The following is a 115,343-nucleotide window of genomic DNA, read 5'->3' on the forward strand; positions in this document are numbered from 1 at the left end:
TACATTGTTTACGAAATACAATCAGTTAAAATACAAAGAATCAACGCAGTCAATCCTTCAAAATGCAGATGCCAGATATGAATCTTCAAAAAAAATGGAGCGCATCAAACAGCTTGAACTCGAAAATGAACTCGAACAGCAAAATAAATTATTAGGTTACGGCATTGCCGGAGTTTTGTTAATCGGGCTCGTTTTTATGTTTCGTTCGTATCATTATCGCCAGCGCTATTATCAAAATCGCGAAGATTTTTTGCAGCAGGAACAAGCCAACAGCGAATTGAAAATGCAGTTAATGGAAAAAGAAACAATCGAAAACCTGTCGGCAAGATTATCTCTGGAGCGGCGATTGCTGCGCTCGCAAATGGATCCGCATTTTATTTTTAATGCGTTGGGAAATATCCAAAGTATGATTCTTCAAAAAGATACTGTTCCTGCCGTTTCATATCTCAATAAATTTGCAAAACTAACCAGACAGGTTTTGGAGCAATCCAGAAAAGAAACCATATCGCTGGAAGAAGAAATAAATACCTTAAAAAATTATATCGAATTACAGCAGCTCCGTTTAAATAATGGGTTTGATTACGTAATTGAATGTGCCGATGAAGTAGAAAAAGATATTTTAATTCCGCCATTATTGATTCAGCCTTTTGTAGAAAATGCAGTCGAACACGGTTTAAAACCACAGGAAAATCATATAAGGGGGCTGATCGAAATTTATTTTGAACTGGATGAAAATGGAAGTAATTTAATTTGCACCATTAAAGATAACGGAATAGGGTTGGCGGCTTCCAGAAAACTAAAAATTAATGATACGCACGAATCTCTTTCGACCACAATTACAGACGAAAGACTGGCGAAAATGAAAAAAGAGAATCCAAATGCCGGTTTTAAAGTCCTGGAACGTGATACTATTACAGACGGGCACGGATGTATCGTAATTTTAAATATTCCAATATTATGATTTATAAAGCGATAATTATTGAAGACGAAAACAGGCTGAGAGAAGCTTTGTCGATTATGCTCGAAATGGTAGCCGGAGATTTGGTGCAGATAATTGGTTATGCAGAAAGTGTTGACAAAGCCAAAAAAATAATCGACAGACTTAAACCTGATCTCGTTTTTATGGATATTATGCTTAAGGACGGAACTGGTTTTGAGGTGCTTCAGCAACTTACTTTTCATTCTTTTCATCTCATTTTCACAACCGCTTATGAGCAGCATGCGGTAAATGCCTTTAAATACAGCGCTATTGATTATTTGCTAAAACCCATTGATCCGCAGGAATTAAAAACGGCAATCGACCGAATTGCAGTTTTAAAAGAAAGAGTTCTTGAAAACCAGCAAATTATCGAGTTGCAAACCAATCTTTCTAAAACACCGGACAGGATTGTATTGCCTACGCAGGAAGCGATGTACGTGGTAAAATTGGAGCAAATTATCAGATGCGAAACTTCAGGTTCTTACACTACTTTTTTTCTTACAGATGGCAGAAAAATAATGGTTTCCAAGCCGTTAAAAAATTATGAAAATATTTTGGTTCCGCCCTTGTTTTTTCGTGTTCATCAATCACACCTTATCAATGTAAACGCCATTTTAAGTTATTCCAGAGAAGGAATGATACACATGAACGACAAATCTGCCGTGCCTGTTTCGAGAGGAAAAAAAGAGCAGTTTTTTAAATTAATGAAAGATGAATTGTAATGCTATAGCTCTTGACGGATTAAACATTCAACTGCCGCAAATACCAATTAAAAGCTACCAGTAACAAAGTGTTTGCTTGAAGTTTTTGGTGTTCTATTTATTTTTGACCCAAACAAATAAATAGAACAATGGATAAAAAAACCTTATCAATCCTGAGCTACATCACCATTATTGGTTGGATTATAGCCTACGTAAAAAGCAAAGATTTAACGCCAAAAAGCGATTTGGTAACGTACCATCTTAAACAAGGCTTCGGCATTTTTCTGGTATCATTTGCTGTGAATACTGTGCTTTCTGTAATCGTATTTTCAGTTTCTTCACTTTATTTTCTGAATTACATTGGATACGCTATTTTCATTTTATGGATTTTCGGAATCATAAATGCTGCCAATGAGCAAAAGAAACCTATTCCGGTTATTGGGAAAATTTTTGAGGATAAATTTGGTTTTATCAGCTAAATCAAATCTCCTTTTTTAGTTTGTTTTTTGAATATTAAAAATCAAATTTTGCTTCTTTTTTAACTTGTAGTTTTTATAATGAAGTAATTTTTTTGAAGGCAAAAAGTGCTGGAAATAATTTTGAAATTAATTTGAGAATCAAAGAGAGATAATTTTATAATTGTCTCTTTTTTTTTATAAATAAGTAAATTATGCAGATGGTCAGGTTCACTCCAGAAATTTAGAAAATCCCCTTGCTGCTGTACAAATGGGGCTTATATATGTAAACCCTGAAGGTTCTGATGGAAATCCTGACCCGATTGCTGCAGCCAAAGATATCAGAGACACTTTTGGAAGTATGGCGATGGATGATGTAGAAACTGTAGCATTAATTGCTGGAGGACATACATTTGGAAAAACACATGGTGCCGCTTCTTCAGATCACGTAGGCAAAGAACCAGAAGCATCAGATCTTGAATTACAGGGATTTGGATGGCAAAATAGTTTTGGTTCCGCAAAAGGTGCTGATGCAATCACAAGCGGATTAGAAGTTACGTGGACAAAAACGCCAACGCAATGGAGTAATAATTTCTTCGAAAATTTATTCGGTTTTGAGTGGGAACTTTCTAAGAGTCCTGCAGGAGCGCATCAATGGGTAGCAAAAAATGCAGAAGCGATTATTCCGGATGCTTTTGACAGTAGTAAAAAACATTTGCCAACAATGCTTACTACAGATTTATCATTAAGATTAGATCCGGCTTATGAAAAAATATCACGCCGTTTTCTTGAAAATCCTAATGAGTTTGCAGATGCTTTCGCGCGTGCATGGTTTAAGCTAACACACAGAGATATGGGGCCTCGCGAGTGTTATTTAGGACCAGAAGTTCCGCAGGAAGAATTGTTATGGCAAGATCCTATTCCGGAAGTAAACCATACCTTGATAGATGAAAATGATGTAGCTCAATTAAAAGAAAAAATAGTAAGTACAGGATTGACTACCTCTCAATTAGTAGCGACGGCATGGGCTTCGGCTTCTACATTTAGAGGTTCAGATAAACGTGGAGGGGCAAACGGTGGGCGTATAAGACTGGCTGCGCAAAAAGACTGGCAAGTAAATAATCCTGCGCAACTTAGACAAGTTTTGGACAAACTTGAAGTTATTAAAGCAGAATTTGATGCAGCGCAAGTAAACAAAAAAGTTTCACTTGCCGATTTAATCGTTTTGGCAGGTTGCGGCGGTGTTGAAAAAGCAACAGGAAATACAGTTAAAGTGCCTTTTACAACAGGTCGTATGGATGCATCTCAGGAACAAACAGATGTTGAATCATTTGGATATCTGGAACCTAAAGCAGACGGTTTTAGAAATTACAGAAAAACAAGATCAACAGTATCTACAGAAGAACTTCTTATTGATAAAGCAAATTTATTAACACTTACACCACCAGAATTGACCGTTCTTTTAGGAGGTTTACGTGTGTTGGACATTAATACAGATGGAAGCAAAAATGGAGTTTTTACACATCGTCCGGGGCAGTTAACGAATGATTTTTTCATAAACTTGCTTGATATGAATACCCAATGGAAAGCAGTATCAAATGATAAAGAACTTTATGCAGGAAACGATCGTAATACAGGTCAGCCAAAATGGATTGGAACTCGTGCAGATCTTATTTTTGGATCTAATTCAGAATTAAGAGCAATAGCAGAAGTATACGCAAGTGCTGATGCTCAAACAAAATTTGTAAATGACTTTGTTGCAACATGGAATAAAGTAATGAATTTGGATAGATTTGATTTGGCAAAATAAAACGTTGTTAAATATCAAAAAAGAGGAGATTTAGGTCTCCTCTTTTTGTTTTTAAAGTCAATTAAAAAACAAAAAGCCTGTAAACAATAAGTTTACAGGCTTTTTTGTGGAGTGTCAGGGACGGCAATCGGACACCTTGTAGGTATCTTAAATATATTTAATACGCTTTAGAATGTAATATATATTTATTAATAGAGCTATAGTATTGTTTTTTTGAGCATTTACAATATTATACCGGTCCCACGGATAAGGTTGATGACTTAATTTCACTATTCATCACATTTATAAACACTTCTGTCACATTTTTTATATGACTATATTAAACTGTTTTATATTTGCTCAAAACAACTACAAAATGAAGATAAGGTGGCGAGAGCATGAAATAATATTTGTTGCACTATGGGGTGCATTCGGAATTACGAGTCTGTTGTTGAAAGTATGCAATACTGATATGCCAGTATATCCCGAACTTCATAAGCTTTTTATGGATTCAGGGCGTTCCTTTGTTTTTTGGAGAAACGAATTGCTTCCAAAAATTGCAGCCATTGTTTTATTTTTGATTTGTTATGTGCTAGTCAATTTGGTTTTGATTCCTTCGCTAAGAAAGATTTCGTTTCCAGATCTTGATAAGATGTCGATGCCAACAATAGCCAAACCAATCTTATTATTTTCATTAATCAGTGCTGTCCTGGCAATTTTTACAAACGTAATTTCATATGTTGCCTTGCCACATTTAAGCAACTATAGCGGTTACAGAGGCCTGGCTATGATGGGTTATAATGACCACCCATTAGCTGATCCGTTTTTTGGCTTGTCACGGGCTCTCGTTTTGATCGGTGTGCTTACACTTTTAGCTATTATCCGGGAAGTTACGATAGCTTTTATAGGAAGGACTGGCGACAATCGTGAATTTCGTGTGCTTGTCAGCAATTCTGCTACACCGCTGGCTTTTTTATATTTGCTCACGCTCTTACTTATAAATCCTGACAGTCGATATTTCACCAGCTATGTGGCAATCGTAACTCCAATACTATTTTTTTGGTTTTATCTAACCTTTTGGTTTTTTCCTTCCGTTTGCGATAATTCATTTTTCCGCAGGAAAGCATTGATGCAGCTGCTTCCGTCTATTTTAGTTTTATCGTTACCCTGCCAGTTTTTATCCGCTGGAGCGATGGAAAAAGCGATTTACCTTTTATTGTTTTCTATGTTTCTTCTTTTGGTTGTGACACCTATTAGCTTGCTGCTGTATCGGCAACGGGGAGACAAAATCAGGCAGTTGAAACGTTTGGAAAGCCAGGTAGCAAAATCGGGAGCAGATCTCAAATTTTTGCGATCGCAAATTAATCCGCATTTTTTATTTAATGCCTTGAATACACTATATGGAACGGCATTGTTTGAAAAGGCCGAAAATACAGCTGAAGGCATACAGCGTCTTGGCGACATGATGCGGTTCGTGTTGCACGAAAATAATCATGAATTTACAGTAATGGAAAAAGAAGTAGCATATCTCAACAACTATATTGAATTCCAAAAATTGCGAATCCAGGCATCGCCTAATCTAGAAATTGAACACAATCTAGATTGTATACAGTGTAATGGAATTATAGCCCCAATGTTGTTAGTGCCTTTTGTTGAGAATGCCTTTAAACATGGCATAAGCCTTATAAATAGATCGTGGATCAATATTGAACTCCAATGTAGTGAGAATGAAATTGTTTTCGAGGTGAGAAACAGCATTCACATTGAAGGTTTATCAGATACCGAAAAATACAATTCAGGGATTGGCCTCCAAAACGTACGGCAACGTCTGGAATTGATTTATCCCGGAAGTCATTCGCTTATTATAACCTCAGGCACAGAAGAATTTACTACTAGGCTTACCATTAATTTAAAACTCCAAAATCATGCTTAAAGCAATTGTGATAGATGACGAACCGATGGCGCTGGAAGTCATACGCAGCCTGAGTGAAAAAGTAACGTTTGTAGAAATCGTAGGCTACTATTCTGATGCGTTTGAAGCCAACCGTTTTATGCAAACCGAAAGCGTAGACCTTCTTTTCCTTGATATTAAAATGCCAGATATCTCGGGTATCGATTTTATCAGATCGTTGCCAAATCCGCCGATGGTTATTTTTACTACTGGCTATGCCGAGCACGCTGTGGAAAGCTTTGAACTGAATACAATTGATTATCTACTCAAACCGTTTTCGCTGATTCGCTTTCTCAAGGCCTGTAACAAAGCGTATGATCAAATGGAATTGCGGAAGGCAAAATTGGGGTTGCCATCTAAACTATCTTCAATTTTCATTAAAAGCGGGTACGAAAAAATCCAGGTAGACATCGAAGAGATATTGTATGCAGAAGGCGGAGGCAATTACGTGGTTTTTGTAACCAGAAATAAAAAAATAGCTTCCAGACTTACTATGGCAGAAGCCGAAGCGCTGCTTCCACAAAGAAGTTTTATACGAATCCACCGGTCGTATATCGCGGCGAGAAAGCATATTAAAAAAATCGACAGGAAAAGCGTTTGGATCGATACATTCGAACTTCCTATAGGCTCCGCTTACAGGGCTTTCCTTGAAAAATTAACATAACCAAAAGTAAAAAGCATGAAAAAAGCATTGCTATTTTCGCTGGCTCTTGGGCTGGCGGTGGCTTCTTATGGCCAAAAATCAACGCGCAAAAAATTAGATGAACTGGTTTCCGGCTATGCCAGTGTCGGCCAGTTTAACGGAGCAGTCCTGATAGCCAAAGAGGGTAAGATCTTACTTCAAAAAGGGTATGGAATAAAAAACTACAAAAAAGGGGAACGGCTTTCGAACAATGATATTTTCGAGCTGTATTCTATCACCAAAACCTTTACATCAACGCTGATTTTGAAACTTGCCGAGGAAGGGAAGATTAATGTTTCGGATAAACTTGAAAAATATTACCCTGGATTTCCTGAAGGAAATGCGATTACTATCGAAAATCTTCTTACACATACCTCGGGAATTTATGATTACACACGTGGAAATAATATGCCCAATATGCGTGAAAAAACTTTTGTAGATTTCCTTAAGACCAAACCCCTCGATTTTCCCCCTGGAACGCAATGGAATTATAGCAATTCCGGCTATTGGTTATTGGGATTCATTATTGAAAAAGTTACTGGGAAATCCTATGAAAAGGCTTTAAAGCAATATATTTTTGAGCCTCTGAAAATGAAAACTGCAGGTTTGGATTATATAAAACTTGTAAGCAAACACCGAACCACAGGTTATGAGATTTTAGCGGACAGCGTAAAAAAAGAAGCGGAAGTATACAGTTCTCCAGGTCCTTTTGCCTCCGGTGCTATCTATGCTACGGTTGGCGACATGTACAACTATTACAAAGGCATCAAAAATAATACATTGCTTAACTCCGATTCGTATACAAAAGCGTTTACGCCTTATAAAAACGGGTACGGTTATGGTTGGGTGATTTCCGAGTTTAATGGAAAGAAAACTGTTGGGCATAGCGGTGGTGGCGCAGGTTTCCGTACCAATTTTGTGATGATTCAGCAAAATGACATATGTATTGTTGTACTAAGTAATACAGAGTCTGATGATGCAAGGTTAATTACAGACAAATTACTTGAGGTTCTATATGATAAACCATATATAATCCCTACAGAAATTACTGTAGATGCTGAAGTATTATCGCGTTATAGAGGATACTATAAATTTAAAGATAGCAGTATTCGCGTAAGTGTTCCAGGCAGAAGGCTTGCTGTGCAAAAAACTGGCGGGCCAAAGTTCGAACTGCTGGCTTTGACCAATGATTATTTTTATTCTCCTAAAGGCAACATTTACCTTGGTTTTGAAAAAGACGAAAATAAACAGTACAAAATGATAATCCATCAAGGAAATGATATTACAAAAGCAGAGCGATTTATTCCATCGTGGGGCATAATTGGCACGGCAACAAATAACGGATGGGATGGGAATGATATTAAAATGACGCAAGATACTGTGAACAAGATGATCTGGAAACTATCGGGAGTCAGGCTCAAAACCGGAGAAATGAAATTTCGATTTAATAATGACTGGAACGAGAGTTATGGAGATAATGGTCCGGATAATCTATTAGAAAATGACGGAGAAAATATACAAGTGACCGCTGGGACTTATGATTTAGTACTGGATATTACTGATCCGAAAAAACCAAAATACATTATTTCAAATCATTAAGTGATTTAACTATCAAGTCCTTGCTTAGTCACCAGGTTCTGTTCTTGATTCGTCAAAGTGTGATAATCCGTCAAACTATAAAATAAAACCTCAGTAAATACTGAGGTTTTAGTAATATGTGGAGTGTCAGGGATATCAATTGCTTTCCCTAATAATCATTTCGTTTAACCAGCGAAAACTATGTTTAAATCATTCTGTAAATTGGCAGGCTGACTTTTAAATTACTTAAATTCTTATATTTGATTCTGACAGATGCGACAAAACCATTTCTGATATGGTATGTTCTAATTTTTAAGTATTAATTTCTTTTCTCAGTTTTCTTTTTTGTTAGTTTTTTCTTTTGAAAAAAATCGCTTAAAGCTTTTTCTTCAGCTAATGTTAGAGAACTTAGTCCACCAATACTGTCTATATCTAAATCTAATTTTTTAGTTTTCATAATTATTTATTTTGAAAATATTTATTGATTAATTTCAAAGCTGATTTTGTTTCAATTATCATATTTCTGCCACCGAAATGGAATGCTCCATGTGTTTTTTCATAATGATCAACTAATTGTGATTTTGAAAGAAAAGAAACATTTCCATCGTGACCGCGCTGAAAAGATAATTTACAAGCATAAGCAACTTGATTACCAGCTACACCAGCATAAACCTTTGATTGTCCTTTATTGAATGGAGCACTTTCAACAAGATGCATATAGACATGATCTGACTTAACTTCTAAGTTATAAGACCTTGAATTATTTTTGAATTTCCAAAAATTGTAAGTTTATAAACATCTCTAATTGGATTTTTAAATTCTTCATTCCAATTAAAAAGCCAGCCATTTTTCTTTGTTAAAGACTTTAAATCAGAATTTTGGAGAATTGAAATTTCAGTCTGAAAACTATCTCCGGTAATCACGTTTTCTATTGAGTTTGTTAATTTGCCAATTATAAAATCGAGCAATTATAGCATTTAAACAATTAAATTATCCACTATGAAAACTATCTCAATTTCTTTTGCCTTGTTTATTAATAACTAATAGGTTCTTGATTTTATTGCTTTCTATGAATTCCTGATGGATTTATAATATTGTTTCTAAGTGATTCAGCCATTTTTCCTTGTACCTGGATCCAATAGGTATTTCTATGGAGTTTATTTCAATTTCATTTTTAGTGTAAGCAGTCATTTTTTTGGTCTGAATAATGAAGGAGCGATGAATTCGAATAAAGCCGTGATTCAATAATTTTTCAAAAACCGAAATATTCTGTTTTATATGATGTGATTTTCCATTTTCCAAATGAATAGTTATATAATCTTTAAGGCTTTCGATATACATAATTTCATCAAAGATAATTTTAATGTTTTTATTGCCGCTTGCTACAAAAATATGAGTTTCAGATACCGCATTAACTTCTTTATTGGGAATTTTAAACTGCTTAAATTTTTCTATTGAGGCAAAAAAACGGTCAAAAGTAATTGGCTTCAAAAGATAATCGATCACATTGAGCTCATAACCTTCAATTGCATATTCTCTATAAGCTGTCGTGAAAATTACTTTAGGCGGATTTTGTAGTTTTTTCAGAAAATCATTTCCTTTCATCAAAGGCATTTCAATATCTAAAAATACCAGATCGACTGAATTATGCTCTAAAAAGGTATATGCTTCTAATGCATTTTCAAAGGAATCTATTAACTCAAAATTTTCAAAATTTGCTAAATGTGAAGCAATTAATTCTCTTGCCAAAGGTTCGTCGTCAATAATAATGCATTTGTGTTTCATTTGAGTTAGTTTGAAATTCAAAAATCTAATTTAATGGTTTTGAATTGTCTTTCGGCAATCTTCTTAACTTCTTACCCGTTTTGATTTTTCAGACAAAGTTTGACTCTATAAAACCCCTCTGTTTCTTCAATTTCCAATTGATGTTTTTTTGGATATAACAAATCCAATTGTTTTGTGACATTTTCCAATCCAATCTTGGATTTGTCTGAAATTCCGTTAAACCCATTTTGAGGTTTTGTGTTTTCAATACTAAAAATAATTTGTTTTTGTCTGCTTTCTAAATTCAACCTGATTGTGGCTTTTTTAGTTTCATTGATTACACCATGTTTGAAAGCGTTTTCAATAAAGGTCAATATAATCAAGGGTGAAATTTTGTTGCTTTGCTGAATATCTTTCGTAAATAAGATATCCAATCTGTTTTCGCTATACCGTAATTTTTCCAGAGCAATATAGTTCTCAATCAGTGTAATTTCTTTTTCAATAGAAACATAATCTTCATTGCAGCGATATAAAACAAAGTCTAAAATCTCGGATAATTTAGCGATTACCTCAGGCGCCTTGTCATCTTTTTTTAATGTTAAGGCATATAGATTATTTAGAGTGTTAAACAAGAAATGAGGATTCAGCTGGTTTTTCAGCACCTTTAATTCTATTGACCTTTTTTCTTCCTCCAATTTTAAAAAACGCTGTTGTTTGCGGCTAAAACTGATGAACCCTAAAATAATTACGGGATATGTGATAAAAGAAAACTCTGTTACTATCAGTGTTAGCGAGGTGAGGCGTCCAGGAACCGACATATTATGTCCTGGCCAGTCACTGAAGAAAGTTGGGAACTTGGGTTCGAGATAAAAACATTTTAAAATCTCTAAAAAAGCAAAAACAATATAAAGCCAGCCTAAGGCCAAAATTAAGAAAAGGAAATGTCTTTTTTTATTTAGTGTTTCCGGAATAATCCAATAAATCAAACCATAGGCAGCCGCCGCCTGTACCGTAATTTTAAAGGAATATACAAAAATGAATGTGGAAGAATCTTCATCATGAGTTTTATCTGAAAAATACAACAGCAAAAAGAAGATCCAGTATAAACAATGAAGCGTTGTTCTTTTTAAGTCAATTCTTTTGATAAAATTCATAACGTATTTAATTAACCGCAAGGTAACAAAATTTAGAAATAAGGTTCTGCAAGAAATATAAATAGTATTTTTCAGCATCCACAAACAACATTTCAGCATACGAATGAAATAATATTTAAAAATAGACTATTTGTATGCTTAAACAGGTTCTTCATCTGCATAAAAAACGATATAGTAAAGACGTGATTATATTTGCTTAAAATAGCAAAAATGATCAAACTCATTATTCTGCTGACCGGACTGTTAAGTTCTATACTAAAATAAAAACGTATTTTTTTAATGGATAAACATACTCTCTGCATTCATGAAAAAGCTTACCCAATTAGCATTGTAGTAGCCGCTATTAAAAAGTGGAAAAACTATCATTTAAATAAACTGACTATGAAAACATTCCTTTTTTCAGCATTCGCTTTGCTAAGCTTCCAATTAGCGTTCACTCAAATCAATACAAAAGATTCAATTAACGGAATTTGGGAAATGAGCGGATACGGAAGAATTATTGAGATTTCAGACAGTGAAGTCAATACTTACGATATTACTAAAATATCCTGTCTTTTGCATTCACAATACAAACGAAATGAGATCCTGCATTTGGGAAACGTTAGCCTGATCAATAAAGATTCGCTGCATATAAAACTGGGCATCACCAATTACTATCTGCATCGGATTAAGGAGTTTCCGAAAGAAAAACTAACAACAGACTCTGTGCAATCAAAAGACCTCAGACTCAACTTTGATGTTTTTTGGCATACCCTAAATGAGAATTATGCTTTTTTCCAAGAGAGAAAATTAGATTGGCAGGGTATTTATAACCAATATAAAGACAAAGTCTCACTAATAAAAAGCGAACTGCAGCTTTATGAAATTTTCAGGGAGATTACCGACAGATTAAATGATGAGCACACATCGGTAAGGCCGGCAGAAGAAATAACCGCGGCATATGAAAAAAGGATGGGCACTATTGAAGAAGATACTGCCGACAGCGCTATTTCAATAGCTGAACTGGAAGATAATATATTGAAAAGGTACGTTGCAAACCCCTTTAAATATGGCAGAAGCCTTCACGGAAATGGACTTTTAAATTATGGAATGACTAAAAACAATATAGGCTACATCCAGGTTAACAATATGCTGTTCTACGCAGATTATAAAGTTTCTGACAATGTATCAGGTTACGATTATTTATTTGCGTATTTAAAGGAATCAAGAAAAAATCCAAGTTATCAGGAAGATGAAGTAAAAGGAATTAAATGTCTCATGGATTCCATAGTGGATAAATTTAAAAATACGGACGCTATAATTTTAGATCTGCGGTTTAATTATGGAGGTTATGACGTAGTATCATTGGAGATTTTAAAACACTTTATCAATTCCAAGAGCATGGTATTCAGTAAAAAAGCCAGGACATATACCGGATTTACCAAACCCCAGGCTTTTTTTATCGAACCATCGGACAAAACTTCTTCCAAGCCGTTGTATATACTAACTAGCCGCCAAACATCAAGCGCTCCCGAGTCACTTGTAATGGCTTCGATGCCGTTTGATAACATAAAGAGAATAGGTTCAAGGACAATGGGAATAACATCCGATGTCTTGGAAAAGAAGCTTCCTAATGGCTGGGATCTGTATCTCTCTAACGAAATTCAGGTTAATTATAAGGGCGAATGCTATGAGCGTATCGGCGTTCCGCCAGATATAGAAATTAAATATCCAAAAGATGAAAATAAATTTATTAGAAAATTATCAATTAAGTTGAAAGATGGCGACCAGGCTATTGAAAAAGTGTTTAAGTTGGTGAAAAACAAGTAAATTGCAGAAAAAAATGCTGCCACAACTTTATATAAATATTGCGGGCCTGATCGCCCTAACATTAAAATTCAACCCAAAAAAACTAAGAAATGACTAATCTACAGAATCTAATAGTTATAAGTGTTTTATTGCTTTTTAATTTAAAATTATCAGCACAAACTTTAACTTCACCATTACGAATTGGAGTGAAATTTGGTTTTAACTCTTCAAATGCAACAGTTAATGATGCGGCCAATACAGATTCAAGAAACGGTTATCATATAGGAGCAATTTTTGAATATTCACTTTCAGAAAGGTTCCTTGTTCAATCCGGTTTGTATTTTTCAACCAAAGGGTCTAAAGTAAATCAACTTAATAAAAGCCAGTATATACCTTCTGCAATTGACGATACACATACATTTAATCAATCGTATGTCACATTACCTGTTTATGGTGCATACAAACTAAATGTTACAAATCAGTTCAAAATCATATTCGGTGTAGGGCCTTATTTCGGATATGGCATCGGGGGGAAAACAACACAGAAACTAAATAGCGGGTCTTGGAGTGAGGGAATTACTCAAAGAGAATGGAACACATTTGGTAATGGTGTTTATGACCAAAGCAGAGATTGGCTGCACGGGACTACATTAAAGCGATTTGATATTGGAGCAGGTGCCAATATAGACTTTGAGTATCATAAATTTATTCTAGGCGTAGGATACGAAAAGGGTTTGAGAAACATTGCGGTAAACGAAAACGCTTCGGGCCTAAAATACAAAAATAACAATCTCCAGGTTTCTTTCGGATATAGATTGTAATTAGGGAAAGTACTGCGTCAATCGGTTTGGGCTGGCAAAAATCCTTTATAAATCAGAAAGAGCTATTTTTTAATATGTATGTTTGACAACGGGTCTGTATAAAATAAATTATTCATTTTTAAGCAATCCCAATTCATTTACTCTGACATATCAAAGCATTGCAGCTATCAACTCAAAATTATAATCTGATATCAGATTATTTCACAACTTAAATAAAATACTATGAAAAATTTCTTTCTTAAATTACTATTGCTGTCGTTGTTTTTTGTGGGCTGCACAAACAATAAAACCAATGATTCATCTCAATCTTTCTTACCAATGCAAATTGGAAATTACTGGAAGAAGAACGCACAAAACTATACAGAAATACAAGATACTCTTACAATTAATGGCAAGCTATATTTTAAATTTTATTCACTAATTGGCGGCGACGCGGCATCAACATCCTATCTTAGGATTGATGAGCACAACCAATTGATAGAATCCTGGCCGTCAGAGCCAGCCAGGGAATACATCCACGCCAAGTTCGATGGCAAGGTTAAAGAGAGCTTTTTTACCCTTAATGACAAGACTATCAATGATTATAAAGTTACCATAATTAATAAGACTGATGAAAAAATAACTTTTTCTTTCGATATGATCCACCATCCAAACATTAAAGGCCATCCTCATCAAATAAGTTATATCAAAGGACAAGGTCTGGCTGAGAAATGGTCACATATCAAAATAAACGGCAAAATTGTCAAATAGACCATATTAATCCTACAACAGCTTCCCGGGAATTATTACAAATTAAAGGCGTGAATGACTAAAAAAGATAAAATATCAATGACAAATCCATTTAGGTTTTTAAAGCTTATTTTTTATATACTATTAATTTGTTGTACTAGTTATGGTCAGCAAAAGGACGATTATACTGCTAAAATTGACAGCTTGATACAAACAACAAGTCCAAGAAGTTTTAATGGCGTTATTCTGATCACTCAAAATGCTAAAACAAAATATTCAAGGGCCTTTGGTTATTCAGATTTTGAAAACAAAATACCATTGGAAATTAAAGACAAGTTCCGGATTCAGTCAAACAGTAAACAAATTACGGCCGTCTTAATTTTAAGGGAAGCAGAAAAAGGGAAAATAGATCTTCAAAGTCCAATAAAAAAATATCTGCCAGAAATACAGCAAGCCTGGGCAGACTCGGTAACGGTGGATCAACTGCTCAATTTTTCGTCCGGAGTGACAGCTATTGATAGGCCTTTGAGTTTTAAACCCGGAACAGACTTTTTATACAATGTGGTCGCTTACACCTTGCTTGGAAATATTCTTGAGAAAGTAACCGGCAGAAAATATGTTGATGCGGCAAACAGGCTGTTTAAAGAACTGGGTATGAACAATAGTTTTTGCTATGAAGAAAATAAAATGCAAAATAGACTGGTTAACGGCTATACAAGCTCAAACAATATATTTAGATTGAGAGAACATCCTATTCAGGGAAAAGATTGGGTCGGGTTCATTCCCGCTGGGGGAATTGTTTCAAATTTAGAAGACTTAAATAGATGGGATACAAAACTTCATAATGGAGAAATCTTAAAACCAAAGACCTACAAACTGATGACCAATTATACTATTACTGCACAGCACGAAGCTTTTGGCAAGGAAAAAATTGGATACGGCTACGGCCTTTACATCAGTGACAAAACACCAATCAAATATATAGGTCATCCGGGAAAAGGGCTGGGCTTTGCATCACTTAAAATTTATTTTCCTGAAAGAGCTGTAGATCTGATTGTATTGGAAAACCAGTATAGTGATGATGAAAGCCTTCATTACTATTTTGAAAAGGAAATAAGAAAAATAGTGATGAGCAGCAATTTAATGGAGAAATAAATCTATCAAATTCGATTTTTTCCTTAGGTTCGGGACGTGCCAAATCACAGGCACAGTGAGTATGAAAATAGAAAAAAATGGCGGATTTTTTATCATTTATTGTAAAGACTTAAACTGTATCAGCAAGGTTCCATTTTACTAAAATAATATGACTAGACGCATTATCTTAATCTGCATATCCTTTTTGCTGCTGTATGGCACAGCTAGCAGCTGCAAGAAAATAAGTGCTGAAGAAACAAGTAAAATGGATCCGACAGTACAGAAGGAAGCAAAAGTTGCAACCCGCCAGATGCTCAGTTTATGGCTCTCTGAAGGCATTGAAGGTGTCCAGTTCCTTAGAACCAGTAAATGGAAAATCGATGAACAGGTTTTTCTGAACAGCAGCAAAGATAAAGGATATCTGTTGTTGCTCAATCAGGCTAAGGATCCACTGGCAACAGTTGATTGTACAGGTCCTGTATGCAAGCAAGGACGAAGGAAAAGGAAACATCTACCTGGAATCATTGCCCAATCTGGTAATTCCAGGAAAAACGGAAAACGGAAGTTTTGTTGCTACTACGCTGGAGCAGCTTGCTACGGCCGGAGAAAAGGAAATTGGCCGGCAATATAAAAATGGCGATGGAGATATCAATGATGAGTTCATCAACAGGGAATTCGATGAAAACCTAAAGAAAAACCACCAACGTTTTTTAGCCAGAAAAAATTAAGAATTAACCAGCCCTGCATATAAGATCAAGGAATAAGGGGGCATTTTTAGCTATTGCTTTTGAAAAAAACATGAAACATGAGAAAACAAATTTTATCAACCTTATTATTGCTGTTTAGTCTGGCTTCATGTCAGCAGAAACAATCGTCAGCAACAACTATTAAAACTAACCAAAAGATGGGCCAGAAGATGCTGGATATTTATAAACAGGTAAAGACATACGATTACAACCCATTATATGAGGTAGAATTCAGTCAGGATGCCTGTGGTTATGAGATTTTAATCAATGGCCTGCCCGTGCATCGCTACTTGATGTTCGGTAGTGCCAATGAACAACGTATTCCGATCAATGATCATATATTGAACAGCGGAAAACAGGAGATCGTCATACGTTTGTTTCCCCCCCAGCTTTCAGACCAGAGCTGGTCGCCGACACTGGTGGATGGTACCAGGTTTAAGATCAAAGTGATTCATCACGCCACCGATGGAACTACAGATAATCCAAAACAGGTTTTTGAATTCACTACCTCCTATAAGTCCGGAACAGAAAAATTCGTGGGCAGCGGGCAAAAGTTTTTTGAATTTACGGGTTCCTTTGATACAGAAGTCCCTTATCACGTAGAAGGATGGGAAAATTCCAAAGACTTGGGTAAGGAGAATCAGGACAAATTACTCAAAGAAGCGATTGCAGCTTATAACGATTTCAGAAATGTGCTGATAAGAAAAGATTTGAATGCTTACGCGTCACTCATGTATGATAAGGAATTGGAGCTTGCCAAGGTCTTTTACTGGCATACTCCCGCAGATTCCAAAGAACGCTGGGATGAAATGGGTGGCACAGTGCTGGAGAAAAGGGAGATTCTACCGCTGAACGATTTTAAGATGGTCTTATATGCTGATGGAAAAGTGCTTGCATTGCAGCCAACAAGTGAAATGTATAAAGATTACCTGTCTGCTATTCAAGCTCAGACCGAGGATGATGATATCCAGGTTTCTTTCCTGCTTCATAAAAAAGCGGGCAGTAATAAACTGACCCCTATACGATAATATGATCGGATTAAATGTGAAGCTGTCATGTAATTTAGCTGCTCTGTTGCTGATAGTATTATTTGTGGATTCCCTGTTAGTGGTAATAAACTGTCAATGGCGGGTTCATGTTGAATGCTAAAGCAAAAAAGACTTTCGAGGCTGAATGAATTGATTACTTTTTGATTTATAAATCCCAATTGGCATTTCAAATTTACTGTTTTGGTCATACAATTTCAAAGTATTTAAATTAACATCGAGTACCGATTTATTGCTAACAGATTTATTTAATATCGGGCAACTTATCAAAAGTCCTATTAGGCATCAAAATCATCTAACACCTGCACAATGAAAAAAATACTCCTGTTTAATTTCCTTTTAATTTCAATATTCAACCCGGCATTGGCACAGGAAACATACTGGAACATACAAAGCAAGGTTAAAACTGCTGAAAAAGCGTACTCGTTTAATGATCCAAATTATAAGTTCCTATATGCGATATCTACAGGCTTTGGAAAATCTGAAAAGTTAAGTCTTGCCAATCTATCAAAAGACAATGTTGGTGTTGCTATTGTGCTTTCAGAACCAAGTTCCGGACTTGTTGTTTATCCCGCAAAATATACTTTCGACAACAATAAGATTAATATTTCGGCAGTTCGATCAAAAACAACCGGAGGTGTAACCGATGATATGAAAGAATATGTTCAAAAGTATCTCTATAAGATGGAAGAAGTAGGCAGTACAAAGTTATTTAGGCAACTGTTGTCTGACACACCGAAAACAGAGGGGATTTTTACACAAAATTCTTCTGAATTCATTATAAGTGAACCAAATACGCTATCCTTTGTTCGCGGAGATGAGGATTGGATGTTTGTGGTCAGTATAGATGACAAATATAAAACCTTCGCGAGTCCCCGGATTATTATGTATGCCTTTAAGATCAATATTTCTGGCAGGGATATTTTCAATATAAAAAATTCCGTTGATGATATGGAGAAAAGGCGGATAACAAGAGTTGAAAACGAAAAAGAAGAAAAGGAAAAGTCTCCCTTGTTTCATGACTTGAGAACTGATGATATTGGTGAATTATTGAAAGAACTAGTCTTGAAAGAGCCATTTAAATCTAATCAGGAATTACAAAGAAATATAGAAAAGTTAGACACCAAGATCACCCGGTTTAACTTGAAAGAGTATGCTCCACAGTTCAATTACTTTTTAACCTTAGACTTTTCGACATTCAAAAAGAAAGACGAGTTTGAAAAAAACGAACTCTTAAACATACAGCATTTGTCAGCTCATGCCCTGGCAGATTATTATTTCTCGCAAGGTGATTATGACCAGGCAATTGGTTTTTATAAAAAAGCGGCATTTGATTTTCCTTACGAAGTATCAAGCGGTACAACGTTTATAAAAGATATGGAACGCATAATCTATGATCTTTCAAAATCATGTTATAAAGCAGGAAGAAAGGATGAAGCTTATGGGTATTTATTGGGTTTGATCATTGATAGCCAAAACAATGAGGCATTGGCCACAAAAGACCTGAAGTCGTATCTCTTGGACCAAAAAGAAGAGAAAAGGCAATTTGCAGTTGATTTAGACAGTGCAACGAAAACAATAAAGCCTGGTAAGAATGGCTACAGCCTTACTTTTATATTTAAAAATAAAGAAGTTTTTTTTTATCCACTTAGTGCTAAACCTATAAAAGAATATCAACAGCAAATAAAAAATAGTGAAATCTATAATTATTTAACGCAATAAGCCAAAGCGTTTATCTCGTTATGGGGAGAACAGGCCAATAAATCACGATCAGATAATAGAAGCGGAAAAATTATCTAATCTAATTGCGAAATGGCTAAAAAGCTGAAGGGAAAAGATATAGCAAATGGCTTCATTAGTATATTTCTATTAAAATAGAAATAATAACAAAAACATTTTATGATGAGATTATTAATAACATTGATGCTTGTCTTTTACCGGATGTACTTCAAAAAATGAGCAGTCCAAGGAGTTTTTGGATACTCAGGATGAACTTGGCAAAAATTGACGCAACTAAGTAAAACGACTTGTTTTAATGGATTTGGTGTAGCACTGGTGAACGATAAGGGCGTTTTGTACCAAAATGGTTTCGGCATCACAGATTTTAGAACCAAACTGAAATATGATGAAAATATTGTTCAGAACATAGCATCGGTTTCTAAAACCTTTTAGGAATCACGATTCTTAAAGCACAAGAACTCGGTAAATTGATATTAGATGATTTCTTAATATAAGCTGATGATAGAACAATGCACGGTTTCTATGTTCTAAATATTAGATATTGCAGTAAAAAACGTTAAGTATCGGGAATAAAAAACCTGCCTATATTTTAGAATAATTAAAAAATGAGTCAATATACTACAGAAGAAAGCAACAACGAAAATATTGTTGAACAGAAGAAGATGAATAAGCACACCTTTTCGATTTTAATCGGTAAAGGTAATATAGAATTTGAGGAAGTTCAGCTTAATTTCTATTTATATTCTGACGATTCCCTGAAATTGGAGAAATTGGCGAAGTATCTGATTTCGAAAGGATATGAAATGGATGTTGTAGAAGAATCTTCAAAAAATGAGTTTGTATTGGATGGAACATCTATAGGGATAAAATTTAGCAATGAGAATCTAAATGAATGGACTACTCATATGTGTAATTTAGGATTAGGTTGTGATTGTAAATTTATTAGCTGGGGACTAAAAAAAAAACAAAAGCAGTTGGTTACTAATGACTTATGATTTTGTGTTGTAATTGGCTGTCATGGGGAATAAATCCCAAGACACTTAAAGGGCATTAGAGCTTGATTGTCTTACTATAATAGGGGCTGTCTTTACGGTACTGGAAACTTGGTTTGGATGTGCTGCAGCGATCAGTAAGCGCTGGTTTTTACTTCAAAGGAAATTCCATTTCATATTGTTTAATGAAAATATTCATTCCTATGGTTTTCATGAAATGTAGTGTTTCTTTCGACGTATTTTCAATATTTGTAGCAGAAACATCCTTTCCATAATTTTTTGCGATGTGTTCTAAAAGTTGCCGGCCAGCTCCTTTTGCTCTGTGATTTTTGTCAACTGAAAGTTGGTGAACTCTTTTTAGTTTGGGATTAAAAATCGTGTATCCTAACAATTTTTCATTATCATATATTCCCAGAGAGATATTGAAGTTTTTCAGTTTTTCAAGGGGTGTAATCGAATTTTGCCACGATGGTTTTAAGTCCCAAAAGGATTGAAGCTCTGGCCAATTATACGCTTCCAATCTGCGAATTTCAAAATCATTTTTTCTATTGGTTATATTGATTGCTCCCTTATAACAATTCAATTCCCGGATAGTTTTGAACCCTATGTTCTTATAGGTTTTTATTGCACGCTCATTTGTGGTTATCACTTCAAGCAACAACTTGTCAATATCATTTCCCTGCAAAATGGGTAAAGCATGTTGGTACATTTTTTGGGTTAATTTAGCTCCCCTTTTTGTTGGAATTACACCTGTTGCTGCATTATAAGCAATTTTCAATTGGTCAACAAGGTCATATCCGTGAAGTATGAAAGCAATTAATTGATTATCCTGGAAAGCGCCTACGGAAAATTCAAGCTTGATACTGTCGCTTTTTATTTTATCTTCGAGTTGTTCTTTTGTCAGGTAAAACGGCACTATGTAGTCTGAGAATGATAAATTGAAAACTTCTAAAAGTTCTTCGATCGCAATGTTCTCTAATGTTTGAAAGGTAGTCATGAAATTACTGCTAAGATATGTTGGCGTAAAAATCAACATTGGCTAATTTTTTTGAACCTGTTTTTTGTAAATATACTCCATTTATGGGGATTGAAAAAGTGGTTGGATTAAAACTTAGTGTTAATGCTATCTCATTTTGATTTTTGTTGAATTATTCAAAGTATGTCCGATTTTGCAAAAAAATGTTGTTGTACAACAGTTCCTTACTAGCGAGAGTTTATTAGTCTTTTCTCATTTTCCTTGTATATTTTATCGAATTTTCAGCTTTTGTCTAAAGAGATCAATACCTTACTCAGGGAAGTTTGATTCTTTATGTAATGAGTTTTTCCAATACCATAATCGCCATTTATTATTATAGCATAATTTGTATCCAGTTCAAGATACTGTTCAGTTCTATATGTTATTTCGTCGTTCATTCCTTTAGTAGTAATGCTAACTAATTTATACCAGCCATAAAACGGCACCGATACGACTTTTTTAGCTTGCTTTGTGCAGTTAGTAAGCTTTTTAGCGAATAAATAATATAGTAAATCTCTTAGTTGCGCAGCAATAGCTCTGAATAAGTTAGTTTACTTGTATTGCTGCTGTTTTTACTATAGCTTAAAATCAGTTGATTTAGTTTTAGACCAGGATTGATCCAGTATCAGGAATTGCCGGGGAATCTGGACCAGGGTAGGTCCATCACTGTTGTAAGCATAAAGAGGCGCCTAAACGTGCTCCATCTTAAGATTCTTCCGTTGGCTTTTCGCTTTTGGCTTCCTGTGCCATGCGTCTGACCAGCACGTAAAACTCTTTTAAATGCCACCACGCAGGGCACATCTCAAGGTCTCCCTTATAATGGTATATAGTAAGGAAACAGCTTTTGAGGAAAAGCTGGGAATCTGTGATTTTAGCCCATGGCTTTAACTCCACTTCCTCAGGCGGGGGAGTAGCTTCAAAATAGCGTTTTATTTCATCTGGGGTCATGGGGCAAAAATAGGTAAAAATTGCAGAGAGAGCAAGGGGTGAGGGGGTTTACTGATGAAGAATTTGTCTGGTTTGTGGTTGTTTTTTTAAAGGAGTCTGATCTTCATGGAATTGGCGGTGCAGGGGATGTTTTATTTTTTAGGCACATATAGTGGAGATGAGGATAAAACTGTGGTTATTTTTACAGGATTCTTGCCAGTTCAGGTATGCTTTAGTTTGTTAATATTCTTTTTTATGAGCTATTCCCGCTATGCGCTTCAAACGAAGTTCACTGAACTCCAATAAAATAAAAGTATAGTGAAGTAATCTTTTGTGCCGAACCCCGGCAAAAAAGGATTTTCACTTCTATCGGGGCTAAAAAAATTGAATCCATTTTATGTTTGGCTTTTGGTTTTTCAATAATAATTTCATAAGTCGTTGACAAAACTTTTATATTTAAGTCTTTTCTTTTTTTATAATTTCAAAGATGTCGATGTAATAGTAAACTTGTCTTTTTTTGTAGGGGTTATAAGGGTAGAGGTGTTCAAAAGGTGTAGAGATATTAATAGAACAATAACCCAAACTATTTTTTTTAAGAAACATTTTTGGATAAAAATTAGTTTGGATTAAGTATAATTAATGGTATTTCTATTTCAAAACTATGAATTGTTCTTTAATTCATTTTTGATGAATGTTTCTAATACTTCTTTACTAGGCAATTGTACTTGGTATTTTGATACAAAAATTTCGTTTGTTAATCCTGTTGTGGCATATTCAACGAGAGCTTCGTTTTTATTGGCACATAAAATTATTCCTACTGGGGGATTGTCTCCGTCGGTCATTTCATTTTTTCGGAAATAGTTAAGATACACATTCATCTGTCCGGCATCGGCATGGTCAAAGGCTCCAATTTTTAAGTCAATTAGTACGTGGCATTTTAGTATTCGATGATAAAAAACCAAGTCAATTTTAAGGTGTTTATTGTCAAATGTGATTCTTTTTTGTCTTGCTTCAAAACAAAACCCTCTACCGAGTTCGGTTAAGAAATCCTGTAAATGATTTATAATAGCAGTTTCTAACTGGGTTTCGCTATAGGTATTCTTCTCTTCAAGTCCAATAAATTCAAGGAAATAAGGATTTTTGACCACCTGATCAACTGAAAAAACAGTATCGGTTTTAAAGTTTTTCAGTACCTGTTCTTTGTCTTTCGACAAGCCTATCCTTTCAAATAGCATGGTATTCATAGCTCTGCCTAATTCTCTGGCACTCCAATTGTTTTTAACGGCTTGCACCTCATAAAAAGAACGTTTTAATTGACTCTCAGCATTTAATAATTCTACAAAATGAGAAAAACTCAAACGGGTTAATAGCAGTTCGGGCTCAAATGAAAGTTCGTTTTCTTTTGCCAAATCTAATTTTCTCGACACCGTCGAGAAAATGTTATTACTGATCACCGCTGTACCTTCCAATTTTATCAGCACTGCCGAGAAAATCTGTGGATAGGTATTGTACAAATCTCTAAATCGATACAATTGCGCAACGGAAAGACCTTTAATATGTTTCAGCCTTTGAGCAATTAACTTAATGGTATTAGACCCATAATCAGCCCGGTCTAATCCATTTTGCTCAAATTCTATAATGTAAAATCCAATTAAGATATTTCTGATCGTGAGGAAACTGTTTACCTGTTGGACAGCAATTTTTTGTGTTTCAATATGTACAGTTTCTATTTGCTGAATTAATTGTTCAAAGTTCATATTATTACCTCTTTAACTAGTTTTGTTCTTTTTCTCCTTTAGGCTTCATATTGTTTTCTATAACTGATTTATAGAAAACGATTATTTCATTATTCAAGACCAATGTCTAATTTCATGAAGTTGCGCTTTATGTTGCCAATAACTAATAGAGATCAGTCAAAAATAAAACCAATGTGACTTTTTTTAGCTGATTTTGTTCTATTAGTAATTTTTTTAAAGCGAATATAACAATAATATACTAAATCTTTTAGCTGTGCAGCAATAGCTGTGAATCAGTTATTTTGCTTGTCCTGCTGCTGTTTACTATAGTTAAAAATCAGCAGATTGCCTGTAGGTTTTTAAAGTTTTTTCTACAGAGCTAATATGCCAGTGGCCTTAATCTAGTGGACCATCTTTTGGAATTTACACGCGAGATCACTGCTTTTCTTACCTATTGCTGTTATCCATAAGTATCTCAATTGCTTCCCTTTTCTTTTTATCAAAGACCCTGTACGCTCTTGTCTTATTTCAGGAGCAAAGTTAGTCCGTGTCCATAAGCCAAAGCAAGGCCGGGCCTTTCAGTTTTTTTTATAGGTATCAAATCGGGGTAGATTAAAATTTTCGCTGGGAATGCTTATTATTATGCACACCACGACGTGTTTCATCCCTTGTGAGTTCATCTTCCTGAAGCTCGTCATTTTCTATTTCCTCAATTTCGAATTCCCTCTGTACCCGATTATCCTTTTCGGGTTCAATCGTTTCAAAGGAATCATTTTCAGCCTCATTGCTCTTTTGGGTATTCCTATCCGTTTGAGGTCCCTTTAAAGGGGTCATTCTCTATAAGGTCCTTCTCTATGTCCTTCCCGGTTATGTCTTTGGGGCCGCTTTGGGGTTCCTTATAAGGGTTCTGCGGGTCATAGGGGCTGGGTGTTTTTGGCTGCGCGTTTGGGGCTTTGATTTGGTTTTGGGAATTACGGTCTTCATGATCGTAATTTTTGGTTGTATGGTAATTTTTTGTTTTATTTTTTGGATTTGATTATTGCTGTGGTTTTTTTAAAGAAGGGTACGGGGCAGGTTGGGCGGTATGGCAGAGCTTGTCCGGGTTTGTGCTTTGTTATCAGACTTGTATGTAATATTATTTTTAGGATTTATATTATTTTTTGGAGCTTTTTCCCGCTATACGTTCCAATCTTTTGTGCCGAACACCGGCACAAAAGGATTTCCACTGCTATCGGGGCTAGCGCCTCCCAGAGAGCCCTATTTTGTATTGGATAACTGCGCATTCAAACTTGATAACTTTTAATTTATTTAAATCAATTAATATTTTTTTAAGGATTAGCAGTGGCTATTTTATTGATGAGTGCTGTTAATAGCTCATAAGATCTCTTAAACATGTTTCATATTATAATTTGGAACATGTTTTTTATTTTAAAATGCTATATCAGGCTGTTAATCTTTAATTTAGAATGCCAATTGGTTTATTTGTATCACTCAATTTATATACTGATGTCTAAACCCTTAAATTAGTATTCCATGGAACTTAAAAAAACATTTAAAATCTCCAGTCAAATTTTTGCCATAGTAATTATATTCTTTACTAGCGCAATTCTCCCCCAGCGGGCAGAAGCCCAAACGGCTAAGAAACCAAATATTTTGATAATTTTTGGCGATGATATCGGGCAGTCCAACATTAGTGCCTATACCCACGGGCTCGTAGGATACCAGACCCCAAACATTGATCGTCTGGGAAAAGAAGGAACTATGTTTACCGACTACTATGCCGAGAACAGCTGTACGGCCGGGCGCTCGACGCTCATTACCGGACAAAGCTGTTATCGTACCGGATTATCTAAAGTCGGTATGCCAGGCGCCCCAATTGGCCTGCAGGCCCGTGACATCACGATCGCGCAGGCGCTCAAACCTTTGGGATATGCGACAGGACAATTCGGCAAAAACCATTTGGGGGATCTCAACAAGTACCTGCCGACAGTACACGGTTTTGATGAATTCTTCGGAAACCTGTACCATCTCAATGCAGAAGAAGAGCCCGAAGATCCTAGTTACCCTTATAAGGATTCAGCATTTGTAAAATCCTATATGGTAAGGGGAGTGCTCAAATGCAAAGCCACAGACCGCGATGACCCGACTGTTGATCCCCGTTTTGGAAAGGTAGGCAAACAAACCATTGAAGATTCAGGACCCCTGACCAAAAAACGCATGGAAACCATAGATGATGAGACTTTTGCAGCCGCTATTGATTTCATTAAAAGGCAAAATGCCGATAAAAAGCCCTTTTTCTGCTGGATGAATGCCACCCGTATGCATGCCTTTACCCATGTTCGCGAATCACTGCGCGGGAAAAGCGGTATGCCCGACAATGAATATGCCGACGGTATGCTGGAGCATGACGGGGATGTAGGGCTAATACTCAAGGCGCTCGATGATCTGGGAATTGCAGAGAATACCATTGTGATCTATACAACCGATAACGGGCCCAACATGTTCAGCTGGCCCGATGCGGCCATGTCCCCCTTCAGGAGCGAGAAAGACTCCAACTGGGAAGGCGCTTTTCGTGTGCCTGCATTTGTACGCTGGCCCGGGCATATTGCGGCGGGAAGGATATCCAATGAAATCCTCTCAGGACTCGACTGGTTCCCTACAGTGCTGGCAGCGGCCGGAGAGCCTGCCATAAAGGAAAAACTTTTGACAAGCTATAAAGCACAGGGCAGCACTTTCAAAGTGCACCTGGACGGCTTCAATCAGCTGCCGTACCTGACCGGGCAGCAGCCGAAATCTGCACGAAGCGAATTTTATTATTTTAACGATGATGCCGAGCTTGTATCGATGAGGATGAACGACTGGAAGATCGTTTTTCAGGAGCAGAGAACCCAGGGCGGTTTTGGTATATGGGCAAATCCGTTCACCCCGCTTCGGGTGCCTAAATTATTTAACCTGCGCCAGGACCCTTACGAAAGGGCCGATATAACTTCTTTTGTATATGAGAAATGGTGGGGAACAAAGATGTATATCGTAGCGGAAGGCATTCAGAAAGGGGCCGTGTTTTTGGAATCCTTTGTTACCTATCCGCCAAGCCAGGATCCGGCGAGTTTCTCCATTAATGCAATAAGCGAGAACGTTAAGGACCAGATCAAGATGATCCGTTCCCAGCAGCAAAATGCAGTAAGGAAATAATATGTATAATGGTGCCTGATTAAATAAAAGGGACGGTTGATTTAAAACCTTAAATTGGTAAGATATTGTTTTTCTTAAACTAACATTTTTAAGCCTTGCAATACCGCTTTAATTTTGTAATTTAGTAACTGTTTCATGGAAGGGCCAATTGACTTATTTTTAAGTCATTGGCTCTTTTTTAAAATACCCCTTTAAAGGGGTATTCTCTATAAGGCCCTTTTCTATGTCCTTTCCGGTTATGTCTTTGGGGCCGCTTTGGGGTTCCTTATAAGGGTTCTGCGGGTCATAGGGGTTGGGTGTTTTTGGCTGTGGTTTTTGGGTCTTTGGTTTGGTTTTGGGAATTACGGTGGTGCTTGTGGTAATTTTTTGTTGTATCTTTTTGGGTTTGATATTGTTTTTTAGGAGCTTTTTCCCGCTATCCGTTGCAAACGAAGTTCACTGAACTCCAATAAAATAAAAGTATAGTGAAGTAATCTTTTGTGCCGAACCCCGGCACAAAGGATTTCTACTTCTATCGGGGCTAGGGCTGCTGGAGAGCCCAATTTTGTTTTGGAGAAAGTATATTTGAAGCCAATTATTGTATTTCTAATTTATAAGCGCTGCAATAAATAAAATATTTTTCTGGCTTTTATGTCTTATAAAGATGAAACGAAAATAAAAAATTCACTAATGTATAGATTAAAAATTCTTTAAGTAAAAGAAGGTCCTAATTGCCTTCAATTGGCGCCAATTGGCTGTAGTGATCTCGACGGGACTATAGAAGAATCTGGTAAATACAATTACTGTTTGTATCTATTAATAGATCAATACTGTTATCAGCTAAATTTTTTGAAAAAGCATTGGTTGTTGGAAGTACCAGTGCTGCTGCACCAAAAAGAGTACCCGATTTTAAAAAGTCTTCTGTTCATATTATTACTGATTTTATTATAATACCTAAAATAGCGGCTATAAGAATAATATACGGTTCCTGAATTTTCTTTATATATATCAAAGCTAAAATACTTGAAAAAGCAATAAGCAGAGTTGGGATATCTATAATGCTTCTTTTGGCAATTACTATCACTGATCCCACTAACGCACCTACAACTGCTGCAGTAATACCATCTACAAATGCTTTGACAGGTTTATTTTGTGCAATTTTTTTAAATGAAGGTGCCATTGCAATTGTAAAGAGATAACAAGGCAGAAATGTTGCCAGCGCCGCCACTAATGCCCCAAGGAACCCGTTGACCAGATAACCAATAAACCCTACAGTGATTACAACAGGGCCTGGCGTGATCATGGCTACCGCTACTGCATCCAGAAATTGCTGCTCGGTCAGCCATTGGTTTTCGACTACTACTCCTGAATGCAGAAACGGAACAATTGCCAGTCCGCTTCCAAAAACAAAAGTACCGGCTTTGGCAAAGAAAACGGCGATTTTTGTGAGCGTTGTGCTTTCATAGTTCCAAAAGCCAACCTGTAGCAGCACTATTGAGTTTACGGTTTTCCCATTCCACCATTTAGGCGGCGCTTTGAGGATCATATACAATAGACCTGCAGCAATAAACAATAATACCTGTTCCTGTTCTGTCAGAAATGTGATGATTACAGCCAGAAAGAAAAACAGCCATAACAGCCATTTTGATTTAAAGGATTCTAAATTGAATTTACCAATAGATTTCAAAGTTAGCTTATAGGAACTCAGGGCTATAATTCCAATAACGGCGGCACCAACCCCATAGAAAACGGCTTGTATCCATGAAAGCCCCCCATACAATTTATATACGATTCCCAGTAAAACAACCATTATAAAAGAGGGCAGTACAAATGCAAATCCCACCAGTGTGGCGCCAAGAATTCGGTAATGTACAAATCCAAGATAGATTCCCAGTTGCGCTGCCAAAGGACCCGGGGCCAGTTGCGCAAGTGCCAAGCCTTCTCTGTACTGTTCTTCTGAAATCCATTTTCTGTCTTCTACCAGATCCTTGTGCATATAGCTTACCAAAGCAACGGGACCGCCAAAACCAATAGTACCCAGTTTTAAGAAATAAAGCACCAGGGATCGTAAGCTGTATTTTTGATTTTCTTCCATTACATGATATTTTAAAAAGCAATTCCAAATTGCAGACCGGCAGTAAAGGTTGCGGGATGATCATTTCCAAAACGAACGGGCAGGGGTACAGCCAGGAAGTAGCTGCTGTTTTTGTTTTTTATAACCGTTTTGTTCAGAACGGGTGTAAAACCATATCTGCCCCCGCTTTCAAAAGCCAGTCTTCCGGCAAAAGTGTAGCCTTTTCCCAAAGCCACTAAAACGCCCGGATGAAATACGATATTGGTTACTTTATCACTTGCGCCCTGAACCCTGATATTGGGAACGATTTCAAAAGAGAAACCTATTTTGGAGCTTTTCCAGATATTGATTCCCGTTGGAAAGCCCACTGCATAATAATCCCTGAAGTTTAAATTGGTCTGCTCGCTGGAGGTTGTAACAATAGGATGGTAAATTCCAAAATATCCTGTGATTTTTGGATAGGTTTCCTGAGAAAAGACAGCTGTGCTTATAAACAGCAATGCAAAAAGTAGCGTTGGTTTCATTACAATGAATAGTTTTGTTTCGAACAACAAAGCTATATAGACCAAACCGATAGAAATAGAAGGTTATTTACTTTTTGTATCTGGTTTACTTTTTTGTGTTTTTTTTCGGTATGAGGATGGATTTTTCCCAGTCTGAAGCTTGAAAATCCTTGTAAAATGACTTTGGTCTGAAAAGCCGGTCATGTAGGCTATTTCAGTGAGTGTATAGGACGAATTTTCAATAAGATGAATTGCTTTTTCAATTCGCAGTTTTCGAATATAATCCCCAAAATTCAGGTCTTCAAAATACTTGGAGAACTCTCTGGACAAATAAGATGGGTTTAATTCAAGATCATTTGAAATTTGTTTTAAATCGAAGGTAAACTGGGTGTCAATCTGATCCTGAATAATTTCTTTAAGTTCCTTTACCCAGGAAGGTGTTTTTTTATTTGATTTTTTTTCGTTTAAAAATTTATTGTAAACCTCATGCAGGAGATTCTCAAAAGGACTGTTTTGAAGATGGTTTTGCTTATGCAGATGGGTAGCCCAGCTATACAGCGCATCATATATGACCATTCCGCTTTCCAATAATTTATAGTCATCGGTAATATTATAAGAAAGCCCGGCTGAAATCGCCCAAAGCCCGGATGATTCTGTTGCAATGTCATGTCTGTCTGTGTCTGCACCCCGGACAATCCCTGCTATAATGTGTATAGCAGGATCATCAATTTTATATTTTTTAACGATATAATCAAAAGTGCACTGTTCCTTATAATGGGTAAATTCCACATCAGGAATATCAAAAGGAATAGCATCCAGCTCCTTGGCCTTTATTAAGACTTGACTGTAAGGAACGTAAATAAATTCAGCCTCCCTGTCAACCAATTTCTTTATGAGCCAGGGGCAGGCAATACGGTCAATTTTAGGTCTTTCTCTTGTAATCCATTTCATAATATGTAACCAATCTTAAGGATGATACTATTGTAAATATTGGCTAATTTACATTTTTTATTCTTTAGTACTTTTAGTTAGGGTGGGGTGCAGACAAAAGCTTGATTGGTTTGGCATGATCATCGTCTTTTAGCGCCTCATTTCCAGGCTGGCCAATTTCGAACTCCTTCTTGACTGGATTATCCTGATCTGGTTCGATGGTCTCAAAAGTGTTACTTTCATTCTCATTGTTGAGTATCCATATCCGTTTGGGACATCTTTGAAGGGTCATTCTCTATAAGGTCTTTTTCTATGTCTTTCCCGGTTATGTCTTTGGGGTCGCTGTCGGGTTCCTTATAAGGGTGCTGCGGGTCATAAGGGCTGGGTGTTTTTGGCTGCGCGTTTTGGGTCTTTGATCGGGTTTTGGGAATTACGGTGGTGCTTGTGGTAATTTTTGGTTGTATCTTTTTTGGTTTATTATTATTTTTTGGAGCTTTTTCCCGCTATCCGTTACAATCTTTTGTGCCGAACAACGGCACAAAAGGATTTCCACTGCTATCGGGGCTAGGGCTGCTGGAGAGCCCGGCTCTTTAGACTAATAAAAATAAGCGAGATTATAAAAAAAATGGCTCCAATTGTCTTCAATTGACGCCATTTGGCTTGTTTGTGAGAGGAACAGGGCAAAATTCTATAAAATTTATGGACGATTTGACAAGATTGTCATACTACGTGTAGCGTGTGTCTTTTTTTGGCTTTATGAATTTATTTTGGATGTCTTGTTGGGGATTGATGGAAAGTTACGGAATAATTTATTTGATGTAAAAAACTTCCATAACTTATTATGGAAAATTTGAAGGCAATACACTCGTTTTTAAAAAGGACATTAATAGGTAACACTTTAATAGTTTTTATTTATTTTTTGCAATTCAGTTGGGGAGTAACCAAACTGTTTTTTGAACGCAAAGGAAAAATGAGACAAATTTTCAAATCCTGTCTCATAATAAATTTCAACAGGATTTTTGTTTTTTTCTGTAAGCTTATAATGTGCAAATTCCAATCTTTTTTTGGTTAGCCATCGTTGTGGTGTACTATTGAAAGCCTTATGAAAATCCCGTTTAAAAGTGGTCAGACTTCGGCCTGTTAAATAGCCAAACTTTTCCAAAGGCATATTAAACATAAAGTTCTTCTCCATAAAAGCAATTAAATCAATCTTGTCGGGTTCGTCAAAGTTTGCCAGTATAGCGTCAATATCCTGGTCAATAGTTCGAAGTATTGAAATGGCTTCTGTAATTTTCAACGAAGCGATATTTTCCGGAAAATTGTCCTGCATTTCAAAATACGGAATCAGCGAAGCTAAGCAGCTTTCCAATAATGGATGTCTATGAAAACTGAAAATTTTTGGTAAGGCAGTTTTTAGTTTTGCATTTTGGTGATCATAAAATTCACGAAGCCTTTTAGCCGTTAAATGCATCGCAACTGCTTTGTGGGGCAATCCATCTTTTGTAATATTAATGATTGTCGCCAATTGATTTCTGGGAATTAAAAAAGTACTGCCCGGGCCAAATACAAAACTTTCATCTGCCTGGATAATTTTGGTTTCACCAGAAATTAACCACACAAGCAGATGATCATTAAAAGCGGCTTCCGTTTTAAATAACTTACCACTGTAATTGGAAAGTTTGATGTCCGGGTTTATGTAATTTACCTGATAGTCCATAATTGCTTGTGTGCTATAAAGATACAAATATTAACTTAGATCGAAATTTATTCCGGTCATCTCCTCGCTTAATTTCCATAAACGTTTTGCATTTTTTTCATCTAATGAATATGGTTTAATACCTCCAATAATTTTTTCATTTGAATTTAAAGAAGCTATATCTGCATTTTCACAATAAACTCCGCCAATATCCTTGAGCAGTTCGCTTGTGGCAGCCCAAATTGTTGTGGCTGCGCCTTGTGGAATTGTTTTTAATGAGGCTGCAACTTCAGGCAATATGTTTCCTTCAGCATCACTGTAACCTAGTTTTTGGAACAAGTCAATTGGTGCTTCTCGCGCTAATTCAGTTTCTGCGACAGCGCCCGGGCATAATGAATAGCTTCGCACATTAGAGGCTTTCGCTCGTGTGTCCAATTCCAGTGAGAAAAGATTAACCGCAGTTTTTGACTGTCCGTATCCCTGTAAAGTTTCATACTCTCTATTTAGAAAATTAGGATCCTTAAAATCAAAATCAGAAAATTGATGCCCTCCCGAAGAAACATTTACCACTCTTGCGCCATTTGCTTTTTTTAGGGCAGGCCATAATCTTGCCGTGAGCTGAAACAGCGCCAGATAATTGGTGGCCAGCTGCGATTCATAGCCCCTTTTATCCCTGCGCAGCGGCACCCACATGATACCTGCATTGTTAATGAGCAGATGAAGCGGTCTTCCTGAATGCAAAAACTTTTCAGCAAAAGCATCAATAGAACCGGGATTCATTAAATCCATTTTTTCTATTATTACATTGGCAATTCCGTCGAGATTTCTTTTCGCTTTCTCTACATCTCTGGCCGGCACAATGACAATTGAGCCTGCCCCTGCAAGTGTTTTAACGGTTTCCAGACCAATGCCTGTATTTCCTCCCGTTACAATAGCAATTTTTCCGGTGAGATCAATTCCGTTTATAACTTCTTTTGAGGTAGATTTCGCATCAAATCCGGAACCTGTAGCTTTCTGCAATTTCCCTTGAAAATTATTCTGTTCCATTTTTTAAAATTTAAATTGTTTAACAGGACAAAATTAGATGATACAGGAAGCAGTGACTTTGTTTAAACGTCTTATTATTCTTTGTTTAAAAGTCCGAATTAAAAAAGTACTGGTCAATGTGTTTAATATTACTACATTTATAGCATTAACTATTTCAAACTGATTTTGTATCAGTTTTATGATGTTTATAGACAATGAAAAAAGCAAAATCAACCCAAGATATAAGTACTGGTGCAGAGACTTCTCAAAATGAGCTTTTGCACAATGAAGGAGCCATCTTATTAGAATTAGGGAAAGACATTACAAGAGTCAGAGAAAAAAAAGATTTGATTTTTTTATTGTCTAAACGAATAAAAAGTCTTTATTACTTTACTCATACAGTAGTGACATTGATTGATGATAGAGATAAAACCTACAAAGGGTTTTTATTAGATACTGCTGCTGATGAGATATTGGAAAAAGAGGCATATGCCAAATTGCAAAAAAAGCATTTTACGCTTAATGAACCTTTTATAAAAGCAGTTCTTGATGCTGAAAATCCCATTTCTTTTTTACTTGAAGAAGTTAAAGATAATCCTAAAAGTCCTTCCTTTTTACAGGTGAGTTATGAAGGCGGTATTAGGGAAATTTTAATGGCAACTCTATGGATTGAAGATAAGCCACTTGGTTTTATTCATGTTTATTCAAATAGAACTGATAGTTTTACTACAGAGTTTCGAAATATTATTAAAGGTATTGCGCCACAGCTTTCCATTGCTGTTTCTAATATTATTAAAAATGAAGAACTGCAGAAAAAAGAGCAGGAAAAATCATTCCTGCTTGATTTTAGTAATGATATTTCAGAAGTTAGAAACAAACAAGATCTGTCGCTTGCAGTTCGGAGGGCATTAAAAGGAATCAATCCGTTGCGTGGTTATGTGATTCGAAAATTAAATGATGACGGAAATTCGTTGAGTACTTACATATACGATGAAAGTATTACCACAAATGAAGATCCTTTTTTACAAGAATTGCTCGAACAAAAATTTCCTATCGATGATGGTTTACAAAATAGAGTTCTTGATAGTTATATCCCGTTATTATTTAATGTAGATATCGAAATAGATCGTGGCATAACAGCGCCATATCTTTTCTTTTGGAAGAATTTGGGGTTTAAAAGAATGGTAGGGATTGCGCTTCGAAATGGAGACAGTATATTAGGCATGTTGTGGCTTGCTATCGAAGAAATTAATATTTCGTTATTACAGGGAATTTGTTCGCAAATTTCTACTGCCATGTCAAATATTATAGCCAATGAATTATTAGAAAACAAAAATAACGAGCAATCCGTTTTACTGCATTTTAGTAACGAAATTGCAGGAGTTCGAACCAAAGAAGATTTACAGCTTGCGATAATAAATGTACTGCGAGACCTTTTGAGTACTAAATTGGCTATGTTGAATGTTTTTGATAATGACGGAATAGGTTTGAGCCCTTATATGTTTGACAAAACACTTTTTGAAAAAGCAGAAATAGATTTTGATAAAATGACGGCAATAAAACTCGATATACATGAGCCTTATACAGCTCAGGTAATAAAAAGTGGCAGTCCGGTTGTTTTTAATGTTGAAGAGGAATTACGGCTAACTAATTCAGGTTTTGCACAACTCTGGAAGAAAGTTGGTTTTGAAAATGCTTATGGAGCATTACTCAAAGTTGGAAATTCAAATGTTGCGACCATGTGGCTTTTGGCAGATAAACTGGACCCTTCGGTATTAAAAGGAATTTGTTCCCAAATTTCAGTTGCAATTGCTAATATTCAGGCTAATGAAAAACTTCTGTTGTACAAACAACAGCTGGAACATGAAAATGTTTATTTGAAAGAACAAATCAAAAACATATATAATTTTAGCGAGATTATAGGAAGCGGTAAACAAATGCAGAAGGTATATCACTTAATGTCTCTGGTAGCTGAATCTAATTCGACGGTTTTAATTCTTGGAGAGACAGGAACCGGAAAAGAATTAATTGCCCGGGCCATTCATAATGCATCCCAAAGAAAGGATAAATTGATGATTAAAGTGAACTGTGCTGCAATGCCGGCAAATTTAATTGAGAGCGAATTATTCGGACATGAAAAGGGAGCTTTCACCGGAGCAACAGAAAGAAGATTAGGTAAGTTTGAACTGGCCAATAACAGTACTTTATTTTTAGATGAAATTGGAGAAATGCCATTGGAAGCTCAGGTAAAATTACTGCGTGTCATTCAGGAACGCGAATTAGAACGTGTAGGAGGAAAGGATACCATAAAAGTCGATGTCAGAATTATAGCGGCAACCAATCGTAACCTCGAAGAAGAAGCTGAAGGTGGGCGTTTCCGTTCGGATCTGTTTTACAGATTAAATGTTTTTCCTATTTATCTACCCTCACTTCGCGAAAGGATGGAAGATGTAGAAGCACTCGCTAATTTTTTTGTAGCCAAATACAATAAATATAATGGCAAAAATATAAACCGTATTGCGCCAAAAGCAATGCAGCAATTGCATAGTTATTTATGGCCTGGAAATGTGCGGGAACTGGAACATCTTATAGAGAGAAGCGTTCTTATGACTACAGATTCTGTTTTGCGCGAAGTATATCTTCCTAAAAAAACAGATAAAAATGATGCCGAAGAAAATATCTTCAATAAATCATTAGAAGAAATGGAGCGTTTGTTTATTATTAATGCACTAAAAAGATGCAACGGCAAAATTTCAGGAGCCGGAGGTGCTGCTGAAGTTTTGAACATCCCGGGAAATACACTTCATTCGAAAATGAAAAAACTTCTCATTACCAAATCAGAATACTTTTAAATACCTAACCATCCTAAAATAATGCCCATTACAACTAAGTAATGGGCATTATTATTTTAAGTACAAAACTTATATGATATCAAATTTAATTTTTCACTATATACAGTGAAAGTTAAAATGATTTCCCTTTGTAAAGGGAAGTTTTAAATCTGAATACATGTATAAGTTATTGATTTATAGTGTATTAACTGAATGGTACGTAAATTGGCTATTACTAAATGAAAATGAAAATCATTTATAACAATTTAAAACAGACATCATGAAAATTTTAGTAATTGGCGGAACAGGATTAATTGGATCAAAAGTAGTAAACAAATTACGTGATCAGGGACACAACGTAATATCAGCAGCACCTTCTACAGGTATTAACACCATTACAGGTGAAGGACTTGCAGAAGCAGTCACTAATACAGATATCGTAATTGATCTGGCAAATTCTCCATCATTTGCAGATAAAGAAGTTTTGGAGTTTTTCGAGACTTCGGGCAGAAATCTTTTGGCAGCAGAAATTAATGCAGGCGTCAAACATCATATTGCACTTTCGGTAGTAGGAACAGATCGTTTGCAGCAAAGCGGTTATTTTAGAGCAAAACAAGCTCAGGAAAATTTAATCAAAAAAGCAGGAGTTCCTTTTACTATTATTCACTCTACACAATTTATGGAATTTCTTGGCGGAATTGTAGCTTCTGCACATGAAGGCGGAAGTGTTACTATTTCTCCGGCAAAAATTCAGCCAATCGCTTCAGAAGATGTTGCTTCAATGGTAGTTGATCTTGCACTTGGAAATCCATCCAACGGAATTGTTGAAATTGGAGGCCCGGAACGTTTTAAACTTTCAGAACTTTTACAGACTTATTTAACAAAAACCAGTGATCCTCTTCAGGTCATTTCAGATGAGAAAGCTTTATATTTTGGAGCACCTCTTGAAGAACTTACGCTAGTTCCGGCATCTACAGCGCAATTGGGCAGCATCACTTTTGAACAGTGGTTTCCTAACCGTCCACAAAGAGCATAATCAAATTAAATTATAAATGGCTTCGATGCCCGTTGAAACGAAGATGACGGGTAGGCAGTTTGTCGAGGCGGTTGTAATGGGCATGCACTTTCCACCCGTTCGTGCATATTAAAATCCCTACGTCAGCGTAATTATTTGCGAAAATCTGATCAGCAACACGACAACTCAATGGTCAGCGGTGCAATTTTAACCTCTTAAATCAAATATTATGAACAAGTTAGTTTTATCAACAGTAATCACCCTCGAAGTACAGGGAGATGAGCAATTTTTTGCCAGAAAAGCAAGATCAAAAGACTTTGACGGACTGATGGATCCCATCATAGGTTTTGATCATTTTGAATTGAAACATGATATTTTCGGACCACATCCACACGCAGGAATGTCGGCTATAAGCTACGTTTTTGAAAATTCTGCGCCGTATCACAGTATCGATTCTCTTGGTAATAATGTTGTCATAACTCCGGGCAGTTTACTTTGGACCTACGCCGGAAAAGGTGTAGTGCATTCTGAATTTCCTGTTCCTGACGGCGCTACTGTTGAAGGCTTACAATTGTTCGTCAATATTCCGGCAGCAAAAAAACAGCAAGCCCCTAAAAGTGTTTTTATCGACCAGTCTCAAATACCTGAAATAATAGAAGAGGGCGTTCGTGTAAGAGTCGTTTGTGGTAAAAGCGGAGATGTAATTAATAAAATTGAGACTCCTGAGGAACTTACCATGCTGCATGTTTTTTTAGAAGCAGGAAAAGAGTTTTCTCACGTTCTTCCTGCGCAGTGGTCAGGAACCATAATTGTTATTGAAGGTTATTTTGACTTTATAACCAATCAGGCCACCACCGAACTTGAAGAAGGTATGGTAATCTCAGCAGCGCATTCTGATTATGATGAGTCTTTAAAATTTATCGCCATAACCAATTGTCAATTTATCCTGATTTCCGCAAAGCCTTTAAATGAAACCTTATTCTCAAAAGGAGCAATGGTTATGGATTCCCAAGAAGCACTATCAAATGCCCTTGAAAATTATAAAAACGGCAAAATGGGGTTTATTGAAATGGAAGGCGAATCCAGAAAAGTGATTCAGCCAATTGCCTAAACAGACTTCAGAAAATAAAAAAATTATTAATATTAAAATAAGTGGATTATGAGACTTGTTAATATTTTGCAATTACTGGGTTTGTCAAAACAAGCCGGTTACAGCAGTAAATCAGAAAGTGAATTTGATTTACATCACCATGATTTAGACGACGGAAGCGAATTACTGGATGAAACGCTCCATATGAAAGAGCAACCTTTTGAGGATCGCGAAGAGGACGATTACGCTTCTATATTTTAAAAATAAACAAACAATTATTTATAAATCTTAAATACAATTATTATGCAAGAATTTTTAGTAGTGATCCACAGAGATCTAACAAGCGAAAAACCAGTACCAACTCCGCAGCAAATGAAAGAAGCCATCAAACCTTATCAGGATTGGATTGCAGGAATTGCAGCTCAGGATAAATTAGTTGCGCCGCCAAAACGTTGGGATTTAGACGGAAGAGTGATTAAACATACCAAAATGGGAAATCATATTACCGAAGGGCCTTATGGTCACGGAAAAGAATCAATTGGAGGTTTATTCCTGATTAGATCCAATGACTATGACGAAGCGGTAAAAATCGCAGAAGCCTGTCCAATTATTCAGTACGGAGCTATTGTAGAGGTTCGTATGTCAATTCCGGTGGCATAGACAAAATTAAATAGGCATGTCTGGAAAAGTAAGGCATGCTTATTTTTTATCAAATTAAATACAACCATTAAATCAAAAAATCATGAGTTCAAGATTAATTATAGGAAAAACATTTCCTGAAGGTTTTAAGGTATTAACCGAATTAGATAAAGCAATTAAAGAATCTGGTCTGGATAAATGGTATCAGGAGCTGATTAAAATTAGCGCTTCCCATTTAAACGGCTGTGCATTTTGCCTGGATAAACATACGTACGATGCCCTTGAATTAGGAATCGATGCCAGAAAAATTACTTTGGTAGGAGTTTGGAGAGAAGCTGAAAATCATTTCTCAGAAAAAGAACAGCTTATTTTACAAGTTACGGAAGCTATTACATTGATACATGAAAAGGGGCTTTCAGAGGAATTGTACTCAAAATGTATAGCTTTATTTGGAGATAATGATACCGTAAAAATAATCATGGCCGCAACCGTGATCAATACCTGGAACCGAATTGGAGTTGGTTTTAAGATGCAGCCCAAATTCTAATAGTAAATCCTATTTTATTATTCAATTTAATATTAAAAAATGTACACAGGAAAATCATACAAACTATTAGAATTTATTGTCTGGACAAGAAAAAGCATTTACCTGTTAATTATAATGAGCTTGATTCCAACGGTTTTATATCAAATTCTAGAACTAAAATGGCTTGGTATTTCCTGGACAGTTGTAGCGTTACTAGGAACTGCGACGGCATTTATTGTTGGTTTTAAAAATACGCAAACCTACAACCGAACCCTCGAAGCGCATCAGACATGGACCTCAATTTTAAGCACAAGCCGATCTTGGGGAATTATGAGCAGGGACTTTTTGAATGATTCTGAGAAAACCAAATTACTTGTTTACAGACATATTGCCTGGCTCACCGCTCTGCGTTATGAAATGCGCTCGTTTCGCGTGTGGGAAACAACCCGAAGAAAACACAATACAGAATACCAACACTATTATGTAATCCCCGAAAATGAAATTAGTCTTCAGGAAGAGTTGTCTAAATTTCTTTCTGAAGATGAATTGCAATACATTGTAAAAACAAAAAATAAAGCGACTCAAATTATGGCGTTGCAAAGTAAAACATTGAAAGAGTTATATAATAACCAGGAAATTGTAGTGCTTCAGTTTGTTGATTTTCAAAGAACAATAAAAGATTTTTACACACAACAGGGCAGAAGCGAGCAACTAAAAGATTCTCCTTATCCCAGACAATATGCCATTATTAATACGTTGCTGGTTCGCTTGTTTTGTTTTTTGCTTCCATTCGGATTATTAAAGGAATTTGATAAACTCAATGAAAGTATTGGCGGAATAATGCGCGGAAATATGGTTTGGCTTGTCATTCCGTTTAGTGTTATTATTTCCTGGATGTATACATCTTTAGGACAAGTGGGTGAGAGTACAGAAAACCCTTTTGAAGGAAATGCCAATGATGTTCCGATTTCTAAAATATGCAAAGTAGCAGAAATTGACCTTAGGGAAATTTTGGGAGAAATTAATTTGCCTGAAACTCCTCAGCCACAGCATAATATTATTTTATAAAGAATTTTATTTACCAATCTTCAGCATAAAATCAATGCTGTTATTATTGCTTTACAAACAGCAATAATGTTATAAACTATCTAAATCATGGAAAAGCACAACGACCCTTTGCAGGAAATTCAATTTCCTGCCAGCAATTTTTATGGCCAATTTTTAACGCAGCAAGAGCTTGATGCAGAATATGATGTTGAAAAAGCAGTTTCTAATTTCCCCGACTATATCAAGAAGTATGTTACTGACAGTCAGCAAGCGCGTAGGGTTTTAAAAGACAGATTCGTAATAGCTTATGGACCAACATTAATGGAAAGACTGACGGTTTATCCAGCCAAAGATACCGGAGCGCCTGTTTTAATTTTTATCCATGGAGGTTATTGGAAAATCGGACTTGGAGATGATTACGATTTTGTAGCTATGGGGATAGCTAAAGCTAATTTTACAGTGGTAATTGTCAATTATGATCTTGCGCCAAAAGTAACTATTCCGGAAATGGTAAGGCAGATACGATCTTCTATCGCATGGACAAGCCAGAATATTTTGCAATTTAATGGAGATCCAAAGCAAATCTTTGTCGCAGGGCATTCTGCCGGAGGACATCTTGCTGCCATGTCGGCCATTACAAACTGGTCAGATTATGGATTGCGCGAAAATACGATTAAAGGCATATTGGTGGTCAGCGGTCTTTTTGATTTAGAACCTGTTTCTCACACTTTTGTTCAGCCTGCAATTCGCATTACAGCAGATCAAATTCTTTCTTCGAGTCCTATTAGATTAATTGTTACGAGTAAAATTCCGCTCATTGTCGCTTGGGGAGATCAGGAAACTGAAGCTTTTAAAAGACAGTCATCCAATTATCTGCAAGCCTGGTTAAATAAAGGAAATAATGGAACTGCACTTGTGTTACCCAAAAATCATTTTAGTATTCTAAAAGAGTTTGCATCAGAAGGTTTACTGACCAAAGCAATAATTACGCTTTCTGAAAATCAGAAAGCAATAGCATAAAGAGATAAAATTTTAATATTTAAAAAATATACTAATGAAAAATTCATGGCCTATACTTTCCTATGAAAAAGGAAAACCCACGTATGAAACCCTTCAATTGTGGACACAGATTTTAGGAAAAATTAAACTGGCAACACTACCATGGGCAAATCATTCCTGGAATTGTACGCTGCATATTACTCCACTGGGATTAACTACACAAAACATTCCTTATAGCAATAAAGATTTTCAGATTGATCTTGATCTTGTTTCGCATCAATTGCGCATTGTAACCAGTTTGGGAGAAATTCAGGATTTTTATTTGCATAATTTAAATGTAGGCGATTTTTATAAGCTTATTTTTGAAAAGCTCAATGAGCTTGAAATAAAAATCGAGATCCTGACTACACCTTCTGAAATTGAAAACCCAATTGCTTTTGAGCTTGATACGGTTCATAAAACTTATGAAGTTGGACAGGCAGTGAACTTCCATAAAGCTTTGTGTGGTATTCAGGATGTATTTATGATCTTTAGAAGGGATTTTATTGGTAAAAGCAGTCCAATACATTTTTTTTGGGGAGGTTTTGATCTTTCCCTGGCATTTTTCTCAGGGGAAAAAGCTCCAAAACATCCGGGCAAAATGCCAGGAATGCCAGACTGGGTATTGCAGGATGCCTTCAGCCATGAAGTAAGTGATTTTGGCTTTATAACTGGCAACGAAGCATATCCTGAAGCTGCTTTTTATTGTTATCTATATCCTGAACCAAAGAATTATAAACAAGGAAAAGTAATGCCTGCTGAAGCATTTTATAATGAAGCTTTAGGACAATTTATTTTACCGTATTCTGCAGTTCAAAGTTCTGATAATCCTGAAGAAAAGTTACTGGAATTTTTAAGAAGTACTTACGCTATTGGCGCAATACTAGCCAATTGGAAATCTGATTTATGGGAAGAAAACAGAAATTTTAAGAATGAAATTTCTATCATAATATAATTCAAAAGAGCTTCCAAGAAGCTCTTTTTTGTAAATTAAAATATAATTTTAGAATCCTCAATCTTGCATTATAATCAAATCAGATTTCAAAAAGACTATGCCTGCCAAATCCCCAAAAAAAATCTAGCAGTTCTTTTTTTTGATCTGTATTTATTTTCTCGGTCATCGACTTGAATGTTTGATTTTCTGTATATTTTAGAATGGTTTCTCCCAACGGGATCCCATCGGTATGGTGTTTTATCATCATATTGGCAAAATCCTTGTCTGTTGAGCCGGTTGTTTCAGGCATTTCCATCATTGACATCATATCGTCCATCATCGCTTTGCCTATCTTCTCGAAGCTGTTCATTGCCCAGCTGTCCAATTTCGAATTCCCTATTGACCGTTTTATCCTTTTCGTGCGCTATGGTCTCAAAGAAATCATTTTCAGCCTCATCGCCCTTGTTAGTATCCATATCCGTTTGAGACCCCTTTGAAGGGTCATTCTCTATAAGGTCCTTTTCTATGTCCTTCCCCCTTATGTCTTTGGGGCCGCTTTGGGGTTCCTTTTAAGGGTTCTGCGGGTCATAGGGGCTGGGTGTTTTTGGCTGCGTGTTTTGGGTCTTTGATTTGGTTTTGGGAATTACGGTGGTGCTTGTGGTAATTTCTGGTTGTATGGGAATTTTTTGTTTTATTTTTTGAATTAGATTATTGCTGTTGTTTTTTTAAAGGGGGGCCGGGGGCAGGTTAGGCGGTATGGCAGTGCTTTCTTGTTTGTCCTTTGGCGTTTGTGCCCTTGTCAAATGAAAAAAGGATAGTTATAGCTTTTTATCTTTTTGATATTTTTTAGGAGCTTTTTCCCGCTATCCGTTACAATCTTTTGTGCCGAACCACGGCACAAAAGGATTTCCACTGCTATCGGGGCTAAAAAGCTGAATCCATGTTTTATGTTTCGGCGTAGTTTTTCAATAATAATTTCATAAGCCGCTGACAAAACTTTTATCTTTAATCCTTTCCCTTTTTATAATTTCCTGAACGAAATTATTTTGGCCAGTCTTTGGCAAATTTTATCGATGCTTTTTTAGATATAATATGTTAAAATAAATTTCAACACTACAAATACAGAATTTCTTCAGATTTCATCTTCAACTTTGCCTTATAATTAATCTTTAAGATAAAAACCTATCACTTAATTTAATCTGTTTTCTATGGGTAAAAACTACGTTTATTTTTTATTTCAACAGGCGTAATTAGTAATTTCTAATCTTTTTCTAAAATGTTAAAAACCTTCCTCTTATTCCTTTTTGGTATGACTTCGATTTATGCACAAAACACAATAAGTGATACAATTACGGTACAAGATACTGTAAGAAATTTAAAATTCAATTACAAACAATTAATCATTCCGGGAGTTCTTTTGGGATATGGATTTATTGGTTTGGAAAGTGATCAGCTTAAGAGTTATAATTCAGAAATTAAGGAAGAAGTAAATGAGGATATTGATCATAAAGTTTCAATTGATGATTTTTCTCAGTGGGCACCTGCAGCTTCTGTTTACGCGCTTAATGCTTTTGGCTTAAAAGGGAAAAATAACCTAAAAGACCGCTCTATTATTTTGGCCAGTTCTTATTTGATGATGAGCGCTTCGGTATTTGCCCTGAAAAACATCACAAAAGTAGAAAGACCCGATGGGTCTTCGAATAACTCATTTCCATCAGGGCACACGGCCACTGCTTTTGCGGGAGCCGAATTTATGTATCAGGAATACAAGGACCAATCCATTTGGTACGGAATTGCAGGATACGCAGTAGCTACAGGAACGGGACTTTTTAGAATGTATAATGACAGGCACTGGCTTACAGATGTAGTGGCGGGCGCAGGTATAGGAATATTAAGCACAAAAGCTGCGTATTGGATTTATCCTTATCTGCAGAATAAGGTCTTTAAATCCTCAAAAGAAAATAAAACCACATCGATGATTATGCCTTTTTATAACGGAAAAGAACTGGGATGCAGTTTCATAAGGCAATTTTAAAGCAGTAAATAATTTAGGAACTACAAAATTAATTTCCATAGACAGATTATGTAAGTCTCTCTATGGAATTTATGTTTTTATAAAACAAGAACCTGCAAAGCGCCCGGAAGTATGCTTACTTTTATTTTATTTGTTTTTAAATTATACCTTTCTCCGTCAATTTGGGCATCAATGAAGATTTTGGAAGGCATTTCGATTTGAATATTCTTTACTAAAAAGTGTCTTGCCTTTTCAAATTTTTCAATGGAGTTTCGAAGCACATGATAACCCAGCATAATTTTTTCTGGAAAGGACAATTTCGGTATAATAATCATATCAAGTAATCCGTCGTGAAGACTTGCTTTTGGGGTTAGGCTCATATTATAACCCATTTCGTTTGAGTTGGATATGAATAACATCAAAGGATCTGTTTCCAGAATTTGACCGTTATAATGTACAATGGTTTTTTGGGGTTTAAATTCTAAGCTGGAAGATAATGCAGCCTTGATATAAGCGGGAAGTGTTCTTTTTCCTGCTCTCTCATATTTCTTGATAATCATGGCATCAATGCCGATACCCATATTGCTGAAAAAGTATTTGTGATTCAGCTGTCCAACATCCAACGCTGTTGCATTTCCTTTTTTTATGATAGCAATTGCTTTGTCAAAATTTCTGGGAATGTTAAGGTTAGACGCCAGTCCGTTTCCTGAACCTACGGGAATAATTCCTAACTTAATTGAAGTTCCCACAAGGCAGGAAGCAACTTCATTGATGGTTCCGTCTCCACCGCAGGCAATTATATAATCGGGATTTTGTAAAATCGCAGTTTTTGTGAGTGCTATGGCATGCTTTTTTTGATTGGTATAATCGACCTCAATTATATATTTCTCTTTAGAAAATTGATTCAAAAGATAGGAAGCAGATAAATTGTGTTTTCCACTCCCGGATATAGGATTGATTATAAAATGAATGTAAATCATTATTTTAAAAGTTTATTGGTAAAAAGAAAATCGGCAGTCTGGTACCATGAAATAGTTTCTTCTAAAAATGACTCCTCGATAGTAAGAGCTTTAAGACTGTTATCTTTTTTGTTCCACGAGTAAAAGGCTTGTTTCTTCTGATCGGATAAAATCATTACCTTTTCCTTTTTCATCAAAACCAATTTGCGATACGTTCCCATTAATGCTCTTGGTTCAAAATTGGCATCCAAAACATTTTTCCCAAAAAAATCAGATTCATAGTTCCAGTGAAACAAAGAAAAAAGAGTAGGCCACAGGTCGATTTGCGAACACTGTTTGGCTATTTTTTGATTCTGATTCTCTGGTAAATTCACAATGAAGGCCGGAATATGGTAATTGGCAACATCTATTTCATCTTTTCCAGCGCTGCTGGCGCAATGGTCTGCAATGATAACAAAGACAGTATTCTTGAACCAGGGTTTTGTTTTGGCTTTTTTGAATAGTTCCTTCAGGGCAAAATCGGTATATTTTACCGCTCCTTGTCGGCTTGTTCCCGATGGAATATCAATCTTTCCTGACGGATAAGTAAAAGGCCTGTGATTGGATGTTGTCATAACAAAATTGAAAAATGGCTTTCCGGCTTTGTATTGCGCGTCTGCCACTTTTAGCATTTTATTGAAAATGTCCTCGTCACAAATTCCCCATGCATTTTCAAACGTTACTTCGCTATCATTGATATTATTTCGGATCGTTTTAATTTCGTCGCTCAAAACGCTTCCCCGTCCACGATCGTAAATCGTAAATCCGTTGCCTCCAAAATAGGCGTTCATATTATCAAAGTAACCGTCTCCGCCATAGAAAAAATTACAATCGTATTTTCTGGATTTAAAAACATTAGAAACCGTATAAAGATTGTGATTATTAGGTCTTTTTACAATGCTCTGGCCCGGCGTGGGAGGTATGCATAAAGTAACGGCTTCCATACCTCTGACGGTCCTGGTTCCAGTGGCATATAAATCCTCAAAAAAGATACTTTTCTGGGCAAGACTATCGAGAAACGGAGTTATGTTTTCTTTGTTTCCGAACTCCTTAAGAAAACTTCCGCTAAGGCTTTCCACTAAAATAAAGACGACATTTTTATTTTCAGGGGAAGCAGCGCTGTCTGTTATTTTTCTGTGAATGGAAGAACCACTTTTAAAATAAACAGCATTATCAGCGGCCAGTTTTTTTCTTATAACACCAAAAGCTCTGTCGTTATCAATTGAAGTATAGAAGTCCACATATTTCATCTGGTTATTCCTAAAAGCAGCAAAAAAGGAATAAATTCCGGACTTTGAAATTTCAGAATTATAGCGGTTGGAAGACCATTCCGCTTGATTATTGGTAATAAAAAAAACAAAAAACAGAGCGACAATTATAGCTGAAGACAAAACTGAAAGCCTGGTTTTAAAAGTCGCTTTAGAGGTAAAGGTCGTTGTAAAGGCTCCTCTTTGATAAAAAAGAAACAGAAATGCTGCACTTAACAGTAAAACCCCGCCAATTAGCAAAGGAAGCGGATAAGACTGTTTAATATTGGCTACAACTTCATGTGTATAGATAAGATAATCAACGGCTATAAAATTAAATCGGGTTTTAAATTCATCCCAAAATGTCAATTCGGCAAAAAAAGTAAATACAAGAATAAAGACCGTGAGTGATGTGAAAAAATAAATAAGGATTTTATCTAATATCGAGCCAATCCATTTATTGGGCATTAGACTATAATAAAATATGCTGCAGAGTGAAATGAAAACAACAGTGCCAAAATCAAAAAACAAACCTGTCAGGAATGTTCTTAAAAGAGCAATCAAATTCCACGAAACTTCATCATATTGCCATATAAAAAAAGCAATTCTCAGCAACAGTGAAAGGGTTAAAAACCAGATAATGAAATGAAACAACAGCGAATATCTGCCGTATTTTGAAGATAATTTATTCATATATTTTTAGTATTGAAAAGCAAATTTTATAATCCAATTCTGAATTTATTTTGAATTTTGGTTTTTATTGGGAAATCAGAATTTATAGCTGTAGCCAAAGCGAACTACCTGTGTCTCATAATAATCCTTGGTGGTATAGCGGAAACCCTCACCCTGGATTTCTTTTTTTATTACCAGTGTATTGAAGATGTCGGTGGCATTTAAAAATACTTCGCCTTTTCCTTTCTGCACACTCTTTTTTACACCGAGATCTGTAGAAAAGCGTGAATCAATTTTTCCTTGTGGAATAATATCGGGTGCCAGGTAAACCATTGAAACCTGCCCCGAAAGTGTTGTGCTCAATTGAAAAGTATTGTTCCATTTTACATTTCCCGAAGTTGCTTCCTGCAGACTTGCGTTATAGGTTGACGGAACGGGATATAAATTGGTTACCGTAAAAGCGTCAATAGTATTTTTATATAAATTACCATTCAGATTAAAAGAATACCACGAGGTGAGTTCTTTGGCAAAGACAAGCTCAATGCCAAAAGAAGAACTTTCCATGGCATTTTGGAATACATTATAAATGATTGGGCTGCCCGGAACCGTTGTTGCAATTCGGGTAATGGTACCGTTTACCACCCTGTAATAAAGTGAACCTAAAAAATAGCCTTTCTTAAAATCGGTTTTATAACCCACTTCAAAGGCACTTGTGTACTGGGGACGAAGGGCAGGATTTCCTACTTTAATAATTTCAGCATCATCGTATTTTGGAAAAATACGAATATCGACTTCATTAGGCCTGTCAACACGACGGTTGTAAAAAGCGGTAATTTTATTTTTATCGTCTATTTTGTAAGCGAGTTTAACACTCGGAAAAGGTTCTGTATAATTGTAACCGTCACTTTTATAAACAGGATGATTGGGGGTTACCTCATACTTTAGCTGTACATATTCATAACGCAGTCCGAGCTCCGCTTCAATTCTTTCTGTTTCATAAATATAGCTGCCATAAACAGCAGGTATGATTTCTTTATAGGTGGCCCATCCTCCGGCATTGGCATCGATAGGGGAGTTTTCGCCGGGAAAAAACTGCATATTGGTTGGAATTTGGCGGTTTCTAAATTTAATTCCCGTTTCAAAACGACCGTATTTTAAAGGCTGGACATAATCCAAATTCAGATCGATTACTTTTTCATCTGAAAGTAACTTAAAAGCATCTTTTCCGGTGGATGCCGGCAGGATATTATCAAAGAAATACTTTTCATCTTCCTGATGGTACGTGTAATTAATTCCCGCGTTTAATTTTCGTCCTGCCTGTCTGAATTTATGCTGATAGGAAGCGCTTGCCATCACAGTTGTCTTAAGCTCATCTTCTAAAAATTGCCAGAGACGCAAACGCTCAGAATAATCGGCATTAAAAAAAGGCTCATCACCGTGATCGATAATTTTTTCGCTTCCAAATAATCCGGAAAATGAAAAAGTATTCTGGTCGTTATAATTCCAGTCGATTCCGGTTTTAATGGTGGTAAAATGCGTGTCGCGATTTCGCTTGGTTTGCTGGTTGATTATGGTGCCGTCATCGTAGGTTCTGGTTACAAACTCATTTTTGTTCAGGGTTTCTGTATACAGATAATCAGCTTGTAAATAGGTATTTACTTTATTTTTTCTGTAATTTAAAGACAGGCTCGGATTGATTTTAGGGGTCATGTGATATTGATCCCTGATAGTGGGAAGATTTGACTTGCGCTCCCACAATGCGCCATAACCCGAACTGATTCCTATTTTACCATTCAGGCCATCCTGCTTATTTTTTTTATAGATGATATTGATGATTCCGGCATTTCCGTTTGCATCATATTTAGAAGATGGATTATTGATAATTTCAATTTTCTCGATGGCTGAAGCCGGGATATTATCGAGTCCCGACTGGTTTCCAAATCCTGTCAGCGCGGTTTGTTTGCCATCAATTAAAATGGTTACTTTATCATTTCCCCTTAACTGCACTTTTCCATTCTGAACCGTAACGCCGGGCAGATTTTGCATAGACTGCAGAACAGAGCCTCCGCTTTGGGTAATATTATCGGCAACTGAAAACACTTTTTTATCCATTGTAACAGGATTTTTTTGCGCGTCTGAACTCACAATGACCTCAGATAAAGTATTGATGTCTTCTTCCAGTCCGATAGCTCCAAGATCCAGATAATCAGAAAGGCTTCCAATAAATACGGCTTGTGATTTTGTTTTAAAACCAATTGAAGTGACCTCCAGCGTATAATTTCCTGAATTTACTCCTGTTATGGTAAAGCGTCCATCTTCGCCGCTAACGGTTCCGAAGAAAATTTTAGAATCTTTTGAAGATTTTAAAACAACATTGGCGTAAGGTATCGCAACTTTGGATTTACTATCGGTAATAATTCCCGAAAGGATTACTGTTTTTTTCTGGGCAGATAATTGCATTACGGCTAGCAGCAGAAAAGGGAAGAGCAGTAGTGTTTTTGATTTCATTTGTACTATTAAAAAAAAGAATAGTACAAAGCTCATAAGTGATTCTGTAGGAAGTTTGAATTTTTAGAAAATCACCTCAAAAATATGCAGATTTTCAGTAAAAGAATAACGGATATCCCAATCGTTAATTTCACAGATTTTTTTGATAATTGCCAGTCCCAGCCCATTTCCCTGCGATGACGGATTTACTTTTGAAAAACGGTTAAAGATGCTCTGCGCTCCCAGAGGCGTTTCCTGACCGGTATTGATAAATTTAAAGGAATTATTTTCTATGATAATATCAATTACGCCATTTTTTATATTGTGGCGAATGGCATTCAGAAATAAATTATTAAGCAATACTTCTGTAAGTGCCGTATTTCCTTTTGTTGTAATGATATTTATAAAATGGGTATTGATTGTTATACTCTTGGATTGAGCCTGTTCCATAAAAAAATCGAGATGTTTATCAATATATTCGTTGAGAACAATAGTATCATGTTCCAGATAACTTTCATTATCAATTTTAGAAAGTAAGAGCAGGTTTTTATTGAGTCTGTTTAGTCTTGAAACATCTTTGTTGAGAGATCCCACCAATTCAGATTGTTCGCGGGTTAAGTCCAATTGCTGCAGCGTGTCAATTTTAGTTTGAAATAAAGCTAATGGGGTCTGAAGTTCATGAGCAGCATTTTCTACAAATTCTCTTTGACTTTTATAAATAACAGTGTTTTTTTCTATTAAGCGGTCCAGACTTTTATTAAGCCTGTCAAATTCGTCGATATCTGTTGCAATAAATTCAGGCGAATTGTTTTTATCAATTTCAAACTCCTCAATCTGGCTCAGTGTATTATAAAAAGGTTTCCAGATTTGTGCAGCCGATTTTTTGGATATCCAGATAATCCCTGTCAGCAGGATAATGATGATAAAAAGAAACATGAAAGCAACGCTAATCACCATTCCTTCCATTTCAATAAGATTACGCTTTTCTATGTAGGTATATTTTTTTCCGTTTATTTCGACTGGGGCATATAGTATGCGAAATGGCTCTTTTTCATTGGCTATGGCTTCAAAAATCATCTCACCAACGATTGAATCTTTGGTTACGCCCATATCGGGCACAATAGTAACATTTTGATTGTATTTGTTCCATGCTGCAATGTCACTTGCTTTATAATTGCTATGGCTTTCATTTACAAAAGCTCCTTTATGAAAAAGAAGTACTTCATCAGTTTCATAAATGTAGAGCCATTGGCAGGTATAATAAAATACCGGCGCTGCTATTAAAAGTATAATAACAGCATAAATAAGAAAACTGTTGGTTGTTTTAAGAAGTAGTTTTTTATTGCTCATTTTCCCATTTGTATCCTAAGCCGTATACTGTTTTTATATAATCGCCACTGCCGGCCTGAGTTAGTTTCTTTTTAAGATTTTTGATATGGGCATATATAAAATCATGATTGTCCAGCATATCTGCCATATCACCTGAAAGATGCTCTGCAATGGCAGATTTTGAAAGCACTTTATTCTCGTTGCCAATTAAAAAGAGCAGTAAATCTAATTCTTTTTTGGTAAGATCCAGTTTTATATCATTTACAGCTACTGTTTTGGAGAAAATATCGACCGCAATTTCATTAAAGACAACACTATTGCTTCCTTTAAAATTTTTACGACGTATAAGTGCCTGCATGCGAACCAATAATTCAGCCAGATGAAAAGGTTTAGTCAAATAATCGTCAGCGCCCAGATTAAATCCCTCCAAACGCGTTTCAAGGTTTTCTTTTGCTGAGATAATAATTACGCCTTCGGTTTTATTTTTAGCTTTTAACTCTTTTAAAATATCAAAACCATCACCATCTGGCAGCATAAGATCCAATAAGATACAGTCGTAATCATAACTGTCTATTTTGGTGAGTGCCAAATTATAGTTTTCGGCGGTTTCGCATTGAATGCCGTTTGTTTTAAAGTAGTCTTTGATGCTTTGCGCAATTTCGCGCTCATCTTCAATAATCAAAATTTTCATGCTGCAATTTACAAATGAATTCTGAAGAAAAACTGAATAAAAGGGTTCTTAATTAAAATTTAATAATCCTAAAATGTTTTAAAATAGCAGATTGTAAAATTCTTACCATCGTATGAAGGGGCTATAAAAGATGTCGATTTATTTTGTTCACCATGAAATAATTTTCTTGAAATATAGGGATTCATCCAGTAGGCAATTTTGGTGCTCAGGATTCCAATTCCAGCGCCTGCCGCCACATCTGTAAGCCAGTGCCTGTTGTTGTACATTCGAAATATGCCGGTACCTGCAGCCACCGCATAACCCGCCACACCATACCATATGGATTTGTCCTTGTATTCCTGATATAAAAATTCAGCGCCTGCAAAAGCGATAGCGGTATGGCCGGAAGGAAATGAATTATTGGAAGATCCATCGGGGCGTTCTACATTAGTAACTGATTTTAAGGCAAAAACAGTTCCCACGGTTATAATGGTTGAAGTTGCCAGAATTACAGAACGGTCGCGCATATTATTTTTTCCCTTGACCCCAAAAGCATTAAGCGCATAAACAGAAACTGCAGGAACATATCGTGAAAAATCATCTATTGTAACTTTTTTATCAATGTCTTCTGTAAATTCATCACGGATTTGAAAGTTAAAACTTTTAATCTGCCCGCTTTCAGCTCCCCAAAAACCATATCCTATCAAAACTCCCGGAATGATAAGCTGTTTGTAATTGAAGGTGATGTTTTTAACCGTGTCATTTACTATAGAATCCTTTTGAACTGTATTTTGCCCTATGGTAAAGCACGCAAAAAGTAAGGAAACAACTGAGAGAATAAATTTTTCCATCAAATTTTTTTTAGTATATATCTTTAATAAAGTTACTACAATTTTAGATTATAAATATTCACTCCCGATGATGCTATAAAAAAACATTAGTGGTAACGATTTTTTTATAGCATCAAATCCAGATGCATTAAAATTTTCTCTGGGTAGGTTAATTATTTGCACCACCACCGGTGTGATCCCTTGCGCGTTCATCTTCCTGAAGCTACTTCTGGCCAAGCTGCCCGATATCGAATTCCTTTCTTACCCGAATATCCTTTTCGGGCGCTATGGTTTCAAAGGAATCATTTTCAGCCTCATCGCTCTTTTGGGTATTCCTATCCGTTGGGACCCCTTTGAAGGGGCATTATCTACAAGGTCCTTTTCTATGTCCTTCCTCCTTATGTCTTTGGGGCCGCTTGGGGTTCCTTTTAAGGGTTCTGCGGGTCATAGGGGCTGGGTGTTTTTGGTTGCGGTTTTTGGGGCTTTGATTTGGTTTTGGGAATTACGGTGGTTCTTGCGGTAATTTTTGGTTGTATGGGAAGTTGTTATTTAATTTTTTGAATTAAGTTATTGCTGTGGTTTTTTTAAAGGGGTGTTCGGGGCAGGTTGGGGTATGTCAGTGCTTGTACGGTTTGTACTATTTCTTTGCCCTTTGTTCTTAGTCTTTTGTTCTTAGTCTTTTGTTCTTAGTCTTTTGTTCTTTGTCCTTTGTGCTTTTCCTTTTTGCTTTGTCAAATTTAAAAAGGATAGTGATACTTTTTTTTACAGAATAATGGTTTGAATTTATAAAAATAGCGATCAGGTAATCAGTAGTATTGTATATAATAGAATATGATGAGTACTGAGCTTGTATGTTTAATGTTATTTTTTTGGAGCTTTTTCCCGCTATCCGTTCCACCCGAGCGCTAGCGAACTGGCGAAGCAATCTTTTGTGCCGAACCCCGGCACAAAAGGATTTCCACTGCTATCGGGGCTAAAAGGGAACGGTCATTGTTGTTCTATCTCTGAACGTAGCCATCATCCGTTATGATATTATAGCGGGTTGGAACTACATTACACCTTAGTTTCAGATTTTCAACCATTAGCAAATAGGCGAAGTAAAAACAACCCTATCCCATTTTTTCTGGTTCTTTCCCTGGCCAAAAGTAAAAAGTGTCAAGCATAGGAATAAAAATGTTAATGTAATTTTACTCATTTTTTCAATTTTTAAGTTGAGATTATTTCTACTGTTTTCATAATGTAGTTTTGCACCGTCTCAAGCATTTCCTGCAGCGTTCTGGCGCTTGGCGGGGCTGGGGATTAAAGATGCGGAATTTTTCAGTTTCTAAAACCCCAATCTTGCCAAACTGCTATTGTAAGCCGTTTTTATTTTGACCTTCTCCATTCGATCAAAGTCATTAGACTTTTGTTTTTAGGATTGAAAAACTTTATTTCAAAAGTATTTTGATAAACGTAATAATTATACTCATTATTTTTAGTTGTTACCCTAACCCAATAATAATCTTTATCATTTATCTGAGGATCATCTAAAATCGCAGTACCAGTCCATCCTTTGCTTTCAGGCAGGTTTTTTACCAAATCAAAAATTCTTGTTCTGTTTTCATTGTCGGAATCAGAAATCTCAAAACTTGGGTTTCCTGTTGGAAAATAAATTTCATCAAGCAATTTAGGATTGTTTTTTTGAAGGTCATCAAGTCTATTTACAGCCAATTTATAATAAGCATAATGTTTTATACTTTTATCTTGTTTGATTGAATTGTATATTTTAATTGCCTCTGACTTTTCACCAATACATTCATAATAATTTGCAAGACAATAATCAGAAATATAATTTCCAATCTTATCTACAAAGGATTTTGCTTTGTCATATTCTCCTAGCTTAACATAATTTGCCGCATAAGCTGCAGCAATATCTCCTGATTTGTAATCACCAGTTCCTAATTCTGTTATTGATTCCCTGTATTTACCAAGTCGGTAAAGCATTTCAGCTTTGAATCTGTGCAGGCTTTGGTCAATATTAGATTTTATTTGTGATTTGTATTTATCCTTTTCCAGTTTATTGACAAGTAACAGACTATCCGCACTCAGAACTGCTCTTTCACGATTTTTTTCTGAAAAATAATATAGTTTCACCAGCTGCTCATCGAATTTTCCTAATTCTCTGCCAACCTTATCCATCTCTTTATGTAATTCCATATGTGATTGTTCTTCCTGCATTCTAGAAGAATTTGTGTCTTTACATGACAGGACTATCAATGATACTAAAATTAAAAAAAAGTTTTTCATAAATTTATATGTACTGAAAATTGCTTATAGGGTGTGTTGGCAGTAGTATTCTTATTTGCTAATTCCGATTTTTTACGTCTAAACCAATCCCTCTATCTTTTTCTAGTTTTACTTTAAATGCAGGGTTATAAACAGCTATCGGGGCTAGGGCAGGACCATACTATTGTCTAGCCCCAATCCAAAGTATAAAAGTTTGTCAGTTTGATTTTTAATTCATAACTTTCCAATAAGACAATAACCCACCTCCTTTATAGTAGCTGTCGTAGGCAATATATTTAATTTTTAGCTTATATTTTTGGATTATAAATAAGTGCTCCTGTTGCATCAATGTAGGTGTATTTGCCATTATATTTGACGTTGGCAATTCCATCTCTGAAATCATCTGCATAATCAAATTGGGCTTTGATCGCTATTTGTCCTGTTTTGTCAAGATAACCGTATTTATCACCATTCTTAATACGTGCAAAGCCGGCACAAAAATCCCGTGCAAATTCATATTGAGGATCGACAATAATTTTTCCTGTTTTATCAATGTAGCCCTGTTTTTTATTCACTATTATTCTGGCTAGCCCGTCATTAAATGGAAATGCAGAATCAAATGTGGGGCTTATAACTATTTCGCCGGTTTTGTTGATGTAGCCAAATTTACCGTTAATGCTAACAGGGGCTATTCCTTCTTTAAAGTCATGCGCTATCCCAAATTGAGGGCTGATTACTAATTCTCCTGTTTTAGTGATATAACCGGATTTACCGTTAAGGATCACCATGGCTAGTCCTTCACTAAACTTATCTGCATAGTCAAATTGAGCTTTGATAACTATTTGTCCTGTTTGATCAATATAGCCATATTTGTCGTCATATTTAACACATGCAAGTCCTTCCTGAAAATCATTAGCCCAAGTAAATTGTGGTTTAATGACTATTTTTCCTGCTTTGTTAACGAAGCCAAATTTTTCCTTTATACTAATTAATCCAAGTCCTTCGCTAAACTTATCTGCATAATCAAATTGAGGCATGATAGCTGTTTTTCCTGAAAGATCTATATAACCAAATTTGCCGGCGGTATTTTTAATCACTGCAAATTCTTCGTTAAAATAGGTGGCTATATAGAATTGGGGCTTTATTACAATTTTTCCTTTTTTGTCAATAAAACCGAATATATCATTAACAGTAATCGGATAAAGCTCATTGTAGACTTTTTTGTTCTGTGCTTCGCTATGTCCGTAGCTAAGTACAGCTGCAATTAGTACTAAAGTTAATATTAAATTTTTCATAGTAAATTTAAAGGTGTTGCTTGTAAAATTTTATTTTTAATGTATTTTATCTGGTAAGGTCTAAAGGTATTTTAAAGCTTACAACTATTTTTTAACAAGTCATAGAAGGTAACATCTGTTAGCGGTTGGATCTAATTTTCTATTTCTTTTCTTCATCAAATCCTTCTTCCCATAATCCAAACTTCACCATATTTCCTTGAAATTTTTCATATTCTTTTTCTTTAACTAACCTTTCCCATTCTTGATTATTCACTTCTTTTTTATTAAAAGAGGGTAGTTTTTGTGATTCAGAATATTTTTTACTTTCAATTTTTTTATTAATTCTTACTTTTTGTTCAGAAGTTAGTTTAACCGCAATTTGTTTCCACAAATCTGATATTGGATTTTTGATAACCAGCTCAGATAATAGTTCAATTTCCTGATCATTTAAGTTTCTGGGAAATTCATCCGGATTAAAGTCTTTCATAAATAATTACTTTTTTTTTGGGGCTTTTTCCCGGTATTCGTTTCAATCTTTTGCACCGAACCCCGGCGCAAACAGATTTTCACTGCTATCGGGGCTAAATTGAGCAGGGCGATCAACCGATGTTAGCTGGCGTTTATTTTTTCAATTTGTTCAATTTTCTCACGGTCGTCTTTATATTTATTTTTCAAGAAATCAATTAGTTCGCAAAAATCTTCCCGCTCATATTGTTCTTTTTGAAGTCTCAAGTAAACTATTCTAAATTCAAAAATTTTCTCTGTTAGTTCGTCTAGCCAACTGGGCTCAATAAACCCAATAAGTCTAAAGTCAATGTCAAATCCTTTTCGGTAAAAATAGCATGCATTGTCATAGCTTTTGTCTTTTTGTGCTAAATACTCAGCAAATATGATATTTAAAAGTCCGTTTTTAGGGTACCTATCAACCAGTTCTTTCCAAAATTCAAACTCTTCGTCAAATTCAAATCCGCAATAATAACCGTCAGCGTAAGGACCTCTGACTCCCTTGTTAATTACTCTTACCGTTTCATTTTCAATACTTGTTACTTCTTTCAGTAATTCTATGATTCGAGTAAGTTTGTGCTCTTCAATTAAGGACAGCCTTACTTGTTTTGAAATTTCAAGTTCTAAGTCTTTTTCAGGTAAAGATTTTAAATAATATTCTGTACTCATTGTCGGTCTTATTAAATGCCAGCTAACTAACTTATACCTGCCACAAAATGGCATCTGTAAGCCTAATTGCGGTTGACTTTGTGCTATAAATTGGCTATTTTTAAAGCGAATATAACAATAATATTCTTAATCTTTTTAGCTGTGCAAAAGTAGCTGTGACTACGTAATTTTAGCCCGTGACTTCTATAATACTTCTTAGGTCCAGGAGTCAGCTTTTGGAATTTATACCCTAGCTGTCTGCATTCTTCCAGATTGCTATCCATCCACAGTATCCCAATTTCTTTTCTTTATAGTTTTAATCAAAGACCCTATCTGCTTTTGGAGCTTTCCCCATATATGTTCCACCCCGAGTACCAGCGAACTGTCGAGGCAATCGAGGCTGAAAAGTTGAGTCCTTTTTGTATCTTGGGATTTTAGTTTTTCAAATCACTTCCAGCTACAGATAAATCTTAATAGTATATGCGACAGAACCTGTTAATGTGTCCGATTTTTTATTTGCAATTATATTCCTGTAATGGGTTCTACAAATGCCGGATCCCACTTTGCTATTTCTGCTCCTAAAGCATAAGTACTGTTTAGAAAAGCCAATAGCTTTTGCTCAGGATCTTCAGACATCTGTACATCAGCATAAGATAAAACAAATTCACCCCGTTTTTTAAGATAATATGCCTCTTTGGGTTGTATTACTGTGATACTGTATTCTTCGGGTTCAGGATAGAGGTAACAATAAAAAGCCGCTTCATTTAAATCCTCATTTCCAGGAAAGAATCCAACGGTCAGAAGCTCCTGCGAAAAAGCATCCTGAAGCACCCAGTTGGGCATTCCTGGCATCTTACCTGGATGAGTTGGCGCTTTTTTTCCGGAAAAGAAAGACAATGACAAATCGAATCCTCCCCAAAAAAGAAATGAATCGGACTAGTTTTACCCTTAAAGTCGCTGCGATAAGTCAGAAATACTTCATTAATCCTCAATAAGGCAATATGAAGGGCGCTGGCGTGCTCTTTATCATAAGTATTGTGAGATTCATCTTGCTCAAAAGGGATTGGATCTACAATCTCCGAAGGAACTGTAAAAATTGGCACCTCAATATCAATCTCTTTTAATTTCTTTTGAATAGACTGATAAAAGCCTGCTACAGAAATATTTTCCAGACTGAACTGCTTTGATTCCGGTAAACTTGTCGTTATCTCCAATTGATGATTGTTTAAATCAAAATCTATCTGAAAATATTTACTGTTATAAGGTATCGTTTGTGTCGTCAGACCAGCAGGTGTAAGGTGAAGTGTAACTCCCCCAGGAATGGTTAATCCAAGGCATTGTAGCAAGTTTTATCTTTCCAACGATTTGTGTAAATAGTTGCAGCGTTTCATATGTGGGCTTTCCTAAAGTATAGGAAAGCACCGGCCAATGTTTTTTCATAATTATTGCGCAGTATTTATTTTAAACCATTTGATATAAGAGTCCACTGCCTTTTTCAAAAATTCCTTCGTGTTTCCTTCTTTTAAATTTCCGGTTTCGTCAAAAAGTTCATTCACCTTGGAAATGTAAACTTCCGGCTGTTGCATTATAGGTACGTTCAAGAATACCAGACTTTGCCTTAAATGGTGGTTAGCTCCAAAAGCAGCTAGGTTTCCAGGCGAATTGCTAAAAATGGCTCCTGGTTTCGAATTCCATATGCTTTTACCATGAGGTGTTGATCCTACATCCAAAGCGTTCTTCAAAACCGCTGGGACAGACCTGTTATACTCTGGTGTTATAAATAAAACGCCGTCAACTGCTGCCATCTCATCCCTGAATGACTTGATGGATTGAGGAACCATATTATGATCATCAAAATCCTGATTGTACAATGGAAGATCGGCCAATGAAATTAGTTTAAATTCAAATCCTTCCGGTGCCATAGCCCATACCGCTTCACTTATCTTTTTTGAATATGATTCCTTGCGCAGACTACCTGCAATAATGCCTATTACTTTATTCATAATTTCTGTATTTTATGTTCTTTAAGGATTGAATTCTAGTGGAACTCTTTTGTAAATTAAAAAGATGCCGCCTCACTTTATGACAGCCTCAGGAAGAGGTATTACCAATGGTAATACTATACTTTTTTTAGAAGCAGCTGCTCGGACAACCGGGGGAATAGAACCAATGCGTTATTATGGCTAATTTCGCTCTCCTGTAATTGATCCTTAAACTGGTATTGATCCAGATGTCTGGTGAAGTCTGTTACTACATCTGAAGGCGCAAAAGGATAATCGGATCCGAATAAAATATGTTCTCTTTTAGCAAAGGAAGTCAGACTTGGAAGTGAAGTAGGACTGGAAGCCAATGCGGTATCATAATAAAATTTACGGAAGCTGTTGAGTATTTCTTCATGATTTGGAGCATCAGTCCTAAATACATGGGCCAATTCGACAAACCTGTGCACTGCATAAGGAACAAATCCACCCGCATGCGATAATATAATATTGACGTCAGGAAAGCGGCTTACAATTCCATTCAACACAAGTTGAACAGCTACCCTTGTAGTTGCAAAGGGATAATCTACCAATGGCCCTGCTACGCCTTTCATCGGCATAATAGGGAGCCCCGGATGTATAAATACTACGGCTTTTCTACGATTCAATTCTTGCCACAAAGGCAAGAATTGAGCGTCCCCAAGATAATTATCTCCATAATTACTAAACAGTATTATCCCGTCAGCATGCAATATGTCTAATGCATATTCAATCTCTGCAAGCGATTCATCAATGTGCGGCATTGGAAGTGTGGCAAAATTGCCAAAACGCAATGGTTTTTTGGCTACTAAACCCGCAGTATATTCATTAATTCTTCTAGCCATTCCCGCCTGTAATTCTGAAGCCCATCCAACAATTCCAGGGGAAGTAAGTGATAATATACCTGTTGATATTTCCAAACTATCCATAAGGGCAATAGCTCCCTCAGGTGACCACTTTGGAACTACTGAATTATTTGAATCTCCTGATCTTGGACCTGAAGGATCGCCGCCGTTTGCGTTTAATGCTTGGGACCAGAAGGGAGGTAATACGTGCTGATGTACGTCGATTCTATGATTATTATTCATTTTAAAAAGATTAAGTTTCTGATTTAATTGTTAATTTAGAAAGGGTAATTTGGAATTGCTGCATGGGTAGTGATCCACTGCCATTCTGAAAATGTATCTGCATTACTAACTGTACCATGGCCAAAGCCATTTCCAGATTTACCAACGCCAGCGATAGGTCCATAAATTCCATGGACAACAGTTTGATCGTTAATGTGGACAACACCTGTTCTGATATTATCGGCTATATGCTGCGCTCTCACCAGATTATTGGATACTACGGCAGATACCAGCCCATAGTCGGTCATATTCGCTAATTCTATCGCTTCTTCATCGTTTTTGAAGGTTGTAATTGTGGCAATCGGACCAAAAATTTCTTCGTCAAAGAGAGGCATCCCAGGCAATACATTGGTCACTACAGTTGGCTCAATAAAAAGATTGTTTCTTTTTCCGCCAGTAAGTATTCTGGCTCCCTTTGCAGCACTATCATCAAGAATCCGAAGTACATTCAATACTTGTCTCTCATTGATTACCGGACCTACCTGTACTTTCTCATCCAATGGATTTCCAACGATAAGCGCCTGTGCTTTTCTAACCAGCGCCTCAGTGTAAGCTTCGGCTATACTTTCATGTACTAGATGTCTTCCTATGGATAGACAAATCTGGCCTTGATGGAAAAAGCTTCCCCAGGTTCCCGCGGCGGCGGCGGCTTCGATATCTACGTCCTCAAGAACTATATATGGATTGTCTCCTCCAAGCTCTAAAGCTACACGCTTAAGTAATCCGCTTGCATTTGCACCAACAAGTTTTCCTGCTCTTGTTGAACCTGTAAAGCTGACCATATCTACTGCTGGCTCTTTTACCAGTGCCTCTCCAGTTTCAGGACCTCCTGGCAGAACATGAAACAGTCCTTGAGGAAGATTGGCAAGTTCCAGCAGTTTTGCAAATATGAAACCACCAGATACGGGCGACTGAACATCTGGTTTTAAGAGAACAGCATTTCCCATTGCCAGAGCTGGTGCAATTGCACGTGCCGCCAAAATGATCGGAGAATTCCAGGGCGTGATAATTCCGATGACACCCATCGGAATTCTTCGGGCGATACTTTGAAAGCCGGGCTCTAATGTTGAGGTAAGAAAGCCTGTAGGCTGAGTTGCCAAGGCAGCAGCTTCACTAAACTCTGTAGAGGCCATTTGTACCTCCCATTTAGCTTTTAACATGATAGAGCCAGTTTCTTTAACAAGATAAGTTGCTATTTCATCTGAATAGTCATGAATTAAGCGTGCAAATTCTCTTAAAACGTCGCTCCTTTGAGCACCAGATTTCTTTGCCCAGCTTTTTTGAGCGAAACGTGCAAGTGCGCCTGCATTTGAGATATCTTCTGGTGAAGCGATACCGGTTTGTCCAATGTTAATCCCAGTAGCCTTTTCCAAAATTTCTTCTGTTCCTCGTCCAGGTTTAACCCAGCCATTAATGTAAATTTTACCATTCCATTCATTGTTTAGTAATGGTGTTTGTAAGTTGTTTTTCATTTTTTTTATTTTAATTATTATGATGGTTAATTGAGAATTATATCTCCGGATTTAATAGGTGAAAATTACAGGGGTATTGAATCAAGAACTGGGACGGATGATAAAAAATTAAACACATCCAAACAGTGTACAAGAAGGGCCGAATTATCCTCTGATATTCCTAATTTTGTCTTCAAATAAAACTCGAATTTTGGAGTAAATTCTTGTCTTTGCGTTTTTTTCTTTTCATCTCACTATCCATTTATGTGCAGCAAAGTTGCTGCAATTAGCGCCTGAAAAAATGGTTAAATAAAGTGAACAAATGGTAAGTTTAAGATGCTTGTAGGTTTAGGAAAAGCATGTCACAGCCATTAAGTATAGATATTATCGTTCTTTAACTTTTGAAAATGAATACTGCATATAGAGCAATATAATGTTTAAGGCAATGAATGGGAACTCGCTGGCAAATCCACTTAAATCCTTAGCTTTCAGTTGGACGCAAATTGTAATCAAATCCACTGAAAACATTAAAAAATCAAGTGCATCAAATGTTTCTGGCAGCACGAATAGCAATCCGTTTACAAGTGTGATAATTCCAGGTACGATCATTTTAGGTTTATCTATTGCGTCTTTGCTGTTCATTTCTAAATGCCATTGTTGTGAATTCTGCTTAATCAAGCTTTGTTCTTTATTGAGATATGCTGCTTCTGCCATGAGCGTAGTATTTAATATGTGAGTCGTCATTATCATGTTTTTAACTAAGACAAAGTTGCAGCTAAATACATACCTGAAAAAGGTCAAAATCTGGGAGAAACAGGTTAAAAATGATGACTTATAAATGTTTGAACTTGAAAATCAAAAATGAAAACATAATTTTATAATTGAAATTTCTTTAGGCCTCTAGAGATTAAATTCTAATTGTTATGTACTGATCAAGCAAATATTAATAAGATTCAAAATAAAATATTTATCCCTTGGGGCAGATTGTATTCTTTCCAATCAAATGCAGTTACTGGTCAATGTATGTTTTAAGGCAAATTTGCAGAAGGAGGCTCCTTATTTTATAATATGCCATTATTACACTGAAAAGAAAATTTTGATTCTATTGCCGGCCGGCTGGGACTCCCGCCTATGGTTATTTGAAATAGGCATATTAGAAATACCGTAAAGTAGAGAAAACAGCTTTTATACTGTTTGAATTACACATATATAATCTTAGCTTTTACAACGCTGATTTAAAACACCGTCAATTCAAAATTAATAAGGAAAATAAGTATAATTAAGTTCCCCTACATCATATTTTTCAGATTGCCGAATACCGAGCAATGCTGTATCCGCATTTTTCGATGAAGTTCCTAAATACTGTTCGGTAATTAATGAATAAGTATCTCTATTAATAGAGTTTTTCAGGAGCCTATGTGCCTCAATTAAAGGCTTGCCGTAAAGCTTCTCAAAGCGTCCTATAGTAAATTCAGATATTTCGCCGTAATGTACAATAGATTTAAGGGATAAAGATGTAACGTTGTTACCATATACTTTTAGTCTGGTAACCATTTTGTTAAATGCTAAAAGTATAGCTTCGAACTGCTGTAGGATTACATCGACGGGATAAGGTTCTCCATAACGGTAAAAAAGAATTGCATCCCCTTCTATTTCCGAAATATTAAAGAATGGATTATTGACTGTAATAATCTTTTGTAAAAGTTTGGAAACGCTGAGAAGCCCTACAGTACTTTGTGTCTCATTCACAAAGGTTGTGTACCCGCTGATGTCGACAATACATATAGTGCCTCGTTGATCAAAGGTGCTTTTTGATATTTTTGTAGTCTCTTTTTTAATTGAAGTTCTTATGATTCTCTTTTTAGGGAGAAATGTTGAGTTTTGTGATTTCATAATTATTTACTTTTATAACTATGACAAATTTGCGGATATCCAGGGTCCCAAAAAAGGTTAATTGGGGGGTACAAATGGTGATTTAAGGAATGTAGAAGTTTGATTCATATTAAATTATGGATTCTTTCCGCTAGTCAGCGACATTAAAAAAGCCAAATAAACAGATTTTACAACTTGTTTATTTAGCGATAATAATAATTTGTCCTTCGTATAATAACCAAGAAAGATATCTATTGACCTCTATATTGTTTTGGTGAAAAACCTGTGTTTTTCTTAAAATACTTAGTGAAATTAGTAGGATCTGAAAAAGTTAGTGCGTAGGATATTTCTGAAATAGATAATGACGAATTTTTCAGCAGACATTGTGCCTCCATAATTGTTCTATCCGTGATCCACTTAGTTATGGTTCTTCCGGTTTCCTTTTTTACTTGACTTCCCAAATGGTCTGCGCTTACAGAAAGGGCATTTGCAATTTGATTGCCATTGAAAATTTCTGGGATTCTGCCGCTTATTACATTTCTAAAATGATCATCAAGATATTTTCTAAATTTGATAACCAATAGAGAATATCCAAACTGCTGTCCTTCTAATATTGGTGCTTCAGACAGCGTTTCTTTTACCTTGTAAAGGAAAGCAATTAATATATTAGTGATCATTTGATATTTAAATTTACTTTCCGTATTATAATGTTCAAGCAGCGTACCAAGTCTTTTTGAGATGTCTGCTTCCAAATCTTTATTTAAATATATTGGGGGAGTAGTTTCTGCAACTAAAAATGGAAATTCTTTAAATAGATCACCCATATAGTATTCTTTGATAAACTTTTCTGTAAACGAGAGGATGAAGCCTTTCCATGGTTTTTCAATTACGAAGGATTTCAAATGACCAGGGGTTGTAAAATAAAAACTTGCAGGCACTAATTTAAATTCAACATTATCAATTGTATAGCTGCCCTGGCCATCAACAATCATTAGAAAGTTGAAAAAATTGGTACGAAAAGAATCAGACCTCATCGGTTCGTCACTAAGATAACCGTCAAGACTGCTAATGGAGAAGTCGTTGTCCTGTACCTCCAACTTACCCAAAGAGAGTAAAAAATCAGAAATAGAATTGTAAGTTGTTATTTGATCTAAATTTATTCTTTTCATAGTACGTACGATTAGTGGAATTGAAGATCGAACCTTTAGGAAAGCATCACGCTTGCTATTTTCTCTGCTGCCATAATAACCGTCAGATTAGTAGCTGTTGAAGGGACATCAGGGAAAATCGAAGCATCAACCACCCTTAAATTTTTAACACCATAAACCAATCCTGCCTCATTAACAACCGCCTTTGGATCATCAACAATACCCATTGGAACAGTCGAAGTGGGATGGTGATAAGTATCTAGTGTAGACATTATTGCCTGCATCAATTCAGCATCCTGATCTGTTTCTATTCCAGGCATAATTTCTCCTGTGAAAAAACTGCTCATGGGGGAAGTTTTTCCAATCTTTCTTGCAACTTTAACACCCGCCAACAGCCTTTCTTTGTCTGAAATTGAATCCAGAAAATTAAGATCTATGATCGGCGCATCTTCTGGGTTTCTAGTTGCTAGTTTGACATTACCAACTGAAGAGGGTCTGGTTAGTCCTACAGCCAATACAAAACCAACGCCCGTCGGGCTGTATTTTGGATCCAGCAGATGTGTTGCGGTAATGTGTATGTCGAGTTCATTTCCTATACTTTCATCTGATCTTGTCCATAAAAAAGCACCAATCACCGGTGTTTGTTGACCAACCAATGACGGATCTACTGCATAAGCATTGTAATAAAAGGGATGATCAAATAGTTGGCTGCCAACAGGTAGATCTTTGACTAAAGGGATATTCAACTTTTTTAAGTCTTCAGAAGGACCAATTCCTGAGCGCAGAAGCGTTGCAGCACTGCCATAGGTACCTGAAGAAAGAATGATATGGTTTCCTTTTATTATTGTTCCATTCGCAAGCATGACGCCTGTAGCTTGATCAATCTCGATCACCACCTTGTCTACCAGCGTGTCTGCAATGATAATTAAATTTGATCTTTTTCTTACTTCTTTGTTAAGATAAGTCATACCCGTATTCATTCGCTCGCCATTTAACACATTCATTGGATACGGACCTACTCCGTGTTGTTTATCAGCATTAAAGTCATCAATTCTTTCAAATCCGTTACTTTCTGAAGCCTCAATAAAAGCACGCTGCAGGGGACTCACTTCATCAAAACTGAGCTGATGAACAGGAAAGGGACCACTACGTCCATGCCACTCATCTGTACCTGCTGCAGTATTCTCTAATTTTTTATAAAATGGAAGAACGTCAGCCTGTGTCCAACCCTTAAGTCCATAGGCCGTCCATCGCTCAAAATCTGCCGCCGTTGCACGGCTGCTTACCGCTCCATTCATAGTTGAACTTCCGCCAAGAACCTTTCCTCTTATGGCATGAATTGGATGACCAATGTTACCGGATACAGATTGGTATCCCCATTCAAGCCCCGGATTTCCATTCGCACCAATTATACTGCTGCTTATTAATTCTTCTGGATAGGAGTCTGGGGGAAAAATCGGACCTGCCTCGATCAACAACACTTTATGTGAGGGATTTTCACTTAGTCTCGCTGCAAGCACTGCGCCTGCCGAACCGGCACCTGAAATTATAAAATCATAATGCTGGTCTATTAAAGAATTTGAGGGTTTTGTTTCCATTTTCGTCTTGATTTTAAATACTGATTTAACTATTACAAATTTGCAGGTATTTGAAATCTTAAAAAAGGTTAAAATAATTGATGAAATGGTAAATCCAAGTATGGATTACTGGCTTCGATATTCTTTTGGCGAGAAGCCTGTATTTTTTTTGAAGTATTTGGTGAAGTTAGTAGGGTCTTGAAACGTTAACATATAGGAGATCTCTGAGATTGAAAGAGAAGTGTTTTTAATCAGGCTCTGCGCTTCTGATATGGTACGCTCTGTAATCCAGTTTGTTACAGTTTTGCCTGTTTCTTTTTTCACTACCGTACCCATGTAATCAGCACTTACAGAAAGTGCTTTTGCAATCTGGTTACTATTGGAAATTGCTGTGGCCTGACCTTTTAGTACATCTCTAAAGTGGTCATCAAGGTGTTTCCTGAATTTAATTACCAGCGAGGAATAACCAAATTGCTTACCTTCGAGGCTGGGTGCAGTTATGAGGATTTCCTTTACCTTATATAGGAACGTAATAATTAGATTGGTAAGCATTTGATCTTTAAACTGGCTTTCTGTGTTGTAATGCTCCAGCAATGTCTCAAATCTCTTGAGAAGGTCTTCTTTCAATAATTGATTTAAATAAACTGGCGGAGTCGTTTCGGCAACCAAAAATGGAAATTCTGTGAAGAGGTTTCCACTGTAATAATTTTTAATGAAAGTATCTGTAAAAGAAAGTATGAAGCCTTTCCACGGCTTTTCTATCACAAATGATTTTAAATGACCAGGAGTGGTAAAATAGAAAGTAGAGGGTTTCAACTCAAAAAAAATATTGTCAATAGTGTAACTTCCTGAACCATCAACGATCATAAGAAAATTCAAATAATTGGTTCGAAAGGATTCTGACTCCATTGGCTCATCACTTAAATATCCCTCTAGCCTGCTAATCGAAAAGTCACTGTCTTGCTCGGCAGGTTTACCCATTGATATTAAAAATTCCGAAATAGAATTGTAAGTGATAACTTTATCCAAGTTCATTTTTTTCATCGAAATTTTAATTTTAGTGAAAGGAAGAATTGCCTTTTCATTATTGTTGAAAGGTAGATATAATAATTGATAGGTCAAAAAACATTATTTAACATTAATCATGAAGCCCAACCGTTAGCTGTGGATGCTGCTTATTTAGGCTCATTGGTTAAAAAAATAACAAAACCGTTTACTGGAAGGATTAATGAAATAATAATTGTTCCAGAGCAAATATGGTGTGCAGTTCTAACCTGCCAGCCGCTGAGACTGCCTGACCTTGATGAGCTTATAATTTTTACCCAGTACTTCAAAAAAGGCAAAGGCTTGACCCTAAAAGAATACAGAGAAAGTAGTTTCTCTGTATTTTACCATTTTACCCCGCCATCTCACCTTTTATTAAGTCATACTCTACAGCATCTTTGCATTGTCATTTTAACTAAACAAAAAATTTAAAGACAATGGAAAAAAATCAAAAAGTATGGCTAGTTACAGGAGTGTCAACTGGTCTTGGTCGTGAAATCGCTAAAGTAGCTGCGGAACAAGGCAATATCGTGGTAGGTACATTAAGAAATGAAAATCAGTTTGATGATTTTTATAATCTAGTACCAGGTAATACTCATCCCATAATAATGGATGTTACAAAAAAAGAGGATATTACGGCAGGGATTGCAAAGGTGATCAGTGATTACGGACAAATAGATGTACTGGTAAATAATGCAGGCTTTGGGCTGATTGGTGCCGGCGAGGAATTTTCCGAAGAAGAAGCTCGCCAGCAGTTTGAAACTAATTTCTGGGGTGCATTCAATACCACTTTAAGTATACTGCCGCAAATGCGTAAACAGGCGTCGGGCAACATTATACAAATCTCTGCTATTGGAGGGTTTGCAGCTTATCCGGGAATGAGTGTTTATGGTGCAAGTAAAATTGCATTGGAAGGTTTTTCTGAATCATTAGCTGCAGAAGTAGCTGATTTCGGAATTAAAATTATGAGTGTATTGCCTGGTCCAATGCGTACAAACTGGGCTGGCGGTTCTTTGAAAAGTCCTAAAAAAGAAATGCCTGAATATGCAGAAAGTGCCGGTAAATTTAAAGGATTTCTTGCATCAATAAATGGTCAGCAACCTTGGAGTCCTTACAAAACGGCACAGGTAATTTATGAAGCCAGCCAAAGTGATAAAGCACCATCGCGTCTTTTTGTGGGCGATATGTCTGTTGAAAGCGCAGATAAGGTAATTGCCAAATTAACGACTGACCTTAACAACTGGAGAGAAAAGGCACTTTCAACAAAATTTGACGATGCTACTATTCCTGCACATTAATTAATTTCAAAAACAAGCAGGTTATGTTAATCAGATCCTGCTTTATTCTAAAATCATTTAAAAATAAAAATATGAAATCATTACAAAATAAAGTCGCTCTTGTTACAGGTGGTAGCAAAGGAATTGGAAAAGCATTAGTTTTAAAGTTAGCTTCCCAAGGTGCAAATATTGTGTTTAATTATGCTAAAGACGAGGCAGCAGCAAATCAAACCGTCAAAGAGATTGAGGAATTGGGAACCAAAGCACTTGCAATTAAGGCTGATTCTTCTAATATCAAAGAAATTGAAAGATTATTTTCAGAGGCAAAAGAAAATTTCGGCAAAATTGATATTGTAATTGCGAATGCTGGTTTTGAATTAATTCAGATAGCTTTTACTGATTATACCGAGGAGCAGTTTGATAAAGTTTTCAATATCAATACTAAAGGTACTTTTTTTACTATGCAGCAAGCTGCTAAGCACATTGAGAACAATGGAAGGATCGTACTTATTTCTTCAAGTACTACAGCGTATGTAAATCCAGGCTTTGCAGTCTATGGCGGAAGTAAGATAGCACCGAAATATTTCGTGGAAGTACTTGCAAAAGAATTGGGACATAAAGGTATTACGGTAAACAGTGTTATTCCCGGCGCCACTGATGAGGCTGGAATATTTCTGGACATGCCAGCGGACAGCCCTTACAAAAAGGAAATTATCGATGTGACACCATTGGGAAGAATGGGTCTGCCGAAAGACATTGCCGATGTTGTGTCCTTCGCAGTAAGCGATGAAGCTTCTTTTATAACCGGTCATCATTTTATGGCAAACGGAGGGGCAAGTATTTAATATAAAATGAAAATGAAAATAATATTAATTATACTGGCAGCTGCAACCGCAGCTGCCATGTATTTCAAACTTAAAAATAAAAAAGGCATGGCACCATCAACTGTAAATTTGAGTCTCCTTGCAAAAGTTCCCTTCTTTCAAAAATTCACAAAAGAAGAATTACTATGGGTGAAAGAAAGCGCAAATGAATTTCACTTTTCTAAAGGGGAAATTTTAAAACCTTACGAAAGTAAAGTAGATGCATATTGGATTTTGTTGGACGGAGGTTGGGAAATATCTTCAGCAAAAAATGATAAAAGTGAATTGATAGAACATTCCGTCACTTCTTTTGTAAGTCCAAATATTTCCGAAAGTGCGAATTCATCTTTGAAGGTTGTGATTTCTGAAAGTAGTTATATTTTAAAAATTTCACCTGAAAAAATGATCCAATTGAAGAAAATGCAACATTTAGTTACAACATACATTCAGGAAGGAGAGATAAAATTAAATACCTTTTAGAACATTAAGAAGATAAAATTACTGGTCTATGATTGATTGGTAAAACCTAAAGTTGATTTGCTGCTAGAAAAAGAGTCGATTCAGAAAATATTGACTACAATACTTTTGACTGCAGATATATCAATTTTTATTATTTCATAAAAGGAAATTTAGTCAGAGGTCTCTAACTTTTAAAATAACACAATATAAATAACATTACATGGAACACATTTTTAACAAAAATAAGTGGCCTGCACTAGATTATTACCAACTTGAAAATACATTGAAAACTGTCCAGTTGTGGACACAAATCGTAGGAAAAATAAGAATGAAAAAGACGCCTTGGATCAATCATTCCTGGCATGTGACATTGTACGTTTCTTCAAGTGGTTTAACGACTGGCAGCATTCCTTATGAATTTGGAATTTTTGAAATTGAACTTAATTTTATCTCACATGAATTAAATATTACCACAAGTAATGGACAACAAAAACGCATAGAATTGCGACAAGGAGCAATCGTTGATTTTTACAAAGTATTATTTGAGACTTTACGCTCTCTGCAAATAGAAGTACAAATTTTTGCTAAACCAAATGAACTACAGGAAGCAATCCCATTTGAGCAGGATCATCAGGAAAGGGAATATAATAAGGAACAGATTCAGATATACTGGAAAGTGCTAATTCAGATTCAGAAAGTTTTCACACGTTTCAGATCTGGCTTTACCGGAAAAGTTAGCCCAGTTCATTTATTCTGGGGCGCATTTGATCTGGCAGTAAGCAGGTTTTCTGGGAAATCAGCCCCAAAACTTGTAAGCAAAATACCAAATATGCCACAATTAGTGATGCAGGAAGCTTACAGCCATGAAGTGAGCAGTTGTGGTTTTTGGGCAGGAAGTAAAGATTTTCCGGAAGCATTTTTCTATTCTTATGTTTATCCCGTGCCCGAAGGTTTTGCGGATTACGATGTTTTACCACAAGAAGCATTTTACAGCAAGGATAGTGGTCAATTTTTACTACCCTACAAAGCGGTACAGAATAATGCAGAGCCGGAAAAGTATTTACTCAGTTTTCTGGAATCTACATTTCAGGCAGCCTCTGAAACAGGAAATTGGGATAAAGGTTTGCAATGCGATCTAACATCATTTGAAAAATTTTAGTGATCATTTTAACTCAATCATTAATAAAAAATTATTAAAATAAAGTACTTATGGAAATCGGAATAGATAGTTTTGCCATGTATAATAATTATTCTTCAGGCGCAGAACTTACGGCAACTGAAGCAATGGAGCAGCTACTAGAACGTATAGTATGTGCGGATGATTCTGGCCTGAATGTTTTTGGCATTGGCGAACATCATAAAAAAGGATATTTAGATTCTGCACCACACATGATTTTAGCAGCTGCAGCAGCACAGACGAAAAATATCAGGCTGAGCAGCGCTGTTTCCGTTTTGAGCGCTGCAGATCCTGTTCGGGTTTTTCAAAATTATGCCACATTGGATCTTATCTCAAACGGGCGTGCAGAGTTAGTAGTTGGTCGTGGCTCATCTATAGAAGCGTATCCCCTTTTTGGTTTTGACCTGAAAGATTACGATGAACTTTTTAAAGAAAAATTAAATCTGCTTTTGAATATCCGGGATACTGAATTTTTATCGTGGTCCGGCAAATTTAGACCCTCTCTCAATAATCAACCCATCTACCCAAGACCGCTTCAAAAATCATTACCCATTTGGCTGGGGGTAGGTGGCACGCCAGAATCATTCGTGAGGGCGGGAACATTAGGTTTACCGTTGATGGTGGCCATTATTGGAGGCGAAACCAGGCGGTTTGCACCTTTGGTAGATTTGTATAGGCAAGCTGGTAAAGCTGCTGGACATTCGCCGGACAAATTATCTGTGGGTCTGCATTCGCTTGGCTATGTAGCAGAAACTACAGAAAAAGCAATTGCTGAATTTTATCCAGGTTATGCAGCAAATTTTACCGCAATAGGAAAAGAACGGGGTTGGCCGGCAGTAACCAGAGAAAGTTTTGATTCTCAGTCTGGTAAATATGGTGCTTTGATCGTTGGAAGCCCTGAAGATGTAGCTGAAAAGATTTTGCGGCATTCTGAAGCTCTGGGTGGTATTTCCAGAGTTACTTTTCAGATGGACAGTGCTGGTTTATCACATGAACATTTGAAAAACTCTATTATTTTGCTTGGAACTAAGGTAATGGATTTAATTTCCTGACAGCAACATTCGGTGACATAACTTATTACTAATACTAATACCACAAAACTTGCAATGGAATGTTTGGCTTTACAAAAAATTAATTGAAACAAAATATTAAAACAAAATATTAACAAAAAAAATAAAAAAATCATGAGCAGTTTACCAATCCGCGATCAAAAAAAGGATCACTTACTAACCCCAGAAAATTCAGTATTGATAATTATTGATTATCAAAAAGTACAAGTCAATTCCATTGCTTCAATGGATAGACAATTACTTGTTAACAACATTGCTGCCTTAGCTAAAATGGCAAAAGTTTACAACTTACCAATTATACTTTCAACGGTAAATGTAAAAACTGGTTTCAATTCAGAAACAATTCCTCAATTAAAAAAAGAGTTAGATGGTGTGCCTTCTTATGACAGAACAACCATAAATTCATGGGAAGATAAAGAATTTGTGGAAGCCATTAAAGCAACAGGAAGAAAAAAATTAATTATGACAGCTCTATGGACCGAAGCATGTCTTTCTTTCCCGGCATTAGATGCGTTAAAGGAAGGTTATGAGGTGTATCCTGTTGTGGATGCTGTTGGTGGAACTTCCTTGGCGGGACACGATGCAGCATTGCGCAGAATAGAACAAGCAGGTGGCCAACCAGTAAGTTTGACACAGTTGTTTTGTGAACTCCAGCGAGATTGGAATCGTTCCGAAACATCGCAAGAATTTATGAAACTTTTCATAAAGGCTGGAGGTACTGCCGGTATTCAATTTGGTTATGATGCTACCGAATAGCGTAGGTATTTAAAAATGTTTACAGTGTCAGTAAAATTGACTTTGCCCAGCTATTTTATATTTTAATGGATGAGGGTCTCCTGTTTTTTGATACAGTAGATGAAAAAGTAATTGAAGTAAGTTCAAACTTTTTCTCGAAAATAATTTCACATATGCCGGTAATGAGGCTGGGCAGTCGAATATTAAGTAGATCAGCAGACAGTTTTCCGAACGTAAGGGATATAAATATAAAGAGAAGCAGATTACATTTTTGGAAGAACTGATTACAAAAATGCACGAGAGAAGAAGAAGACTTGAGAGCTAGTAATACCTATTAAAAAATGTTTAGTGTCAAAATTTAAATTTTTCGTGATGGCAAAAAATGAAAGAAAACTCTTTTATGTTATGAGAGTAAAACAGTTAATAGAGCCTGTACTTGTAAAGCTCGAAACAATTGATTCAAAAATCTGCGGGCAGCAGGGTAAAGGAGTGAGGCCTGTGTATTACAGAAATGAAGATGTAAAAAAGATATTTGTATTGTCTAACAATACAATCATAAAATATAAAATAGACGAAATTCTTCATGAAAATAATGGCTAATACAAGTTGTTTATTCACAGCAAGTGAAAGAAAAAGGCTCCAATTTGGAGCCTTTTTGTGTTATTCTTACTTGTATTTTAATTTGAGGCTCTCCATATCTTCCATAATATTCACATCTGGAATATGAAAAATGTTATAAACGCAATTAAATATTCCAGAATTAATAACATTCCAACTTTTGGGAATTGTGGCGGGTTTCAACATATGGTTATTGAATTTGCTAAGAATGTATGTGGAATAGAGAATGCAGATCATGAGGAAATAAATCCAGATGGGCCCGATTTGTTGATAAAGAAATTAGCCTGCTCACTAAAAGGCGAGCAGGAAAACTTAAAGATAATTCACAAAACGAGTTGTCTCTACAAAGTTTTAAGTCAAGAAGAATTATTAGGCAAATACTCTTGCCGTTATGGGCTAAATGAAAAATATATTCCTTTATTGGAAGAAAAAGGAATGACTTTCACATCAATATCACAGGACGGTAATTATAGATCTTTTGAAGTTAATTTGCATCCGTTCTTTGTTGGAACATTATTTCAGCCCGCATTAACCTCGGTAGAAGAACAACCGAACCCCATAATTACAGAGTTTATTAAAAAATCGGTAGGGGTTTGATAAAGTAAAAAAATCAAACAGTTGTTTTTTATATAAGTTTTCGGTTCAATATAGTACGGTAGCGCAAACTGAAAATATATAACAACTAGATAGCAACTTGTCAATGTATGGTACACATTTTGCGCTTATTTTATCAAAGTTCAATCGTTGAACGAATGTTTCGCCTTAGACAAATCTCCAATCCAAGCCGTTCGGCCCCGATTTTGATAAAACTTTGTTGTAGACAGTTTATTGTTATTCGAGTAACCATTCTTTAGATTTTGTTATGGTTTTTGTGTTATCTGAAACTTCAACATCAGGAGTTATCTTTCCGATGTATTTTTTCTTTGTTCTATCTTCGCAATAGGCAGTCGCTAAAAAAAGCATTGCTCCGTTTGATAATTTAAAATTCTGATTTGCTGTAGTATAACCACTTGTTTTTGTTCCAAAAGATTTTGAGTTTTCCCTGCCTAACAATGATATTGCTGCCATTTCTCCACTGCTGCCTGTTAATGAATCAATTAATATTGCTATCTTGTTATGTAGGTTTTTGCATTTATAGTTGTTTTTAGAAGTACTTTGCCATTTTATTCTTTTTCCTTTTGACACGAAATATCCGACAGTTCCATCTTCAATAATTGGGTTTAGCCCTGCTAACATTGGCCACATATTTCCGCCCCCATTTCCTCTTAAATCTACAATCCAGCCTTTTATGGAATATTTTTCATCCAATAATCGAATTTGTTTTCTTAATGTATCGGCATAGATAAAATTATCTTTTTCATTCATCGACAAATGTGTAGGTAGAGAAATATAGCCAATTGAATCATCGATAATTTTTGATGATGGATAATTTAAAGTTGTATCGTTTGATACTATTTTTTTTAAATTAGACTTATCAGAATAAAAAGAATGAAAATCTCCGTACTGTCGTAGTTTATCCAGAATTGAAGAAAAGATAATTTTATTTGAATCAACGTCATCCAATTTTGTAATTTTTGTCAAAATATCTCTACGGAATTCTTTCCAGTTTATGGAGTCAGTAACTATTGAGTATTCTTTAATGTATGTCAATATCTCATTGGATACTTTTTTTAACTCCTCTCTATCTTTATTTTGACTATAACAATTAGTCGTAAGGATAACTACAAAGAAAAGTGTAAATATATACTTCATACGACTATGATTTTAAATTTATGTGGTGTCCAAAATTGCCTACAACTTTCTGGCACTACCGCGGGTTTGATATTAAATTAATCTCTATTTTTGGATTTGCCGAACACGCGAAGCATCCGAGTCCTTGGAAAATATTGAAATTTTAAGTTGAAAACGAAGATTAGATAGTCGATTTTGGCATTTTAGAATAGTCTGTCAATCCCAATTTATTTCCGAACGGATCTTTGAACTCAACAGAGAGTCCGGTCTTAATCTCGAACGGCTCACTTAAAAACTCAACTCCTTTTTGTTTTAGGTCTTCGTATGCATCTTGAACATTGTCAACGGTGAACCAAATTGCGGGTTTCGCATTTTTAATAGTGGTCACAATAATTGCAGGTTCGTTACTACCAACTTTAAAAGCAGTCATACCTTTATCAGGAAAGTCAAACTTGATGCCAAGCCCAAGCTTGTTTGTATAGAACTCTTTTGCTTGGTCAATATTGTCGACAGGCAGAAAGAAATTATCGTAATTGTTAATGATACTCATGTTTTTCTGATTTATTTGTGAATGGTCTATCGCCAGTTTTGTAAATTCTTGCCGCCCCTTTTGTCAGATGTAAAAGTGTTTGTTATTCGGATTATCCTTTGCAATCTAGCCTTTATCTGCGAAATGGACTAAAAGAAAGATTCCAATTTTCCCGCCAATGAGTATGGCTTTTATAGCCGGCTTTGTGCCATTGGTAAGATTCTTTAGCGAATATAACAATAATATATTAAATCTCTTAGCTGTGCAGCAGTAGGCTTTCAATGAGTTGTTTTGTTTTGCTGTAGTTTAAAATCACCTGATTTAGTTTTAGACCTCGATTGATCAAGTATCAGGAATTGCCCAGGGAATATGGACCAGGGTATGTCCATCACTATTTAGTAAGTATAAAGATGAGTTTAAAGCAGGCAGATTTCAGCTTTATTCCGATTGATTCTCGATTTTATTTTCCTTTGAAGCTCGCCTTACAAGTGTATAGAACTCTTTTAAATGCCACCAGGCAGGGCACATTTCAAGGTCTCCCTTATAATGGTATATAGTAAGGAAACAGCTTTTAAGGAAAAGCTGGGAATCTGTGATTTTAGCCCATGGCTTTAACTCCACTTCCTCAGGCGGGGGAGTTGCTTCAAAATAGCGTTTTATTTCTTCTGGGGTCATGGGGCAAAAATAGGTAAAAAGTTCAGGTTTGTCAAGGGGTTATGGGGGGTGTTGGCTTAAAATATAAGTTGTCTTCTCTGCTTTTGTTCCAACTATACTGGCAGTCATCGAATTATCCTGCCGATTTTATTTTTACTTTTACAATCGCTTTTTACTGCCGGTCCTGGTCTGATTGTTTTACTTCCTTAATGCTTTTTTTAGGAGCTTTTTCCCGCTATGCGTTGCAATCTTTTGTGTCGAACCCCGGCACAAAAGGATTTCCACTGCACACGAGCGAAGCGAACTGGCGAAGCAATCGGGGCTAGGGCTGCTGGGCAGCCCTATTTTGTTTTGGAGAACTGCACATTCGAAACCAATTGTTGTATTTCAAATCAATACTCATTTTTTTTTAAAATACCATTCACCACAATTCTCTAGCAAAGCTATTATTAATTCCATCCAAAAAAAACACATAGGTTTTGTGGCTGCAGAAGCAGAATATCAATTAAGAACCTAAAAATAGACCTGTATTTTAGCTTTTCTAAATACGCAACTTTTTATACTGATGCAATAAAACATAGTACACTGCTGCTCTTTTAACTAATAAAAAGGTTATATGGAAAATGGCGCCATTTGGCTTCTTTGTGACCTCGGCTGGAAACAAAACTGCGATTTAATTGCTTGATTTATAGATGTCATATGCTTGTGTTGGGATGTTTATGGGAAGTCAAAAGCCGTTTAATATATTATAAATATTAAATTAGATCTAACCCGAGTTGAGTGTCAATATCGGCAGTTATTACTTTATTTATTTCGTCAAAAATTACCTCAATACCATCTTTAATATCACTTTGATCTGCAATCAAATTTGTCGTATACAGCCATTTACCTCTAACCGTTTCAAGTTTTTCGAGATCCCATCCACTTTCCTTATATGTAAAAATACTATGGAAAAAGGTGAGTTCTTTCTTTGATACTAACAGCGCAATATTAGACTGATAAGATTTTAAATTTGGAAACTTACTTTGTAGTTCGATTGTTAAAAAATTAAACGGGGCTTCTTCAAATAAAAATTCATAGCCGATAATGTCCTTTTCTTCGGAGCTACCCGGAAAATCATATGCGGGCTTTGCAAGGAAATTATTAGTGTTTCTATGTAGCCATTTTCCAATAATTCTAGCACCAACAAAATTATCATTATCTCGACTATAGGAGATTGTAGGATTGTATAATTGTTTGATATCTTTATCTAATTGCAGTTTATCAAATTCTTTTTTACAAAAAATTATAGCTTTTAAAGCACCAGCTTTATCAACATAATTTTTAGCATTCTTTTTAACTAAGTCTACTAGCGTTGAATGACCTTTTTGCTCGTCCTCACTGATTTTACCCAGTAGGGCAAGATCATTTAAATATCCTCTTAGTTCATTGTTATAATAACAGAATTTTTCAGTCATTTGTGCTTGAATTACAAAATATGGTGTCTGATCGCCAACATGATGAAATTCGTCGGTGATAAATTCAATAATATTTATATAACTTATTTGATCTAATGGATGCTGTTTAATTGCATCAATGAAACTTTTAGTAAAAAAACTTAAATTATTATCCTGATAAGAAGATTGAGTATTCAAAGAGGAATAAAGAAAATAACAATTTTTAAAACCTTCTTTTGTTTCTATGAAGTATTTAGGGAGGATATCAAATTCTTTAATGTATCTTTCTCCTGATTGACAAGCATCAACAACTTTAACGACTAATTCAGGATTTAAGCTACGAGCAAAATTGTCGAACTCTTCATTTTGTAAAGTTGTTTGGTGTCTTTTTCTTTCTTCAAAATCTGACAACAGATAGTAAAATTTACCATTCGAAAATTCACCATGTCCCGAATAATAAAAAAACAGTTCTTCAATATGCGATGTTGAACACTTCGTAAAAAATGAACTTAGTTTTTCCTTTACTTCTAAGCTGGACTCATTCTCGTTTAAATAAAGGATTTCATCATACTTATTTGCTCCTAATAAAATTTCATGTATAATTTCCCCATCTTTTTTGGAAGCTGGTAAATCATTACCAGGGATTTTGTATTTACTTACTGCTAAGATAATTGCTATATTCATCTGTATTTGGTTATTTTATTTATTTAGAATTCTGAGAAGTTTTTGGGAAGTTAAAGAAATAAATTGTAAGTGATATTTTTTATTTTTTGATAGTCAGCGGTTTGTAAAAGCTTTTTTTCTCAGGTTGTAACCCCTAGTATATATAAATAAATAACCTCAATATATTCAATTTGTTTCATATTTTAAATGTTGTTTTATGTAGTTTTATGTAGTTTTTTCTCGTCAAAAATGTCGTCTAACGTTCTGGTGCTAGGCGAGGTTGGGGAATAAAGACGCGGGATTTTTCGGTTAAACACAAATTTTCCAAATACAAAACCAATTTTCCATTAATCCTAAAACCCCAATCGCGGGAAACCGCTGTTATCGGCTGGAATTATTAAGAAAATAAATCAGGATAATTAGTATTAATAAAATTGATTATCTGTCCGACAATATTATCTATTTCGGTTTTAGCATTGTCATTTTCATAAATTTCCTCAGAATAATATGAAATTCCTTTAATCAGTTCATTATAATCTGGTTCTAACTTAAGAATTTCAACTTCCTGCAATTTTTCATCATTTTCTATTTCGAAAAGAAGCTCGGGAAATTTAGCCATCCTGAATAGAACTAAGTTATCATCTATATCATCAAACTCTTTTTTGTATTTTACTTTCAAAGTATAAATAAGATTTTTTCCATTATTTTTCCATTCGTTAAAATCTGGATTTCTAAAAATTTCACTTTGCATTTCTTTACAAACTTTAGTATAAGGATGTTGTAATAGACTATTGAACTTTTTAGTTCTTGCTCTAATTTCATCATCTGTAATGTCGTCTGAATTTCTCATATATTATCTACGATTGTTTTATTATGATTGCCGCTAACTTCTTGGCACTACAGCGGTTTTGGGACTAAATTAAGACCATTCTTCGGATTTGCCACCCGAGCGATAGCGAACAGACGAAGTAAATATCCCAAGTATAAAACCATATTTACATTAAGCCCAATGCCCAAATCCATTGTAGTGGCTGTTATGCGTCGCCTTTTTAGCCGATTTCAAACATTTTTCCTGTTCTGAGTTCCACTTTTTTTGTTCGCAAATAATTTATATTATCTGAAATATATTTATCCTCAAACAAAGATTTGTGCCATAAATTATGAATCATACAATACTCAGTGAAAAAGGAATGCTTATCATTTTCCCAATCATTTCCATATTCGCTTAACCAATTATAGAACAATAGTATTTGCTCGTGATTTGAAAGTTGTGCCCTTAAAATCCTTAAATATTTCATTTTTTCATCATAATCAGTTACAATTTTACTATTAGCAATAGATTTTACAGTTAGATAAAGATGTCTAAAATAATGTCCAAGTCTTTGGGAATGTCCTGAAAAGGGTTTGTAATTGAAATATAGTTCGACATTGGCTATAAATTCTTTCCTGTCTTTATTAGTTGTTATGTTTTGTTTTAAAGGATTTTCGTGGTTTCTTCTTGCTTTTTTTAATAACTCAATGAAAACAGTTTCTGTGGGGTAAGCTTTTTCGTAAGCATCTAATCCAGAAAAAAAAAGCTCATAGCATTTTTGGAATCCTAATTTATCTAACTTATTATTGTTTTTAGTATAAAGGTTTAGAATACATTCAAATTCCGTTTTCATCACTACAAATAATTTTCTCCCTTCGGTTGTTTTTTCAAATTTCTTTAGTGAGTTTTCTGTTTCTTCGAAATCATATCCATTGATTTTCATTTCAGTTATATTCTCTCTATGAAGTTTTAACATTTCATAAAATTGAGATTCAAACTGTTGAATTTTATTTTGGTGATTTTGGTTGTCAATTTGTTCTTGAAGTTGACTTTTACTTTCTTTTTGCTCCATTTCAAATAATTCTCTCTGTTGAAGATTTGCTTTGTATTGAATATAAAAAGCAAGTCCTGTTACAATTACACCAGCAAGAGCAATAAATGGATTCATTAAACCACCGATTGTATCTCCAATTGGTCCAGTTTGAGTAAAGTCAAAATCTTTGTTTATTGTTAACCTTGTAAAAATAAATGGGGCAATAAACGCTAAAACAACAAGTATAAATGAGAGAATTAATAAAAAATAAATTTTCCAATCAAGATTAGTGTTTTTGTTTTTTTTTGTACTTTTTTTCTTGTCTTTTTTTTGCTGATTTGCCTTGTGCCAATAAAAAAGATATGCACAAAATGAGATTGTCAAAAAGGAAATAAAAGAATTTATAATAATGTATGTTGTCATATATTTAGTGTGTTTTGGTAAGGTGACGCATAACTAATTTATACCAGCCATAAAATGACGCCACTACGGCTTTTCTAGCTGGCTTTGTGCCATTAGTAAGATTTTTAAGCGAATATATGAATAAATACCAAATCTTTTTGAGCTGTGAGGCAATAGCTGTGACTATTTAATTTTAGACTGTGGCTTCTATACTTCGTAGCTTTAAGTACCATCTTTTGGAATTCACCCCAAGCTGACTGCTTTTCTTACCTGTTACTCTTATCCAATAGTATCCCAATTGCTTCCCTTTTACTTTTTATCCAAGACCCTGTATGCTTTTGTTTTATTTCAGGAGCAAAGGTAGTCGTTGTCCTTGAGCAAAAGCAAGGCCGGGCCTTTCAGGTCTTGCTGAAAAATCTCCATCTATGCGGTGATCCTCATCCTTTCTGACACAGGTGCAGCGGGGATGTAAATACCGTTTAATTCCATCACAAAGTTCGGGCAAAGCGCGGCGGGGCGCTGCATAAAATTCTCCCATAAATGCAGGACATTCGTCCTGCTTTATTGCGTTGCTTTCTGCGCTTGCTTGCTTCTGCCCGCGGGCGGTGCTAAAATTAATCTTAAATATTTAGCATCATGAAAACTGCAGCAAACAACTATTGGAAAATCGTTTCAGAAATCGATCTGATTTATAAAACAAAAGTTAAAAGTTCCCAGAGACCTCTTATTACATCCTCCAGATGTGCCTATGCACTTTTGAAAGACTGCTGGGATCCAGGCAAGATTGAATTTCTGGAGCAGTTCAAAGTGCTGCTGCTCAACCAGTCCAATAGGGTACTGGGTATTTATGAAGCTTCTTCAGGAGGCATCTCAGGCACTATTGTTGACATCAGACTCCTGTTTGCCGCTGCACTCAAATCCAGTGCTGTGGGCATCATCGTCAGCCACAATCATCCCTCTGGTAAGACAAGTCCTTCAGAAGCTGATAAGAGCATCACCAGAAAGATTAAACAGGCAGGAGAACTGCTGGACATTAAGCTGCTGGATCACGTGATTGTCAGTTCAGAAAACTATTATTCCTTTGCAGATGAAGGCGCTTTATAGCGCCTTTTTTTCTTTTTTTTTCTTTAAACAGGGGCGCTGCTGCTCTGTAAGGCAGAGGCTGGAACGCTGTGAAAGAGTCGCAGGTATCTGCAAACTTTTAGCTGTTTATTGTGGTAACCTTCAACCTGATGCCTTCAACCTGATATGAAATAAAAAACACCGCCGGCACTTCATGCTGACGGTGTTTTTTTTTTGTTTTTACTGTTTCTTTGCAGCGCCCAGGCCGGCCAATTTTTCATTGAGTTCCGCAAGTCCTGCCCTTGCCAGACAGTCAGCAGAAAGCTGTTTTAATTCGGCAATATTTTCCTGGCCGGTGCGCTGCAGCAGCACCGAAGGACTGCCTTGATTTTCAATCAGGCCACGCTCAATCACATGGTGGAGCAGCAGCACATTTTTTCGTGAAATCTTCAGATCAATTTTCACCGTTTCATTCATGCCCGGGATACTCAGTATGGTATCAAAAACCTGGGCAGCATCATTTTCTGTCAGCATAGTTCACACGTTTTTAAATTAATAATTGGATCATTCAAAGATAGGCAGAAGCTTTAAAAACACCCCGTTCAAAATATGGACCTGATAGGAAGGACTGGAGAAGCTTTTATAATTTCGTTGTCAGCAGCATTAAAATGGCTACTGTAATAATTATGCAGCTGCTGTAAGACTGCCCCGTTCCTGCAGTCGGCCAGATGTCCGTTTGTTAAACAAACGAATCTGGCTGCCCCGGCTCGGAACTCGCGGGCAGTGCAACCGGAAGGAAAAGAGTTTAAAAAAAGCAAAGGGAAAGATGATAAGAAAGAAGATGGGAAAAGAAGTTGTAAACAGAACGCGCATTGCGGCGGTGCGCTTTACCGCTGCTGAATATGCGGCATTGGAGAGAAGATTCAAAGCGACAGCCTGCAGGCAGATGAGCGAATACCTCAGGAACTGCCTTTTGCATAAGCCTGTAACCGTTAAGCACCGGGACGCCTCACTTGACGAATTCATGCTCGAGTATATCCGTCTGAGAAAGGAGCTCGCGGCCCTTGGAAACAACTTTAACCAGAGCGTTAAAAAACTGCATACCCTGCAGCAGATCCCCGAATTCAGGCAGTGGATTTTAAGCACAGCAGCACAGCGCGAAAGACTGCTGACCCAGGTGGAGGAGATCCGGAAAATGACATGGAAAATTACCCGGAAATGGTTGCAGTCATAAATACGGGACATTCCGTTCGGAGTATTTTCACTTACAATGAAAACAAGGTGAAAGAAGGTACTGCGGAGTGTATCGGGGAAGGGAATTATCCGGCTACGGCAGCAGAGCTGGATCAGGCTATGAAACTCGGCAGGCTGCTGCATCAGAATGCGCTGAACGGCAATGTAAAAAGAAACAGCGTACACATCTCTTTAAACTTTCATCCCTCTGAGAATTATTCCACCGAAAAGCTCCTGCGCATAGCCGCTGCCTATATGGAAAAGATAGGCTTCGGGGAGCAGCCTTATCTGGTTTACCGGCATGATGATGCGGCACATCCGCACATCCATCTGGTCTCCATAAAAGTCCGGGATGACGGTTCGCGGATCGACATGCAAAACATCGGGAAAAACCAGTCTGAAAAAGCCAGAAAAGAAATCGAAAAAGAATTCCGTCTGGTGCCGGCGCAGGGCAGGAGGATGGAGGATGTTCCATTGGTAAAACCTGCATGGTCGGGCAGGGTTTTATACGGCAGATCCGAGTCTAAAAAAGCCATGTCAGGCGTGCTTTATTCCGTGCTATTCAATTATAAATACGGCTCGCTTTCAGAGCTCAATGCCGTGCTGCAGCTCTACAATATCAGGGCCGACAGGGGGAGTGCAGATTCGAGGATTTTCAGGACCGGCGGACTGGTGTACCGTATCCTGGACAAGGACGGGAAACGCGCAGGGGTTCCCATCAAGGCAAGTGATTTTGCGATGAAGCCCACGCTTGCTTTTCTAGAGCGCCGATTTGCGCTGAACAGTATTGAGAAGGTATTTGAAAAGAACAGGATAAGAAGCGCGGTGGACGGTGCTTTGCTGCGGCGGGACATGGATTTGAAAAAGCTGGTTTCCGTGCTGCACAAAGAAGGCATCGACGTGGTGCTGCGAAAAAGTACCGGGGGACATCTTTACGGAATAACCTATGTGGATCACTTCTCGAAATGTGTTCTGAACGGCAGTGCGCTGGGGAAAAAGTACAGCGCCAAAGGCATGCTCGAACGCTGCGGTAGTACCGCCAAAGCAGCAGCGGTTTCAGGGGATGGAATAGTCCCGCATACGGCTTGTAAAGAGCCGAAAGAAAGCGCTTTTGAAAGCAATTCAGGCGGCAATCCGGTGAAGGTGCTTGAGGAACTTTTCAAACCGGAAGTGCAGGGAGATTATGTCGCGGGAAGATTTAAGGCAAGGCGCAGGAAAAGAAGAAGGAGAGGAACCGCAGACAGGAATTAGTTTTAGAAATAAGGAATTAAAAATTTAGCGCTATGCAGACAGGGGAAAACGAACAGGCACTGAGAAAAATACTCGATATGACAAGGCTCATCAGCATTCTTTTGCTGCTAGGGCACTTTTACTATTATTGTTATGAAGCTTTTAAGGCATGGAATCTTACGGGTTCGCTGGGAGACAAAATCCTGGGGTCGGTTTACAGGACCGGGCTCTTTGAAAATTTTTATATTTCCAAGTTTGCGGCGCTCGGACTGCTTTTGATTTCACTGCTCGGGGCGAAGGGCAAAAAGGATGAAAAACTGCAGTGTAAGACTGCCGTTTACCGGATGGTTTTGGGACTGCTGCTGTATTTTTTAAGCGGATTGTTGCTGTTGTTGGCTGCTGCTGTGGAGTATACAGCAGCTGTTTATATGCTGGCGGCGTCGGCAGGCTTTCTGCTGGTGCTTTCAGGGGGGACACTGCTCTCGCGGCTGATACGCAGCAGGCTGTCTGCCGTAGATATTTTCAACAGTGAAAATGAGACCTTTCCCCAGGAAGAACGCCTGCTGGAAAATGAGTATTCCATCAACCTGCCGGCACAGTATTATTTAAAAAACAAACTGCGCAATAGCTGGATCAATATCATCAATCCGTTTCGCGGGCTTCTGGTTTTGGGCACCCCGGGATCGGGTAAATCCTACTTTGTCATCCGGCATGTCATTACCCAGCACATTGCCAAAGGCTTCAGCATGTTTGTGTATGATTTTAAATACGATGACCTTTCCAGAATTGTCTACAATACCTTTGAAAAATACAAGCAGGTATATGCCGTTGCCCCCAAATGTTACTTTATTAATTTTGATACCATCATGCACCGCTGCAATCCGCTGGATCCCCAGAGCATGGAAGACATCACCGATGCTTCGGAGTCCGCCAGAACCATACTGATGGGACTCAACCGCGAATGGATCAAGCGCCAGGGCGACTTTTTTGTGGAGTCGCCGATCAATTTTTTATCGGCTGTGATCTGGTATCTCAGACGCTACAAGGACGGGGAATTCTGCACCCTGCCGCATGTGATTGAACTCATGCAGGCCGACTATGACAGTCTCTTTACGCTGCTGCGCACCGATAAAGAAATCGAGGTGCTCATCAACCCTTTTATCAATGCCTATCTCAACGATGCGATGGAGCAGCTGGAAGGACAGATAGCTTCTGCCAAGGTAGCCATGGCCAGGCTGTCCTCCCCGCAATTGTATTACGTGCTCTCGGGAAATGATTTTACCCTGGATATCAATAATCCTCTGGAGCCCAAGATTATCTGCATGGGAAACAACCCGCAGAAAATACAGATTTACGGGGCGGTATTATCGCTATATGTGAACCGGCTGGTGAAGCTGGTCAATAAAAAAGGAAAGCTCAAATCGAGCCTTATTTTTGATGAATTCCCTACCATCTATCTCAATAATATGGACAGCCTGATTGCCACGGCAAGAAGCAACAAGGTAAGCACCTGTCTTGGGGTGCAGGACTTCAGCCAGCTGCGCAAAGATTACGGACGCGAGCAGGCCGATGTCATTATGAACATCACGGGAAATATTATCTCGGGACAGGTGACAGGGGATACGGCCAAACAGCTCTCGGAACGTTTTGGCAAAATCATGCAGGACCGCGAGAGCATATCCATTAACAGCTCCGATACGTCCATCAGCCGGTCCCGGCAACTGGAAGCCGCCGTGCCGCCTTCGAAGATTTCTTCGCTGAGCTCGGGGGAATTTGTCGGCATGACAGCCGATGATCCGCAGTGCAGGATCCGTCTGAAGACCTTCCACTGCGAAATTGTAAATGATCATGAGGCGCTGCGGAAAGAGGAGGAAAGCTATAAGGAGATACCGACGGTGAGAAAACTCGATAATGCCATGATCCAGCAGAATTTCAGCCAGATCCGGCGCGATGTGCAGGATATTATCTATAGCGAGATGCAGCGACTGCTGCAGGATCCCGCGCTGTCTTATCTGATTGTAAAGAAGTGATGTTTGCTTTTGTTTGGGTGTTTGGATTACGGCAGTACAGAACAGATGTAGGGAAGTTCTTTTTTTCTTAGTTAATTGGTTAATTGGTTTTAGACTGTTTTTATTTTTTTCAGAGTGTTTTATTTTGATTTTGGGCGGTGATGGGAAGGCTGGGTGGAGTGATTGGTTTATTGGAACGGAATAATTAATTAGTCGTCGTTTGATTTTGTATGATTTAATGAGATTTGCAGGATAGACGTTATAGTCTTGTTCCGTTGCTTATCAGAAAGAGGATACTTCAATCATGTTTACAGAAATTATAAATCAAAGTCCGAATGGTGGTGTATGAAATAAAAATCCTATTTTTGAAAATCATTAAATACTGATATTTGTCAGACATAGCACACCAATTTAGGGTGGATAAGTCTTACGTGGTCAGACATATATGCAAGTTAGTGGCTATTCCAAAACAAACCAATTATGAAGAAACTAATTAAATTTTTTTCCATTTCTATATTTATTGTTTGCACATTTCCGTGCTTTCAAAAGTGTTCAGATGATTCAATCCCTAAAAGACATTATGAAGACGAAATAATTATTGATTCTACTTCAAGTGCAGAAACTCTAAAATTTAAAAATGATTCTTTAAATCATTTGACCCAACAAAATAGAAATCTTGAATTGGAACGAGTGAGAAAAGAATGGACAGAAAACGCCTATGAATTGGGATTTTCTGGTTTTCGCAAATTAGTAATTGAAGATTTTAAAGATTGGACACTTTTTCCAACTTTATGTTTTACTTCTTTTATTTTGTTATCCATTCTTGTATTATTTTTCGCTTTAAAAGAGTGTTTAGATAAAGTTTATAAATTCTCATTATTAAATTTAGGATTATTGATCTGTTCAATGCTAATACTTCTAGCCAAATATGGAATTGCTATTATGAATAACATCAAATATGGGTATTACATTTTACTTTTAAATATTTTAATTTTAATAATATTATCTAAAAAAGAAATCAACAGGAACAGGAACAGCCACTAACAGCCGTTTGGCGAGATTGGGGTTTTAGGCTGAATTTAAAGATGGTTTTGTACTTGGGAAATTTGTGTTTAACCGAAAAATCCCGCATCGTTACTCCCCAACCTCTCCAAGCGCCAGAACGTTAGCGGTGATTGTCCGTCATCAAGTAAAGATTGAACATCTAATTAAAAAAGTAAGTAAATGGAATTTGAAGATTACATAAATTTATTTCAGAAATTACCAATCCAAATTGATAAAAAAGTATTATCTAAAAAAAAACTTAAAATTGCTATTGGAGAAGTTTTAAATTCTATTTTTTTTAAACTTTATAAAATATCTTGGACAAATTCAGCAGAGAATCCATTGACAGCCGAAACTAGAATTTTTTTTTCGATTTGGGTTAACGAAATAACTTTGCAAGAAAAAAAAATATATTATAATATCCACGCTTTGAAACTTCGAAAATTAAATGGATATAATATAGAAAGTAGAAAATTTGCTAACTCTTTTAGAGAAAAATTTAAAAATTATTCTCATAAATGGGAAAATGTAAGAACAGATTTTGGACCACTAACATTAATGGAAGGATGGGTAGAATTGGAAAATAATAAAGTGGAAGAAAAAATTTTACAACTTGCAAATAACTTTTTAGAAATTGAAAATTTGATTGATAAAACTTTAGTCGAATTTAAAAAATGATCATTAAAAAAAACAACGAACCGCTAACAGCCGTTTCAAGCAATTGCGCATTTTGTAGTAAATTCTCGTTTGCGTTTCGCAAGAAATATTATCTTAGTGGAAAATAAACAGTTCCGAAGTTCGCAACTGCGTGAAGCGGCGGAACGTTAGCTGTAATTTTTCAAGACCCTACGATGTTTGACAGACTTAAAACATATTGCAAGACAAAAGTTCCTTTGACAGACGAAGAACTTAAACTTATTGACACATACTTTGAAATTAAAGATTTAAAGAAAAAAGATTTTTTACTGCAAGACGGAAAAATCTGCAACTTCATTGGCTTTATTGCTGACGGCACTATCAGACACTTTCATATTAAAGATGGAATAGAAAAAACTTGTGATATTTCCTTTGAAAACGCTTGGGTAACAGACTTTCAAAGTTTTACTCATAATATTTCTTGTATAATGAATTTGCAGGCAATGGAAAACACAACGGTATTTGTTATCCGAAAAGAAAATCTTTATAAATTATACAACGAATGCAATAAATATGAAACTTTTGGCAGGTTAATGGCGGAAAAGGTTGCACAACGAGCAACCGAAATTGCAATGTCGCTTTCGTCAGACAAACCAGAAGAGCGGTTTCAGAATTTAATAAAAAATCAACCTGACCTTTTTCAGAGGGTTCCTCAAAAATATATTGCCAATTTTTTAGGTGTAAGCCCCGAAAGTTTGAGCAGAATTAGAAACCGAATTTTTAAGAAATCAAAAGTCTTAACTTAAGTCATCGTTTACCCATCATTGAAGCTGGAATTTTGCCTCATCAATTAAACAAATAAAAAATGAGACAATTATTCATCACTTCAATTATTTTAGCAATGACAACAATTAACAGCGTAACTGCACAAAATCAGCAATTAGAATTTTCAAAAGTAAAAGTCTATGAACATCAGTTAGACGATGTAATGGAATTAATTGACTCAACAGAACTGAAAATTAAACTCAAGGAAGTTGAAGAAAATTACCAACAAAATCCAAGCGAAATTAATAAAGTCCGACTTGGTATTATCTATCACGAAACAGCATTAAATCTTTCTTTCTTTTCTAAAACAGAATATAAAGGTTATGCAAAAAAAAGTTTTGATACATTTAGCGAACTTTTCGATTTGCCAAATACAACAAAGGAACTTTTACCATTTATTGCATCATATAGAGCTTCGGCATTATCGTTGGTTGGTGCAGAAACAAAAAAACTTAAATTGTTAGGCGAAGCATTTTCCTTATTCAATAACGCAGTAAAAAACTATTCATCAGTTTCTTATTTACCTGAATTTTTAAGGGGAAGCGTTGCTGAAAACTTGCCTTGGTTTTTCTTTACAAAAAGAAAATTTGCAAAGCAAGACTTTCAATCCATTATTGACAAGCAAGACAAAAACAGCGAGTATGCCAATTGGAAGATAATGAGCTTTACTTATTGGGCTTGGGCTAAACAAAGACAAAGTAAAAAACATAGAACGCAAGCATTGGCATATCTTGACAAAGCAATTGCATTAGACCCAAATTATAGAGCAGGCAGGCAAAAAGCAGAGGAACTAAAGACCACCTTGACGAAATAAAACTACAGCTAACATTGCATTGGCGTTATAGGGACTGAAGAACATAGGCTGAACATTTGTAATTCTATTTATCTTTGTTGAAAGCATTGGGCTGACGTGCCTTGATTGCCCCTACAACGCCAATGCTTCAACGTTACCGGCAAGGCTAAAGATAAAGAAAGACAACAGATAATAATGAACTACGATTTTTTCGCAGACAAGGCAGACAAATTAAAAGTTCTTGATTTTATTTTCAAGGATACTGATCTGCAGGTTTATGACCTGGGCTCACCTTATGGACAAGAGATCTGTCAATACAAAACTGTTGCAGCAATATCATCAAAGTTTGATCTTGAAATAGACCAATTCGGAACGGCATTTCAACTCTGGACGCCACGACATGGAGGCGAACCAATTTTTAGAAAAGTTGAACTTGATCCAAAACGTTGTAACGGACATACGTTTCGTTATGCGACTGATGGCTGGGGACTTATTCAATTGTATTTTGGCGGAATAAAAAACAACGAGCTTAGACATTCGCACATCGGACATTCCAGCGAAAAGAGAGCATTAATATGGGAAGATACCAATAAGTCAAGTGGCCTTGTTAGTTCCTGGGATTGGAAGGAAATCCAAGTAACTTCGAGAAAATTAAAATATCAGATCCATAACAAACTTGCGACAGGAAAAATCGGAAGTTTTGGAGTTTTATCGGGAGCAAACCAACTTGAAACACAGGGAATAAAACTGAGATGAAATAACTGCCAACAAAAAGCCCGGCTGGTAACACCTACTGCAGCGGATTTGGGCAATTGGCTTAATGGGAAGTTGCTTTTGTATTTGGTTGATTTACTTTGTCTTTTCGCTTCGCTTGAGCGGCAAATCCGAAGATCGGGCTTAATTAAGAGATGTAATCAGTAAACATTGCTTCCCGAAATAGTCAGCATATGAGGTGTTCGTATTGACGGACAGCAATGGCCGTCATTTTCTGCGTACTCTAATAGTTCAACATGAATATGACCGTTGGTGATTTTATCAAATTGAAACAAAGTTTCAGGCTCATATCCTGCTATAACCTTAACATCATAGCCGCTGTTTTGGTACAGAGTTAAACCCTGTCCTACAATAGCGTTTCCACCGTCCTTGGGAACCAGGCTGAAATAAACGGCAACATCTTCAATGCCGTCACCGGTAAAGTCCCCTGTGTAGGACTGCTGAAGATCAAGTTCCGCATCGTGGGAGGTTAAGATTTTAGGCAGGTATTTTCTGAATTGCTTCTCTGCAAGCCTAACGGCATCATTTGTTGTTATTTTAGGCCTTTTTGCCTGCATTTCTTTAAGAGAAAGTTCTTTCTCTTTCAGCAGCAGTTCTTTCTCCTTAAGTTCCAGTTCTTTTTCTTTATTTGAATTGTTGCAGCCTGCCAGGACTACAGACAGAAGTAGGGTTAGACTGAATTTGATTTTTAGGTTCATGGTATGAAATGGTTAATTTCCGTTACGGTTTTGGTTAATAGCAGTGGACTTGTATTTAAGTGTGTTCGGAACTAAATTAAAGCATTATTTGGTTTTAGCAACCTTTCACATATAAAAAAATCAATATTCATTAAGCCGGCTGACGTGGTATGGTTCTTTCTTTGTTTCTTGGTTAGTTAGTTAGTTAGTTAGTTAGTTAGTTAGTTAGTTAGTTAGTTAGTTAGTTTTTAGACTGTTTTTAGTTTGATTTTGGCCGGTGAGAGGGAGGTTGGGTGGAGTGATCAGTTGATTTGAATTAATCGTTATTTGATTTCTTATAATCCAGTGAGAGTTGCAGGATGGGGGGTAGAGTTCTGTTCCCGCTACTAGGAAGTGCGTAGTACAAATTTTAGCTTCTTAATTAAAAATGTGTTCTGTAGAACTAAAAAACGCCGTAAAAGTGATTTTTAATTTTTTCTAGTAGCGGGAAGCATTCAAATATCTAACCATATTATCTTGGATTACTATAATATTTTAAAATGCGTATCTTGATTTTTGTCATGTTTGTGTTTGCATAGCTACTAGTAAATGCCAAAGAGCATCAATCAAATTAAAAGGTCTTTTGGATAATTTATAGTAAAAAAAAGATATATTTGAAAGTAAATAATGTGTGAAATTTAGTATACATATCTACCCGAATTAGATCACTTTGTGTGATTTTTGTCATACATAATAAGCAAGTACTTCCAAGTAATCACGAAATGTATAAAAAATGAAAAAATTGATAGAATTTAAATTACAAAGAGAAACAATTTATATTGAAATGTCTGTACTGGACAATATTCAAGAATGTACTGAATATATTTCAACTCCATTCTCAAAAGGTAAAACAGTTTTCGAAAACGGAACAGACTTTAGCGCTTTTGAGAAGAAAATAATTAAATGTTTTATCGATGAGAAATATAGAACTTTCTTACATCTTGAAGGTAAACAACCACAATCAATTTGTGTTGAAGTAATTGAAAAATTTGAAGAAGAGCTATGGAAAGGCAAAAAAACATATATTTTTGAAACTCTAACTTGCAATCCATATGAATCACAATATACGTATTTAGTAGAGAAATAACGTGCTTATAATAGCACTACAAAAAATTTGGGCAAAACGCTTAATGGAAAAATAGTTTTGTATTTGGATGATTTGATAAATCCCAAGAATGAGCTTAATTTAGTGTCAAACCCGCTGTAGTCCCAGAACGTTGGCCGTAATTTAAAAGCTCTAATTGTAAATTAATAAATATGAATATGGATTGGAATTGGTTTTTTAGCTCATTTTGCCAAAGTGCTGCCGCATTAATTGGTATTATTGGTGCATTTATAATTTCTCGCCTTCTCGGTATTAGTGAAAAAATAAATTCTACTATTTCTGAATTTGATAACTTGGCAATAGAATGTAATAAAATCCTACTCAATATTAATAACTGTCGTTTCTATTGGTTTACAAAATCACATGTAAAATATAATAGCACTTTAAAAGAGTTAGTCAAAAATGGAGATTTCGATAATTTAAGTCGAGAAGAAATTTTGGATAAAATTTATAAATTAGATAATCAATTATATAAGATTGATGAAGCAGTTATCGAAAGCTTTGAAAAAGTATACAAAGAATACAAGCCAACTTATACTCCCGTAGGAAATGGAATAACCATGAAAAACATGCATTTTGTAGGCGCGTTCGACATTGCTCCTAAAGGATTATGGGATAATTTAAAGGACGAAAAAGATAAAATTGATAAACTTGAAATTGACTCTAGAACTTTAATTCAATATTTTGAACAAAATTTACAAAACTTAAGTGCGTTCGATGATTCAATAAAACCATTGAAAATTATAATAATTTTATTATTGGTCGCATTTCCTTTTACTGTAATATATCCGTTACATTTTATGCCAATGGAAACAAATATAAATCCAGAAATAACTTATAATATATTTGAAATATTTAATTCAATATTAACTTTTAAATCTGTTTTACTTTTTATATTTTTTATTTCAATTGAAAGCATTTTTACATATTTTCTCATAATAACTAATCAATTAAATATAAGATTATTAACAGCAAAACAGAATAATTCAAAAGATTTAAGAAGCCTTAAGAATTATTCTAAACATTTCGCATAATAAAATGCAACTCAAAGTATAGTACTTATTTTTCAACTTGTTTTAGTATGTTTAAATCGTCCCTTTGAAAATATGAAAATAATTGCAGTAATCGAAACACTTTTAACTTTTGCATTACCTTTTATTTTTAGGCATTTTTTTCCGACAAGAAAAAATATCACAAATGATTCAGAATAAAATGTTTGTATATTACCAATAATAAAAAAGTCTGCTTAGTAGCGGACTTTTATTTTTAAGAAATCTAAATTTATTCAGGACATTGAATTTCCCATTCACATAAGTCTCTAAGTAAAATTCTCATCCTGTCTTTTGATGGATTTTTAGGAGGTAAACCTTTAATCACCGAATGCGCACGATTATCCACTCCATCCAATAATTCACATAAAGGATTATGCTCTACAACGAGAGAAAGGGAAGGTGTTCGTAATTTTTCAACTAAAAACTTAACCAAGCCATTTGCATTAGGATCTTTTACTGCTATTTCTGGAGTAGTATGTTCATTCCAATCTGTCGATAATTCATCATTTCCTTTTGGTCTAAAAGCTCCAGGAATTATTTTTTTATCACTGTTTAAACTTTGATTTATATAGTTTTTATGTATGCGGTAATATAATAAATGATGATCTAAAATTGGTTCAATTTCATATGGCATATTTAGAGTTTTTGAGGAGTTGGAATAAGCATAAAATTAACATTCTCAATATTAAAATTTCCTTCTATATATTGCGACAAATCTTTCGCATTATCCCAATAAAAGGACGCTTTATCACCTATTTCCGCTATGTTTATTATCAAACGAAAATTTTCTTCCTCCCAAAAAATATCTATACTTTTATCTGAACTATGTAATATTTGTGGTATATACATTTGTGAATTTCTATTGTGATTCATCCAATTGCCAAAATTTATTAAAAATTCAATTGCAATTTTTAAAGTTGTTTCTTCATATTTTTCGGCACCATCATCGTCCCAATTATCTTCCAAATCTAAAATATATTTAGATTTCAAAATAGTATTAGATAGATAATTTAATTCATTAGGCAATGAAACTGTAATTGCATTAGAAATTTTAATCTCAGATGAAACATTTGTAATAGGTAATTCTATCATAGACCAGTGATCTAAATGATTAATTATCATTCTGCTTTCACCAATATTTGATAAATGCCCTCTTGGCTGTGATGAAGATAAATATCTACAAGACAAAGAAGAAACTTTTTGTTTTTGTAGTATTGTAGACTGTTCTGTCCACCGTGTAGGTTTATCAATTATATCTGTATACATTTTATTTAAAATCAATTATCTTATAATCGCTATTCTCTTTGATTAAGTTCAGTTCTCTCTCTGCAGTTGAAATTGCTTCTTTAAGTTTTTGCAGATCTTCAGTGTCAAGTGCCATAAAAATTTCTTCAATTTCATCATTTTGACGAAATTCAATTTTTAATTTATGGATACATAATGTTCCTACATTATTATCATTAACAAATATTGGTCGTATTTCATGAAAAACTTTTGATCCATAAAAAACTTTCTGATTATTGCCGTATAGCGTTAAAGCTTGAAGGGTTATTAATAAATTATCATTTGTATTGTTTATTAATTCCTTAAATATATCTATGATTAAATTAGGTTCTATTTCTAATTCATCCTCTTGAAGTAAAGATTCAGAAAGTTTTTCAAAATATAATTCCCTATTTAAATCAGAAGTCATTTGATTATGATGAAAATTCATAATTAATGACAGAAGACCTGTTGCATGATCTCTAGAAAAGCCTGTCTTTTCAATTAGAGTTTTTACAAATGTATTAGGCATTGAGCCCTTTTCAAATCCTCTTAAAGCCTCTAACACATTTTTTTTTATATCTGAATCTAATTCATTATAAAATTTAATTTGCTGTAAATCTTTGGAAGGAACTTTTATATAATCCATAACTAGCTAAAAAATAGATTTAAAATTTTTTAAATGTATACAATTTTATTAAAATAAATGAATCTAACAAATCTCCTACATTAACATAATTAACTAATTGTTTTATTTTATAAAATAATCAATTGACTTCATAACTATCTATAAACTAATATACGCCAAATATATGATTAAATGTATTGATATATAAAAAATTATGATTATTTAAAAAAAACTTTAACTAACTAATCCATTAGTTAATAGATGTTGCCAGATTTTCTTATTCTTTTTATCAAATATAGAAATCAATTTCTTTATAGAAATAATTTGTAAATTATCTTTACAGACATGTTAGAATTTACTTTAATTACTTTAAATATTACTTATTTGTTTAAGAGCAAATTATTTACGAGTTTTTTAATTTTTAATAAATATGATAATACAAATATCGTTTATTTGAGATATAAATATATACGTAATAATACCTGATTTTGATAAAAACTATAATCAATATTTAAATAGTTTTTTAGCCTATTCTAATCTTCCTATCTTTTATGCGAAGATTTATTTAATAAATTATGTTTTTAAATTTTGGTAAATTCCTAAAAATAAAATGAAAAGGAAGATAATAGAAATATTTTAAATAGCCTTATTCATATTTTTTTCGAATTTGTAACATGGTCCCGGCAATTCCTCCAGAAGAGATTTCGTAAATTCCCAGTGCCTTGTGAGCTTGATTCAAAAGTAACACTTTGAACTGCTCGAAGAATTCTATTTTATTATAATCCCAAGCTGAAAGAGCCAATTTGTATGCGTCTTTTGAAGATTTGATTTGTGGTCTTTCTGAGTTTTTTACTTTTGTTTTGTAGATCAGTTCAATTTCAGATACAGTCTGCCAGTTTTGATTCAAAGTTTCAATAATTTCTATATTTTATTAATTATGGAACATCCAACGGGAATCGCTTAGCAAGCGCAAAAAGCAACGCAATAAAGCAGGATATTTATCCTGCATTTATGGGGGAATTTTTTGCTAGCGCCCACGAGGGATTTCCGAACTTTGTGCAGAAATTAATTAAGATGGTTATTTTATAGAAATAAAACTTCAAAATAAGATGGCCAATTAATTGCATTAATAATCTCGTTAAGTAGGAGGAACTTCCATTGTCAGATCATTTTTCAATTGGACAATGTTAAAATTTTAAGTGAATAAAAAAACAGACTTTTTTAATTCAATAAGTTTAATGAATTTTAAGGTAATGAAAAACAGGTATATTTACTTATTTAATTATAATTTGATAATGATATTTTTGGATATTATTAATTATGTATGAGAATATGGTTTTCCGTAATGAATTTTAAATTGAAGTGTTAATATTTGTAGATATTTAAAAAAATAAAAATCATTTATGCCTAATCATAATCATGAATTATTGACATTTGTACTGGAGAGGAGTCTTAAACGGAAAAAGCTAGTAATACTAAAATTTCGCCTTTCCGAAAAAAAAACTACAGCATTAAACTTTTTAAATTCATAATCTATGGATAATTCAATTATTGATGTTACTGGTGAATCATACAGTCTTTCAAATAATTTATCAAGAAATTCTACTGTTCCTTACTGGGGACATCAAAATGTTTATTCATATTCAGAAATAAACTCTGCAACAAATGAGCAGCGAGTTTTTTATAAAACTTTTAAATTCAATTTTTTAAACAGTATATATACACATCTTGATGGCAATAATAACTATGCATTTATTTTGCTTTTTGATCTTCTAAATGAATTTGAAAATCACAAAAATACCATTCGCTTAGAAAGAGAATTAAAAGTGCTAAAAACTTACCATCCTAAAACTAAGTCTTATTGTGTTTCTTATTTAGTTAAAAAATTATTACAGCACAATCTGCATAAAGATGTTGAAAGAATTAGAAGAGAAGAAAATTATTATGATGATTATGATGCATATAATTATTCGAAATTAGGAACTCAGTTTAGAGTAAAATTAGCTCTAAATAATGAAGATGTAGAATTGTTAAATAAACTTTGGAATCCTGAAAATAATTTTTTCAGCATTGAATTTTGCGGTCATGAGATTGTCAAGTTTTACTTATATGTAATTAAAAAAATAGAAGAAAAGTATCAAAAAGAAGCATCTACTTTAATTGATGAACTTCATAAAGTTGCTGACCTTATAGCGTCTAAGCATTATAATTATCGAAAAGGAAGCAGTAACTACAAATACTCTATAGAAACCATTGTGAATGAACTTCACTCCAATATTTTTAAATATTGCGAAAATGTTGTTAGGGAAAATTTTGGGCATAAAAGAAAACTAAATGTAGATTTACAATATGACTTAGATGAAATTACAGAGGAATATAATAATCGCATAATTTTTCGGCTTAAAAAGATTTTACAAATTTATATCCCGACGATAAATCAGCCGGACGAAAAAGCAGATTTTGAGTTAAATACACAAAATACTACACGCTGGAAAATAAAATTTGATGAATTGACAAATAGTTTCAACAGTGATCCTAAAACCTTTTGTGAACAGATTATTTATTTAGGTCTTCAAAATAAAAATAATCCTTCTGTTGAAAATATTTTTTATGAGGCGTGTAAGTTTATAGCAAGCTACGATAAGGAAACTGCGCTCACTTTGTATATATATTATATTCATTATGATCTCAATTCCGTAAAATTTGATAATAAACAATTAAATACGACAGTTCAAAAAAGTCTGTTTAAAACTAGTGATCAGTTAAATTATTTTCAAAACATTGTCATTGAATTTTTACACGATAAAGATCTTGAAAAAGCATTGAAATCTATTCCAAGTGTATATGCTCCAAAAAGAAAAAAAATTCAATTAGACAGAAATGCTATTAAGGAAGTTCATGAAAAACATTCTGAAACTGTTGAGCTTCTTAATGAATACTTACGTGATGAAGAAGATTCGAAGGGAGTTGAGAAAGTGATAGTGAACGATGCAATGTTATTACAGATAATTACAAATTCAGAAGAAGATAAGAGAACGCCTTTTGATAATTCAATCAATTTCACAAAAATACAAGAAGAAATTTTGGAACAGTTCTCAAAAGCAAATCTTTCTGTTCTTCAATCCGATTTTGAAGCATTGGCACGATCTAAAGGAATGTTTAAAAACCAATTAATAGAAAGTATAAATGATATTTGCTATGAAATTTTAGACGATATTTTAATTGAAGAGGACGAAGATTTTTACATTATAAACGAAACTTATTTTAACCGAATTTTAGCAAAATGATAGAGAATATTAAACCAAAAGAAGCCACAGCAATTATTAATTCCTTGATTGGCGGTGTAGTCCCCAAAATTGGAGTGCAACATATTACGGTTGGCCGTTCTGAAGAGATAAGCGCATTTGTAAATGCGTTAGAGGATGTGAAAAATGGTCATAGTATGGTCAAGTTTTGGATTGGGGATTTTGGATCTGGAAAGTCATTTATGTTGCATTTATTAAATACTGTAGCATTAAAACAAAAGTTTGTGGTAACAAATGCTGATTTTACACCAGACAACAGACTTTACTCAAATGATGGGAAAGGTGTTGCATTATATTCAGCTATCATGGATAATATTGCGATCCAGACGAAACCTGAAGGAGGTGCATTGCCAACTCTAATGGAAAAATGGATAGAAAATGTTGTTTTAAAAACGGCTCAGGAAAATAATATCCTAATCGAAAGTATTCGCGAGGAAAAATATTTAGGGCTAATTCAAAATAACATCATGAAAACGATCAACGAAATAACAGAGGTTGGTGGTTTTGATTTTGGAACTGTCGTAATGAAATATTATGAGGGATATATAAAAGAGGATGAACAACTAAGAAGAAATGCCTTAAAATGGTTAAAAGGGGAATACAACACCAAGACTGAAGCAAAACAAGATTTAGGGGTTAGAGAAATAATAACAGATCTAAATTATTATGATATGCTAAAAAACTTTTGCAAACTATTTGTTAGTATGGGTTACAGCGGATTTATGATTAATTTGGATGAAGCAATAAATTTGTACAAAATTTCGACATCTGTAATGAGAGAGAAAAATTACGAGAAGATTTTGACCATTTATAATGATTGTTTTCAAGGAAAAGTAAGTAATCTGTTTTTCAACTTTGCCGGCACTAAAGAAGTATTAGAAAATGAGCGTAGAGGATTATTTAGCTATCATGCTTTAAAATCTCGTTTAGAAACTAATAAATTTGAAACAGCCGAAATTAGAGATTTTGCACAACCGGTAATTAAATTACTTCCCTTAGATCATAATGAAGTTTTTGTATTGCTGAAAAAGCTTAAAGCAATTTTTGATTATAATTATAAAGTTGAAACTAATATTTCTGATGATGATATTCAAAATTTTATGGAAGAAATGTTTAATAAACCTGGAGCTTCTGAATTTTTAACTCCAAGAGAAGTCATTAGAGATTTCTTAAACATTCTTAATATAATCAGACAGAATCCAAATTTAGATAAAGGAAAATTATTTGGTGACATTGAAATTTCAGACGAGCGTCCTGATACTATTTTAATGGATAGTATAGAAGAGTTATAATGTCGTTTGAATTATTATCAGAACCAATTCGAAAATATATTCGGGATAAACGATGGGAACAATTGCGTCCTATTCAAAATGCTGCAATTACAAAAATTTTAACTACAGATAATCATTATATTTTAGTGTCAAGAACCGCGTCTGGAAAAACCGAAGCGGCCTTTCTGCCAATTTTGTCGAAAGTAGATTTTAATGAAAAGGGCGTTCAGGTTTTGTATATCTCGCCACTTATTGCATTAATTAATGATCAGTTTTTTAGGGTTGAGGAATTGTGTAAAAATTTAGAAGTCAATGTTGTAAAATGGCATGGAGAAGCAAATAGAACTTTAAAAGAGAAATTAATAAAAGATCCGTCTGGCGTAGTTCTAATAACGCCCGAATCTTTGGAAGCTATGCTTTCAAACAAACCTTTTAATGTAAAACATCTTTTTGCGAATCTTAAATTTGTAGTTATTGATGAAATACATTCTTTTATAGGCTCAGGAAGAGGGGTGCAATTAAAATCTATATTGTCAAGATTACAAGGTTTAAATGAAAACCAATTTAGATTAATTGGACTGTCAGCAACACTAGGAGATTATGATGAGGTAAAGAAATTTGCCGGTACCAGTGTGCCCACAATTGTATTACGAGATAGTGCATCAAAAGAAATTGAAGTGAGGTTTAAATACTTTAAAAGTGCTGGACCAGAATTACCATTGGATCTCTTAAAAGATTTGTATTTAGAAACTAAAGATAGTAAAGTTTTAATCTTTCCGAATAGCAGAGGACTTGCAGAAGAAGTTGCAGTTAAACTAAAGAAAATTTCTGATAGATTAAATGGACATGTAAATTATTTTTCGCATCATTCTTCTGTTGATAAAGAAGTTAGAGAATACGTAGAATATTTTGCGAAAAGCAATAACAGACAAAATTTTTGCATTTCTTGTACTTCAACTTTGGAACTCGGAATTGATATTGGTTCTGTTGATCAAGTGGCACAAATAGATGCGACGCACAGTATTGCATCATTAATACAGCGAATAGGACGAAGTGGAAGGAGGGATGGGGCAAAAAGCGCTCTTTTATTGTATGCCACAGATAAATGGAGTTTATTGCAATCACTAGCTTGTTGGCAGTTATATAAAGAACCATTTATTGAACCCAAGGACTCAATGAGTTTAGCTTATGATCTTTTACTACATCAAGCATTATCAATCACAAAAGGAAATTCAGGTATTGGTTTTAATGATTTAGTTAAATCATTAAAGCAAAACTTTGCTTTCAATGACATTGATATTGCTGATATTAAAGAAATTTTAAATCATTTAATTGCTATTGATTTATTCGAAAAATTAAGAGATGAAGTTATTATCGGAGTTGAAGGAGAAAAAATCGTTAATAGTAGAGATTTTTACAGTGCCTTTACTATTGAAGATAATTTTAAGGTTTTAAATGCAGGTATAAAAATAGGTGAAATCCCATTGAGTCCACAAATTAAAGAAGACGAAAACATTCTTTTAGCAGCTAAAATCTGGAAGATTACTTTTGTTGATTTCAAAGCAAAAAAAATTGAAGTTAAGCCAACAAATGATGGTAAAAAACCTATTTTCAATGGAGGAAGTGGAATAGTGCATTCCAGGATTAGAAATAAGATGTTTGAATTATTATATCAAGAACATATATTTAATGAGTTGAACGAAGAAGCCGCCGATGAATTAAATGAGATGCGAAGTGATTTTTTAGTTTTTGATATTAAGAATACGGAAACGGAAAGACCATTGTTAGTTTCAGAAAAAAAACTCATATTCTATACTTTTACAGGAACCAAAATTAATAGGACATTACAATTTCTAATGAATTTTTCTCAAATAAAAAACACATTAGAAGATAGTACAAGTTTATTCAATATTTATGAATCCAAAGATGATTTTTTAAGTAAATTAAATTTCATATGTTCAAACGTTGATGCTATTGAAGAAATAATAACAGAAGAATTAGAAAAAAGACCAGACTCTGTTTGTGCATCAAAATGGGGTATTTATTTGCCAATAAAATTTCAGATTGAACTAATGAAAGAGAATTATTTTGATATAAAACAAACGCAGGAATTTTTAATAAATATAAATAGAATAGTACAAAATAACTAATTTTCTATAAGTTTAAATAATGTTTTGTATATGTCTTTAATAGAAAGAATGGAATATTACAAGTGTTAAATATTAAAACTGTTAATAAAAATTTGCTTTTTTACGGAAATCCTCATTTTTACTTAGCTTGGTTTTTGTATCATTGTAAGAATTTAAAATTAAATAAGAATTAGAATAATGGCAATAAATTTACAAAAAGGACAAAAAATTGACATTGGATTATCAAAAATTTCTATAGGATTAGGTTGGGATCCTAATGAGGGTACTGGTCATGAATTTGATCTGGATGCTTCCGCAATAATGATAAACGGTGATCGTAAACTTTTAGGTGAAAAATATTTTATTTTTTATAACAACTTAATCTCTCCTGATGGTGCATTAGAGCATACTGGAGATGATCCGACTGGAGGGAATAGTGACGGTGATGATGATGAAGCAATAAAAGTAGACCTAAGTAAGATTGATGCAAATGTGCAAGAAATACTTTTTGTTGTTACTATTGAAGATTTTGAAAGAAGAAGACAAAATTTTGGACAAGTTAGAAATTCTTATATTAGAATTGTAGATGATGCCAATGGTCAGGAAATTGCTAAATATGAACTTGATGAAGATTTTTCAGTAGAAACTGGAGTTGAATTTGGTAGATTGTACAAACGTAATGATCAATGGAGATTTGAAGCTAGCGGAATAGGTTATAAAGCAGATTTAGGTTTTTTCCTTGAAAAATATTATTCGGGAGAAATAATAAAATAAATCAGTGAAAAAATAATTTTTTAACTGTTGAAAACTAATATTCCAGGAATTAAAAGCATATTTTGAAAATAAATTACAAAAATTACAGCCATTTATCTTTTGATCTCTGGCTTACATTAATAAGGTCTAATCCTGAATTTAAGCAAAAAAGAAATTTGTTATTTAAAGATTTCTTTGAAATAAATGCTTCTATTGAAAGAGTAACTGAAGTCGTTCGTTATTATGATGTGTTGTGCAACAATATTAATGAAAAAACAGGATTAAATTTAAGTACGCACGAAATTTATTACTTAATTTTAGGTGCTCTGAAAGTTGACCTGCATGCAAATGGAGCTGACACATTACAGGATTTTTATAATGAAACAGAGATGCTGTTTTTAAATAATAAACCTGAGTTGATTTTTCCAAATATCAAACTTCAATTTGAAGAATTAGTAGCAGAAGGAAAATCAATAAATATATTGAGCAATACTGGATTTATAAAAGGAAAAAGCTTGAGAAAGCTTCTTGCGTATTATGAATTGGAGGATTCTATTTCTTTTCAGATTTATTCTGATGAAGTTGGATTTTCAAAACCAAATCTTGAGATTTTTCAATTGGTTTTTGATCAGGTAAATAACTCGAAAAAAGTTCAGAAAAGTGAGATTCTGCATATTGGTGATAACAGTATTGCAGATTATAATGGCGCAATCAATTTTGGATTTGAAGCGCATCTATTAAAAATTTAAAAGTGAATAAAAGTTTTAGCTTACATAAAATTATTGAAAAAGATAATTGTCCATTTAAAGAGAATGAATACAGTCGATTTAAATTTGGAGACAAACTCTATGCAGAAAAATTTGCAAAGGAATTATTCACTGGATTTGTCGATGAGTTTAGAGATTTGCTTCTTTCTGATGAAGAGATTGTGATTTTGCCAAGTCCCTACTTGTCGATACCAACTGCTTCTAACTTTTTATGTTATTATTTTAAAAAAGAATTAAACAGCTTTTTATTTAAAAACGGTAAGAAGGCCAGTATAGAATCTAAGATTTATAGAAATCAAACCTATGTGACGGATTATGGAAATTTAGATTTTAATGAAAGAGTGAATTTAATCTCAAATGATACTTACTATATAGATCGTAATTTTATTAATGATAAACTATGCATTTTTGTAGATGATATCAAAATAACAGGCAGTCATGAACATACAGTAAATAAGATTTTGGATCAGTATAACGTAAATGGAGATTTCATTTTTGTTTACTTCGCTGAACTTGCAAATAAAGAGATTCATCCAAAAATTGAAAATCATTACAATTATTTTGATATTAAAAATATTGAAGACATTATTTCAGTGATTAACAGTGAACATTTTCAATACAATACCAGAATCGTAAAATTCATTTTAAGCTTAAACGAAGAGGAGTTTAGTTTTTTAATAAATAGTATTTCTTCCAAAAAAAGCGATGAATTATTTCATTTGGCAATAAGCAATAATTATCACCAGATTTTAGAATATAAAACGAACATTAATGTAATAAAAATAGATTAAAACTATGGCTATCAACTTACAAAAAGGACAACGCGAGAATATTAACGCACCAAAATTTACTATTGGTTTAGGATGGGATACAAACAATAGCAGCACAGGATCAGGTTTTGATCTTGATGCTTCAGTTTTTATATTGGGTGACAATAGAAAAATTGTATCAGATGCTCATTTCGTTTTTTACAATAACCTAAAATCTCCGGATGAAGCTGTTATTCACACAGGTGATAACCTGACAGGAGACGGAGACGGAGATGATGAACAAGTAAAAATCGATTTGACGAAAATAAACCCGGCTGTAAAAGAAATTTGTATTGTAGTAACTATTCATGATGCTGTAAACAGAAAACAAAATTTCGGTCAGGTTAGAAATTCGTTTATTCGCATTATAGATGACAGCAACAATACAGAAATGGTTAAATATGAGCTTGAAGAAGACTTCTCGATAGAAACGGCGGTTGAATTTGGAAGAATTTACAATAAGGACGGCCAATGGAAATTTGAAGCAATGGGCATTGGAATGAAAGGCGGATTAGAAGATTACTTAAACAAATACAACTAAAACATGGCAATTAATTTAGAAAAAGGACAACGTATAAATCTTGAAAAAAGTAATGGATCGAAATTGCAAAACATTTGTGTTGGTGTAAACTGGGGAGCAATTGAGAAAAAAGGACTTTTTGGTACCAAAAAAGAACCAGTAGATTTAGATGCAAGTTGTGCGATTTATGATGACAAAAAAAATCATATTGATTCAGTAAACTTTAGAAAATTAATTTCGAATGATCGTGCTATTAAACATAGTGGCGATGATTTGACAGGAGATTTAAATGGAGATGACGGTTTAGACAATGAAGTGATCACATTAGATTTTTCACAATTAACACCGGCAGCAAATCATGTTGCATTTTTTATAAACAGTTTTAGAGGACAGGATTTTAAAGATATTCCTTTTGCTTCTATACGTATCTATGAAGGAACTCCCACAAGAGTTAGTCAGGAATTTGCCCGTTTTGATATCGCAAATGATGCTAGTTTTGCCGGAAATGTTTCTATGGTTTTAGGCGTGTTTTATAAAAGAAACGACGAATGGAAATTTAGTGCAGTTGGGGTTCCAACAAGTGATAAAAAGTTAGAGCAGACTATCGTTACAATTCAACAAAATCATCTATAAACTAAAATGGAAGAAAACCAATTAGCTACTCAGGAAAATACCGCCTTGATTGACAAAGATGGTAATGTGAATTTAACTTCAATCTCAGAAGCTGAAGTAAATAATTTCAAATCTATTTCGAATCAGTTAAATGAAAATGATGTGAATTCGATTCTGAATTATGGAGCCGAAATTCAAAATTCGATAGCCAAACAAAGTGATACTTTCTTAACGAATGTGAGAACGTATAATTCTGGCGAAGTAGGAACTTTGATTACTGATTTACTGACAGAATTAAATTATGTTGATGTTGATCAGCTCGATCAGGGACCGTTCAAACGCTTTTTGTCTAAGATTCCGTTGCTTAATAAATTAGTAATAGATGTAAAAAAATTATTCCAGCAATATGATAAGATTACTGTAAATATTGATAAAATCAGTAATAAAGTAAAAGCGGGAATGATCAATTCCGTAAAAGATAACAGCGCACTTCAAACCATGTTTGATGGCAATGTGAATCTTATTAAAGAAATGGAAAAACATATTATTGCAGGTCAGATCCGATTCAAAGAATTAGGAGAAGAACTTGCTGTAATGGAAGGTAATCCAACGCAATACCAGGATTACCAATTTTCAGACAAAAGAAATTTCATAAACCGTCTTGACAAACGTCTTGCTGATATGAAAATTGTTCGTTTCATAATGTTGCAATCTTTAGCACAGATACGTGTAGTTCAAAATAACAACACTTCTATTGCAGAGAAAGCGCAGTCTATTTTGACTACAACAATGCCGGTTTGGAAAAATCAGTTGACACTTGCTGTTGCGTTGCAAAGACAGAAACAAAACATTGAGGTTCAAAGAAAAGTTTCAGAAACTACCAATACCATTTTGCAGAAAAATGCAGAGATGCTAAAACAAAACAGTATTGAAGTAGCCAGAGAAAATGAAAATACAGTTGTTTCATTAGAGACGTTAAAAATGACAACAAAATCATTAATCGATACTTTGACCGAAGTAAAACAAATTCACGAACAAGGTACAGAAACCAGAAGACAGCTGGATGCAGGACTTCAAAGCCTTGAAATCGAATTGAAAAAAGGGGTTGTAAGTTAAAAAGAATAAGGAGTTAATTGAATGCAAGAGGAAGAGGAAAGGTACGTTCAAATAATAAAAGATAGTAACAGAAAGCTCGTGGTTTTAAAATTGTTATCCAATTTTTTTAACCACAAGGACTTTGTTGGCGTTTTGGTAAGAACTAAAGTAATTCATTCCCTTTTTCAGAAGAACCAGACATTAGATGTTAATAAATTAGAATTGTTTCATATTCAATTTACTAACAGTCTGATTGACCTGTTTCAAAAGATTAAAAAATCGAAAGAACAGCAATATAATCTAATCACAGATGAAATATATATCAATAATGATATCATATCGAAACTGAAGGTTGAAATAGGGGAAGAAAAATTCTCCGATCAGACAAAAGAGCATGCACAAAAGATGTCCAAAAAAATTGAACAGCTGTATCATATTTTTGCATCAGAAAGTACTAGTTTTTTTGATTGGAATGATATTATGTCATTTTCTGACGGAATTAAATCAGAATTTTATCGAGAGATAACTATTGATCAATACGAAAAGCTTACCACTGCAACAAAAAAAAATTATGAAAACAAGTATGTAAAGTTTGAAAAAAAGCTTTTAGGGAGGCTTAACATACTCAATTTTAAAATTAAATTTTTATGCGGTTTAGTCTGTAACAATGAGATTATTGAAGTTTATGAGTTTAGAGATTCTAACGATAAATTTATTTTTGTTGGAAACGAAAAATCTTTTTCTTTCATTGAAGGAGATAAATTAAAAGATATTGATTTCTCTAAAAACAATTCTGCAAAAGGTGAAATTATAGCACAACTTCTGGAAAAAAATGCTTTACTGGAATTAGAACTAAGTACTATTAAAACATCTCTTCCAGAAAGTGTGCAAGTAGTATTAAAAGATTATTTAAATAAAATATCATCTGTAGACTTTTTAGAGGATTTGCAAAATGTCGATGAACAGACAAATATTTTAAAATCAATGTTGAATATTAATATTAATTAAAGAAAATAAAATGGCAATTAATTTAGAAAAAGGGCAAAGACAAAGTATTAATGCACCAAAATTTACTGTTGGACTTGGTTGGGATAGTAATTCAAGTAGTACAGGGGAAGGATTTGACTTAGATGCTTCTGTTTTTTTAGTTGGTGCCAACGGAAAAATTCCAAGTGACAATCATTTCGTTTACTATAATAATTTAAAATCGCCAGATGGTGCTGTACTTCACACAGGAGATAATTTAACAGGTGCAGGAGATGGTGATGATGAAAAAATACAAATTGATTTGTCTAACATATCACCTGATGTTAATGAGATCTCATTTGTAGTGACGATTCATCATGCAGATACAAGAAGACAAAATTTTGGACAAATCAGAAATTCTTACATCAGGATCTTGGATCAAACTAATACAGAATTAGTTAAGTACGAACTTGATGAAGATTTTTCTATTGAAACTGCAGTTGAATTTGGAAGAATTTATAAAAGAAATGATGAATGGAAATTTGAGGCTGTTGGAATTGGTATGAAAGGTGGCTTACAAGATTATTTGAATAAATTTAATTAATTATTAAACCCTATTAAAAACTATGGCAATTAACCTAACGAAAGGACAGAAGATTGATTTAAGGAAATCAAGCGGTGAATCATTAACTAATTTTTGCGTTGGTGTAAACTGGGGCGCAATTGAAACAAAAGGATTTTTAGGATTATCAAAAAACGTAATCAATATTGACTTAGATTTGAGTTGCATATTAATTGATGATCAAAATAAGCTTTGTGATCATTTGTATTCTCCATTATACAGAATAGAAGTTTTACAGCAATTTGGTTTGCCAAAGGGAAAATTGTTAAGTGCTGATGGTGCCCTAAAACATACAGGAGATGATCTTGCGGGTGATACAGGTGGCGATGATGGTTTAGATAATGAAATTATTACTGTTGATCTTTCTAAAGTTGATGCCAAAGTGAATCAAATATTTTTCTTTTTAAATAATGCGGGAAAAGAAGATTTCTCTCAAATTCCTTACGCAAAAATTAGAATGTACGAAGGAACGCCAACAAAAGTAGTTTCGGAATTTGCTTCATATAACGTTTCTGCAGATTCTCAGTACGTAAACAAACGCTCTATAATCATGGGTAAATTGTACAAACGTAATGGAGAATGGAAATTCAGCGCAATCGGAGATCCAACAGATGACACATTTTTGGGACAAACTATTCATAAAATCGTTAAGTCTTACCTGTAATAGAGATCAAAAAATAACGCATCTCGGAAGTAAGCTCAAAGGAAATAATTCCAGCGAAACTCCAACTACAATATTCCTATATAAAAAAATATACCCATGAGAAGACTGCCTGTTTACTTATTACTAGACACTTCCGGATCAATGACTGGTGAGCCTATTGAGGCTGTTAAAAATGGCGTGCAAATGATGATTAGCTCATTAAGACAAAATCCGCAGGCTATTGAAACTGCTTTTCTAAGCGTTATTACTTTCGATACAACAGCGCAACAAATCATTCCATTAACGGATTTGGCCTCTTTTCAAATGATTGATCTTAAAGCAACCGGGGTAACAGCTCTAGGAGAAGGATTGACATTAGTAGCTCATAAAATAGAAACTGAAGTTGCTAAAACAACAACAGAACAAAAAGGAGATTGGAAACCATTAGTCTTTATAATGACTGATGGAATTCCTACCGATAATTGGGAAAGAGGTTTGGAAGAATTTAAAAGAGCAAAAATTGCATTTACAGTTGCATGTGCAGCAGGCGGCGGAGCAGATGCTGCTATTTTGAAAAGGATCACAGATAATGTAGTAAGCCTTGATACCGCTGATAGTGCTAGTATAGGAAAGTTTTTTCAATGGGTTACCGCTTCGATTGGAGTATCTTCAACAAAAGTGGAAGATTATGGTAAGGAACTTACAAATTTAAAAGAATTACCTCCGCCTCCGTCTGAATTAAACATTGTAGTTTAGAATTCAGTAAGGCAGAGTTTATATATGCCATTTTATTAGATTGACTTTTTTTGTATTGCCTCTTTTAGAGAAGTTGTACCAATTGAGAATGCCTATGAATTTCAAAACTAATTTTATAGTCAAGTAATTCTATTATTAAATCATTTTAAAGTTATGAGAAGACTACCCGTTTATTTTTTGTTGGATACATCAGGTTCTATGTATGGAGAGCCAATTCAGGCTTTAAATAATGCTTTAAGTGGCATGATTAATACATTACGTTCAGATGCTCAGGCGTTAGATTCGCTGTGGATCAGTATAATAACTTATGATCGTGAAGTTAAAGAAATAGTGCCATTAACGGAACTTGTAAACTTTCAGCTTCCTGAAATTACCTGTCCGCAAAGCGGTCCTACAAATACCGGAGCAGGTTTGGATTTTGTGATTCAAAAAGTAAATAAAGAGGTTATAAAAGGTTCAGCAACTCAAAAAGGCGATTGGAAACCGTTGCTTTTTGTTTTTACAGATGGTAAACCTTCCGATATTCAGTTTTACAGAGAAAAAACAAAGGAGATACGAAATCTAAATTTTGGAGCTGTTGTTGGGTGTGCAGCCGGACATATGGCAAACGATGAAATTTTAAAAGAATTAACAGATAATGTAGTGCATTTAGCTTCTGCTGATAGTTCTACATTGAAACAATTTTTTAAATGGGTTTCTGAAACGATCGAGCAAGGAAATAAAAGCCAGGGAACAGGAGAAAGCGTAACATTGCCACCTCCGCCAAGCGAAATAACAGTAGTAATTTAATATGGAAGTGCTAGGTACTCTAATATCAATTATTAGCATAATTGTTACTATAATCCACAAAGTAAATCAATCCTCATATGGTAATGATAACAGCAGAAGTTCTTACACTGACACGACTTATGAGGTTGTTCACGAATTTACATCACAAGAGAAATTAGAGAACATGAATATTGACAGTTTGAATATTTGTTATCAGACTACGGGAATTGCTGACTTCTCTATTGAAAAAGCCAGACGTGCTTTGTTGAATCATTATGTGCAAAATAATTTTTATATAGAAGATATCATTGTATGTCAAAATTGTATGTATATAAAAGTACTACATTCAATCCCGTTCAATGGAAATAATAAATGTTATGGAGCTGCCTTTTCGCTCAATTATATGACAGTAAATAATGGTGTTTCAGTTTACGGTTCAAAAAAATTAAATGCTGATGAAAAATTGGTTTTTAGTGAAATTGCAAATGAATTAATAAAAGCGGTTGCCTAATGTATATTATAAAAATTTTTATTCAGATTTTAATTGTTGGACTCTTTTTGTATTCCAAATTGCTACCGTACAAAGACAAGTTAAATACGCAGTATAGAGGCATTTTTGATTTTTTCAATAGTATTTTTTCGCCCATACTTAATTTTCTAAAAACAATGATAAAACCTTTTCAGGTTGGAGTGGGGTTAGCAGTTGATATGACACAGATTATACTTTTAATTATTTTTTTAATGTTATTAAATTTCCTTTGAAATGAGAAGATTACCCATTTATTTTTTAATCGATATCTCGGAATCAATGGTTGGAGAACCAATTCAACAAGTTGAAGAAGGATTAGCCACCATTATTCGAGCATTAAAAACAGATCCGCATGCTCTCGAAACTGTTTTTGTTTCTATTATTGTATTTGCCGGACAGCCTAAAACATTAGTTCCTTTACAGGAAATCGTGAGCTTTTATCCGCCAAAATTTCCAATTGGAAGCGGAACATCTTTAAGTAAAGGTTTAGGACATTTAATGTATGAATTAAGAACCAACATCATTAAAACAACTTATGAGGTAAAGGGCGATTGGAAACCTATCGTATTCTTATTTACAGATGGGGTTCCTACGGATGATAGTAAGACAGCAATAAATGAATGGAAACAAAACTGGCAGAGAACAGCCAATTTAATTGCAATTTCTTTCGGAAGCGAAACAGATACAAAATTATTAGGCGAGCTTACAGAAAATGTACTTCATTTTAAAAATACAAATGTACAATCATACAAAGAGTTTTTTAAATGGGTAACAGATTCTATAAAAACCAGCAGTATAAGTGTCGAAAATAATTCGAGCGGTTTCGAATTGGCAAAACTGGACGGCGAAACACTTTCTAAAATAGATTTGACTAAAGAAACTCCCAATCGTCAATATGTCGATGACAATTTTGTTGTTTTAAACGGAAAGTGTCAAAATACAAAGAGGCCATATTTAATGAAATACCGCAAGACTATTGCAGAATCTATTTATGCAGGTATCGAATTGTCGTCTAAAAATTACAAATTAGTAGGAGCTTATCAGGTTGATAATGCTTATTTTGAATTGGCAGATTCAGGAAATTTTAGCAATAAAGTAAATACAGACGAACTTATTGGCGGACCAACTTGCCCTTGTTGTGGCAATCAAATTGCTTTTGCAGTTTGTGTTTGCGGTAAAATACATTGTATTGGTGATGAGGATATAAGTACCTGTCCGTGGTGTAACAATCAGGGAAGTTATGGTTCCGGAGGTGGCGGATTTGATGTAAACAGAACCCAAGGATAATTCATGGAAGAGACTAAAAGATATATTCAGTCTTTTTTATCACAAAATAAAATTGACATTGCTTCAGATAAATCGGCTCTTTTTGCTGCCTTTGCTTGTGATGAAAAAAATGTCAATGCAGTAAAAATAATTCAGGAAAACCAAAAAAGGATCATGCAGAATTGGATATTGAAAAACAGAATTGACGATATTTTGACGCAGACTGTCTCAATACCAAACGGCACTGTAAACAAGAGTTATGAAGCAAAGATTGATTTTAATGCTTGGGGTTGGGATGATATTATTTTATATGAAATTAAAGGTTTAGAAAATACAGGTCTTGAATTTAATGAGACTGATAAATTACTTTTAGGAATTCCTAAAGTAAGCGGCGATTTAAAAATAAGAATTTCATTTAGAGTTGAAAGCGAGCAGGAAGATTCAATCTTAAATGAGAAAATACTAACACTTATTATAAATCCTGATCCAAAATCGTTGTGGAAGAACCTCGAAAGTGATAAAAATGATCCCTTTTGGAAACCGGATAACGTAGCAGTTTTAGATAAATTTCTAGATAAAAATATTGTGGTAGCTTCTAAAAGAGGAAGAAGTCATGCCAATGTAGGTTCTTTTAGAGAAGATGATTTTGCATTTAAAAATCTAAAAGAAATTGGTTGGAGTATTTTAGCCGTTTCAGATGGAGCAGGTTCTGCAAAATTATCGAGAAAAGGTTCGAACTTAGCCTGCATTTCGGTTGTTCACTATTTTGAAGAAAATTTAAATGCAGAAAATCTAAAAGAATTTGATCAGGTTTTGATAGATCATCACCATAAAGCAACTGACGAAACATCTAAAAAGATAAGTCATTTTGTATATCAGAATCTTTCGAAAGCAGCACATTTTGCACATCAACAAATTGAAGAATTTGCGATAAAGAGCGAAACAGAACTTAAAAATTTTCATGCTACGTTAATTTTTGCTCTTGTTAAAAAATATGATTTTGGATATGCTATTCTAACCTTCGGAATTGGCGATTGTCCTATTGGATTATTAAGCAAAGATCTTAACGAAATTAAATTAATGAACTGGCTCGATGTTGGAGATTTTGGCGGTGGAACTCGCTTTATTACCATGCCAGAAATTTTTCAAAGTGATAAATTCTCGACACGATTTGGTTTTAAACTGGTTGATGATTTCTCTTATTTAATGTTATTGACAGACGGAATTTACGATCCTAAATTTGTAGTTGAAGCCAATTTGGAAAGAATCGACAAATGGAATGAATTTCTCGAAGATTTAAAGGGAGAAAATGAAGATGGAATTAAAGTCAATTTTAATAAAGAAAATTCTGATATTGCAGAGCAGCTTTCTACTTGGATGGATTTTTGGAGTTCAGGAAATCACGATGACAGAACCCTTGCTATAATTTATTAATTATGAGTACGATTACAGTAAAATCAATTAATGACACTGCAAAATCATATCAATTTGTTGATAATGGCGAACCTATGCGGGGTGGTGTCAAGGATGTTTATTTTAGTCCAGATAGAAAATATGTGGTAGCTATTTTTAGAGATAAACTAGATTTCAATCAAAAAGAAAGATTACAAAGAATAACTAATAAATATTTGCCTCAAATTCAAAATGGAGAAGTTGGTGACTTTTATTTAAATGAAGTTTACAGATGGCCAACTGATGTAATTGACTATAAAGGATTAACAGGAGTTATTGTTCCAATTTACGATTCAAAGTTTTTCTTTAAAAAAGGATATGAAACCAGCGATTTAATTCAAGGTAAAGAAAAAAATGGAAAATGGTTTGCGGGCTCTAAATTTAGAAACCCAAATTTTCCGCTACGTGTAGCAAAATCTGAATTAGGAGATTGGCTGAGTTATTTTCAGGTTTGTGTTAACTTGACTCGCGGTGTAAAAAAAATGCACGCGATGGGATTAGCGCATTCTGATTTGTCATATAATAATGTCCTAATCGATCCGATTAATAAATCAGCGTGTATTATAGATTTGGACGGATTAGTGGTTCCAGGATTATTTCCGGCAGAAGTAATTGGAACTGCTGAGTTTATAGCTCCAGAAGTACTTTCGACAAAACATCTAAATAAAACAGATCCAAACAGAAAATTACCAAGCAGATTAACGGACTTGCATGCTTTACCTGTTTTAATCTATATGTTTTTACTGCACAGACATCCATTAAAAGGTGGTAAGGTGCACGATCTTGATACCGAAAAAGATGATTTGTTGTCTATGGGTGAAAAAGCAATGTTTATAGAACATCCAACTGACCCAATGAACAGACCAAAACTAAATCAGGTTTCAAAATGGGATTTGCCTTGGGCAGATATTGAAAAATTACCTTACGGAGTTACCGGGCCTTATTTAAAAACCTTATTTGATAAAGTCTTCATCGAAGGATTACACAACCCCATGCAAAGACCAAATGCCGAAGAATGGGAAATAGCATTGCTTAAAACAACGGATTTAATGCAGAAATGCCATAATACTTCCTGCGAACAAAAATGGTATGTTTTTGATAACACTAATACACCAAGATGCCCCTTTTGTAATACGGCGCATAAAGGCACGCTTCCGGTTTTAGATTTGTACTATCAGTTTAAGGAAACCGTCTGGAAACCTGAAAATCACAGATTAATGGTTTATAACGATCAATACTTGTTTCAATGGCACGTTAATCGTAATATTGCCAGAAATGAAAAACTTACGGCAGCACAAAAAGTACCCGTGGGTTATTTTACATTTTATAATGATAAATGGGTATTTGTCAATCAAAAATTATCCTCATTAAAAGATGTTACCGAAGACAAAGAAATTCCTATCGGAACAATGCTCGAACTTACAGACGGTAAAAAAATATTGCTTTCGAAAGAAGGAGGCGGTAGAGTTATAGTAGTTACAATGGCAAATAAATAATTTAAAATCTAACCTAATTAATATTTAAAAATGAATCAACACCCTATTTTTTCAGAACATCCAGGATTAATAATAGTATTTGCGGTCGCTGTAGTTATCATGCTATTATTAGATTTAGGAATTTTCAACAAGAAAAGTCATGTCGTGACTAATAAAGAAGCAGTGACATGGTCACTAGTTTGGATAAGTTTAGCAATGATTTTTAGTGGTTTGATTTATCACTTTGCAGGAGCTGCCAAATTTTATGAGTTTCAATCTGCATACTGGATTGAGAAAGCACTTTCTGTAGATAATCTTTTTGTTTTTATATTAGTTTTTAAGTTTTTTGATGTAG

At 35.1% G+C, this 115,343-nt stretch carries 111 protein-coding genes and 2 pseudogenes (2 of these 113 cut by a window edge); 66 read left to right on the forward strand and 47 right to left on the reverse strand.

The genetic code is table 11. From position 1 onward, the window contains the following. The 7 genes and pseudogenes from B0M43_RS13550 to B0M43_RS13580 form a co-directional block, all read left to right on the forward strand. A protein-coding gene (locus B0M43_RS13550) for a sensor histidine kinase (RefSeq protein ID WP_078008901.1) crosses the window boundary here: on the forward strand, window positions 1-961 show its 3' portion. 1,064 nt of this gene lie to the left of the window's left edge; only the last 961 of its 2,025 coding nucleotides appear in the window; its start codon lies off the left edge, out of view; it ends in the stop codon at window positions 959-961. Beyond that, complete coding sequence (locus B0M43_RS13555; protein WP_210418023.1) at window positions 958-1,701, forward strand: LytTR family DNA-binding domain-containing protein; 744 nt, start codon at window positions 958-960, stop codon at window positions 1,699-1,701. The genes B0M43_RS13550 and B0M43_RS13555 overlap by 4 nt, the downstream gene beginning before the upstream one ends. A gap of 128 nt (window positions 1,702-1,829) precedes the next feature. Then, on the forward strand, window positions 1,830-2,159 hold the full coding sequence (locus B0M43_RS13560) for a DUF4870 domain-containing protein (RefSeq protein ID WP_078008900.1): 330 nt from the start codon (window positions 1,830-1,832) through the stop codon (window positions 2,157-2,159). A gap of 193 nt (window positions 2,160-2,352) precedes the next feature. Beyond that, a pseudogene (gene katG / locus B0M43_RS13565) lies at window positions 2,353-3,945 on the forward strand (catalase/peroxidase HPI); the annotation flags it as partial. A 355-nt stretch (window positions 3,946-4,300) separates the two neighbouring features. Next, complete coding sequence (locus tag B0M43_RS13570; protein WP_168199942.1) at window positions 4,301-5,857, forward strand: sensor histidine kinase; 1,557 nt, start codon at window positions 4,301-4,303, stop codon at window positions 5,855-5,857. After that, window positions 5,850-6,539 carry a LytTR family DNA-binding domain-containing protein gene (locus B0M43_RS13575; RefSeq protein WP_078008898.1) on the forward strand — a complete coding sequence of 230 codons (690 nt, stop codon included), beginning with the start codon at window positions 5,850-5,852 and terminating at the stop codon, window positions 6,537-6,539. The genes B0M43_RS13570 and B0M43_RS13575 overlap by 8 nt, the downstream gene beginning before the upstream one ends. A 15-nt stretch (window positions 6,540-6,554) precedes the next feature. Further along, complete coding sequence (locus B0M43_RS13580; protein ID WP_078008897.1) at window positions 6,555-8,156, forward strand: serine hydrolase; 1,602 nt, start codon at window positions 6,555-6,557, stop codon at window positions 8,154-8,156. Between the two features lie 298 nt (window positions 8,157-8,454). Here B0M43_RS13580 and B0M43_RS24440 read toward each other — a convergent pair whose 3' ends face one another. From B0M43_RS24440 to B0M43_RS24445, 4 genes are all read right to left on the reverse strand, one after another. Next, entirely contained in the window at window positions 8,455-8,592 is a 138-nt protein-coding gene (locus tag B0M43_RS24440) for a hypothetical protein (protein WP_168199943.1), read from the reverse strand. Window positions 8,593-8,594: 2 nt separating this feature from the next. After that, window positions 8,595-8,852, reverse strand: coding sequence for a hypothetical protein (locus B0M43_RS24745; protein ID WP_246860115.1), 258 nt, complete (start codon window positions 8,850-8,852; stop codon window positions 8,595-8,597). Between the two features lie 369 nt (window positions 8,853-9,221). Beyond that, window positions 9,222-9,920 carry a LytTR family DNA-binding domain-containing protein gene (locus tag B0M43_RS13590; protein WP_078008896.1) on the reverse strand — a complete coding sequence of 233 codons (699 nt, stop codon included), beginning with the start codon at window positions 9,918-9,920 and terminating at the stop codon, window positions 9,222-9,224. Window positions 9,921-9,991: 71 nt separating this feature from the next. Further along, complete coding sequence (locus B0M43_RS24445) at window positions 9,992-10,594, reverse strand: sensor histidine kinase (RefSeq protein WP_168199944.1); 603 nt, start codon at window positions 10,592-10,594, stop codon at window positions 9,992-9,994. A gap of 738 nt (window positions 10,595-11,332) precedes the next feature. On the opposite strand from B0M43_RS24445, the gene B0M43_RS13600 reads away from it, so the two are divergent. The 9 genes from B0M43_RS13600 (at window position 11,333) to B0M43_RS13640 (ending at window position 20,052) form a co-directional block, all read left to right on the forward strand. After that, a complete protein-coding gene (locus tag B0M43_RS13600) occupies window positions 11,333-12,862 on the forward strand; it encodes a S41 family peptidase (protein WP_078008894.1) in 1,530 nt (509 codons plus the stop codon). A gap of 89 nt (window positions 12,863-12,951) precedes the next feature. Next, on the forward strand, window positions 12,952-13,662 hold the full coding sequence (locus tag B0M43_RS13605; RefSeq protein WP_078008893.1) for a porin family protein: 711 nt from the start codon (window positions 12,952-12,954) through the stop codon (window positions 13,660-13,662). 222 nt (window positions 13,663-13,884) lie between these two features. Next, window positions 13,885-14,412 (forward strand): hypothetical protein, encoded by a 528-nt coding sequence (locus tag B0M43_RS13610; protein WP_078008892.1) that lies wholly within the window; start codon window positions 13,885-13,887, stop codon window positions 14,410-14,412. Between the two features lie 54 nt (window positions 14,413-14,466). Next, on the forward strand, window positions 14,467-15,546 hold the full coding sequence (locus B0M43_RS13615) for a serine hydrolase (protein WP_246860116.1): 1,080 nt from the start codon (window positions 14,467-14,469) through the stop codon (window positions 15,544-15,546). 440 nt (window positions 15,547-15,986) lie between these two features. After that, entirely contained in the window at window positions 15,987-16,253 is a 267-nt protein-coding gene (locus B0M43_RS13620; RefSeq protein WP_078008891.1) for a hypothetical protein, read from the forward strand. Window positions 16,254-16,330: 77 nt separating this feature from the next. Beyond that, on the forward strand, window positions 16,331-17,299 hold the full coding sequence (locus tag B0M43_RS13625) for a hypothetical protein (RefSeq protein ID WP_078008890.1): 969 nt from the start codon (window positions 16,331-16,333) through the stop codon (window positions 17,297-17,299). A gap of 327 nt (window positions 17,300-17,626) precedes the next feature. Next, a complete protein-coding gene (locus B0M43_RS13630; protein ID WP_078008889.1) occupies window positions 17,627-19,039 on the forward strand; it encodes a hypothetical protein in 1,413 nt (470 codons plus the stop codon). A gap of 282 nt (window positions 19,040-19,321) precedes the next feature. Continuing rightward, complete coding sequence (locus tag B0M43_RS13635) at window positions 19,322-19,489, forward strand: beta-lactamase family protein (RefSeq protein ID WP_246860117.1); 168 nt, start codon at window positions 19,322-19,324, stop codon at window positions 19,487-19,489. A gap of 173 nt (window positions 19,490-19,662) precedes the next feature. Continuing rightward, window positions 19,663-20,052 (forward strand): ribonuclease E inhibitor RraB, encoded by a 390-nt coding sequence (locus B0M43_RS13640; RefSeq protein WP_078008888.1) that lies wholly within the window; start codon window positions 19,663-19,665, stop codon window positions 20,050-20,052. Window positions 20,053-20,200: 148 nt separating this feature from the next. Here the strand turns inward: B0M43_RS13640 and B0M43_RS13645 are convergent, their stop codons facing one another. The 4 genes from B0M43_RS13645 to B0M43_RS13660 form a co-directional block, all read right to left on the reverse strand. Further along, window positions 20,201-21,085: a GNAT family N-acetyltransferase gene (locus tag B0M43_RS13645; protein ID WP_078008887.1), complete on the reverse strand. Its 885-nt coding sequence runs from the start codon at window positions 21,083-21,085 to the stop codon at window positions 20,201-20,203. 684 nt (window positions 21,086-21,769) lie between these two features. Continuing rightward, window positions 21,770-22,012 (reverse strand): hypothetical protein, encoded by a 243-nt coding sequence (locus tag B0M43_RS13650; protein ID WP_078008886.1) that lies wholly within the window; start codon window positions 22,010-22,012, stop codon window positions 21,770-21,772. 638 nt (window positions 22,013-22,650) lie between these two features. Further along, window positions 22,651-23,748 carry a YhcG family protein gene (locus B0M43_RS13655; protein WP_078008884.1) on the reverse strand — a complete coding sequence of 366 codons (1,098 nt, stop codon included), beginning with the start codon at window positions 23,746-23,748 and terminating at the stop codon, window positions 22,651-22,653. Window positions 23,749-24,339: 591 nt separating this feature from the next. Then, window positions 24,340-24,561 (reverse strand): hypothetical protein, encoded by a 222-nt coding sequence (locus tag B0M43_RS13660; protein ID WP_078008883.1) that lies wholly within the window; start codon window positions 24,559-24,561, stop codon window positions 24,340-24,342. 699 nt (window positions 24,562-25,260) lie between these two features. On the opposite strand from B0M43_RS13660, the gene B0M43_RS13665 reads away from it, so the two are divergent. Further along, a complete protein-coding gene (locus B0M43_RS13665; RefSeq protein WP_078008882.1) occupies window positions 25,261-26,919 on the forward strand; it encodes an arylsulfatase in 1,659 nt (552 codons plus the stop codon). A gap of 904 nt (window positions 26,920-27,823) precedes the next feature. Here the strand turns inward: B0M43_RS13665 and B0M43_RS13670 are convergent. The 5 genes from B0M43_RS13670 to B0M43_RS13690 form a co-directional block, all read right to left on the reverse strand. Beyond that, window positions 27,824-28,993, reverse strand: coding sequence for a chromate transporter (locus B0M43_RS13670; RefSeq protein ID WP_078008881.1), 1,170 nt, complete (start codon window positions 28,991-28,993; stop codon window positions 27,824-27,826). Between the two features lie 11 nt (window positions 28,994-29,004). Further along, window positions 29,005-29,496, reverse strand: coding sequence for a hypothetical protein (locus B0M43_RS13675; RefSeq protein WP_078008880.1), 492 nt, complete (start codon window positions 29,494-29,496; stop codon window positions 29,005-29,007). Between the two features lie 63 nt (window positions 29,497-29,559). After that, on the reverse strand, window positions 29,560-30,426 hold the full coding sequence (locus B0M43_RS13680; protein WP_078008879.1) for a chromate resistance protein ChrB domain-containing protein: 867 nt from the start codon (window positions 30,424-30,426) through the stop codon (window positions 29,560-29,562). Window positions 30,427-31,303: 877 nt separating this feature from the next. Next, the gene (locus tag B0M43_RS13685) at window positions 31,304-32,122 is read right to left on the reverse strand and encodes an AraC family transcriptional regulator (RefSeq protein ID WP_078008877.1); all 819 of its coding nucleotides are present in this window, start codon (window positions 32,120-32,122) and stop codon (window positions 31,304-31,306) included. Window positions 32,123-32,152: 30 nt separating this feature from the next. Beyond that, window positions 32,153-33,148 carry an SDR family NAD(P)-dependent oxidoreductase gene (locus B0M43_RS13690; protein ID WP_078008876.1) on the reverse strand — a complete coding sequence of 332 codons (996 nt, stop codon included), beginning with the start codon at window positions 33,146-33,148 and terminating at the stop codon, window positions 32,153-32,155. 194 nt (window positions 33,149-33,342) lie between these two features. Between B0M43_RS13690 and B0M43_RS24750 the strand changes: the two genes are divergently transcribed. The 9 genes from B0M43_RS24750 to B0M43_RS13735 all read left to right on the forward strand — a co-directional run bounded on the left by B0M43_RS24750 (window position 33,343) and on the right by B0M43_RS13735 (window position 42,268). Then, window positions 33,343-35,979 (forward strand): sigma 54-interacting transcriptional regulator, encoded by a 2,637-nt coding sequence (locus B0M43_RS24750; RefSeq protein ID WP_246860118.1) that lies wholly within the window; start codon window positions 33,343-33,345, stop codon window positions 35,977-35,979. A gap of 259 nt (window positions 35,980-36,238) precedes the next feature. Next, window positions 36,239-36,994, forward strand: coding sequence for an SDR family oxidoreductase (locus B0M43_RS13700; RefSeq protein ID WP_065447619.1), 756 nt, complete (start codon window positions 36,239-36,241; stop codon window positions 36,992-36,994). Between the two features lie 208 nt (window positions 36,995-37,202). After that, complete coding sequence (locus B0M43_RS13705) at window positions 37,203-38,084, forward strand: pirin family protein (RefSeq protein ID WP_078008875.1); 882 nt, start codon at window positions 37,203-37,205, stop codon at window positions 38,082-38,084. 48 nt (window positions 38,085-38,132) lie between these two features. Beyond that, on the forward strand, window positions 38,133-38,324 hold the full coding sequence (locus B0M43_RS13710; protein WP_065447620.1) for a hypothetical protein: 192 nt from the start codon (window positions 38,133-38,135) through the stop codon (window positions 38,322-38,324). Between the two features lie 42 nt (window positions 38,325-38,366). After that, a complete protein-coding gene (locus B0M43_RS13715; protein WP_065447621.1) occupies window positions 38,367-38,723 on the forward strand; it encodes a YciI family protein in 357 nt (118 codons plus the stop codon). A gap of 82 nt (window positions 38,724-38,805) precedes the next feature. Then, on the forward strand, window positions 38,806-39,249 hold the full coding sequence (locus tag B0M43_RS13720; RefSeq protein ID WP_078008874.1) for a carboxymuconolactone decarboxylase family protein: 444 nt from the start codon (window positions 38,806-38,808) through the stop codon (window positions 39,247-39,249). A gap of 39 nt (window positions 39,250-39,288) precedes the next feature. Then, window positions 39,289-40,296, forward strand: a complete 1,008-nt coding sequence (locus tag B0M43_RS13725; RefSeq protein WP_078008873.1) for a bestrophin family protein — start codon at window positions 39,289-39,291, stop codon at window positions 40,294-40,296. An 87-nt stretch (window positions 40,297-40,383) separates the two neighbouring features. Continuing rightward, window positions 40,384-41,295: an alpha/beta hydrolase gene (locus B0M43_RS13730; protein WP_078008872.1), complete on the forward strand. Its 912-nt coding sequence runs from the start codon at window positions 40,384-40,386 to the stop codon at window positions 41,293-41,295. A 34-nt stretch (window positions 41,296-41,329) separates the two neighbouring features. Next, window positions 41,330-42,268: a DUF5996 family protein gene (locus B0M43_RS13735; protein ID WP_078008871.1), complete on the forward strand. Its 939-nt coding sequence runs from the start codon at window positions 41,330-41,332 to the stop codon at window positions 42,266-42,268. A 79-nt stretch (window positions 42,269-42,347) separates the two neighbouring features. On the opposite strand, the gene B0M43_RS13740 is transcribed toward B0M43_RS13735, so the two are convergent. After that, window positions 42,348-42,617, reverse strand: coding sequence for a DUF305 domain-containing protein (locus B0M43_RS13740; protein WP_078008870.1), 270 nt, complete (start codon window positions 42,615-42,617; stop codon window positions 42,348-42,350). A gap of 906 nt (window positions 42,618-43,523) precedes the next feature. Between B0M43_RS13740 and B0M43_RS13745 the strand changes: the two genes are divergently transcribed. Further along, window positions 43,524-44,282, forward strand: coding sequence for a phosphatase PAP2 family protein (locus B0M43_RS13745; protein ID WP_078008869.1), 759 nt, complete (start codon window positions 43,524-43,526; stop codon window positions 44,280-44,282). Between the two features lie 77 nt (window positions 44,283-44,359). Here B0M43_RS13745 and B0M43_RS13750 read toward each other — a convergent pair whose 3' ends face one another. The 21 genes from B0M43_RS13750 to B0M43_RS13840 form a co-directional block, all read right to left on the reverse strand. Then, window positions 44,360-45,241 carry a diacylglycerol kinase family protein gene (locus B0M43_RS13750; protein ID WP_078008868.1) on the reverse strand — a complete coding sequence of 294 codons (882 nt, stop codon included), beginning with the start codon at window positions 45,239-45,241 and terminating at the stop codon, window positions 44,360-44,362. Then, window positions 45,241-47,199, reverse strand: coding sequence for an LTA synthase family protein (locus B0M43_RS13755; RefSeq protein ID WP_078008867.1), 1,959 nt, complete (start codon window positions 47,197-47,199; stop codon window positions 45,241-45,243). Before B0M43_RS13755 ends, B0M43_RS13750 begins: the two co-directional genes overlap by 1 nt. A 75-nt stretch (window positions 47,200-47,274) precedes the next feature. Further along, window positions 47,275-49,686, reverse strand: coding sequence for a TonB-dependent receptor domain-containing protein (locus tag B0M43_RS13760; protein ID WP_078008866.1), 2,412 nt, complete (start codon window positions 49,684-49,686; stop codon window positions 47,275-47,277). A gap of 63 nt (window positions 49,687-49,749) precedes the next feature. Beyond that, the gene (locus B0M43_RS13765) at window positions 49,750-51,015 is read right to left on the reverse strand and encodes a sensor histidine kinase KdpD (RefSeq protein WP_078008865.1); all 1,266 of its coding nucleotides are present in this window, start codon (window positions 51,013-51,015) and stop codon (window positions 49,750-49,752) included. Beyond that, complete coding sequence (locus tag B0M43_RS13770) at window positions 51,005-51,685, reverse strand: response regulator transcription factor (protein ID WP_042567096.1); 681 nt, start codon at window positions 51,683-51,685, stop codon at window positions 51,005-51,007. The genes B0M43_RS13765 and B0M43_RS13770 overlap by 11 nt, the downstream gene beginning before the upstream one ends. A 68-nt stretch (window positions 51,686-51,753) precedes the next feature. Beyond that, window positions 51,754-52,515, reverse strand: a complete 762-nt coding sequence (locus tag B0M43_RS13775; RefSeq protein WP_078008864.1) for a phosphatase PAP2 family protein — start codon at window positions 52,513-52,515, stop codon at window positions 51,754-51,756. Window positions 52,516-53,859: 1,344 nt separating this feature from the next. Further along, complete coding sequence (locus B0M43_RS13780) at window positions 53,860-54,780, reverse strand: M48 family metallopeptidase (RefSeq protein WP_078008861.1); 921 nt, start codon at window positions 54,778-54,780, stop codon at window positions 53,860-53,862. A 287-nt stretch (window positions 54,781-55,067) separates the two neighbouring features. After that, window positions 55,068-56,054, reverse strand: coding sequence for a WG repeat-containing protein (locus B0M43_RS13785; RefSeq protein WP_078008860.1), 987 nt, complete (start codon window positions 56,052-56,054; stop codon window positions 55,068-55,070). 139 nt (window positions 56,055-56,193) lie between these two features. Continuing rightward, window positions 56,194-56,520, reverse strand: a complete 327-nt coding sequence (locus tag B0M43_RS13790; protein WP_078008859.1) for a hypothetical protein — start codon at window positions 56,518-56,520, stop codon at window positions 56,194-56,196. A gap of 122 nt (window positions 56,521-56,642) precedes the next feature. Further along, on the reverse strand, window positions 56,643-57,206 hold the full coding sequence (locus B0M43_RS13795) for a hypothetical protein (RefSeq protein ID WP_078008858.1): 564 nt from the start codon (window positions 57,204-57,206) through the stop codon (window positions 56,643-56,645). A gap of 501 nt (window positions 57,207-57,707) precedes the next feature. After that, a complete protein-coding gene (locus B0M43_RS24755) occupies window positions 57,708-58,037 on the reverse strand; it encodes a DUF5996 family protein (RefSeq protein ID WP_371295967.1) in 330 nt (109 codons plus the stop codon). Next, a complete protein-coding gene (locus B0M43_RS13800; RefSeq protein WP_256370405.1) occupies window positions 57,983-58,531 on the reverse strand; it encodes a DUF5996 family protein in 549 nt (182 codons plus the stop codon). Before B0M43_RS13800 ends, B0M43_RS24755 begins: the two co-directional genes overlap by 55 nt. Further along, complete coding sequence (locus tag B0M43_RS24840; protein WP_371295968.1) at window positions 58,443-58,625, reverse strand: DUF5996 family protein; 183 nt, start codon at window positions 58,623-58,625, stop codon at window positions 58,443-58,445. The genes B0M43_RS13800 and B0M43_RS24840 overlap by 89 nt, the downstream gene beginning before the upstream one ends. 2 nt (window positions 58,626-58,627) lie before the next feature. Continuing rightward, window positions 58,628-59,188 (reverse strand): NADPH-dependent FMN reductase, encoded by a 561-nt coding sequence (locus tag B0M43_RS13805; RefSeq protein ID WP_078008857.1) that lies wholly within the window; start codon window positions 59,186-59,188, stop codon window positions 58,628-58,630. Window positions 59,189-59,304: 116 nt separating this feature from the next. Next, on the reverse strand, window positions 59,305-60,291 hold the full coding sequence (locus B0M43_RS13810; RefSeq protein WP_078008856.1) for an amidohydrolase family protein: 987 nt from the start codon (window positions 60,289-60,291) through the stop codon (window positions 59,305-59,307). Between the two features lie 35 nt (window positions 60,292-60,326). Further along, window positions 60,327-61,802, reverse strand: a complete 1,476-nt coding sequence (locus B0M43_RS13815) for an aldehyde dehydrogenase family protein (RefSeq protein WP_078008855.1) — start codon at window positions 61,800-61,802, stop codon at window positions 60,327-60,329. Between the two features lie 363 nt (window positions 61,803-62,165). Continuing rightward, window positions 62,166-62,495 carry a hypothetical protein gene (locus tag B0M43_RS13820; protein ID WP_123921857.1) on the reverse strand — a complete coding sequence of 110 codons (330 nt, stop codon included), beginning with the start codon at window positions 62,493-62,495 and terminating at the stop codon, window positions 62,166-62,168. A gap of 543 nt (window positions 62,496-63,038) precedes the next feature. After that, window positions 63,039-63,674 (reverse strand): DUF2652 domain-containing protein, encoded by a 636-nt coding sequence (locus B0M43_RS13825; RefSeq protein WP_078008853.1) that lies wholly within the window; start codon window positions 63,672-63,674, stop codon window positions 63,039-63,041. A 230-nt stretch (window positions 63,675-63,904) separates the two neighbouring features. Next, window positions 63,905-64,822, reverse strand: coding sequence for a response regulator transcription factor (locus B0M43_RS13830; RefSeq protein ID WP_078008852.1), 918 nt, complete (start codon window positions 64,820-64,822; stop codon window positions 63,905-63,907). 35 nt (window positions 64,823-64,857) lie between these two features. Next, window positions 64,858-66,399, reverse strand: a complete 1,542-nt coding sequence (locus B0M43_RS13835; RefSeq protein ID WP_078008851.1) for a GMC family oxidoreductase — start codon at window positions 66,397-66,399, stop codon at window positions 64,858-64,860. A gap of 105 nt (window positions 66,400-66,504) precedes the next feature. Continuing rightward, complete coding sequence (locus B0M43_RS13840) at window positions 66,505-67,413, reverse strand: AraC family transcriptional regulator (RefSeq protein ID WP_168199946.1); 909 nt, start codon at window positions 67,411-67,413, stop codon at window positions 66,505-66,507. A gap of 75 nt (window positions 67,414-67,488) precedes the next feature. Here B0M43_RS13840 and B0M43_RS13845 point away from each other — a divergent pair, with 75 nt between their 5' ends. The 9 genes from B0M43_RS13845 to B0M43_RS13885 all read left to right on the forward strand — a co-directional run bounded on the left by B0M43_RS13845 (window position 67,489) and on the right by B0M43_RS13885 (window position 74,218). After that, the gene (locus B0M43_RS13845; protein WP_078008849.1) at window positions 67,489-67,854 is read left to right on the forward strand and encodes a hypothetical protein; all 366 of its coding nucleotides are present in this window, start codon (window positions 67,489-67,491) and stop codon (window positions 67,852-67,854) included. Window positions 67,855-67,859: 5 nt separating this feature from the next. Further along, complete coding sequence (locus B0M43_RS13850; RefSeq protein WP_078008848.1) at window positions 67,860-68,720, forward strand: SDR family NAD(P)-dependent oxidoreductase; 861 nt, start codon at window positions 67,860-67,862, stop codon at window positions 68,718-68,720. A 71-nt stretch (window positions 68,721-68,791) separates the two neighbouring features. Beyond that, window positions 68,792-69,544, forward strand: coding sequence for an SDR family oxidoreductase (locus tag B0M43_RS13855; protein WP_078008847.1), 753 nt, complete (start codon window positions 68,792-68,794; stop codon window positions 69,542-69,544). Window positions 69,545-69,556: 12 nt separating this feature from the next. Then, window positions 69,557-70,042: a hypothetical protein gene (locus tag B0M43_RS13860; protein ID WP_123921856.1), complete on the forward strand. Its 486-nt coding sequence runs from the start codon at window positions 69,557-69,559 to the stop codon at window positions 70,040-70,042. Between the two features lie 199 nt (window positions 70,043-70,241). Beyond that, on the forward strand, window positions 70,242-71,180 hold the full coding sequence (locus B0M43_RS13865) for a DUF5996 family protein (protein WP_078008845.1): 939 nt from the start codon (window positions 70,242-70,244) through the stop codon (window positions 71,178-71,180). Between the two features lie 50 nt (window positions 71,181-71,230). Next, a complete protein-coding gene (locus B0M43_RS13870; protein WP_078008844.1) occupies window positions 71,231-72,250 on the forward strand; it encodes an LLM class flavin-dependent oxidoreductase in 1,020 nt (339 codons plus the stop codon). A gap of 132 nt (window positions 72,251-72,382) precedes the next feature. Next, window positions 72,383-73,024: a hydrolase gene (locus B0M43_RS13875; RefSeq protein WP_042565318.1), complete on the forward strand. Its 642-nt coding sequence runs from the start codon at window positions 72,383-72,385 to the stop codon at window positions 73,022-73,024. Window positions 73,025-73,375: 351 nt separating this feature from the next. Next, complete coding sequence (locus B0M43_RS13880) at window positions 73,376-73,603, forward strand: hypothetical protein (RefSeq protein ID WP_078008842.1); 228 nt, start codon at window positions 73,376-73,378, stop codon at window positions 73,601-73,603. Window positions 73,604-73,726: 123 nt separating this feature from the next. Beyond that, window positions 73,727-74,218 carry a hypothetical protein gene (locus tag B0M43_RS13885; RefSeq protein WP_078008841.1) on the forward strand — a complete coding sequence of 164 codons (492 nt, stop codon included), beginning with the start codon at window positions 73,727-73,729 and terminating at the stop codon, window positions 74,216-74,218. A gap of 234 nt (window positions 74,219-74,452) precedes the next feature. On the opposite strand, the gene B0M43_RS13890 is transcribed toward B0M43_RS13885, so the two are convergent. The 6 genes from B0M43_RS13890 to B0M43_RS13915 all read right to left on the reverse strand — a co-directional run bounded on the left by B0M43_RS13890 (window position 74,453) and on the right by B0M43_RS13915 (window position 80,901). Beyond that, on the reverse strand, window positions 74,453-75,373 hold the full coding sequence (locus tag B0M43_RS13890; RefSeq protein WP_078008840.1) for a S41 family peptidase: 921 nt from the start codon (window positions 75,371-75,373) through the stop codon (window positions 74,453-74,455). Between the two features lie 160 nt (window positions 75,374-75,533). Next, window positions 75,534-75,902 (reverse strand): VOC family protein, encoded by a 369-nt coding sequence (locus B0M43_RS13895; RefSeq protein ID WP_210418024.1) that lies wholly within the window; start codon window positions 75,900-75,902, stop codon window positions 75,534-75,536. A gap of 417 nt (window positions 75,903-76,319) precedes the next feature. Further along, a complete protein-coding gene (locus B0M43_RS13900; RefSeq protein ID WP_078008836.1) occupies window positions 76,320-76,556 on the reverse strand; it encodes a hypothetical protein in 237 nt (78 codons plus the stop codon). A 734-nt stretch (window positions 76,557-77,290) separates the two neighbouring features. Then, complete coding sequence (locus tag B0M43_RS13905; RefSeq protein WP_078008834.1) at window positions 77,291-78,655, reverse strand: caspase family protein; 1,365 nt, start codon at window positions 78,653-78,655, stop codon at window positions 77,291-77,293. 376 nt (window positions 78,656-79,031) lie between these two features. Next, window positions 79,032-79,484 (reverse strand): hypothetical protein, encoded by a 453-nt coding sequence (locus B0M43_RS13910; protein WP_078008830.1) that lies wholly within the window; start codon window positions 79,482-79,484, stop codon window positions 79,032-79,034. Window positions 79,485-79,683: 199 nt separating this feature from the next. Beyond that, window positions 79,684-80,901 carry a putative phage abortive infection protein gene (locus B0M43_RS13915; RefSeq protein WP_078008828.1) on the reverse strand — a complete coding sequence of 406 codons (1,218 nt, stop codon included), beginning with the start codon at window positions 80,899-80,901 and terminating at the stop codon, window positions 79,684-79,686. A gap of 612 nt (window positions 80,902-81,513) precedes the next feature. On the opposite strand from B0M43_RS13915, the gene B0M43_RS13920 reads away from it, so the two are divergent. Further along, window positions 81,514-81,984 carry a RadC family protein gene (locus B0M43_RS13920; protein WP_371296050.1) on the forward strand — a complete coding sequence of 157 codons (471 nt, stop codon included), beginning with the start codon at window positions 81,514-81,516 and terminating at the stop codon, window positions 81,982-81,984. 198 nt (window positions 81,985-82,182) lie between these two features. Here the strand turns inward: B0M43_RS13920 and B0M43_RS13925 are convergent, their stop codons facing one another. Further along, window positions 82,183-82,476, reverse strand: coding sequence for a hypothetical protein (locus B0M43_RS13925; RefSeq protein ID WP_078008823.1), 294 nt, complete (start codon window positions 82,474-82,476; stop codon window positions 82,183-82,185). A gap of 292 nt (window positions 82,477-82,768) precedes the next feature. Between B0M43_RS13925 and B0M43_RS13930 the strand changes: the two genes are divergently transcribed. The 8 genes from B0M43_RS13930 to B0M43_RS13965 all read left to right on the forward strand — a co-directional run bounded on the left by B0M43_RS13930 (window position 82,769) and on the right by B0M43_RS13965 (window position 90,468). After that, window positions 82,769-83,176, forward strand: a complete 408-nt coding sequence (locus B0M43_RS13930; RefSeq protein WP_246860120.1) for a plasmid mobilization relaxosome protein MobC — start codon at window positions 82,769-82,771, stop codon at window positions 83,174-83,176. Further along, window positions 83,143-84,426: a relaxase/mobilization nuclease domain-containing protein gene (locus tag B0M43_RS13935; protein WP_246860121.1), complete on the forward strand. Its 1,284-nt coding sequence runs from the start codon at window positions 83,143-83,145 to the stop codon at window positions 84,424-84,426. The genes B0M43_RS13930 and B0M43_RS13935 overlap by 34 nt, the downstream gene beginning before the upstream one ends. 32 nt (window positions 84,427-84,458) lie before the next feature. After that, the gene (gene mobC / locus B0M43_RS13940; protein ID WP_078008819.1) at window positions 84,459-86,435 is read left to right on the forward strand and encodes a conjugal transfer protein MobC; all 1,977 of its coding nucleotides are present in this window, start codon (window positions 84,459-84,461) and stop codon (window positions 86,433-86,435) included. A 459-nt stretch (window positions 86,436-86,894) separates the two neighbouring features. Further along, a complete protein-coding gene (locus B0M43_RS13945) occupies window positions 86,895-87,458 on the forward strand; it encodes a hypothetical protein (RefSeq protein WP_078008817.1) in 564 nt (187 codons plus the stop codon). Window positions 87,459-87,638: 180 nt separating this feature from the next. Further along, window positions 87,639-88,136 carry a hypothetical protein gene (locus B0M43_RS13950; protein WP_078008815.1) on the forward strand — a complete coding sequence of 166 codons (498 nt, stop codon included), beginning with the start codon at window positions 87,639-87,641 and terminating at the stop codon, window positions 88,134-88,136. 173 nt (window positions 88,137-88,309) lie between these two features. Then, entirely contained in the window at window positions 88,310-88,900 is a 591-nt protein-coding gene (locus tag B0M43_RS13955; RefSeq protein WP_078008813.1) for a Crp/Fnr family transcriptional regulator, read from the forward strand. 59 nt (window positions 88,901-88,959) lie between these two features. Further along, entirely contained in the window at window positions 88,960-89,733 is a 774-nt protein-coding gene (locus B0M43_RS13960; protein ID WP_246860122.1) for a hypothetical protein, read from the forward strand. Between the two features lie 174 nt (window positions 89,734-89,907). Then, window positions 89,908-90,468 (forward strand): hypothetical protein, encoded by a 561-nt coding sequence (locus B0M43_RS13965; protein ID WP_123921854.1) that lies wholly within the window; start codon window positions 89,908-89,910, stop codon window positions 90,466-90,468. 158 nt (window positions 90,469-90,626) lie between these two features. On the opposite strand, the gene B0M43_RS13970 is transcribed toward B0M43_RS13965, so the two are convergent. After that, entirely contained in the window at window positions 90,627-91,184 is a 558-nt protein-coding gene (locus B0M43_RS13970; RefSeq protein WP_078008809.1) for a hypothetical protein, read from the reverse strand. Between the two features lie 751 nt (window positions 91,185-91,935). Between B0M43_RS13970 and B0M43_RS13975 the strand changes: the two genes are divergently transcribed. Both B0M43_RS13975 and B0M43_RS13980 read left to right on the forward strand, forming a co-directional pair. After that, window positions 91,936-92,289, forward strand: a complete 354-nt coding sequence (locus B0M43_RS13975) for a hypothetical protein (protein ID WP_078008805.1) — start codon at window positions 91,936-91,938, stop codon at window positions 92,287-92,289. A 176-nt stretch (window positions 92,290-92,465) separates the two neighbouring features. Then, a complete protein-coding gene (locus tag B0M43_RS13980; protein ID WP_123921853.1) occupies window positions 92,466-93,341 on the forward strand; it encodes a hypothetical protein in 876 nt (291 codons plus the stop codon). A 247-nt stretch (window positions 93,342-93,588) separates the two neighbouring features. Here B0M43_RS13980 and B0M43_RS13985 read toward each other — a convergent pair whose 3' ends face one another. From B0M43_RS13985 to B0M43_RS14000, 4 genes and pseudogenes are all read right to left on the reverse strand, one after another. Continuing rightward, a complete protein-coding gene (locus B0M43_RS13985) occupies window positions 93,589-93,993 on the reverse strand; it encodes a hypothetical protein (RefSeq protein ID WP_078008802.1) in 405 nt (134 codons plus the stop codon). Window positions 93,994-93,995: 2 nt separating this feature from the next. Continuing rightward, window positions 93,996-94,625 (reverse strand): hypothetical protein, encoded by a 630-nt coding sequence (locus B0M43_RS13990; protein ID WP_078008800.1) that lies wholly within the window; start codon window positions 94,623-94,625, stop codon window positions 93,996-93,998. 1 nt (window position 94,626) lies between these two features. Beyond that, window positions 94,627-95,271, reverse strand: a complete 645-nt coding sequence (locus tag B0M43_RS13995) for a hypothetical protein (RefSeq protein ID WP_078008798.1) — start codon at window positions 95,269-95,271, stop codon at window positions 94,627-94,629. A 640-nt stretch (window positions 95,272-95,911) separates the two neighbouring features. Then, window positions 95,912-96,166 (reverse strand): annotated as a pseudogene (locus B0M43_RS14000) (JAB domain-containing protein); the annotation flags it as partial. A 619-nt stretch (window positions 96,167-96,785) separates the two neighbouring features. On the opposite strand from B0M43_RS14000, the gene B0M43_RS14005 reads away from it, so the two are divergent. The 19 genes from B0M43_RS14005 to B0M43_RS14100 all read left to right on the forward strand — a co-directional run. Beyond that, on the forward strand, window positions 96,786-98,537 hold the full coding sequence (locus B0M43_RS14005; protein ID WP_078008794.1) for a tellurite resistance TerB C-terminal domain-containing protein: 1,752 nt from the start codon (window positions 96,786-96,788) through the stop codon (window positions 98,535-98,537). Beyond that, the gene (locus B0M43_RS14010) at window positions 98,534-99,847 is read left to right on the forward strand and encodes an ATP-binding protein (protein WP_078008793.1); all 1,314 of its coding nucleotides are present in this window, start codon (window positions 98,534-98,536) and stop codon (window positions 99,845-99,847) included. Before B0M43_RS14005 ends, B0M43_RS14010 begins: the two co-directional genes overlap by 4 nt. Continuing rightward, window positions 99,847-101,976, forward strand: coding sequence for a DEAD/DEAH box helicase (locus B0M43_RS14015; RefSeq protein WP_078008791.1), 2,130 nt, complete (start codon window positions 99,847-99,849; stop codon window positions 101,974-101,976). The genes B0M43_RS14010 and B0M43_RS14015 overlap by 1 nt, the downstream gene beginning before the upstream one ends. 177 nt (window positions 101,977-102,153) lie before the next feature. Then, the gene (locus B0M43_RS14020) at window positions 102,154-102,729 is read left to right on the forward strand and encodes a TerD family protein (RefSeq protein WP_078008789.1); all 576 of its coding nucleotides are present in this window, start codon (window positions 102,154-102,156) and stop codon (window positions 102,727-102,729) included. A 62-nt stretch (window positions 102,730-102,791) separates the two neighbouring features. Then, window positions 102,792-103,457, forward strand: coding sequence for an HAD family hydrolase (locus B0M43_RS14025; protein WP_078008787.1), 666 nt, complete (start codon window positions 102,792-102,794; stop codon window positions 103,455-103,457). Between the two features lie 2 nt (window positions 103,458-103,459). After that, entirely contained in the window at window positions 103,460-104,266 is an 807-nt protein-coding gene (locus tag B0M43_RS14030; protein WP_078008785.1) for a phosphoribosyltransferase family protein, read from the forward strand. Between the two features lie 4 nt (window positions 104,267-104,270). Continuing rightward, window positions 104,271-104,825, forward strand: coding sequence for a TerD family protein (locus tag B0M43_RS14035; RefSeq protein ID WP_078008783.1), 555 nt, complete (start codon window positions 104,271-104,273; stop codon window positions 104,823-104,825). Between the two features lie 3 nt (window positions 104,826-104,828). After that, window positions 104,829-105,437, forward strand: a complete 609-nt coding sequence (locus B0M43_RS14040) for a TerD family protein (RefSeq protein ID WP_078008781.1) — start codon at window positions 104,829-104,831, stop codon at window positions 105,435-105,437. Window positions 105,438-105,443: 6 nt separating this feature from the next. After that, window positions 105,444-106,532 (forward strand): toxic anion resistance protein, encoded by a 1,089-nt coding sequence (locus B0M43_RS14045; RefSeq protein ID WP_078008775.1) that lies wholly within the window; start codon window positions 105,444-105,446, stop codon window positions 106,530-106,532. Between the two features lie 21 nt (window positions 106,533-106,553). Beyond that, window positions 106,554-107,519, forward strand: a complete 966-nt coding sequence (locus tag B0M43_RS14050) for a hypothetical protein (protein WP_078008774.1) — start codon at window positions 106,554-106,556, stop codon at window positions 107,517-107,519. A gap of 10 nt (window positions 107,520-107,529) precedes the next feature. Beyond that, on the forward strand, window positions 107,530-108,081 hold the full coding sequence (locus B0M43_RS14055) for a TerD family protein (RefSeq protein WP_078008772.1): 552 nt from the start codon (window positions 107,530-107,532) through the stop codon (window positions 108,079-108,081). Window positions 108,082-108,103: 22 nt separating this feature from the next. After that, window positions 108,104-108,763 (forward strand): TerD family protein, encoded by a 660-nt coding sequence (locus B0M43_RS14060; RefSeq protein ID WP_078008771.1) that lies wholly within the window; start codon window positions 108,104-108,106, stop codon window positions 108,761-108,763. Window positions 108,764-108,859: 96 nt separating this feature from the next. Next, complete coding sequence (locus B0M43_RS14065; protein ID WP_078008769.1) at window positions 108,860-109,498, forward strand: VWA domain-containing protein; 639 nt, start codon at window positions 108,860-108,862, stop codon at window positions 109,496-109,498. A gap of 153 nt (window positions 109,499-109,651) precedes the next feature. Then, window positions 109,652-110,287 carry a VWA domain-containing protein gene (locus B0M43_RS14070; protein ID WP_078008768.1) on the forward strand — a complete coding sequence of 212 codons (636 nt, stop codon included), beginning with the start codon at window positions 109,652-109,654 and terminating at the stop codon, window positions 110,285-110,287. A gap of 1 nt (window position 110,288) precedes the next feature. Continuing rightward, window positions 110,289-110,777, forward strand: coding sequence for a hypothetical protein (locus B0M43_RS14075; RefSeq protein WP_123921851.1), 489 nt, complete (start codon window positions 110,289-110,291; stop codon window positions 110,775-110,777). A gap of 252 nt (window positions 110,778-111,029) precedes the next feature. Further along, on the forward strand, window positions 111,030-112,082 hold the full coding sequence (locus B0M43_RS14085) for a TerY-C metal binding domain-containing protein (RefSeq protein ID WP_078008762.1): 1,053 nt from the start codon (window positions 111,030-111,032) through the stop codon (window positions 112,080-112,082). Window positions 112,083-112,085: 3 nt separating this feature from the next. Then, window positions 112,086-113,495, forward strand: coding sequence for a PP2C family serine/threonine-protein phosphatase (locus B0M43_RS14090; protein WP_078008761.1), 1,410 nt, complete (start codon window positions 112,086-112,088; stop codon window positions 113,493-113,495). Between the two features lie 2 nt (window positions 113,496-113,497). Beyond that, window positions 113,498-115,009, forward strand: coding sequence for a helix-hairpin-helix domain-containing protein (locus B0M43_RS14095; RefSeq protein ID WP_078008759.1), 1,512 nt, complete (start codon window positions 113,498-113,500; stop codon window positions 115,007-115,009). 30 nt (window positions 115,010-115,039) lie between these two features. Beyond that, a protein-coding gene (locus B0M43_RS14100) for a TerC/Alx family metal homeostasis membrane protein (protein ID WP_078008758.1) crosses the window boundary here: on the forward strand, window positions 115,040-115,343 show its 5' portion. The gene runs 695 nt beyond the window's last position; only the first 304 of its 999 coding nucleotides appear in the window; the start codon lies at window positions 115,040-115,042; its stop codon lies off the right edge, out of view.

This window comes from Flavobacterium sp. KBS0721 (assembly GCF_002007065.3).
In the GTDB taxonomy this organism is placed as follows: Bacteria; Bacteroidota; Bacteroidia; order Flavobacteriales; family Flavobacteriaceae; genus Flavobacterium; species Flavobacterium piscis.

Bases quoted from the DNA above. Each gene is read 5' to 3' on its own strand.
- B0M43_RS13775 (WP_078008864.1), bottom strand. From the start codon at position 52,515: ATGGAAAAATTTATTCTCTCAGTTGTTTCCTTACTTTTTGCGTGCTTT.
- B0M43_RS14090 (WP_078008761.1), top strand. From the start codon at position 112,086: ATGGAAGAGACTAAAAGATATATTCAGTCTTTTTTATCACAAAATAAA.
- B0M43_RS13875 (WP_042565318.1), top strand. From the start codon at position 72,383: ATGAGCAGTTTACCAATCCGCGATCAAAAAAAGGATCACTTACTAACC.
- B0M43_RS13760 (WP_078008866.1), bottom strand. From the start codon at position 49,686: ATGAAATCAAAAACACTACTGCTCTTCCCTTTTCTGCTGCTAGCCGTA.
- B0M43_RS13980 (WP_123921853.1), top strand. From the start codon at position 92,466: ATGGATTGGAATTGGTTTTTTAGCTCATTTTGCCAAAGTGCTGCCGCA.
- B0M43_RS13890 (WP_078008840.1), bottom strand. From the start codon at position 75,373: ATGAAGTATATATTTACACTTTTCTTTGTAGTTATCCTTACGACTAAT.
- B0M43_RS13730 (WP_078008872.1), top strand. From the start codon at position 40,384: ATGGAAAAGCACAACGACCCTTTGCAGGAAATTCAATTTCCTGCCAGC.
- B0M43_RS14010 (WP_078008793.1), top strand. From the start codon at position 98,534: ATGATAGAGAATATTAAACCAAAAGAAGCCACAGCAATTATTAATTCC.
- B0M43_RS14060 (WP_078008771.1), top strand. From the start codon at position 108,104: ATGGCAATTAACCTAACGAAAGGACAGAAGATTGATTTAAGGAAATCA.
- B0M43_RS13645 (WP_078008887.1), bottom strand. From the start codon at position 21,085: ATGTTGATTTTTACGCCAACATATCTTAGCAGTAATTTCATGACTACC.
- B0M43_RS24755 (WP_371295967.1), bottom strand. From the start codon at position 58,037: ATGCCAGGAATGCCCAACTGGGTGCTTCAGGATGCTTTTTCGCAGGAG.
- B0M43_RS13710 (WP_065447620.1), top strand. From the start codon at position 38,133: ATGAGACTTGTTAATATTTTGCAATTACTGGGTTTGTCAAAACAAGCC.
- B0M43_RS13575 (WP_078008898.1), top strand. From the start codon at position 5,850: ATGCTTAAAGCAATTGTGATAGATGACGAACCGATGGCGCTGGAAGTC.
- B0M43_RS24745 (WP_246860115.1), bottom strand. From the start codon at position 8,852: ATGCATCTTGTTGAAAGTGCTCCATTCAATAAAGGACAATCAAAGGTT.
- B0M43_RS13570 (WP_168199942.1), top strand. From the start codon at position 4,301: ATGAAGATAAGGTGGCGAGAGCATGAAATAATATTTGTTGCACTATGG.
- B0M43_RS13905 (WP_078008834.1), bottom strand. From the start codon at position 78,655: ATGAATATAGCAATTATCTTAGCAGTAAGTAAATACAAAATCCCTGGT.
- B0M43_RS13680 (WP_078008879.1), bottom strand. From the start codon at position 30,426: ATGAAATGGATTACAAGAGAAAGACCTAAAATTGACCGTATTGCCTGC.
- B0M43_RS13930 (WP_246860120.1), top strand. From the start codon at position 82,769: ATGATAAGAAAGAAGATGGGAAAAGAAGTTGTAAACAGAACGCGCATT.
- B0M43_RS13700 (WP_065447619.1), top strand. From the start codon at position 36,239: ATGAAAATTTTAGTAATTGGCGGAACAGGATTAATTGGATCAAAAGTA.
- B0M43_RS14050 (WP_078008774.1), top strand. From the start codon at position 106,554: ATGCAAGAGGAAGAGGAAAGGTACGTTCAAATAATAAAAGATAGTAAC.
- B0M43_RS13605 (WP_078008893.1), top strand. From the start codon at position 12,952: ATGACTAATCTACAGAATCTAATAGTTATAAGTGTTTTATTGCTTTTT.
- B0M43_RS13895 (WP_210418024.1), bottom strand. From the start codon at position 75,902: ATGAGTATCATTAACAATTACGATAATTTCTTTCTGCCTGTCGACAAT.
- B0M43_RS13915 (WP_078008828.1), bottom strand. From the start codon at position 80,901: ATGACAACATACATTATTATAAATTCTTTTATTTCCTTTTTGACAATC.
- B0M43_RS13885 (WP_078008841.1), top strand. From the start codon at position 73,727: ATGAAAAATGTTATAAACGCAATTAAATATTCCAGAATTAATAACATT.
- B0M43_RS13870 (WP_078008844.1), top strand. From the start codon at position 71,231: ATGGAAATCGGAATAGATAGTTTTGCCATGTATAATAATTATTCTTCA.
- B0M43_RS14005 (WP_078008794.1), top strand. From the start codon at position 96,786: ATGGATAATTCAATTATTGATGTTACTGGTGAATCATACAGTCTTTCA.
- B0M43_RS13860 (WP_123921856.1), top strand. From the start codon at position 69,557: ATGAAAATAATATTAATTATACTGGCAGCTGCAACCGCAGCTGCCATG.
- B0M43_RS14075 (WP_123921851.1), top strand. From the start codon at position 110,289: ATGGAAGTGCTAGGTACTCTAATATCAATTATTAGCATAATTGTTACT.
- B0M43_RS13705 (WP_078008875.1), top strand. From the start codon at position 37,203: ATGAACAAGTTAGTTTTATCAACAGTAATCACCCTCGAAGTACAGGGA.
- B0M43_RS13590 (WP_078008896.1), bottom strand. From the start codon at position 9,920: ATGAAACACAAATGCATTATTATTGACGACGAACCTTTGGCAAGAGAA.
- mobC (WP_078008819.1), top strand. From the start codon at position 84,459: ATGCAGACAGGGGAAAACGAACAGGCACTGAGAAAAATACTCGATATG.
- B0M43_RS14040 (WP_078008781.1), top strand. From the start codon at position 104,829: ATGGCAATTAATTTAGAAAAAGGACAACGTATAAATCTTGAAAAAAGT.
- B0M43_RS13555 (WP_210418023.1), top strand. From the start codon at position 958: ATGATTTATAAAGCGATAATTATTGAAGACGAAAACAGGCTGAGAGAA.
- B0M43_RS13850 (WP_078008848.1), top strand. From the start codon at position 67,860: ATGGAAAAAAATCAAAAAGTATGGCTAGTTACAGGAGTGTCAACTGGT.
- B0M43_RS13690 (WP_078008876.1), bottom strand. From the start codon at position 33,148: ATGGAACAGAATAATTTTCAAGGGAAATTGCAGAAAGCTACAGGTTCC.
- B0M43_RS24440 (WP_168199943.1), bottom strand. From the start codon at position 8,592: ATGAAAACTAAAAAATTAGATTTAGATATAGACAGTATTGGTGGACTA.
- B0M43_RS13820 (WP_123921857.1), bottom strand. From the start codon at position 62,495: ATGGCAGAAGCAGCATATCTCAATAAAGAACAAAGCTTGATTAAGCAG.
- B0M43_RS13755 (WP_078008867.1), bottom strand. From the start codon at position 47,199: ATGAATAAATTATCTTCAAAATACGGCAGATATTCGCTGTTGTTTCAT.
- B0M43_RS13615 (WP_246860116.1), top strand. From the start codon at position 14,467: ATGACTAAAAAAGATAAAATATCAATGACAAATCCATTTAGGTTTTTA.
- B0M43_RS13865 (WP_078008845.1), top strand. From the start codon at position 70,242: ATGGAACACATTTTTAACAAAAATAAGTGGCCTGCACTAGATTATTAC.
- B0M43_RS13855 (WP_078008847.1), top strand. From the start codon at position 68,792: ATGAAATCATTACAAAATAAAGTCGCTCTTGTTACAGGTGGTAGCAAA.
- B0M43_RS13725 (WP_078008873.1), top strand. From the start codon at position 39,289: ATGTACACAGGAAAATCATACAAACTATTAGAATTTATTGTCTGGACA.
- B0M43_RS24840 (WP_371295968.1), bottom strand. From the start codon at position 58,625: ATGAAAAAACATTGGCCGGTGCTTTCCTATACTTTAGGAAAGCCCACA.
- B0M43_RS13650 (WP_078008886.1), bottom strand. From the start codon at position 22,012: ATGACCCCAGATGAAATAAAACGCTATTTTGAAGCTACTCCCCCGCCT.
- B0M43_RS13955 (WP_078008813.1), top strand. From the start codon at position 88,310: ATGTTTGACAGACTTAAAACATATTGCAAGACAAAAGTTCCTTTGACA.
- B0M43_RS13900 (WP_078008836.1), bottom strand. From the start codon at position 76,556: ATGACCCCAGAAGAAATAAAACGCTATTTTGAAGCAACTCCCCCGCCT.
- B0M43_RS13810 (WP_078008856.1), bottom strand. From the start codon at position 60,291: ATGAATAATAATCATAGAATCGACGTACATCAGCACGTATTACCTCCC.
- B0M43_RS14020 (WP_078008789.1), top strand. From the start codon at position 102,154: ATGGCAATAAATTTACAAAAAGGACAAAAAATTGACATTGGATTATCA.
- B0M43_RS14045 (WP_078008775.1), top strand. From the start codon at position 105,444: ATGGAAGAAAACCAATTAGCTACTCAGGAAAATACCGCCTTGATTGAC.
- B0M43_RS14055 (WP_078008772.1), top strand. From the start codon at position 107,530: ATGGCAATTAATTTAGAAAAAGGGCAAAGACAAAGTATTAATGCACCA.
- B0M43_RS24750 (WP_246860118.1), top strand. From the start codon at position 33,343: ATGAAAAAAGCAAAATCAACCCAAGATATAAGTACTGGTGCAGAGACT.
- B0M43_RS13975 (WP_078008805.1), top strand. From the start codon at position 91,936: ATGAAAAAATTGATAGAATTTAAATTACAAAGAGAAACAATTTATATT.
- B0M43_RS13665 (WP_078008882.1), top strand. From the start codon at position 25,261: ATGGAACTTAAAAAAACATTTAAAATCTCCAGTCAAATTTTTGCCATA.
- B0M43_RS13630 (WP_078008889.1), top strand. From the start codon at position 17,627: ATGAAAAAAATACTCCTGTTTAATTTCCTTTTAATTTCAATATTCAAC.
- B0M43_RS13770 (WP_042567096.1), bottom strand. From the start codon at position 51,685: ATGAAAATTTTGATTATTGAAGATGAGCGCGAAATTGCGCAAAGCATC.
- B0M43_RS13805 (WP_078008857.1), bottom strand. From the start codon at position 59,188: ATGAATAAAGTAATAGGCATTATTGCAGGTAGTCTGCGCAAGGAATCA.
- B0M43_RS13945 (WP_078008817.1), top strand. From the start codon at position 86,895: ATGAAGAAACTAATTAAATTTTTTTCCATTTCTATATTTATTGTTTGC.
- B0M43_RS14095 (WP_078008759.1), top strand. From the start codon at position 113,498: ATGAGTACGATTACAGTAAAATCAATTAATGACACTGCAAAATCATAT.
- B0M43_RS13625 (WP_078008890.1), top strand. From the start codon at position 16,331: ATGAGAAAACAAATTTTATCAACCTTATTATTGCTGTTTAGTCTGGCT.
- B0M43_RS13970 (WP_078008809.1), bottom strand. From the start codon at position 91,184: ATGAACCTAAAAATCAAATTCAGTCTAACCCTACTTCTGTCTGTAGTC.
- B0M43_RS13685 (WP_078008877.1), bottom strand. From the start codon at position 32,122: ATGGACTATCAGGTAAATTACATAAACCCGGACATCAAACTTTCCAAT.
- B0M43_RS13990 (WP_078008800.1), bottom strand. From the start codon at position 94,625: ATGTATACAGATATAATTGATAAACCTACACGGTGGACAGAACAGTCT.
- B0M43_RS13655 (WP_078008884.1), bottom strand. From the start codon at position 23,748: ATGAACTTTGAACAATTAATTCAGCAAATAGAAACTGTACATATTGAA.
- B0M43_RS13640 (WP_078008888.1), top strand. From the start codon at position 19,663: ATGAGTCAATATACTACAGAAGAAAGCAACAACGAAAATATTGTTGAA.
- B0M43_RS14035 (WP_078008783.1), top strand. From the start codon at position 104,271: ATGGCTATCAACTTACAAAAAGGACAACGCGAGAATATTAACGCACCA.
- B0M43_RS13995 (WP_078008798.1), bottom strand. From the start codon at position 95,271: ATGGATTATATAAAAGTTCCTTCCAAAGATTTACAGCAAATTAAATTT.
- B0M43_RS13780 (WP_078008861.1), bottom strand. From the start codon at position 54,780: ATGAAAAACTTTTTTTTAATTTTAGTATCATTGATAGTCCTGTCATGT.
- B0M43_RS13985 (WP_078008802.1), bottom strand. From the start codon at position 93,993: ATGCCATATGAAATTGAACCAATTTTAGATCATCATTTATTATATTAC.
- B0M43_RS13765 (WP_078008865.1), bottom strand. From the start codon at position 51,015: ATGAGCAATAAAAAACTACTTCTTAAAACAACCAACAGTTTTCTTATT.
- B0M43_RS13785 (WP_078008860.1), bottom strand. From the start codon at position 56,054: ATGAAAAATTTAATATTAACTTTAGTACTAATTGCAGCTGTACTTAGC.
- B0M43_RS14085 (WP_078008762.1), top strand. From the start codon at position 111,030: ATGAGAAGATTACCCATTTATTTTTTAATCGATATCTCGGAATCAATG.
- B0M43_RS13935 (WP_246860121.1), top strand. From the start codon at position 83,143: ATGGAAAATTACCCGGAAATGGTTGCAGTCATAAATACGGGACATTCC.
- B0M43_RS13815 (WP_078008855.1), bottom strand. From the start codon at position 61,802: ATGAAAAACAACTTACAAACACCATTACTAAACAATGAATGGAATGGT.
- B0M43_RS13720 (WP_078008874.1), top strand. From the start codon at position 38,806: ATGAGTTCAAGATTAATTATAGGAAAAACATTTCCTGAAGGTTTTAAG.
- B0M43_RS13795 (WP_078008858.1), bottom strand. From the start codon at position 57,206: ATGAGTACAGAATATTATTTAAAATCTTTACCTGAAAAAGACTTAGAA.
- B0M43_RS13735 (WP_078008871.1), top strand. From the start codon at position 41,330: ATGAAAAATTCATGGCCTATACTTTCCTATGAAAAAGGAAAACCCACG.
- B0M43_RS13580 (WP_078008897.1), top strand. From the start codon at position 6,555: ATGAAAAAAGCATTGCTATTTTCGCTGGCTCTTGGGCTGGCGGTGGCT.
- B0M43_RS13790 (WP_078008859.1), bottom strand. From the start codon at position 56,520: ATGAAAGACTTTAATCCGGATGAATTTCCCAGAAACTTAAATGATCAG.
- B0M43_RS13880 (WP_078008842.1), top strand. From the start codon at position 73,376: ATGGCAAAAAATGAAAGAAAACTCTTTTATGTTATGAGAGTAAAACAG.
- B0M43_RS14070 (WP_078008768.1), top strand. From the start codon at position 109,652: ATGAGAAGACTACCCGTTTATTTTTTGTTGGATACATCAGGTTCTATG.
- B0M43_RS13825 (WP_078008853.1), bottom strand. From the start codon at position 63,674: ATGAAATCACAAAACTCAACATTTCTCCCTAAAAAGAGAATCATAAGA.
- B0M43_RS13600 (WP_078008894.1), top strand. From the start codon at position 11,333: ATGGATAAACATACTCTCTGCATTCATGAAAAAGCTTACCCAATTAGC.
- B0M43_RS13960 (WP_246860122.1), top strand. From the start codon at position 88,960: ATGAGACAATTATTCATCACTTCAATTATTTTAGCAATGACAACAATT.
- B0M43_RS13610 (WP_078008892.1), top strand. From the start codon at position 13,885: ATGAAAAATTTCTTTCTTAAATTACTATTGCTGTCGTTGTTTTTTGTG.
- B0M43_RS13950 (WP_078008815.1), top strand. From the start codon at position 87,639: ATGGAATTTGAAGATTACATAAATTTATTTCAGAAATTACCAATCCAA.
- B0M43_RS14065 (WP_078008769.1), top strand. From the start codon at position 108,860: ATGAGAAGACTGCCTGTTTACTTATTACTAGACACTTCCGGATCAATG.
- B0M43_RS13675 (WP_078008880.1), bottom strand. From the start codon at position 29,496: ATGAAACCAACGCTACTTTTTGCATTGCTGTTTATAAGCACAGCTGTC.
- B0M43_RS13740 (WP_078008870.1), bottom strand. From the start codon at position 42,617: ATGAACAGCTTCGAGAAGATAGGCAAAGCGATGATGGACGATATGATG.
- B0M43_RS13840 (WP_168199946.1), bottom strand. From the start codon at position 67,413: ATGAACTTGGATAAAGTTATCACTTACAATTCTATTTCGGAATTTTTA.
- B0M43_RS14015 (WP_078008791.1), top strand. From the start codon at position 99,847: ATGTCGTTTGAATTATTATCAGAACCAATTCGAAAATATATTCGGGAT.
- B0M43_RS13670 (WP_078008881.1), bottom strand. From the start codon at position 28,993: ATGGAAGAAAATCAAAAATACAGCTTACGATCCCTGGTGCTTTATTTC.
- B0M43_RS13750 (WP_078008868.1), bottom strand. From the start codon at position 45,241: ATGATTTACATTCATTTTATAATCAATCCTATATCCGGGAGTGGAAAA.
- B0M43_RS13925 (WP_078008823.1), bottom strand. From the start codon at position 82,476: ATGCTGACAGAAAATGATGCTGCCCAGGTTTTTGATACCATACTGAGT.
- B0M43_RS13560 (WP_078008900.1), top strand. From the start codon at position 1,830: ATGGATAAAAAAACCTTATCAATCCTGAGCTACATCACCATTATTGGT.
- B0M43_RS13745 (WP_078008869.1), top strand. From the start codon at position 43,524: ATGTTAAAAACCTTCCTCTTATTCCTTTTTGGTATGACTTCGATTTAT.
- B0M43_RS13830 (WP_078008852.1), bottom strand. From the start codon at position 64,822: ATGAAAAGAATAAATTTAGATCAAATAACAACTTACAATTCTATTTCT.
- B0M43_RS13660 (WP_078008883.1), bottom strand. From the start codon at position 24,561: ATGACCCCTTTAAAGGGACCTCAAACGGATAGGAATACCCAAAAGAGC.
- B0M43_RS13835 (WP_078008851.1), bottom strand. From the start codon at position 66,399: ATGGAAACAAAACCCTCAAATTCTTTAATAGACCAGCATTATGATTTT.
- B0M43_RS13965 (WP_123921854.1), top strand. From the start codon at position 89,908: ATGAACTACGATTTTTTCGCAGACAAGGCAGACAAATTAAAAGTTCTT.
- B0M43_RS13910 (WP_078008830.1), bottom strand. From the start codon at position 79,484: ATGAGAAATTCAGACGACATTACAGATGATGAAATTAGAGCAAGAACT.
- B0M43_RS13715 (WP_065447621.1), top strand. From the start codon at position 38,367: ATGCAAGAATTTTTAGTAGTGATCCACAGAGATCTAACAAGCGAAAAA.